The sequence below is a fragment of the Chryseobacterium sp. SSA4.19 genome (genome assembly GCF_022601875.1).
Classification (GTDB): domain Bacteria; phylum Bacteroidota; class Bacteroidia; order Flavobacteriales; family Weeksellaceae; genus Chryseobacterium.
On the sequence record NZ_JAKVIP010000011.1, the window covers coordinates 1 to 115343 of the forward strand.

At 36.9% G+C, this 115343-nt stretch carries 109 protein-coding genes (1 of these 109 running past the window's edge); 69 read left to right on the top strand and 40 right to left on the bottom strand.

Going from position 1 to position 115343, the window contains the following annotated elements; genetic code table 11:
* Positions 1 to 153: 153 nt before the first annotated feature.
* The 5 genes from MKJ01_RS09225 to MKJ01_RS09245 all read right to left on the bottom strand — a co-directional run bounded on the left by MKJ01_RS09225 (position 154) and on the right by MKJ01_RS09245 (position 6346).
* Positions 154 to 2010, bottom strand: coding sequence for a hypothetical protein (locus MKJ01_RS09225; RefSeq protein WP_241613607.1), 1857 nt, complete (start codon positions 2008 to 2010; stop codon positions 154 to 156).
* 128 nt (positions 2011 to 2138) lie between these two features.
* On the bottom strand, positions 2139 to 3770 hold the full coding sequence (locus MKJ01_RS09230) for a M1 family metallopeptidase (protein WP_241613606.1): 1632 nt from the start codon (positions 3768 to 3770) through the stop codon (positions 2139 to 2141).
* Between the two features lie 206 nt (positions 3771 to 3976).
* Positions 3977 to 4804, bottom strand: coding sequence for a twin-arginine translocase subunit TatC (gene tatC, locus MKJ01_RS09235; protein WP_241613605.1), 828 nt, complete (start codon positions 4802 to 4804; stop codon positions 3977 to 3979).
* 76 nt (positions 4805 to 4880) lie between these two features.
* Complete coding sequence (locus tag MKJ01_RS09240; protein ID WP_241613604.1) at positions 4881 to 5375, bottom strand: hypothetical protein; 495 nt, start codon at positions 5373 to 5375, stop codon at positions 4881 to 4883.
* 11 nt (positions 5376 to 5386) lie between these two features.
* Positions 5387 to 6346 (bottom strand): SIS domain-containing protein, encoded by a 960-nt coding sequence (locus tag MKJ01_RS09245; protein WP_241613603.1) that lies wholly within the window; start codon positions 6344 to 6346, stop codon positions 5387 to 5389.
* A 157-nt stretch (positions 6347 to 6503) separates the two neighbouring features.
* Between MKJ01_RS09245 and recQ the strand changes: the two genes are divergently transcribed.
* The 6 genes from recQ to MKJ01_RS09275 all read left to right on the top strand — a co-directional run bounded on the left by recQ (position 6504) and on the right by MKJ01_RS09275 (position 13028).
* Complete coding sequence (recQ, locus tag MKJ01_RS09250; RefSeq protein WP_241613602.1) at positions 6504 to 8708, top strand: DNA helicase RecQ; 2205 nt, start codon at positions 6504 to 6506, stop codon at positions 8706 to 8708.
* A 39-nt stretch (positions 8709 to 8747) separates the two neighbouring features.
* The gene (locus tag MKJ01_RS09255; protein WP_241613601.1) at positions 8748 to 9098 is read left to right on the top strand and encodes a hypothetical protein; all 351 of its coding nucleotides are present in this window, start codon (positions 8748 to 8750) and stop codon (positions 9096 to 9098) included.
* A gap of 120 nt (positions 9099 to 9218) precedes the next feature.
* A complete protein-coding gene (gene lpdA / locus MKJ01_RS09260; protein ID WP_241613600.1) occupies positions 9219 to 10622 on the top strand; it encodes a dihydrolipoyl dehydrogenase in 1404 nt (467 codons plus the stop codon).
* A 96-nt stretch (positions 10623 to 10718) separates the two neighbouring features.
* Positions 10719 to 11579, top strand: a complete 861-nt coding sequence (locus tag MKJ01_RS09265; RefSeq protein ID WP_241613598.1) for a DUF4476 domain-containing protein — start codon at positions 10719 to 10721, stop codon at positions 11577 to 11579.
* Between the two features lie 91 nt (positions 11580 to 11670).
* Positions 11671 to 12156 carry a hypothetical protein gene (locus tag MKJ01_RS09270; RefSeq protein ID WP_241613596.1) on the top strand — a complete coding sequence of 162 codons (486 nt, stop codon included), beginning with the start codon at positions 11671 to 11673 and terminating at the stop codon, positions 12154 to 12156.
* A gap of 47 nt (positions 12157 to 12203) precedes the next feature.
* Entirely contained in the window at positions 12204 to 13028 is an 825-nt protein-coding gene (locus MKJ01_RS09275) for a S1 RNA-binding domain-containing protein (RefSeq protein WP_241613595.1), read from the top strand.
* 40 nt (positions 13029 to 13068) lie between these two features.
* On the opposite strand, the gene MKJ01_RS09280 is transcribed toward MKJ01_RS09275, so the two are convergent.
* A complete protein-coding gene (locus MKJ01_RS09280; RefSeq protein ID WP_241613593.1) occupies positions 13069 to 14730 on the bottom strand; it encodes a T9SS type B sorting domain-containing protein in 1662 nt (553 codons plus the stop codon).
* Positions 14700 to 16394 carry a hypothetical protein gene (locus tag MKJ01_RS09285; RefSeq protein ID WP_241613591.1) on the bottom strand — a complete coding sequence of 565 codons (1695 nt, stop codon included), beginning with the start codon at positions 16392 to 16394 and terminating at the stop codon, positions 14700 to 14702. The genes MKJ01_RS09280 and MKJ01_RS09285 overlap by 31 nt, the downstream gene beginning before the upstream one ends.
* 179 nt (positions 16395 to 16573) lie before the next feature.
* Here MKJ01_RS09285 and MKJ01_RS09290 point away from each other — a divergent pair, with 179 nt between their 5' ends.
* The 4 genes from MKJ01_RS09290 (at position 16574) to MKJ01_RS09305 (ending at position 22882) form a co-directional block, all read left to right on the top strand.
* On the top strand, positions 16574 to 17167 hold the full coding sequence (locus MKJ01_RS09290; protein ID WP_241613590.1) for a TetR/AcrR family transcriptional regulator: 594 nt from the start codon (positions 16574 to 16576) through the stop codon (positions 17165 to 17167).
* A gap of 95 nt (positions 17168 to 17262) precedes the next feature.
* Positions 17263 to 18615, top strand: a complete 1353-nt coding sequence (locus MKJ01_RS09295) for a TolC family protein (protein WP_241613589.1) — start codon at positions 17263 to 17265, stop codon at positions 18613 to 18615.
* 9 nt (positions 18616 to 18624) lie between these two features.
* On the top strand, positions 18625 to 19686 hold the full coding sequence (locus MKJ01_RS09300) for an efflux RND transporter periplasmic adaptor subunit (protein ID WP_241613588.1): 1062 nt from the start codon (positions 18625 to 18627) through the stop codon (positions 19684 to 19686).
* Positions 19687 to 19693: 7 nt separating this feature from the next.
* Positions 19694 to 22882 carry an efflux RND transporter permease subunit gene (locus MKJ01_RS09305; protein ID WP_241613587.1) on the top strand — a complete coding sequence of 1063 codons (3189 nt, stop codon included), beginning with the start codon at positions 19694 to 19696 and terminating at the stop codon, positions 22880 to 22882.
* Between the two features lie 122 nt (positions 22883 to 23004).
* On the opposite strand, the gene MKJ01_RS09310 is transcribed toward MKJ01_RS09305, so the two are convergent.
* The 8 genes from MKJ01_RS09310 to MKJ01_RS09345 all read right to left on the bottom strand — a co-directional run bounded on the left by MKJ01_RS09310 (position 23005) and on the right by MKJ01_RS09345 (position 28343).
* Positions 23005 to 23760 (bottom strand): hypothetical protein, encoded by a 756-nt coding sequence (locus MKJ01_RS09310; RefSeq protein ID WP_241613586.1) that lies wholly within the window; start codon positions 23758 to 23760, stop codon positions 23005 to 23007.
* A 54-nt stretch (positions 23761 to 23814) separates the two neighbouring features.
* Complete coding sequence (locus MKJ01_RS09315; protein ID WP_241613585.1) at positions 23815 to 24336, bottom strand: hypothetical protein; 522 nt, start codon at positions 24334 to 24336, stop codon at positions 23815 to 23817.
* Between the two features lie 291 nt (positions 24337 to 24627).
* Positions 24628 to 25074 carry a KTSC domain-containing protein gene (locus tag MKJ01_RS09320; RefSeq protein WP_241613584.1) on the bottom strand — a complete coding sequence of 149 codons (447 nt, stop codon included), beginning with the start codon at positions 25072 to 25074 and terminating at the stop codon, positions 24628 to 24630.
* A gap of 166 nt (positions 25075 to 25240) precedes the next feature.
* Positions 25241 to 25819 (bottom strand): hypothetical protein, encoded by a 579-nt coding sequence (locus tag MKJ01_RS09325; RefSeq protein ID WP_241613582.1) that lies wholly within the window; start codon positions 25817 to 25819, stop codon positions 25241 to 25243.
* A gap of 26 nt (positions 25820 to 25845) precedes the next feature.
* Positions 25846 to 26427: a GDP-mannose pyrophosphatase NudK gene (nudK, locus tag MKJ01_RS09330; protein ID WP_241613580.1), complete on the bottom strand. Its 582-nt coding sequence runs from the start codon at positions 26425 to 26427 to the stop codon at positions 25846 to 25848.
* A 32-nt stretch (positions 26428 to 26459) separates the two neighbouring features.
* The gene (locus MKJ01_RS09335) at positions 26460 to 27365 is read right to left on the bottom strand and encodes a TIGR01777 family oxidoreductase (RefSeq protein WP_241613578.1); all 906 of its coding nucleotides are present in this window, start codon (positions 27363 to 27365) and stop codon (positions 26460 to 26462) included.
* A 26-nt stretch (positions 27366 to 27391) separates the two neighbouring features.
* Complete coding sequence (locus tag MKJ01_RS09340; RefSeq protein WP_241613577.1) at positions 27392 to 27736, bottom strand: hypothetical protein; 345 nt, start codon at positions 27734 to 27736, stop codon at positions 27392 to 27394.
* A gap of 4 nt (positions 27737 to 27740) precedes the next feature.
* Positions 27741 to 28343, bottom strand: a complete 603-nt coding sequence (locus MKJ01_RS09345) for an HPP family protein (RefSeq protein ID WP_241613575.1) — start codon at positions 28341 to 28343, stop codon at positions 27741 to 27743.
* Between the two features lie 202 nt (positions 28344 to 28545).
* On the opposite strand from MKJ01_RS09345, the gene MKJ01_RS09350 reads away from it, so the two are divergent.
* The 7 genes from MKJ01_RS09350 to MKJ01_RS09380 all read left to right on the top strand — a co-directional run bounded on the left by MKJ01_RS09350 (position 28546) and on the right by MKJ01_RS09380 (position 34518).
* The gene (locus MKJ01_RS09350; protein WP_241613573.1) at positions 28546 to 28878 is read left to right on the top strand and encodes a single-stranded DNA-binding protein; all 333 of its coding nucleotides are present in this window, start codon (positions 28546 to 28548) and stop codon (positions 28876 to 28878) included.
* 15 nt (positions 28879 to 28893) lie between these two features.
* Positions 28894 to 29346, top strand: coding sequence for an HRDC domain-containing protein (locus tag MKJ01_RS09355; protein WP_241613572.1), 453 nt, complete (start codon positions 28894 to 28896; stop codon positions 29344 to 29346).
* A gap of 152 nt (positions 29347 to 29498) precedes the next feature.
* The gene (hisS, locus tag MKJ01_RS09360) at positions 29499 to 30848 is read left to right on the top strand and encodes a histidine--tRNA ligase (RefSeq protein WP_241613571.1); all 1350 of its coding nucleotides are present in this window, start codon (positions 29499 to 29501) and stop codon (positions 30846 to 30848) included.
* A gap of 278 nt (positions 30849 to 31126) precedes the next feature.
* Positions 31127 to 31516, top strand: coding sequence for a hypothetical protein (locus tag MKJ01_RS09365; protein ID WP_241613570.1), 390 nt, complete (start codon positions 31127 to 31129; stop codon positions 31514 to 31516).
* Positions 31517 to 31768: 252 nt separating this feature from the next.
* Positions 31769 to 32731, top strand: a complete 963-nt coding sequence (locus tag MKJ01_RS09370; protein ID WP_241613569.1) for a PH domain-containing protein — start codon at positions 31769 to 31771, stop codon at positions 32729 to 32731.
* A gap of 26 nt (positions 32732 to 32757) precedes the next feature.
* Positions 32758 to 33600 carry a PH domain-containing protein gene (locus MKJ01_RS09375; protein WP_241613568.1) on the top strand — a complete coding sequence of 281 codons (843 nt, stop codon included), beginning with the start codon at positions 32758 to 32760 and terminating at the stop codon, positions 33598 to 33600.
* A gap of 117 nt (positions 33601 to 33717) precedes the next feature.
* Complete coding sequence (locus tag MKJ01_RS09380) at positions 33718 to 34518, top strand: bifunctional 2-polyprenyl-6-hydroxyphenol methylase/3-demethylubiquinol 3-O-methyltransferase UbiG (protein ID WP_241613567.1); 801 nt, start codon at positions 33718 to 33720, stop codon at positions 34516 to 34518.
* Positions 34519 to 34565: 47 nt separating this feature from the next.
* On the opposite strand, the gene MKJ01_RS09385 is transcribed toward MKJ01_RS09380, so the two are convergent.
* The 3 genes from MKJ01_RS09385 to MKJ01_RS09395 form a co-directional block, all read right to left on the bottom strand.
* Positions 34566 to 34835 carry a hypothetical protein gene (locus tag MKJ01_RS09385; RefSeq protein WP_241613566.1) on the bottom strand — a complete coding sequence of 90 codons (270 nt, stop codon included), beginning with the start codon at positions 34833 to 34835 and terminating at the stop codon, positions 34566 to 34568.
* 98 nt (positions 34836 to 34933) lie between these two features.
* Positions 34934 to 35776, bottom strand: coding sequence for an isoaspartyl peptidase/L-asparaginase (locus tag MKJ01_RS09390; protein WP_241613565.1), 843 nt, complete (start codon positions 35774 to 35776; stop codon positions 34934 to 34936).
* Positions 35777 to 35838: 62 nt separating this feature from the next.
* Positions 35839 to 36726, bottom strand: coding sequence for a cyanophycinase (locus MKJ01_RS09395; protein ID WP_241632590.1), 888 nt, complete (start codon positions 36724 to 36726; stop codon positions 35839 to 35841).
* A gap of 200 nt (positions 36727 to 36926) precedes the next feature.
* Here MKJ01_RS09395 and cphA point away from each other — a divergent pair, with 200 nt between their 5' ends.
* The 3 genes from cphA (at position 36927) to MKJ01_RS09410 (ending at position 45217) form a co-directional block, all read left to right on the top strand.
* On the top strand, positions 36927 to 39554 hold the full coding sequence (gene cphA, locus MKJ01_RS09400; RefSeq protein ID WP_241613562.1) for a cyanophycin synthetase: 2628 nt from the start codon (positions 36927 to 36929) through the stop codon (positions 39552 to 39554).
* 593 nt (positions 39555 to 40147) lie between these two features.
* Positions 40148 to 43510, top strand: a complete 3363-nt coding sequence (locus MKJ01_RS09405; RefSeq protein ID WP_241613561.1) for a response regulator — start codon at positions 40148 to 40150, stop codon at positions 43508 to 43510.
* 1218 nt (positions 43511 to 44728) lie between these two features.
* The gene (locus MKJ01_RS09410) at positions 44729 to 45217 is read left to right on the top strand and encodes a hypothetical protein (protein ID WP_241613560.1); all 489 of its coding nucleotides are present in this window, start codon (positions 44729 to 44731) and stop codon (positions 45215 to 45217) included.
* A 196-nt stretch (positions 45218 to 45413) separates the two neighbouring features.
* On the opposite strand, the gene MKJ01_RS09415 is transcribed toward MKJ01_RS09410, so the two are convergent.
* Positions 45414 to 46775: a hypothetical protein gene (locus MKJ01_RS09415; RefSeq protein ID WP_241613559.1), complete on the bottom strand. Its 1362-nt coding sequence runs from the start codon at positions 46773 to 46775 to the stop codon at positions 45414 to 45416.
* Positions 46776 to 47000: 225 nt separating this feature from the next.
* Positions 47001 to 47531: a hypothetical protein gene (locus tag MKJ01_RS09420; RefSeq protein WP_241613558.1), complete on the bottom strand. Its 531-nt coding sequence runs from the start codon at positions 47529 to 47531 to the stop codon at positions 47001 to 47003.
* A 526-nt stretch (positions 47532 to 48057) separates the two neighbouring features.
* Between MKJ01_RS09420 and MKJ01_RS09425 the strand changes: the two genes are divergently transcribed.
* On the top strand, positions 48058 to 48744 hold the full coding sequence (locus tag MKJ01_RS09425) for a hypothetical protein (RefSeq protein WP_241613557.1): 687 nt from the start codon (positions 48058 to 48060) through the stop codon (positions 48742 to 48744).
* Positions 48745 to 48751: 7 nt separating this feature from the next.
* Positions 48752 to 49309, top strand: a complete 558-nt coding sequence (locus MKJ01_RS09430; protein ID WP_241613556.1) for a hypothetical protein — start codon at positions 48752 to 48754, stop codon at positions 49307 to 49309.
* A gap of 130 nt (positions 49310 to 49439) precedes the next feature.
* Here MKJ01_RS09430 and MKJ01_RS09435 read toward each other — a convergent pair whose 3' ends face one another.
* The 8 genes from MKJ01_RS09435 to MKJ01_RS09470 form a co-directional block, all read right to left on the bottom strand.
* On the bottom strand, positions 49440 to 50624 hold the full coding sequence (locus MKJ01_RS09435) for a hypothetical protein (RefSeq protein ID WP_241613554.1): 1185 nt from the start codon (positions 50622 to 50624) through the stop codon (positions 49440 to 49442).
* A 116-nt stretch (positions 50625 to 50740) separates the two neighbouring features.
* Positions 50741 to 51574, bottom strand: coding sequence for a type 1 glutamine amidotransferase (locus tag MKJ01_RS09440; RefSeq protein ID WP_241613552.1), 834 nt, complete (start codon positions 51572 to 51574; stop codon positions 50741 to 50743).
* Positions 51575 to 51606: 32 nt separating this feature from the next.
* On the bottom strand, positions 51607 to 52725 hold the full coding sequence (locus MKJ01_RS09445) for a carboxylate-amine ligase (RefSeq protein WP_241613550.1): 1119 nt from the start codon (positions 52723 to 52725) through the stop codon (positions 51607 to 51609).
* A gap of 23 nt (positions 52726 to 52748) precedes the next feature.
* Positions 52749 to 53702 (bottom strand): RimK family alpha-L-glutamate ligase, encoded by a 954-nt coding sequence (locus tag MKJ01_RS09450; protein WP_241613549.1) that lies wholly within the window; start codon positions 53700 to 53702, stop codon positions 52749 to 52751.
* Between the two features lie 38 nt (positions 53703 to 53740).
* Positions 53741 to 54454, bottom strand: a complete 714-nt coding sequence (locus MKJ01_RS09455) for an alpha/beta hydrolase-fold protein (protein ID WP_241613547.1) — start codon at positions 54452 to 54454, stop codon at positions 53741 to 53743.
* A 78-nt stretch (positions 54455 to 54532) separates the two neighbouring features.
* Positions 54533 to 55744 (bottom strand): acetyl-CoA carboxylase biotin carboxylase subunit family protein, encoded by a 1212-nt coding sequence (locus tag MKJ01_RS09460; protein WP_241613545.1) that lies wholly within the window; start codon positions 55742 to 55744, stop codon positions 54533 to 54535.
* 141 nt (positions 55745 to 55885) lie between these two features.
* Positions 55886 to 57301, bottom strand: coding sequence for a M17 family metallopeptidase (locus MKJ01_RS09465; RefSeq protein ID WP_241613543.1), 1416 nt, complete (start codon positions 57299 to 57301; stop codon positions 55886 to 55888).
* A gap of 5 nt (positions 57302 to 57306) precedes the next feature.
* On the bottom strand, positions 57307 to 58428 hold the full coding sequence (locus tag MKJ01_RS09470; RefSeq protein WP_241632591.1) for an alpha/beta hydrolase-fold protein: 1122 nt from the start codon (positions 58426 to 58428) through the stop codon (positions 57307 to 57309).
* Positions 58429 to 58645: 217 nt separating this feature from the next.
* On the opposite strand from MKJ01_RS09470, the gene glgB reads away from it, so the two are divergent.
* The 7 genes from glgB (at position 58646) to apaG (ending at position 69278) form a co-directional block, all read left to right on the top strand.
* Positions 58646 to 60598, top strand: a complete 1953-nt coding sequence (gene glgB, locus MKJ01_RS09475; protein ID WP_241613539.1) for a 1,4-alpha-glucan branching protein GlgB — start codon at positions 58646 to 58648, stop codon at positions 60596 to 60598.
* Positions 60595 to 62001 (top strand): glycogen synthase, encoded by a 1407-nt coding sequence (locus MKJ01_RS09480; protein ID WP_241613537.1) that lies wholly within the window; start codon positions 60595 to 60597, stop codon positions 61999 to 62001. The genes glgB and MKJ01_RS09480 overlap by 4 nt, the downstream gene beginning before the upstream one ends.
* A 221-nt stretch (positions 62002 to 62222) precedes the next feature.
* Positions 62223 to 63491, top strand: coding sequence for a glucose-1-phosphate adenylyltransferase (locus MKJ01_RS09485; RefSeq protein ID WP_241613535.1), 1269 nt, complete (start codon positions 62223 to 62225; stop codon positions 63489 to 63491).
* Between the two features lie 69 nt (positions 63492 to 63560).
* Positions 63561 to 64601, top strand: coding sequence for an SRPBCC domain-containing protein (locus MKJ01_RS09490; RefSeq protein WP_241613533.1), 1041 nt, complete (start codon positions 63561 to 63563; stop codon positions 64599 to 64601).
* A gap of 123 nt (positions 64602 to 64724) precedes the next feature.
* Complete coding sequence (locus MKJ01_RS09495) at positions 64725 to 67538, top strand: 2-oxoglutarate dehydrogenase E1 component (RefSeq protein ID WP_241613530.1); 2814 nt, start codon at positions 64725 to 64727, stop codon at positions 67536 to 67538.
* 38 nt (positions 67539 to 67576) lie between these two features.
* Positions 67577 to 68809, top strand: a complete 1233-nt coding sequence (odhB, locus tag MKJ01_RS09500; RefSeq protein ID WP_241613528.1) for a 2-oxoglutarate dehydrogenase complex dihydrolipoyllysine-residue succinyltransferase — start codon at positions 67577 to 67579, stop codon at positions 68807 to 68809.
* An 82-nt stretch (positions 68810 to 68891) separates the two neighbouring features.
* Positions 68892 to 69278 carry a Co2+/Mg2+ efflux protein ApaG gene (apaG, locus tag MKJ01_RS09505; protein WP_302850482.1) on the top strand — a complete coding sequence of 129 codons (387 nt, stop codon included), beginning with the start codon at positions 68892 to 68894 and terminating at the stop codon, positions 69276 to 69278.
* Between the two features lie 27 nt (positions 69279 to 69305).
* Here apaG and MKJ01_RS09510 read toward each other — a convergent pair whose 3' ends face one another.
* Genes MKJ01_RS09510 through MKJ01_RS09520 form a run of 3 tightly spaced genes read right to left on the bottom strand, consistent with a single transcriptional unit; the run spans position 69306 to position 71760 of the window.
* On the bottom strand, positions 69306 to 69860 hold the full coding sequence (locus MKJ01_RS09510; RefSeq protein WP_241613524.1) for a 3'-5' exonuclease: 555 nt from the start codon (positions 69858 to 69860) through the stop codon (positions 69306 to 69308).
* Between the two features lie 31 nt (positions 69861 to 69891).
* A complete protein-coding gene (locus MKJ01_RS09515) occupies positions 69892 to 70869 on the bottom strand; it encodes a glycosyltransferase family 2 protein (RefSeq protein WP_241613523.1) in 978 nt (325 codons plus the stop codon).
* 6 nt (positions 70870 to 70875) lie between these two features.
* Positions 70876 to 71760 (bottom strand): lysophospholipid acyltransferase family protein, encoded by an 885-nt coding sequence (locus MKJ01_RS09520; protein WP_241613521.1) that lies wholly within the window; start codon positions 71758 to 71760, stop codon positions 70876 to 70878.
* A gap of 79 nt (positions 71761 to 71839) precedes the next feature.
* Between MKJ01_RS09520 and MKJ01_RS09525 the strand changes: the two genes are divergently transcribed.
* The gene (locus MKJ01_RS09525) at positions 71840 to 72409 is read left to right on the top strand and encodes a thioredoxin family protein (protein WP_241632584.1); all 570 of its coding nucleotides are present in this window, start codon (positions 71840 to 71842) and stop codon (positions 72407 to 72409) included.
* A gap of 275 nt (positions 72410 to 72684) precedes the next feature.
* On the opposite strand, the gene rplI is transcribed toward MKJ01_RS09525, so the two are convergent.
* The 6 genes from rplI to MKJ01_RS09555 form a co-directional block, all read right to left on the bottom strand.
* Positions 72685 to 73200 (bottom strand): 50S ribosomal protein L9, encoded by a 516-nt coding sequence (rplI, locus tag MKJ01_RS09530; RefSeq protein WP_241613517.1) that lies wholly within the window; start codon positions 73198 to 73200, stop codon positions 72685 to 72687.
* 150 nt (positions 73201 to 73350) lie between these two features.
* On the bottom strand, positions 73351 to 73653 hold the full coding sequence (gene rpsR / locus MKJ01_RS09535) for a 30S ribosomal protein S18 (protein WP_056215709.1): 303 nt from the start codon (positions 73651 to 73653) through the stop codon (positions 73351 to 73353).
* Positions 73654 to 73682: 29 nt separating this feature from the next.
* Positions 73683 to 74024 carry a 30S ribosomal protein S6 gene (rpsF, locus tag MKJ01_RS09540; protein WP_241613515.1) on the bottom strand — a complete coding sequence of 114 codons (342 nt, stop codon included), beginning with the start codon at positions 74022 to 74024 and terminating at the stop codon, positions 73683 to 73685.
* A 127-nt stretch (positions 74025 to 74151) separates the two neighbouring features.
* Positions 74152 to 74775, bottom strand: coding sequence for a hypothetical protein (locus MKJ01_RS09545; RefSeq protein WP_241613514.1), 624 nt, complete (start codon positions 74773 to 74775; stop codon positions 74152 to 74154).
* A 122-nt stretch (positions 74776 to 74897) separates the two neighbouring features.
* The gene (locus MKJ01_RS09550) at positions 74898 to 76202 is read right to left on the bottom strand and encodes a dihydrolipoamide acetyltransferase family protein (RefSeq protein WP_241613513.1); all 1305 of its coding nucleotides are present in this window, start codon (positions 76200 to 76202) and stop codon (positions 74898 to 74900) included.
* Between the two features lie 63 nt (positions 76203 to 76265).
* On the bottom strand, positions 76266 to 77093 hold the full coding sequence (locus MKJ01_RS09555; RefSeq protein WP_241613512.1) for an S-adenosyl-l-methionine hydroxide adenosyltransferase family protein: 828 nt from the start codon (positions 77091 to 77093) through the stop codon (positions 76266 to 76268).
* 130 nt (positions 77094 to 77223) lie between these two features.
* Here MKJ01_RS09555 and MKJ01_RS09560 point away from each other — a divergent pair, with 130 nt between their 5' ends.
* The 6 genes from MKJ01_RS09560 (at position 77224) to MKJ01_RS09585 (ending at position 81913) form a co-directional block, all read left to right on the top strand.
* The gene (locus tag MKJ01_RS09560; protein ID WP_241613511.1) at positions 77224 to 78183 is read left to right on the top strand and encodes a PhoH family protein; all 960 of its coding nucleotides are present in this window, start codon (positions 77224 to 77226) and stop codon (positions 78181 to 78183) included.
* 138 nt (positions 78184 to 78321) lie between these two features.
* A complete protein-coding gene (locus tag MKJ01_RS09565) occupies positions 78322 to 78993 on the top strand; it encodes a porin family protein (RefSeq protein WP_241613510.1) in 672 nt (223 codons plus the stop codon).
* 108 nt (positions 78994 to 79101) lie between these two features.
* Positions 79102 to 79611: a hypothetical protein gene (locus MKJ01_RS09570; RefSeq protein WP_241613509.1), complete on the top strand. Its 510-nt coding sequence runs from the start codon at positions 79102 to 79104 to the stop codon at positions 79609 to 79611.
* Between the two features lie 212 nt (positions 79612 to 79823).
* Entirely contained in the window at positions 79824 to 80480 is a 657-nt protein-coding gene (locus tag MKJ01_RS09575) for an outer membrane beta-barrel protein (RefSeq protein WP_241613508.1), read from the top strand.
* Between the two features lie 79 nt (positions 80481 to 80559).
* A complete protein-coding gene (locus MKJ01_RS09580) occupies positions 80560 to 81231 on the top strand; it encodes an outer membrane protein (RefSeq protein WP_241613507.1) in 672 nt (223 codons plus the stop codon).
* A gap of 31 nt (positions 81232 to 81262) precedes the next feature.
* Positions 81263 to 81913, top strand: a complete 651-nt coding sequence (locus MKJ01_RS09585; protein WP_241613505.1) for an OmpW family outer membrane protein — start codon at positions 81263 to 81265, stop codon at positions 81911 to 81913.
* A gap of 77 nt (positions 81914 to 81990) precedes the next feature.
* Here MKJ01_RS09585 and MKJ01_RS09590 read toward each other — a convergent pair whose 3' ends face one another.
* Together MKJ01_RS09590 and ffh are read right to left on the bottom strand one after the other, a co-directional pair.
* Positions 81991 to 82263, bottom strand: a complete 273-nt coding sequence (locus MKJ01_RS09590) for a TM2 domain-containing protein (protein ID WP_241613503.1) — start codon at positions 82261 to 82263, stop codon at positions 81991 to 81993.
* 29 nt (positions 82264 to 82292) lie between these two features.
* A complete protein-coding gene (gene ffh, locus MKJ01_RS09595; RefSeq protein WP_241613500.1) occupies positions 82293 to 83654 on the bottom strand; it encodes a signal recognition particle protein in 1362 nt (453 codons plus the stop codon).
* Positions 83655 to 83848: 194 nt separating this feature from the next.
* Here ffh and MKJ01_RS09600 point away from each other — a divergent pair, with 194 nt between their 5' ends.
* From MKJ01_RS09600 to MKJ01_RS18950, 33 genes are all read left to right on the top strand, one after another.
* Positions 83849 to 84220 carry a hypothetical protein gene (locus tag MKJ01_RS09600; protein ID WP_241613498.1) on the top strand — a complete coding sequence of 124 codons (372 nt, stop codon included), beginning with the start codon at positions 83849 to 83851 and terminating at the stop codon, positions 84218 to 84220.
* Between the two features lie 59 nt (positions 84221 to 84279).
* Complete coding sequence (atpB, locus tag MKJ01_RS09605; RefSeq protein ID WP_241613497.1) at positions 84280 to 85377, top strand: F0F1 ATP synthase subunit A; 1098 nt, start codon at positions 84280 to 84282, stop codon at positions 85375 to 85377.
* 51 nt (positions 85378 to 85428) lie between these two features.
* Positions 85429 to 85620 (top strand): ATP synthase F0 subunit C, encoded by a 192-nt coding sequence (gene atpE, locus MKJ01_RS09610; protein ID WP_027384648.1) that lies wholly within the window; start codon positions 85429 to 85431, stop codon positions 85618 to 85620.
* 85 nt (positions 85621 to 85705) lie between these two features.
* Positions 85706 to 86203, top strand: a complete 498-nt coding sequence (locus tag MKJ01_RS09615; RefSeq protein WP_241613496.1) for a F0F1 ATP synthase subunit B — start codon at positions 85706 to 85708, stop codon at positions 86201 to 86203.
* Positions 86204 to 86205: 2 nt separating this feature from the next.
* Complete coding sequence (gene atpH / locus MKJ01_RS09620) at positions 86206 to 86745, top strand: ATP synthase F1 subunit delta (RefSeq protein WP_241613495.1); 540 nt, start codon at positions 86206 to 86208, stop codon at positions 86743 to 86745.
* Between the two features lie 128 nt (positions 86746 to 86873).
* Positions 86874 to 88451, top strand: a complete 1578-nt coding sequence (gene atpA, locus MKJ01_RS09625; protein WP_241613494.1) for a F0F1 ATP synthase subunit alpha — start codon at positions 86874 to 86876, stop codon at positions 88449 to 88451.
* A gap of 70 nt (positions 88452 to 88521) precedes the next feature.
* Positions 88522 to 89391: an ATP synthase F1 subunit gamma gene (gene atpG, locus MKJ01_RS09630; protein WP_241613493.1), complete on the top strand. Its 870-nt coding sequence runs from the start codon at positions 88522 to 88524 to the stop codon at positions 89389 to 89391.
* Between the two features lie 104 nt (positions 89392 to 89495).
* The gene (locus tag MKJ01_RS09635; protein ID WP_241613492.1) at positions 89496 to 90854 is read left to right on the top strand and encodes a hemolysin family protein; all 1359 of its coding nucleotides are present in this window, start codon (positions 89496 to 89498) and stop codon (positions 90852 to 90854) included.
* A 19-nt stretch (positions 90855 to 90873) separates the two neighbouring features.
* Complete coding sequence (locus MKJ01_RS09640; protein WP_241613491.1) at positions 90874 to 91179, top strand: ATP-dependent Clp protease adaptor ClpS; 306 nt, start codon at positions 90874 to 90876, stop codon at positions 91177 to 91179.
* Positions 91180 to 91306: 127 nt separating this feature from the next.
* Positions 91307 to 91921, top strand: a complete 615-nt coding sequence (udk, locus tag MKJ01_RS09645; protein WP_241613489.1) for a uridine kinase — start codon at positions 91307 to 91309, stop codon at positions 91919 to 91921.
* Position 91922: 1 nt separating this feature from the next.
* Entirely contained in the window at positions 91923 to 92279 is a 357-nt protein-coding gene (locus tag MKJ01_RS09650) for a septum formation initiator family protein (RefSeq protein WP_241613487.1), read from the top strand.
* A 113-nt stretch (positions 92280 to 92392) separates the two neighbouring features.
* Positions 92393 to 93544 carry a methylmalonyl-CoA mutase family protein gene (locus MKJ01_RS09655; protein ID WP_241613485.1) on the top strand — a complete coding sequence of 384 codons (1152 nt, stop codon included), beginning with the start codon at positions 92393 to 92395 and terminating at the stop codon, positions 93542 to 93544.
* 2 nt (positions 93545 to 93546) lie between these two features.
* Positions 93547 to 93987: a DinB family protein gene (locus MKJ01_RS09660; RefSeq protein WP_241613483.1), complete on the top strand. Its 441-nt coding sequence runs from the start codon at positions 93547 to 93549 to the stop codon at positions 93985 to 93987.
* 32 nt (positions 93988 to 94019) lie between these two features.
* Positions 94020 to 95168 carry an RsmD family RNA methyltransferase gene (locus MKJ01_RS09665; protein WP_241613481.1) on the top strand — a complete coding sequence of 383 codons (1149 nt, stop codon included), beginning with the start codon at positions 94020 to 94022 and terminating at the stop codon, positions 95166 to 95168.
* Positions 95169 to 95299: 131 nt separating this feature from the next.
* Positions 95300 to 95605 carry a hypothetical protein gene (locus tag MKJ01_RS09670; RefSeq protein ID WP_241613479.1) on the top strand — a complete coding sequence of 102 codons (306 nt, stop codon included), beginning with the start codon at positions 95300 to 95302 and terminating at the stop codon, positions 95603 to 95605.
* A gap of 153 nt (positions 95606 to 95758) precedes the next feature.
* On the top strand, positions 95759 to 97138 hold the full coding sequence (locus tag MKJ01_RS09675) for a dipeptidase (protein WP_241613477.1): 1380 nt from the start codon (positions 95759 to 95761) through the stop codon (positions 97136 to 97138).
* 66 nt (positions 97139 to 97204) lie between these two features.
* A complete protein-coding gene (locus tag MKJ01_RS09680) occupies positions 97205 to 98110 on the top strand; it encodes a T9SS type A sorting domain-containing protein (RefSeq protein ID WP_241613475.1) in 906 nt (301 codons plus the stop codon).
* 81 nt (positions 98111 to 98191) lie between these two features.
* On the top strand, positions 98192 to 98899 hold the full coding sequence (locus MKJ01_RS09685; RefSeq protein WP_241613473.1) for an SDR family oxidoreductase: 708 nt from the start codon (positions 98192 to 98194) through the stop codon (positions 98897 to 98899).
* A 144-nt stretch (positions 98900 to 99043) separates the two neighbouring features.
* Positions 99044 to 99790 (top strand): electron transfer flavoprotein subunit beta/FixA family protein, encoded by a 747-nt coding sequence (locus tag MKJ01_RS09690; RefSeq protein WP_241613472.1) that lies wholly within the window; start codon positions 99044 to 99046, stop codon positions 99788 to 99790.
* A gap of 93 nt (positions 99791 to 99883) precedes the next feature.
* On the top strand, positions 99884 to 100831 hold the full coding sequence (locus tag MKJ01_RS09695) for an electron transfer flavoprotein subunit alpha/FixB family protein (RefSeq protein ID WP_241613471.1): 948 nt from the start codon (positions 99884 to 99886) through the stop codon (positions 100829 to 100831).
* A gap of 158 nt (positions 100832 to 100989) precedes the next feature.
* On the top strand, positions 100990 to 101589 hold the full coding sequence (locus tag MKJ01_RS09700) for a bifunctional nuclease family protein (protein WP_241613470.1): 600 nt from the start codon (positions 100990 to 100992) through the stop codon (positions 101587 to 101589).
* A gap of 20 nt (positions 101590 to 101609) precedes the next feature.
* A complete protein-coding gene (locus MKJ01_RS09705; RefSeq protein ID WP_241613469.1) occupies positions 101610 to 102992 on the top strand; it encodes a nucleoside permease in 1383 nt (460 codons plus the stop codon).
* Between the two features lie 115 nt (positions 102993 to 103107).
* The gene (locus tag MKJ01_RS09710; RefSeq protein WP_241613468.1) at positions 103108 to 103653 is read left to right on the top strand and encodes an RNA polymerase sigma factor; all 546 of its coding nucleotides are present in this window, start codon (positions 103108 to 103110) and stop codon (positions 103651 to 103653) included.
* The gene (locus MKJ01_RS09715; RefSeq protein ID WP_241613467.1) at positions 103631 to 104311 is read left to right on the top strand and encodes a hypothetical protein; all 681 of its coding nucleotides are present in this window, start codon (positions 103631 to 103633) and stop codon (positions 104309 to 104311) included. The genes MKJ01_RS09710 and MKJ01_RS09715 overlap by 23 nt, the downstream gene beginning before the upstream one ends.
* Positions 104312 to 104383: 72 nt before the next feature.
* The gene (locus MKJ01_RS09720; protein ID WP_241613466.1) at positions 104384 to 105478 is read left to right on the top strand and encodes a hypothetical protein; all 1095 of its coding nucleotides are present in this window, start codon (positions 104384 to 104386) and stop codon (positions 105476 to 105478) included.
* A 148-nt stretch (positions 105479 to 105626) separates the two neighbouring features.
* The gene (locus tag MKJ01_RS09725; protein ID WP_241613465.1) at positions 105627 to 106013 is read left to right on the top strand and encodes a hypothetical protein; all 387 of its coding nucleotides are present in this window, start codon (positions 105627 to 105629) and stop codon (positions 106011 to 106013) included.
* 66 nt (positions 106014 to 106079) lie between these two features.
* Positions 106080 to 107258 (top strand): acetyl-CoA C-acyltransferase, encoded by a 1179-nt coding sequence (locus tag MKJ01_RS09730; RefSeq protein ID WP_241613463.1) that lies wholly within the window; start codon positions 106080 to 106082, stop codon positions 107256 to 107258.
* Between the two features lie 256 nt (positions 107259 to 107514).
* The gene (locus MKJ01_RS09735; protein ID WP_241632586.1) at positions 107515 to 109044 is read left to right on the top strand and encodes an MFS transporter; all 1530 of its coding nucleotides are present in this window, start codon (positions 107515 to 107517) and stop codon (positions 109042 to 109044) included.
* A gap of 203 nt (positions 109045 to 109247) precedes the next feature.
* Complete coding sequence (locus tag MKJ01_RS09740; protein ID WP_241613459.1) at positions 109248 to 111413, top strand: T9SS type A sorting domain-containing protein; 2166 nt, start codon at positions 109248 to 109250, stop codon at positions 111411 to 111413.
* Positions 111414 to 111606: 193 nt separating this feature from the next.
* Positions 111607 to 112533: a mevalonate kinase gene (locus MKJ01_RS09745; protein WP_241613457.1), complete on the top strand. Its 927-nt coding sequence runs from the start codon at positions 111607 to 111609 to the stop codon at positions 112531 to 112533.
* Between the two features lie 12 nt (positions 112534 to 112545).
* On the top strand, positions 112546 to 113475 hold the full coding sequence (locus MKJ01_RS09750; protein ID WP_241613455.1) for a UbiA family prenyltransferase: 930 nt from the start codon (positions 112546 to 112548) through the stop codon (positions 113473 to 113475).
* 64 nt (positions 113476 to 113539) lie between these two features.
* Positions 113540 to 114712, top strand: coding sequence for a proline dehydrogenase family protein (locus MKJ01_RS09755; RefSeq protein ID WP_241613453.1), 1173 nt, complete (start codon positions 113540 to 113542; stop codon positions 114710 to 114712).
* Positions 114713 to 114851: 139 nt separating this feature from the next.
* On the top strand, positions 114852 to 114971 hold the full coding sequence (locus tag MKJ01_RS18950; RefSeq protein ID WP_368366348.1) for a T9SS type A sorting domain-containing protein: 120 nt from the start codon (positions 114852 to 114854) through the stop codon (positions 114969 to 114971).
* A gap of 49 nt (positions 114972 to 115020) precedes the next feature.
* Here the strand turns inward: MKJ01_RS18950 and MKJ01_RS09760 are convergent, their stop codons facing one another.
* Positions 115021 to 115343: the 3' portion of a helix-turn-helix domain-containing protein gene (locus tag MKJ01_RS09760; RefSeq protein ID WP_241613451.1), read on the bottom strand. It continues 223 nt past the right edge of the window; the window shows 323 of its 546 coding nt (coding positions 224-546); the start codon falls outside the window, past its right edge; its stop codon occupies positions 115021 to 115023.

A 115343-nucleotide genomic window follows, 5' to 3' on the forward strand; every position in this document is an offset into this window, starting at 1 on the left:
ATTACCTGGAAGAACCTGCACTTTTTAGCATTTTCTTTAAGGCTAATCAAAAAATTAAAAGTTTAAACAACTTCAATGATAGATTTTAACAGATACTTTATACAAACAAAAAGCGGGAAAAGTTTTCCCGCTTGATTAATATTCTTATAGATCTTATTTTTTTCCTGTCAGCCACTGATCCTGCAGCTTCTGTTCCGCCGGCGTTGGATTGGTTTTAAACTGAAGGTTCTCTATCGTCATTTTATCAAGGATCGCTTTGCCCTTAAGATCCAGTTTTTCAGATTTTCCACCGCTATTTCTGAGGACCGTCACGGTTACGTTCTGTCCTTCTTTAATGGTTTTTGAATAATTGATGAAGTCCTGAATATTCTGGACATTGATGGTTTTCCCGTCCAGGGCAACAATTTCATCTGTAATTTTAAACCCTATGCTTTTTGCAAAAGGTGAAAGAGCTGAACTTTCATCAAATACAAAAGTATTGTTCTTGTCATTATAGCCGGTCTGTTGCGGATCTTTAACAAACCAGAAAATAGGAGGGGTTTCCTGTTTTTTTAATTCTACCCCAACCATATTAAGATATTGGGCATACGGTGTCGGCTTGTCTCCGGCAATATATTGAGTATAAAAATCCTTTACCTGTGGATATCCGGTAACAGCCACCAGCTCATCAATCAATTTATCGTCTTTGAAAGGTTTGTTTTCACCGAATCTCTGGGACAGTTTCCTGATCATATCACGGTATCCCATTTCACCGTTTGAGAGTTTTCTGAGTTCTATATCAAGGCACAGGGCCAGAAGCGTTCCTTTTTCATATACATTTCTGTACTGGTCTTTATATTCGTCCTTCAGCACATTTTTACTCATCACCGTGAAAGGCATGGTATCGTTGTAGTTCTTGGAATTGGTAATCTTTTCATTTATTCTCTGCAGGAACTCATTTTTCGTAATCAGGCCTTCCTGGATCTGGAACAGATTGGCAAAATATTCCGTTCCGCCTTCATACATCCAAAGGTGTTGGGACATTTTCGGATCTGCATAATCAAAATAATGGATTTCTTCGGAATGCGTTTTCAGAGGATTCACCGTATGGAAAAACTCGTGGGAAACTACATCCGTAATGGCTTTGTCGATCGCTTCTTTCGGCATCATTTCAGGAAGCACGACACTCGTCGATTCATGGTGTTCCAGTGCTCCGAAACCTTTGATCTGAGGGCCGTCGGTTCCAGCCAGATAAAGCATAATCGCATATTTTTTATTGGTGTTCATATCACCCAGGAACTTCTTCTGGGCCACTACCATTTTTTCAAGATTTTCTTTAAAATCAGCCGCCTTATATTTTCCGGAAGGAGAATACACTCCTAACACCAGGTCCATTCCGCCGGCATTGAATGTAATGTAGTCCGGTTTTGTGTACATCAGCGGGGAATCAGTCAGCTTAGCATAATTCGCAAGGGTAAAAGTATCTGTAGATTCAGATTTGTCCTGGTCAACCAAAGCTGTAGTTCCGTAAAAACCTGTCGGTTTCTGGATGACGAGCTGATAAGGCACATCCTGCATATTGTCAATATATCCTACAAACCCATGGGTATTAAGAAGATATACTTTTCCTTCTTCAATGTCTGTTCCCGAAGGTGAAAACACGGCTTTGTGTTTTGAAGTGTCTGCCTCATCATCAAAACTGTCATTTACCAGATAAGTAACTTTTGCCAGGTTCTGCGCATTCTTAAGGGCATAGGTGTTGTCACTCACTTTTGTAAAAGTCAGTTCCTTTCCTTTATTGTCAAAAAACTTGATCCCTTCCACAAATCTTCCGTAATCATCTACGGAGTAGGTTCCCGGAACGGTTTTAGGAAAATGGAATTTCACATCTCCTGATTTCATTTTCGGAAAGTCCATTGTAACGGCAACCTGGTCATTCCTTACATTTACCAGATCAATAGTCGTTTTAATAGATTGGGCATTCGCCAGAAAAGCGGATAATATACCTAAGCTAAGGGCTGTTTTTTTCATTGAGTTTTAATTTATACAGTAGTTAGTTGTTTACAGAAGCGTTTTGTTACATGCAGCTGTATTAAACTTTCTTAAAATTAATTATTAAAAAAGCAGAACAGCAACACTGTTTTACCTTATTCAAAATATTATTGTACTTTTTCGTAATTGATATAATAATTTTTGTTGAATTGTACCGGAGACCCTTTTTTAAGCTTTACTGTCTGCCACTGTTCGGTTGGAGTAATGGTCTGCTCACCATCTATTCTTATGGGAAGCTGCAGGTTTTTCACGATGTGGGTATAACGGAATTTCAGTTCTTCTCCTCTCTGAGAATATTCCAGAACCGGAATTTTTGTTGTTCTTAAATACTGATTGAACACAGAAGAAAAATCAATTCCCGATTTCTTTGATATATACTCTTCAACCTGCCGGGTGGTAACGGTCTGGTGATAGAAGTCTTTATTCAATCCTCTTAAAATCTGCCTGAATTTTTCATCATTATTGATGACCTGGCGGATCATATGCAGCATGTTTGCCCCTTTCGGATACATGTCGCCGCTGCCTTCATTTCTTACTCCGTATTTCCCGATGATGGGTATGTCATTGGCGATGATTTCCCTGATCCCGATAGCGTAAAGATCAGCTGATTTTTTATCCATATAACGTTCAGTAAATAAAACTTCAGAGTAATTGGTAAAGCTTTCATGAATCCACATATCGGCCTGATCCTTTGCCGTAATATTGTTGGCAAACCATTCGTGCCCGCTTTCATGAATGATAATGAAATCCCAGTTCAGCCCGACACCGGTTCCGGAAAGATCTCTTCCCAGATACCCGTTCTGATACCTGTTTCCATACGCAACACTGCTCTGATGCTCCATGCCGAGATAAGGTGATTCCACCAACTTGTAAGAATCTTCATAAAAGGGATAGGGGCCAAACCAGTATTCAAATGCGGAAAGCATCGGCTTCACCTGCTGAAATTGCTTTTTGGCTTTGTCCAGATTATAGTCCATTACCCAATAGTCCAGATCCAGTTTACCCTTTTCGCCACTGAAAGTATCTTTAAAATTCACGTATTTTCCGATATTCGGAATAATAGAATAGGCATTGATCGGATTTTTAACTTCCCAAGTATAAGTGGTCTTGTCTCCGTTCGTTTTTTTATCGGTCAGCCTGCCGTTTCCTACGCCTACAAGGTCTTTCGGCGTAACAATTTTCATAATAATCCCATTGTCAGGCTCATCGCTCCAGATATCTTTTGTAGGAAGCCAGATCGAAGCTCCGATGCCTTCGTCTGCAACACTCATCCACGGGTTTCCTTTCTCATCGTGGGCGAAAACCCAGCCTCCGTCCCACGGCGCATTTTTAGCAATTGTCGGATTCCCGGAATAGGCAATATTAATAGTGAATTTTTCTCCTTTTTTAAAAGTCTTATTACTTTTAATCCAGATAAAATCATCTTCCTGATTATAATTCGCCACTGGAAAGCTTGCTTCCACCTTATCCGCTTTCATCGGTTGCTGAAGATCGATCTGGAAGACCGGATTGGTAACTTCTTCAATAATCTCAAAACTGATGATGTTATTGCCTTTAATACTTTTGTTTGCAAAATCGGGCTCTACGGAAAGATCGTATTTTTTAACATCCCAGAAATCCCGGAACGATGTATTGGAACCTTTTAAAGAATCCTGTTTCGTAAACACTTTGTTTTTTTCAAATAATTGCCCAAAAGCAAGTCCTGAAGCGAGTAAAAGGGTCAATGGCAGTTTTTTCATCTGAAATAATTTATTCTCTTTCAAAAGTAGAAAAATTAATGATGATACAATCTTAAGAAAATAAAAATATACTAAGGTTTTTTATAAGTGTAATGAATGTTGATTCCATAAAAACAGATGCAGATACATTTTGCATATATTGTACTTATAAAAAAATCCCGCAAAGTCAGTTTGCGGGAATATATTTTATCAAAAGATTCTGAAAATTATTTCTGAACTGCCGGCAGATTTCCGGCAGCCTTCTGAACTTTCTTATACGTGTAGGCACACATCAGGATGCTGAACTCGTATAACAAAAGCAACGGCAATGCGGCCATCATCATGCTTAAAACGTCTGCAGGCGTAATAATTGCTGCCACTACCATGATCAGAACGATTGCGTGGCGACGGTAGGTTCTCATAAACATTGGGGTCAGGATCCCGATGGTTGTAAGGAAATAGATAAGGACCGGAAAAAGAAATATAACCCCCATCCCCAAAACAACCTGTAAAAACAAAGTGGTGTAATCGCTTAGATCATAAAGAGGAATGATGATATCCGAAATTTTAAAAATCACCCCGAAATTAACGGCAAAAGGAAGAATTAAAAAATAACCGCATAAAACGCCTGTCATAAACAGGATCCATACGGAATTGATTATAAAAATAGAATTTTTTCTTTCTTTCGGATGAAGTGCCGGACTGATGAATCTCCATAATTCCCAGACAATATAAGGGAATGCAACCACAATTCCCCCGAAGATCGAAACTGCCATCATCACATTAAACTGCTGATAAAGCTTACTTGCACGTACGGGGAAGTCTTTCGGGAGATGAATGCTGTCTTCTCCTAAAAGCATTTTTGAAAAATGGTTAACCATTTCAAAAGTAGGAAAATCATTTCTCGTCGGACCAAAAAAGATATGGTCCATGATCCAGTTGATATTAAAGCCGATAATAATAGCAGCTACTATAATAGCTATGATCGAACGGATGAGGTGACCTCTTAATTCACCAATATGCCCGAAGAAGGACATGTCTTTAGCATCACTCACAGAATAATATTTTACGGGTTCAAATGTATGAAAAAAGTTTCAGTAAAGCAGGACATTAGGATCGCAAGACAGATGTTTAATAATCAATATTGTAGGTTCTTTGTTCAATATTCAGATCTGTTAATATTTCTTCTGCTATTATATTGATCTCTCTCCAATATACATTGCGATCAAGATCTATTGATTCAGAAAGCCATTCATTATAAGGTATTAGAGATGCGGTTTCTTTCAAAACCAATAATTTGGGTCTTATATTTTCTTCAACGAATTGATTTCTGAAAAAACATTCAAACCACTTCTCTGCAAAAATATCATCCAGATCATCTTTTAAACTGCGTATAGAAGCAATTTCGTAAGGAATAAAACGAAATTTATCGGCATCGTAAGTACAGAAAATTAAAGATTTTTTTAATACCTCAAAATGATCAGGACAAAATTTGTCATACTTTTCTTCATCATCAATTTCTTCTTCACGAAGGAAGTGTCCCTGAACAGCAGATGACTCTGACTGTTTATCTAAATATTTTTTAAGGAGAAAAACAAAAATAATTAACAGGTAAACAACCGCCATAGTATTTAAAACTAATTAATACCCTCATCCAAGAGCTTGTGCAAATCAATAATACCGAAATATTTACCGTTTTCCGTCACAATCAGTTGCCCGATGTTATTGTCCTTTAAAATTTTCATGGCTTCTTTCGCAAGTGCTGTCCTTTCAATCGTTTTCGGATTAGCAGACATAATATCTTTTGCAAGAACCGTTGAAATGTCGTCGCCTTTCATCAGCATCCTTCTTAAATCGCCGTCAGTGATAACACCGATAATTTCACTTTTATCGGTCACTACCGTTATTCCGTGTCTTGATGCACTGATGGAAATAATAACATCTTTTACCGTGGCTTGTTCAGTAACATGGGGCTTTTGGGAAGAAAGGAAATCGTCTACTTTTGAAATCAGATTCTTTCCTAAACTTCCACCCGGATGGAATTTGGCAAAATCATTGGCTTTAAAATCACTCATTTCCATTAGAGAAACAGCCAGAGCGTCCCCCAAAGCCATCTGGAGGGTTGTTGAACTGGTAGGAGCCAATTGGTTCGGGCATGCTTCCACATCGACATGGGTGTCAAGAATCACTTCGGAAAATTCTGCAAGTTTGCTTGATTTGTTTCCTGTCATGGCAATTAATGAGGAAGAATATTCTTTCAAATAAGGAACGAGATTGACAATCTCCGGGGAGTTTCCTGAGTTGGAAATGCATAAAACGACATCCTGCTTCTGTATGACTCCCAGATCGCCGTGAATAGCTTCCGAAGCATGAAGAAACTGCGAAGGCGTACCGGTAGAGTTTAATGTGGCTACGATTTTATTGCCGACATGGGCGGATTTTCCGATGCCTACTACAATCAGCTTTCCTTTGGCATCATGGATAATCTCCACAGCTTTGGCAAATTCGTCGTCAAGTCGGGTTTTTAATTTTTCAAGTTCAGAAATTTCAATTTCCAGTGTGGTTTTTGCAATTGAAATGATATTGGCTCTCTCCATTTTACTTTTGAATAGGGATATAGAAACTCTTAGAAAATAGTATAATTTTACAGGAGTTTTTAATATAATTTTTATTTTTAATACATTCGTTTACTTTTATGTTACGCAAAAAATGTATAACTTTGGATTAGATGCAAATTTAGCAATAGAAAATTAGATGAGCGCAAAAAAAGCCAATTTATCAGGCGAATTGAAAAAATATTTCGGGTTTTCTACTTTTAAAGGCCAGCAAGAACAAATTATACAGAACCTGTTAGAAGGTAAAGATATATTTGTGCTGATGCCTACAGGAGGGGGGAAATCCTTATGTTACCAGCTTCCGGCTCTTATATCTGAAGGTACGGCAATCGTAGTTTCACCATTAATAGCCTTAATGAAGAACCAGGTAGATGCAGTGAACGGATTATCATCTGATGACGGAGTAGCACATGTTTTAAATTCCTCATTAAACAAAACACAGACCAAACAGGTATTTGACGATATTAAAAACGGGAAGACCAAGCTTCTGTATGTCGCTCCTGAATCCTTAATTAAAGAAGATTACCTGGATTTTTTAAAGGAAGTCAAAATTTCATTTGTTGCCATAGACGAAGCCCACTGTATTTCAGAATGGGGACATGATTTCAGGCCTGAATACAGAAACCTGAAAGCAATTATTGATAAAATCGCCGATGTACCTGTGATTGCTCTGACGGCTACCGCAACGCCTAAGGTTCAGGATGATATCCAGAAGACACTCGGCATGTCTAATGCGCTGGTATTCAAAGAAAGCTTCAATAGGCCTAACCTTTATTATGAGGTGCGGCCTAAAGTAAATATAGACAGGGAAATTGTAAAATTCATCAATCAAAATAAAGGGAAATCAGGAATTGTATACTGCTTAAGCCGCCGGAAAGTGGAAGAGTTTGCGCAGCTTTTACAGGTAAACGGGATCAATGCCCTACCATATCATGCCGGACTTGACCAAAAAGTAAGGGTCGCCAATCAGGATAAATTCCTGATGGAAGATGTGGATATCATTGTGGCAACCATTGCATTCGGAATGGGAATCGATAAACCTGATGTCCGCTTCGTTATTCATTATGATTTTCCCAAATCACTGGAAAGCTATTACCAGGAAACGGGCCGTGCAGGCCGCGACGGTGGAGAAGGTTACTGTCTGGCATTTTATGATCCGAAAGACATCGAAAAGCTCGAAAAATTCCTTGCTCAGAAACCGGTTTCAGAAAGGGAAATTGGGTTACAGCTTCTGAATGAAATCGTAGGCTATGCCGAAACTTCAATGAGCAGGAGGCAGTATATTCTGAATTATTTCGGTGAAAATTTTGACCCTGTTCAAGGGGAAGGAGCCAATATGTGTGATAATTCATCAAATCCTCCTAAATTAAAAGATGCTACCGATGATCTGAAGAAAGTGTTGGAACTTATCAATGAAACGGGAGAAAAATTCAAGTCGAAAGACCTGATTTCTGTGATTGCAGGAAAAGAAAATGCAGTAACAAAATCATACAAACTTGAGCAGGCACCTTATTTCGGTTTTGGTAAAGATGAAAAAGACAATTACTGGAAAACAATCCTCAGGCAGGCAACTGTGCAGAATTTTTTACAGAAAGATATTGAAACGTACGGTGTCTTAAAAATTGCTGAAAAAGGAAGGCTGATTTTAAAAGGTGAACTTGAACATTCCTTCCTTATTGCCGAAGACCGTGAGTTTGATCTTACACAGGCAAAAGTTGAAAGCGACCAGATCCAGATGCAGTCGGGAGGAGGGATGGATCAAAACCTTTTTGCCTTATTAAAGGAATTGAGAAAAAAAGTTGCCAAGAAGCATGGCATTCCGCCTTATACGGTCTTTATGGATCCGAGTCTGGAAGATATGACGGTTCAATATCCGGTTACGGTAGATGAGGTGGCCAAAATTTATGGCGTAGGAGAAGGGAAATCGCGGAAATATGGTAAGGAATTCGCTGATTTTATCAGTAAGTATGTAGAGGATAACCATATCGAGCGTACTCAGGATATGGTATTAAAGCAGGTAGCAAATAAATCCAGCCACAAAGTTTTTATCATTCAGAGCACCGATAAAAAAATTGATCTTGAAGATATTGCAAGAGCCAAGAACATTTCAATGGATGAACTGTTGAAGGAAATGGAACGTATCGTCTATCAGGGTACCAAACTGAATATCGATTATTATATTGAAGACAACTTTGATGAAGATATTGTAGACGGCTTCATGGAATTTATGAATGAATCTGAAAGTGACAGTATGAAAGTACTGCTGGATGAATTCGGTGATGAACTTTCTGATGAAGAAGTGAGAATGCTGCGTATTAAATTTATCAGTGATGTAGCCAACTAAATAGATTATACCTTAACGAAATACTTGTAAAGAAATTACATGAATACGATCCCCAAAATAGGATGCGTGTGTGAAAAACCCAATGCACACTATACTGAGTACAGAAGCTCAGAATTAGGTATTGACCATACCAATGGAAGATATGCAGAAGTAACCATTCAGCAATGTAAACTATGCCAGAGAATCTGGATCCATTATTTTGTAGAATTCGAAAGCTTTTCCAAATCGGGAAGATGGTACAAGGGAATCGTTTCTAAAAAAGACCGACCGAATATTACGTCTGAAAATGCTGTTGAATTTCTGGAAAGTATTGACTGGTATGTTTATGGAGGTTCGTATTTTGACAGTACAGGAATGTTCGGGCAAGGGAAATTGAGTGTGGACCTGTAATATCTTAAGATTATAAATTTTCCTCCCAAAATTTGACAAATCTCAGTTGGGCACTTGGTAATTAATCAGTAAATTTGTAAGCATTAAGTAAGTTAATAATAACAAATTCATATAAATAACATGAGTCAATTCGATGTTACCGTAATCGGTTCCGGTCCCGGTGGTTATGTTGCTGCAATTCGTGCCGCACAATTAGGGTTCACAACAGCAATTATTGAAAAATACCCGACTTTGGGAGGAACTTGTCTTAACGTGGGATGTATTCCGTCAAAAGCGCTTTTAGACAGCTCTGAGCATTTTGAGAATGCCAAACACAATTTTGCAGGTCACGGAATTATTATCAATGAGCCTCAGGCTGATATCGCAAGGATGATCGAGCGTAAAAACGAGGTAATCAAGCAGAATACAGACGGAATCAGCTACCTGATGAACAAAAACAAAATCACGGTTTTTGAAGGTGTGGGAAGCTTTGAATCGGCTACTCAGATTAAAGTAACGAAAAACGACGGTTCTACGGAAACCATCGAATCCAAATATACCATTATTGCAACAGGTTCCAAACCGACTTCTCTGCCTTTCATCACATTAGATAAAGAAAGAGTAATCACTTCTACAGAAGCATTAAACCTTAAAGAGATCCCTAAACATTTGGTGGTCATCGGTGGTGGTGTGATCGGTCTGGAATTAGGTTCCGTATATTTGAGATTAGGGGCCCAGGTAACGGTTGTTGAATTTATGGATAAGATTATTCCGGGAATGGACGGAGCTTTAAGCAAGGAATTGACTAAAGTCCTTAAAAAACAGGGAATGAAATTTATGCTTTCTACGGCTGTTTCTGCAGTAGAGAGAAATGGTGATACCGTAAAAATTACTGCCAAAGATAAAAAAGGAGAAGAAGTAACGGTAGAAGGAGATTACTGTCTGGTTTCTGTAGGAAGAAAACCTTTTACAGACGGACTGGGATTGGAAAAAGCAGGTGTTGAGCTTGATGAAAGAGGAAGAGTAAAAGTAAACGACCATTTACAGACGAATGTAGCCAATATCTACGCGATCGGAGATGTGATCAAAGGAGCAATGCTTGCGCACAAAGCGGAAGAGGAGGGTGTTTTTGTCGCTGAAATCTTGGCTGGACAAAAGCCTCACATCAATTATAATTTAATTCCTGGTGTTGTATATACCTGGCCTGAAGTTGCCGGAGTGGGTAAAACTGAAGAGCAGTTAAAAGAAGAAGGGGTAGCGTACAAAGTGGGATCTTTCCCGATGAGAGCTTTGGGAAGAAGCCGTGCCAGCGGTGATGTTGATGGTTTGGTAAAAATTATTGCAGATGAAAAAACAGATGAAGTGTTAGGAATGCATATTGTGGGAGCAAGGGCTGCCGACCTTATCGCAGAAGGCGTTATCGCTATGGAATTCCGTGCCAGCGCTGAAGACATCGCAAGAAGTTCACATGCTCACCCGACTTATGCAGAAGCAATCAAAGAAGCGGCGCTGGATGCTACGGCAAAGAGACCAATTCATATGTAATGAATGATTAAATGTAAATCATTTAAAAATATTTGTAAATTAGAGAGGCATTAGTCTCTCTTTTTTTATTAAAAAAGTGAGCTTTAAATACAAAGTATGAAAAGTGTTTTTATAAGCGTATGGCTTCTCGCTGCGTTAAATTTATCTGCGCAAGAAGCAGGAAAATCAGGTGAGCTTCTGAAAAATGAGGCTTCCAAAACTGAAATTGGTACTTTAAACAGCAAAAGGGCAGATAAAAAGATCAATAATAATTCAGGTTTCAGAAACCAGGGTAAAGAGGGTTTCAGGACAAAAGATCCACAATACCAATGGAATCAGGAATATGGCTATTCCGAAGTTTTTCTAAGAATTCCCGAACAGGGATTTTTCAGTGTGGAAATAGGAGATCAGTTTATCTCAAACAATTCCGGGAAATTCCGTTTTTTTGATTTACCAGCTGGTAGAATTCCCGTTTCTATTTATGAAAGCGGTTATTTATTATACAGAACGACTTTAAATGTCCGGAACAACAGCAGACTGGTTCTGGATTTTTTCACAACAGAAGGCTTATATCTGTTGGATAATTATCCTGTACCGAACCAATCGTACGGTTTTAACAGCTGGAACGACGTTTGGAATAATCCGTATGGAAACCCGAGCGATTGGGATAACACTACGAATTACCCAAATGTCATGGATAATCAGGATTTTCAGCAGTTTTTTTCAGCCATGAAAAGAGATGCGTGGTTCGATGATAAAAAGATAGCCTTTATCAAAGGGCAGGGCCGTCACGCTATGTTTACTTCAAAGCAGGTCAGTACTCTTGTAAAAGATTTAAGCTTTGACAAGAATAAAATTACATTGGCCAAATTGCTTTTTCCGAAGTGCGTTGACAAGCAAAAATACTTTATGGTAGGGGATGCCCTGGATTTTGAAAGCAGCAGAAGGGAACTGATGGATTATATTTCTACCTTATAATCCGTATGGAATATAGGATATTCATGATTTACGATTTAAAATCATGTTATAATTTCCCATTGTTTTTATTGACTAATTTTTAAATGAAAAAATGAAAAAGATACTTTTGGCTTTATTCATAAGCTGTTCCTGCTGGATGTTGGCTCAGGATGTTAAAAATATAACTCGCCAGGTAACAGCTATTAACCAAACGGCAAATTATAAAATCAAAACCGTTCCCAATTCTTATTTTGTCAGTCAGAATAAGGTAACGGATAATGGGATTGAGCTGAAAGGATATTACAAAAATAATAAACTCAGGAAAATAGAACAGTTTATAGGTCTGTCTGCCTGGAATACAATAACCCAATATTTTTTCTCCGATGAAGGCCGGCTGATTTTTGTATATGCTAAAAGATATCAGACAGTAGATGGAAGCACATCTCTCAAAACACCTAAATTAACAGCTGAAGGAAGATGTTATTATGATAAAGGAAAGCTCGTACAGAAACTTAAACAAGGGCAGGGAATAATCGAAGAAGCCAATTACTTAGAAGAAGCAGAGACTCTTAAAAAAGATCTGCAAAATTATAAATAGTATTGTGATTTTATATTTCCGTATCTTTGTCAGCTAATTTATTATTCATGCAACCAGGAAAAACGCAGACTTTAAAAATTTCAGAAAAAAATAATTCAGGATGGATCCTGACCGATGAATCCGGTGAAAAAGCTTTTTTACCCAAGATTTTTGCTCAGGACGATAAGGAAACTTATGATGAAATTGAAGTTTTTGTATATCAGGATGACAATAAATTAAAAGCGACCACAGAAACTCCTCTGGCTGAAGTGGGTGAATTTGCCGTAATGAGCTGTGTGCAGAGCCTTCCGAGCGGAGCTTTTATGGACTGGGGAATTATCAAAGACCTGTTTATTCCCTACAAGCAGCAGAAAACAAAGATTATTGAAGGGAAAAGATATCTTGTTCACCTCTACATTGATGACGAACTGGAACTCATTACAGGGACGACCAAGTTTAAAAGAAATCCTCAATACGAGAATCTGCCTTTCGCAAAAGGTGATAAAGTAGACTTGCTGATGATGAATGAAAGTGAACTAGGCTGGAATGTGGTCATCAACAAAAAATATATCGGGCTGATCTATGCTTCCGATGTGTTTAAAAAACTATATCCTCTGTCTGAAGAGACCGGCTACATCAAAGCCATCCGTGAAGACGGGAAGATCGATGTTTCCTTACAGCCGGAAGGTTTTGAAAATATTGACGAATTCAAACAGAAAATCCTGAATAAACTGGAGGAAAACTACGGTTTGCTTTATCTTTCAGACAAATCAACTCCTGAAGAGATCAAAGATGAGCTTCAGATGAGCAAAAAGAATTTTAAGAAAGCTGTCGGCGGACTTTATAAAGATAAGGTGATCGATCTTTCGGAAGATAAAATCAGATTATTATAAACTAAAAACGGGCAGAATTTTCTGCCCGTTTTTAGTTTATTTACTCTCTGTTCTTAACCAGCAGCCAGCCGGTATATAATCTACCGTCAGAAATTTTTATGGTGTACCAGTAATTTCCTGTAGGAATAGGGTTTCCATTTAACTTTCCGTCCCAGGTCATCGGTTTTTTGGTTGTTGTTTCTTTAAATACAGGAAGGCCTTTTCTGTCATACACATTCACTTCGGTTCCCGGATAATTTTCAAGCCCGGCAATTTTCCAGTGGTCATTATATCCGTCACCGTTTGGAGTGAAAGCATTTGGAATGTTAAATATCGAAAACGATTTCTGTCCGATGATACATCCGCCTTTGGTTCTTACATAAACCATATATTCTCCGATATGTAAATTAGTAAAAATATTGGAATCCTGCCAGTTGGAGTTGTCCAGGGAATATTCAAAACTGCCTGTTGCAGAAAGAACCACTGTTGCTGTATTATTATTAATGGTAACGGTTGTAATTTCCGGCAGCACCGTATAGTTTACAACAATATGACCAGTATTCTGACAATTAAAACTGTTCGTTACCGTTACAGAATAAGTTCCAGGAGCTGATACTGTTATAGCCTGAGTGGTTGCACCTGTGTTCCAAAGATAGGATGAATAACCGCTGCCTGCATCCAAAGTGGCAGTCTTGCCTTTACAGAAATCAACTGTTTCAGGAAGAATGATTTTAGGCTTCGGATTCAGTGTTAAACTTAATTTTACCACTTTAAAACATCCGTCTGGTGTGGAAACCTTTACATAAATGATTGTAGTTCCGATATTTAAAATGTAATTGGAAGGATTTGTAATTATGTTTCCTGTATCATCTGTATAGGTAAATATATACATCCCGGGACTGGTAATGATATTTGCCTGATAAGAGGTGAGATTGATCATCATTGAGTTTCCTGTTGTATTATTACAAAGTGTATCAGAATAATCATCAGCCGGAACATTATTAGCAGAGAGCGTAATGGAAACAGCCAGCTTTTCCGACTCACAGGAATTGATAGTCTGGGTAACAAAGTAAGTAGCACCGTAAACAAGAGGAGTGGTTAACGGCAGGATATTCCCTGCTGCATCATAAAATTTTAAAGCAGTTCCTGTAACGGCCAGATTGGCCAAAGTGGTATTTGCAGAAGCACAGAAATCCTGAGCTGCATTTCCTGTTGGCTTCGGCGTTTCGTTTACCGTAACCTGGATGGCTATAGTATTACTTTCACAACCATTAATGGTTTGGGAGGCGGAATAGGTCTGTCCGTTAACTAATGCTGTTGTTGACGATAAAACATTTCCTGCTGCATCGTACCATTTTATGTTCTGACCCGTAATCTGGATGTTGGCAATGGTTGGATGGTTGCTGGCACAGAAGGTCTGTTGGGTATTGGCTACGGGAGTGAGCCCTTGTGTTGAAAAAACTTTAAAAGGAACTTTTACGCTTTCGCAGCCATTACCATATTGTGTAACATAATATTGATATCCTCCAATAATATTAGCATAATTACTAATGAGGTTTCCTGAAGAATCATAGAAATGAATATTTTGATTGTTATTGATATTCAACTGATTCAAGGTCATCTGATTCACATTGCTGCAAAAATAAAAATCATTTACCGTTAATGCAGGTGGAGAATTCTTAATGATTACATTTACAGCAAGACGTTTAGGATTGTAGGGCAAGATTCGTCCTGTACCGATGCATAGTAGATAATATTATTCTGCAAAGGGGTATCTGCAGCTAAAGGTGAAAGTGATATCGGAGAATTATACCAATTTGTATAAGAGGTATTCGGAGACAGATCTGCTATTGTAGGACTTGTAGAAGAACAGAAAGTTTGTATTTTGTCACCATCCGGTGTTCCATTGTAACATTTTCCGAATTTCTGTACGAATCCGTTGATATCACCATTTGTGTATTTTATAATTTTAACATCCTGATCAGGATCGAAATCCTGATAATCGTCATAATATCCTGCAAGAATAATATTCCCTTCATAATCAATATTTTGACTGTAGGAGAAAGAAGAGAAATCGCTTTTGCTAAAAATTAGTTTCCCGTCATTTCTGAATTTTAAATAATAGGTGTCTGCATTACGGCTCAGATAACTGTAGTTGAGGCCTAAATCTAATTTTTTTACCGTCTCTACAGTGTTATTATTTCCATTGACCACTTTAATCGTATTATCCATATAGCGTACAAAGAAATTAATGGTATTGTCTGGATTCAATTTTATGGAAAGAAAATCAAAGGCATCAATACCTTTTATCAGAGAATTCCAAACCAAATGACCATTAGTATTTATTTTATAAATGATTGTTCTGCCTCCGGAAGGTGCGTTTATTGTGGTATTTGGAAAATTTATTGTTTGGGTATCATAATATGAACTTGCCGTATAAATATTATTATCATTATCAATATCGATTTTGGAATTTGATGAATTTAGTAAACTATAAACAGATAGACCCTGATACCAGATAAGATTCCCGGTATTATTAAACTTAGCCAAAAAATGGCGATTAGAAACATTAGTGCCTGCCGAAAAAGTACTGTTGTCGATTTTTAAATAAGCTTCAAAATTTCCCAGTACGATTATATTATTGTTTTTGTCCACTTTTACACAGTTGATTGCAGGCATATTATGAGCATGGAGAGGGCGTGCCCATCCAAAAGATCCGTCCGGATTATTTTTCATAATAAAAATTCCGTTAGGTGCCGGCAAATTATAAGTAATCGCAGGATCAGGATTAAAATCAGTATTGGCTAATGGCGGATAATTTACATAACTTCCTGTTGATATGATATTATTGTTTTGGTCGACGGTACATAGAAGATTTGCTACATAATTGTAAATGTTTCCGAATATATAATTTCCGGCAGCATTAAGCTTTACGATATAAGAACTGGATTCGGTAATTCCTGTATTAAAAATGGTATTTGAATTTGGATCTAATTTTAAATCGTATCCATCTGTATAACCTGCAATAATTACATTGTCTTGTTTATCGACAACCAAAGATGTAATACCAGATCCATAACTTGAGCTGATTTCTTTTACCCAGATAACATTTTTATTTTTATCCAGTTTTGCAACAACCGCTCTGAAAGTTTCGGTTGCTGATGTTGTTTTGGTTATAGTGCCAAAGGAAATGCTATTAACACTTGGAAATGCAAATCTGCCATAGTTTCCGGCTACATAAATATTCCCTTGGGAATCTGTATCGCTTAAAGTAATAATATGTTGAGACTGAACAATGGGACTGGTGGTCTGAAAATCCCAAAGATGATTTTGGGCGAAACTAAATCCAAAGTAGAGAATGGTAAAGATAAGAGAGATTTTTCGCATCAGTTACTAATTTTCGGTAAAGATATAAAAATGGGCTACTTACGAAAGGTTAAGAATTCATAATACATCGTTTTACCTTAAAAACTGATGCATATCATAATAATCTATTAATAATTTTGTTTAACAATTTTGTCAAAACAATTGATTGATTTATATTTGCACAAAATTGTTTAACAAAAATGTCAAAACAAGAAAAAAAAGACCAAACACAGGAATTAATTAAAGAGACTGCAAAGAATTTATTTTTTGTGAAAGGAAAGTTTAGCGCTACTACGCAGGAGATTGCTGATGAGGCCGGCGTTAACAGAACACTGATCAACTATTATTTCAGATCAAGGGATAATCTGATCCAGATTATTTTTGACGAGGCACAGAAAGTAGAACATGAAAAATCAGAAATCATTATGAATTCTGACTTGCCTTTTAAAGAAAAGATCGGTTTGTTTATAGAGGGAAGTTTATCTACAAGTTTGCAGTATCCGTATCTGGAAACCTATATCGTTTCACAGATTAATAAAGGAAATTGTCACAAAAAGGAAATTGAAGAAGATGAACTCAACAAGATGTATAAAGACATAGAGGCAGAGATGGAACTGGGAAATATAGAACCCATGAAGCCAATTCAGTTTGTATTAAATATGGTTTCCTTATTGGTTTTTCCAAGTGCAGTAAGGCCTTTAATGATGGAAAATTTAATGATCAGCGAAGAAGAATTCGATAAGATTATTTCTGAGAGAAAAGAGATCATTTTAAATATGTTATTTAAAAAGTAAACAAATGTTAAAGTATTTTAAAAAATGGTTCGTCATTTAGAAATAACAACATCACAGAAAACAATTACATTAAAAAATAAACGAAGTATAAAATTATGAAAAGAAAACGTATAACTGCAGACAAGCTAAAAATTGGGATAGCTGCTGCATTTATGATTTTCGGTTTTTCATCGGTGTCTGCACAACAGCAGGTTTCTCTTCAGGAAGCCATCAAGCAGGCACTTCAAAACAAAGCGGAAGCTAAAAAGGCTGCTTTACAGATTAAAAAAGCCGAATACAAAATTGATGAGGCCAGAGCCGGAGCATTACCGCAGATCAGTGCGACAGCGGGTTTAACCTATAATCCGATTATTCAGGAATCTTTGCTTGAATTTGGCGGTCAAAGGATCAGGGCACAGCTGGGACAGCCATGGAGTTCTACCGCATCTGTTCAGGTTCAACAGGCTCTTTTCGATCAAAGGGTTTTTACAGGTCTTAAAGCGGCTAAGTCTACAAGGGAATTTTATGTGCTTAATGCCCAGTTGACCAATGAGCAGATCATTGAAAATGTAGCGACTGCTTATTATCAGGTTTTCGTACAGGAAGAAAACCTTAAAACAGTGGAGGCAAGCTATGCCAATACGGAAAAGGTGAGGAATGTAATCAAGAGTCTGGTAGATAATGGTTTGGCAAAATCAATTGATCTTGATCGTACCAATGTTCAGTTAACCAATATCGGTTCAAACAGGCAGACACTCATTAATTCGGTTGAGCTTTCAAAGAATGCTTTGAAATTTTATATGGGAGTTCCGATCAGTACAGATATTGAACTGGAAGAAAAAACCATAGAGCCGAAACCTGAACTGGCAGCCTCTGTTGTAAATCTTGATGATCGTACGGAAGTGAAAGTGCTGCAAAAAAACAGAGAACTTTTAGTATATAATAAAAAAGCAACTGAAGCTTATCTTTATCCTACGGTCGGACTGGTTGCCAATTACGGATGGGGCGGACAGGGTGCCAAATTCCCTCTTACGAATGGAATCAATAACGGCGTTTTGTGGAGTGACTACTCAGCGATCGGTTTAAATATCAACATCCCGATTTTTACAGGAGGATCTACAAAGGCGAAGATCAACCAGGCGGAAATTGATATTCAGGATTTAGACCAGGATATCCAGAATACGCAGCTGAATTTAAGCCTGGATTATAAAAACTCAGTCACCAATATTGAAAATGCACTGATCAATCTTGAAAGTATGAAAGACAATGTGGGGCTGGCAGAAAGAGTTCAGAAAAATACCCAGTCGAATTACCAGTACGGATTGGCTACGCTTACCGAAGTTCTGGATGCTGAAAATGCACTGACCCAGGCGAAACAGAATTATGCCAATGCCTTATTGGATTACAAGCAGGCTGAAATTAAATTAATCAAAGCAAAAGGTGAATTAAATACATTACAAAACCCATAATAAACTATAATGAAAAAAACTTTAATATATATCATCGTTGCGGCTGTCCTGATTGGTCTGGCAGCTTATAAGATTGCAGATAACAAGAAAAAACAGGAGACGGAAGTAAAAGAAGTAGCTAAGCAGGTTGATAAAATCAACGTAAATGTAATAACCGTGTCAAGAGAAAACATCGATACGGATTATTCAGCTAACGGTACTTTTATCCCGAAGCAGGAAATGCAGCAGTCTGCTGAAATTTCAGGGCGTATTGTAAGTGTTTTGGTAAAAGAAGGCTCCAGAGTCGGTGCGGGGCAGGTTTTGGCAACAATCAAGAGAGATGCCATTGAAGTAGATGTTACCCAGGCTCAGAACAATTTACAGAATGCTATTGCGGATAATCAGCGATATGAAAATGCATTTAAAACCGGCGGTGTTACAAAACAGCAGGTCGACAATTCAAGATTACAGTTGAAAAATGCACAGGCAGCTGTAAGAGCTCAGGGTGTAAAAGTAAATGATACCAGCATCCGTGCGGGAATCAGTGGTACCATCAATAAAAAAATGGTGGAACCGGGAACCGTTGTTGCTCCGGGAACTGCACTTTTCGAAATTGTTAATATCAATTCGTTAAAACTTTCGGTTTTGGTGGATGAAAGCCAGATCGGAAGGATTTCTCTGGGTCAGGAAGTATCCATCAACGTAAATGTTTTGCCTGAAGATTCTTTCAGCGGCAGAATTACCTTCATTGCTCCTAAAAGTGATGCCTCATTAAATTTCCCTGTGGAAATTGAAGTTCAGAACAGAGGAAACCTGAAAGCGGGAATGTATGCCACAGCGACCTTTAAAACCAATCATGGTGCGGAAACTCAGAATATGATTACTGTTCCTGCAGAAGCTTTTGTCAATGGAGTAAGTTCAGGACAAGTATTTATCGTTCAGAACGGAACGGCAAAACTGATTAAAGTGCAGACCGGAAAAGTATATGGTGACAAGGTACAGATTTTAAGCGGATTAAGCGGTGGTGAGCAGGTGATTACCAGCGGCCAGATCAATCTTGACAACGGTTCCAAAATCAATATCGTAAAGTAACCAGAAGATGAAGTTAGCAGAAATATCCATTAAAAGACCGTCCCTGGTCATCGTATTATTTACGATCCTGACTTTGGGAGGTTTATTAAGCTACTCCATGATGGGGTACGAGTTGATTCCAAAGTTTGAAACCAATATGGTAACGATTTCTACCGTGTATCCGGGAGCTTCCCCTGCTGAGGTGGAAACATCGGTAACGCGAAAGATTGAAGATGCCGTAGGTTCTTTGGAAAATGTAAAAAAAGTAGAGTCTTCATCGTATGAAAGCTTATCCGTAATTATGGTTCAGCTGAACACGGGAGCTGACGTAAACTATGCGTTGAACGATGCACAGAGAAAGGTAAATGCGATCTTGGCAGATCTTCCTGATGATGCAGATCCGCCTTCTTTGCAAAAGTTCTCTTTGGATGATCTCCCGATCATGACATTGAGTATTTCAAGTAATAAATTAAACAACAAGGAGCTTTATGACCTTTTAGATAAGAAAGTGGAGCCTATATTTTCCCGTGTAAACGGAGTGGCTCAGGTTACACTTGTCGGTGGACAGGAAAGAGAAATCCAGGTAAGTTTAGATGAAAATAAACTTCAGGGGTACGGCCTTTCAATAGGGGACGTGCAGCAGGCCATTCTTTCTTCCAATCTTGATTTCCCAACAGGAGCTCTTAAGACAAGAACTTCCAGATCAACGATCAGACTTTCCGGAAAATACAGGGATGTTGCAGAAATGAACAATTTGGTGGTTTCCAACAAAGATGGTGCACAGGTTCGTTTGTCTGATATTGCAACGGTTTTCGATACCCAAAAAGATGTAGAGAAAGTGGCACGTTTCAACCAGAATTCAACCATTTTGCTTCAGGTTAAAAAACAGTCTGATGCCAATGCAGTAACGGTTTCAGAATTGGTTCAGAAGACAATCGCACAGGTTCAGGATAATTATAAAGCACAGGGGATTAAAATCAATATTGTAGATGATACAACAAACTTTACCCTTGAAGCGGCAGACCACGTAATCTTCGACTTATTCCTGGCGATTATTCTGGTAGCTGTCGTGATGCTGTTGTTCCTTCATAACATCAGAAATGCCTTCATCGTCATGGTTTCCATTCCAATGTCGTTGATTGCAACGGTAATCGGGATGTACCTGATGGGATATACCTTAAACTTAATGAGTTTATTGGGTCTTTCCTTAGTGGTTGGTATTCTTGTGGATGATGCTATTGTAGTATTGGAGAATGTTTACCGTCACATGGAGATGGGGAAAAGCAGGATTCGTGCAGCGTATGACGGAGCCTCTGAAATTGGATTTACCGTAACGGCCATTACTTTGGTAATCGTAGTGGTATTCTTACCGATTGCAATGAGTTCAGGGTTGGTTTCTGATATCCTGGCTCAGTTTTGTGTAACGGTGGTTATAGCAACATTATTTTCATTGCTGGCATCATTCACAATTATTCCTTGGTTATCTTCAAGATATGGTAAACTGGTGCATCTGACAGGTAAAAATCCTTTCGAGAAATTCATTCTTTGGTTTGAAAGACAGCTGGATAAATTTACACACTGGATTACAGGAATTCTTGAATGGGCTTTAAAAACGACATTGAGGAGAGTAATGACGGTGATCGTAACATTTATTATCCTGATTTCTTCATTCATGTTGGTGGCATTCGGATTTATCGGCGGTGAATTCTTCCCTAAAATGGACAGAGGACAGTTCCTCGTTCAGATGGAGTTGCCGAAAGATGCCTCTGTAGAAAAAACCAACCAATTGACTCTGGAAGTTGAAAAGTACCTGAGAAATGATAAAGATGTTGTGGATATGATTACAACGGTAGGCCAGCAGTCATCAGGTTTTGGTGGAGCGCAGGCGACTTTGTATCAGTCGGAAATTCAGGTAATCCTGGTGGATAAATCTGAACGTAATGAAAGTACGGATATCAAGTCTGCAAAAATCAAAAGGGCTCTAGAAGAAAAATTCACCGGTGTTGAATTCAAAACGGCACCAATCGGATTGATGGGGGCAGACAATGCGCCGATTGAATTGGTAGTAACCGCTCAGGATAACGAAACAGCGAACAAAGAAGCGAACAGGATTCTTGAATTGCTTAAAAAAGTTCCGGGATCTGTAGACGCCGAATTGTCAACGGATTCGGGAAGCCCAGAAGTTCAGGTGAATATTGACCGGGATAAAATGGCTTCTTTAGGTTTGAATCTTTCCAGTGTAGGAAAAACGATGCAGACGGCATTCAGTGGAAATACAGACGGGAAATTCAGAGCCGGAGAGTATGAATATGATATCAATATCCGTTTTGGTGATGCCAACAGACAGTCGATTGATGACGTTAGAAACTTGATGTTTACCAATCCTAAAGGAGAACAGGTAAGATTGAGCCAGTTTGCTGATGTGAAAATGGGATCAGGTCCAAGTTTATTGGAGCGTAGAGATAAAGCACCTTCGGTAAAAGTAAAATCCAAAGTGGTGGGCCGTCCTGTAGGGGATGTTGCCAATGAGTGGGCAGCGCAGTTTATGGATAACGAAAAAACAAAACCGGCTGGCGTAAGTTATATCTGGAGTGGTGATATGGAAAACCAGACCGAAGGTTTCGGTACTTTAGGGATTGCTTTATTAGCAGCTATCGTATTGGTATACCTGGTAATGGTTTCTCTGTATGACTCGTTTGTTTATCCGTTTGTGGTATTGTTCTCTATTCCGTTGGCGCTGATCGGGGTAATGGTTATTCTGGCCATCACCGGGAACTCTCTGAATATCTTTACGATGCTGGGGATGATCATGTTGATTGGTTTGGTAGCGAAGAACGCGATTATGATTGTTGACTTTGCCAACATGAGAAAAGCTGCCGGAGCCAATACACACGATGCTCTGATTCAGGCAAACCACGCACGTCTTCGTCCGATCCTAATGACAACCATTGCAATGATCTTCGGGATGATCCCGATTGCAATTGCAAAAGGAGCAGGAGCGGAGATGAACAATGGACTGGCTTGGGTAATTATCGGAGGTCTGACCTCATCATTATTCCTGACTTTGATCATCGTACCGGTAGTGTATTCATTATTCGATTCCATTTTAAGAAGAATGGGCAAACATGAAAAAGTGGATTATGAAGCTGAAATGAAAGCCGATTATGAACATAAAGAACTTAGTGAAGACGGATATACCCCGAAACACATCGACTAAATTAATAAACCAATCTTAATTAACCTTAAACCGCATTAATTTAATTAATGCGGTTTTTTTGTAAAATAATTTTTCATCATTTTATTGAACTTCACAATAGAGATAAAAAAAGTTTTAGTCTCTTAGAATTTCAGGATTTTATAGTCTTTTCTTTCATTAACGATTCTTCTGTTTGCCTTCAGGCGATAATCGCTAAGCTCGATCAGTACCATATCATTTTCCTTGTCAAGAAAGCAGGATATTTTGCCGTTTTCAGAAATATCAAAATCCATTGTGCATGCAGATTCTATCTTTTTGTTTTTAAGATTATAAATAATTACGTTGTTTTTTTTCTCTTTTGTTATTACCGTAATAGTATCTTTCAGCGGAGAAAGTCCCCATGAAAAAAAATGGTTAATATCTTTGTTTAAAGTTTCTTCCAGCATAAATGTTTCATTGGTTTCTAGATTTTTACAAAATGTGTCTGTAGTTCCTGGTTTCGAATAAAAAATACCATCAAAAGAATCAAAATGTCCTGCATTGAAATAGCGGTCTTTTCCAGTCAAAAAAAATTCTTTTCCGCTGATCAGATCTATGCTTGAAATTACCTGTTCATAGGGATTAACTTCTGAGAACCATTTCACAAGAATAAGACGGTTATACTTTTTAGACAAAATATTATGGCAGAAAATTTCTCCTCCGTAGATAGCATCCTTAAAAATTTCCTTCTGATTGTTTAGTACTGCAACCAGATAAAAAGGAGGTCCCATCCGGACTTCCCCGGCATAAGCACTCTGCACAGAGATACAGCCATCTTTAATATTGCTGTCAAGGTAGAATGGATACAGGTTTAAAATAGAACGGATATATTCTCTGTCTTCTATAACTTTTATATTCATTTGTGGCTTGTTTAAATATTGTCTGAATGTTTTCTTTCTTTAAAGTTGATTAAATCAGGATAGCTTAAGATATTCAAAACATAGGTTTAAAGACTCTGTGATATGCTGATCCAGTTCGTGACTGTTTTCCAAAGGATAATAAAATTCTTTTGGATTCACAAAAACACTGTTGTATTTCGTTCGCTCACTGGCTCCGTCTACATCAATCTTTGGGGATTTTGTTCTTTTAACGGTGGGTAAGCCTTTTGATGTAATCTTAGATTCAACACATCCCGCCAATGCACATCTTCCCAGAATGTCAAAGCATATTGCGGTATAAATTCCATTGGGAACTGCCTGCCCGGGCGGCAAAATACAGGCATAGAGGACATTCGGGAAATTGCTGAAGCCTTTGGAGATTTTCATGGAAAGTTCAATATCTCTGAAGCTTGGATACCGATTTTCAAGTTGGGTTTTAAAATCCAGAAGGGTATCGCGGATATTTCCTAAAGCCGGATCAGAAACCTTTAAAGAATGCCCTTTAATCACAGGATTAACCTGTCTGAATTCGCAGATGGAATTGAAATAATGAATCATGTGAATTGAATGAATACGAATATAAGCATATCAGGGAAATTGTAATCAATACTGAAATTATTTTATGAGCTTATTTAAGAATAATAACTTTACAATGTTGTAACAATTTAATCTTATTCCGAACATACGATTGTAGATTTAGCAGGAGTTTTAATTGGTATTCAGATCTGTGTAATCGCGCTAATATGTGAGAATAAAAATTAAAGGATTTAAAGTTTCAAAACTAGTGGATAATAAAAAAGACTTCCGGAACCAACCGAAAGCCTTGTCATGTATACTATAGAAAAGAATTTAATCTGCCATTACCTCACCGGATTTTCTGTAGATGAACTTTCCGTAAATATGTCTTCTTGCAAAACGGCTTGCCGAATCGGAATTTACCATTTTGATATATACATTCCTTGGAACCCCGATGTATTCAAACATCTTCCCATTCAGATGCTGAACTTTCAGAATCTGCTTTTCCAGATAGAAATCGGTAATAATGGAGGTGGTAATGGTTTCCGTGTATTCTTCTTTATATTTTTCCTGCGTTTCCGGGTTAATGCTTACCAGAAAATGATAGGCTTCGATAATAGATTTGCTTTTTTCTTCCGCTTCCAGCTGACCTTCCTCATCATTTACAAATTTATCAGGATGCGTATCTTTCATCGCATTTCTGTAAATGGTTTTTAGGTCTTTTAATGTAGCGGTATGGTCTACCCCAAGAAGTTTTCTGTGTTCGCCAACTCTTTTCATAATAATGGATCCTTATTTCGGGGTGCAAAATTAAGCTTTTAAATTGAAAAACCGTAAGTTTTTGATTATTAATTTATTTGATGCTTTAAAAAGGGGTAATTTTATTGTTAAATAGTATGGATGTATTTTAAAAAAACCGAATCTATTGATTCGGTTTATGTAAATATTATTCAGTCTTTTGGTAGATATGGGTAAGTTTGGAATTTTTGATGAAGTCTTCCAGAGATGTGTTCTTGTCACCTTTTTTATTAGTGAGCTCAAAATAATAGACCATCATATTCGGGAATTTCGGGTCTTTGCACAACACTTTAAACCGTTTTATGGTAGGATCTGAACTCAAAAAAGAGAGTTCCGAAGAATTGCTTAACTTAATATTATTGACTTCAAAAGAATCTTTCCAGTTTTTCTGCAGTTTCGCAAATCTCTTCTGGGTCCGGTCGCTGTCTTCATTTTCAAATTTATCAACCTGATAATCGGTAAGAAGCTGTGGATAAACAAGCCCTTCTTTCAAAAGCAAGGTCGTGATTTTGTCAGATTTATCATGAAAAATAACTTTATTATCAAACGAAACCTGATTGGTACTAACCGTTATCGTGCCTGTAAATTTTTTGTAGTTTTTCTTTTTATAATCATTTTTAAAATGTTCAACAACGGCTTTGTCTTTTGGGCCTGATTTTTCTGTCTTCTGTGCGTAAACAGAAGCTGATAAAAGCAATGAAAGGCTTAAGGTATATAAAAGTTTCATATTTTTTTTGGTTTAAAATAGCTTGTCTATAAAACGTTTTTAAGTCTCAGATATTGCAGCAGCATAATGGTTTTTGCATCTTTAATTTCCCCGGAATCAATCATGATCAGGGCGTCATCAAAAGGTATTTCCATGACTTCAATATTTTCCCCTTCATCGGCAAGCCCACCGCCTTCTGTTATTTTCATTTCGGTTGAATATTCAGCGATAAAAAAGTGAAGAATTTCCGTAACAGATCCTGGCGACATATAGGCTTCAAATATTTTTTCAACATGCGAAATTTTATATCCGGTTTCTTCTTCCGTTTCTCTTCTGATACAGTCTTCAGGATTGTCATTATCTAAAAGTCCGGCACAGGCTTCAATCATCATTCCTGTCGGATTTCCGTTAATGAAAGTCGGTAATCTGAACTGCCGGGTCAAAACAACTTCATTAGTGTTTTTATTATACAGTAAAATAACAGCTCCGTTTCCTCTGTCATAGGCTTCACGGCTTTGCTCCTCCTTCGTTCCGTCTTTTTTATGAAGTGTGAAAGTTACCTTTTTTAAAGTATACCAGTTATCAGACAATATTTCTGTTTTTTCAATATGTACGTTTGTATCCTGCATAGATTTCACAATCTTTTTGAGTTATATTTAAATTATTTTTTCAGTAAATCTTTCAGCGCTTCTTTCAGTTCGGGGAACTCAAACCGGAAACCTGTCTGTCTTATTTTTTCGGAGGAAGCCCTTGAACCTTCAAGTACCGCAACGGACAGTTCACCAAACAGCAATTTCAAAATGAAGGCCGGGACATTCGGCATAAACAGCGGTTTTTTGAGTACTTCTGCAATCTTTTCGGTTAGAATTTTATTGGTGGTATGTTCCGGCGCAACGGCGTTGAAAGCTCCGTCGATATCAGAATTTTTTATTGCGAATTCATACATCGAACATATGTCTTTGATGTGAATCCACGGCATATATTGCTTTCCGCTTCCGAGTGGAGAGCCGATTCCCATTTTGATGGTTGGAAGCATTTTTTTTAAGGCTCCGTCCTTTTCAGAAAGAACCACTGCAGTCCTCAATTTAATCACCCGTTCTGCAACATGCTTTTGTTTAAATTCATCAGCCGCTTTTTCCCAAAGTATAACAACTTCACTTAAGAAATCGTTTCCGGGACTATCTTTTTCCGTGAAAATTTTCTCAGTGGTTTCAGTTCCGTAATAATTAATTCCTGATGCTGAAATAAAGGATTTCAGCGTACGGTTGTTTTTTTGTAAGGTTTTTAAAATCAATTGAGCAGAATCTACCCGACTGGAAATCAATTCTTTTTTTCTTTCATCCGTCCACCGTTTTTCAGAAATATTGGCTCCTGCCAGATGGATAACATGAGAAACATTGTCTAAGGCTTTGTCATCGATATATAATTTGCTGATATCCCATACAAATTCATTTTCCCGTTTCTTATTCCTCGTCAGGAATCGTACGGTATATTCGTTTTCAAGTTGTTTTGAAAGTTCACGGGCAATCAGCCCGCCGGCACCGGTAATCAGAATAATTTCCTTCATATCAATTGGCTAACTTAAGGTATAGTTTATTCCTGTTTTTTTACAATCAGTACAAAATCTTCATCCAGAAGCTTATATCCATAGTCATAGATGAATTTATATTCAGAACCGTTTTTATAAACCTTTAAATTCGTGAAAAATTCAAAATCAAAACCTAACCCGTCAAGCTTAGCCCGGGTCACTTTGGTTTTGCCTTCCGTGTTTACTTCGGTTAAGATCCTGTAGTTTTTGCGCAGCTTATTGTTCACATTGCGCATCAGATTGCTGGAATCTTTGTTTTGTTTATTGTTATAGGCATTACGGCAGGCATCATTACAAAATTTTTTGTCTGATCTTCCGATAATTTTTTCGCCGCATTCTAGACAGTCCATTTTTTTATTTTTTCAATTTGTGTAAATGGTTATGTTTTTTTCTGAGCGGTTTTCTGAACACGGTCTGAGCAGGATATTTTCTGTTTGATGTGATGTTGTTGAAAACCAGTGCTACAATTAATAAAATAAGACAACCGGTAAGTACAGGAGATAATACGTATCCATATCCTAATTCTGGAATTTTTCCTGTTGAGCTTACCGCGATAAGGGCTGTTGCACCACCTGGCGGATGCAGTGTTTTGGTGTACTGCATCAGGACAATGGAAAAGGCTACCGCCAAAGGAGCAGAAAGCCAGATGATATCGGGAACGATCTTATAAACCGTAACGCCTACCAACGCAGAAATAACGTGTCCTCCCACCAGGTTTCTGGGTTGTGCCAGCGGACTCTGAATGGCTCCGTATATCAGAACACTGGAAGCACCGAAAGAACCGATCAGAAAAATATTTTCTGTTGCAGATAAAGAATGAGACTGCATAAATGCAATAATCCCGATTCCGAAAAAAGCGCCGAGAAATGACCAGAACTTTTCTTTATAATCTACCATTGTTTCACGGTACATTACATATTTTGATACGCGGAATGTTCTTTTTATCGTTTTCTTCATTTGATATCAAAGATACATAATTATCCGTTTTCAAATGGCTTGCAACTTTTAATAAAATGAATATTCGTTTTTAAACGACTACAAACGGATTTAAATAATTTTCTACCGATTTAAGTATTCGTTTTCCCCAACCTTTGTCCCAGAGATTTGAGAAAGCAGTGAACGTCTCTGATCTAAATATTAACTTTTAAAATAAAAAATTATGTCACTAAGAAACAAAGTAACATTAGTAGGTTACACAGGAAAAGAAGTTGAAACCATGAACTTCGATAACGGAACATTAAAAGCAAGTGTATCTTTAGCGACCAGCGATTATTACACCAACGCAAAAGGTGAAAAAGTAGAAGAAACGCAATGGCACAGCCTCATGGCTTTCGGGAAAACAGCAGAGATCTTTCAGAAATATGTTACAAAAGGAAAAGAAATTGCCGTTGAAGGGAAACTGACTTACCGGTCTTATGATGATAAAGATGGAGTAAAACGGTATATCACAGAAATCAGGGTAGACGAAATCCTGCTTTTAGGAAGTAAATAATTAAAAACACACATCATGAAAGTAAAAATATTTAAAATCAGGTTATCAAAAGAATTCCTTCATGAGGATCAGAAGGCATTGGATGCCTTTTTGGAATCCAAAGAAATTATAAAAGTGGAAACTGCTTTTGTCAACGATGAAAATTATTGGTCTGTTGTCCTGTATTTTGAAGAATTGAAAGTCAGTCCCAACATGGTAAAAGAAGCAAAGCATGTAAAGTATTCAGCAGATGATGATGCCTTAAATGCTGATGAAGAAAAGATTCTTGATGCCCTGAAGCTCTGGAGATCAGAAAAAGCCAGGGAGCAGAATCTGCCCACCTATTTTATAGCCACCAATAAAGAACTTTCTTCTGTGGCCAAATACAGGCCGGCGAAGAAAGAAGAATTGCTGGACATTAAAGGCTTCGGTAAGCATAAAATAGAAAACTACGGCGAAGAAATTCTGGAAATCGTGGAAAGTATTTGATTCTAAAACACAAATGAAGGGGATCAATATGATGAAAGCTGAAAGGTTAATTTCTTTCAGCTTTCTAATGTGCTGTATCTTTAGTAAAAGTCTTTTCAATTGCTTATTTTTGCACTCTTATTAATATTAATTATCACCTATTTAATTATACAATGAAACCAGGTTTAGCAAAAGGAACAAGAGATTTCACCGCATTGGAAGTTTCAAGAAGACGGTTTATCATCAATGTTTTACAAAGAAACTTTGAATTATTCGGATTCCAGCCGCTGGAAACTCCAAGCTTTGAAAATCTTTCTACATTAACGGGAAAGTACGGAGAAGAAGGGGACCGTCTGATCTTTAAAATTTTAAATTCAGGAGATTATACATCGAAGGTAAACCAGGAAGATTGGGAAGGTAAAAGTCATCAGAAATTAACCTCTCAGATTTCAGATAAAGCCCTCCGCTACGACCTTACCGTACCTTTTGCAAGATTCGTGGCCATGAACCATAATCAACTGACTTTTCCTTTTAAACGCTACCAGATCCAGCCGGTTTGGAGAGCAGACCGTCCGCAGAAAGGAAGATTCAGGGAATTTTACCAGTGTGATGCCGATGTTGTAGGAAGCGAAAGCCTTTTGCAGGAAGTTGATCTGGTACAGCTGTATATAAAATCATTTACAGACCTTGGAGTTGGTGTTACGATTCATATCAATAACCGGAAAATCCTTTCAGGCCTGGCAGAGTATGCAGGCATTAAAGATCAGTTAATTGATTTTACGGTGGCACTTGATAAGCTTGATAAAATCGGGAAAGAAGGTGTGGTAAAAGAATTACTGGAAAGAGAAATTGCCCAGGAATCTATTGACAAGCTGGATTTCCTGTTTACACAGTCTGATGATGCTTTAGAAAATCTTCTGCAGCTGAAAGAAAAATTTACAGGCAATGAAACCGGATTAAAAGGTGTACAGGAATTGGAATTGGTGATTACACGGTCTTTAGAACTCGGTGTAGAGGTTAAAAATCTTGTTTTTGATATTACATTGGCGAGAGGACTGGATTATTACACAGGAGCAATTTTTGAAGTGAAAGCAAACAATGTCCAGATGGGCTCCATCGGTGGTGGCGGAAGATATGATAACCTTACAGAAGTTTTCGGGGTTAAGAATATTCCGGGAATCGGGATTTCTTTCGGTCTCGACAGAATTTACTTGGTGATGGAGGAGCTTGGACTATTCCCTCAGGAAGCCGCTTCCCATATTGAATATCTGTTTGCAAATTTCGGAGGTGATGAATCTCTGGAAGCATTAAAATTAATCAGACAGTTAAGGGAAAAAGGTATTTCTGCAGAGATGTATCCTGAAAATGTCAAGATCGGGAAACAGTTTACCTACGCTGAAAAGAAAGGCATAAAGAATCTTGTATTTCTAGGAGAAGAAGAAATTAAAAATAAAACAGTTACCTATAAAAATCTTGAAGCCGGAGCGCAGAAAACGGTTTCTCTGGAAGAGTTTCTTAATTAAATAAATATGATGAAAAAAACTTTATTATTAGCCGGTGTGATGCTGTTTAATCTATATTTCACGCAAACCAATCAGGATATTGATAATTTTGAATTCTACTACGGTTAAATAACTATCTAAATTCTACCTCTGTAAAATCAAAAGTAAAAGGCGAAGTAAAAATTGCTACAGATAAATATTTCAAAGTCGGTAAGTTCAGATACAAAGATTCTGATGAAAAGGCTAAGCCTGAAAACTTTAGTTGGGCGATAAAATTTAATGATGACTATTACTTCAGTATGTGGAATGCTGCTTACATTTATAGTGATTTCTATGTTAAAGCTGATATTGTAAGTAAAAGATACTGGGTGATTTTTATCAATGAAAAAAAGGATGGAAAAATATTCGGATCTAATAATCCTTATGGTGGCGGACTAGTTGGGGCAGCTTTAAATATCAGACCAAGAAGCAGCTGGAAAAATAAAAACGGAGAAAAGTTCAAAATTCTATTAGTTGATTTTGAAAATCCAAATGTAACGAGATCCCGTCCTAAAGATGCAAATGCTTTTTTAGTTGATACTAAGAAAATATTAGAAGTGACCAATAATGATCCTGAAGTCATTGAAAAATTGAGAAAAGAAAATTATACAATTGAGGACTTTGCAGACTTTATTAAGTCTAAAATTTAATGTATGATTTAAAAAATCGCTCCAAGAAATAACTGAGAAAGTGGTTAAATTAAGTTATAATTGATTACGCAGATAGAAATGCAATAAAATCTAATCTAATGAATTTGAACGCTTACAGTTACATTTTAAACAGACTATCGGGTTTTGTGAAAATATAGAGTATTTATCCAGAGAGATATATTTAATATAAATTCGTAATTTGGATTAATGTAATTTTAAACAATTAATTCAAATTATAAAATATAAAACCGGATGAACAATATTTGTGGATTGTGCGGAGCACCCTTAACATCTCTGGATACGCTTTTAGGTGGCAATAGGCTGGCAGACGGTCATTTCTTGTGCAACAAATGCCTAAACGAGGCTACTGATATTAATAAAGATATTGTCGATAATCTCGGACAATTATTTCTTCCTGAGATCCGCGGAATTATTCTTCAGGGGAAAATAGGTGAATTTGATAAGCCTACCATTTCACAGGGATCTGAATTTAAAGATGCTCAAAACCAAACACAGAGTTTCGGATTTGGCGGTGCCGTAACCCGGCTGGATATAATTCAGGATCAGATCGTGGCACTTAATGCAAGACTCAGTGTTTTTGTAGATGCAGAAGTAAAAGAACTGGTTAATGTTCTTGACGAAAATGAAAAACTGACGGCTATCGCAGAAGGATTAACCGTACCGGATAAAGTGGAAGGACTTATTTTTGCCAGTCAGAAAAGAGTAGTGTTCATCGATAAAAAATTCTTTGGGAATATACAGCAGAACGAATATCTTTACCAGAATATTGCATCTGTTGAACATATTGAAAGTCTTCTGTATTCAACTCTTAAAATATATACCAAAAGCGGTAGCTGTGCAGAATTCAAGCTGCATAATAAAAATGATGCAAGGAATTTTTGTAATGCGGTAAATGCATATATCAGCGGATCAGCAAACCGGTCGGATAAACAACAACAACAACAACAACAACAACAACAACAACAACAACAACAAATTCAGGCTACTTCTTTCAATATATACAATCTTCCGGTTTCAGAGTCTGTATTTCCTCAGAATACTCTGACACCTGCTGCACAAAATTCAGAAGTCAAAAAAGAATCTCCTGAGATTATCTTTGAGCAACTGGAGAAACTTGGAAAGCTGCGTGAAACAGGAATTCTTACAGAACAAGAGTTTGCCGAACAGAAAAAGAAATTACTGGAAAGGCTTTAAAATAATTCAGATTTAAACATACAGATATGAATGATCATTGCGGATTGTGCGGAAAGAAACTGACATCAATAGACCAGATGCTGGGTGAAAACAGACTTTCAGATGGAAATGTCCTCTGCAATACATGCCTGGAGAAAGCCAGCAATATCAACCAGGCACTGTTGTCTGACCTTCATCATTTCAGTATTGATGATATTAAAAACCTTATACAAAGCGGCAATTTAATAAAAAGCGAGGATAAAACTGATGAATTACTCCAAGCAGATGGACTTTCTGTAACTGTGCATACTGAAACGGAAAGACTGCCTCGTGAATTTTATAAAAGGAGACTAAGGGAAATAAAAGCTCAGCTCAAACAGGCGAAAGCCAACCTTTCTGTTTTTACGAAAGGAGAAATTAAAGAGTTGCCTTATATTCTTGCTGCTGATGAACCGATACTCGCTGTCACGGATGCCCAGTTTCTAAGAACGGTAGATGCCGGGATTTTACTGGTTACCCCAAAAAGGATTGTCTCCGTATCAAAAGCCATGTTCGGAGTACTGAAAGTGCATGATTATCCCAATGAAACTATCACGGGAGTAAATTTCAGAAATCATTTCATATCTCCTGTCATCATTATTCATACAGAAGAAAAAGCGGTGGAATTCGAATGTTTTTTCGATAAAGATGATGCACAGGTTTTCTATGATTTTATTAAAAAAATCTATAACAAAGAAACTTCCGAAAACCAACAGGCAAATAAAGAAAAAGTTCTTACAGAAGATTCCGTTTTTGAGCAACTTGAAAAGCTTGCCATGTTAAGGGAAAACGGAATTTTGACAGAAGAAGAGTTCACATTACAAAAGAAAAAGTTCTTAGAGAAATTATAGATACGGATTAATGTAAAGATGTAAAAGAATCCAAAGCAAAAAGTTAGAGACAGGTCAAACTTGCAGCTGAATATTTTTAATAACTATTAACTAATAAAACATAAATACAACTAAACCATGGAAAACTATTTAGATATCAATAAAAATTCCTGGAATGCCAAGGTGGATACTCACCTGAAATCAGATTTCTATTTTGTAGATGAGTTCGTAAAAGGCAGAACTTCTCTGAATTCGATTGAACTTGGACTTTTGGGAGAAATAAAGGGAAAATCGATTCTTCATCTTCAATGCCATTTCGGCCAGGATTCCATTTCACTGTCAAGAATGGGAGCCGAAGTCACCGGGATTGATTTATCAGACAAATCCATCGATGCAGCGAGAGAACTTGCTATAAAAGTGGGAACAGATACACAATTCATCTGTACTGATGTATACAGCCTTCCTGAGTTTCTTGATAAGAAGTTCGATTATGTTTTTACAAGCTACGGAACCATCGGCTGGCTTCCTGATCTGAATAAATGGGCAGGAATTATAAATCATTTCCTCAAACCGGAAGGGAAGTTTGTAATGGCTGAATTTCATCCGGTAATCTGGATGTTTGATGATGATTTTGAACAGATAAAATACAGTTATTTTAATGAAAAGCCGATTGTAGAAACATATGAAGGCACTTATGCCGATCAGTCCTCAGCTATTGTTCAGGAGTATGTGATGTGGAATCATGCTCTTTCTGAAGTAGTACAGAGTTTATTGGAAAACGGACTCAGTATAAATAAATTCAGCGAATTCAATTGGTCTCCTTATCCCTGTTTCCGTCATGTTGAGGAATTTGAAAAGGGCAAGTGGAGGATCGCTGCATTCGGAAATAAAATCCCGATGGTGTATTCATTGCAGGCACAAAAAAGTCATCACAATTAAAAACTGTGATGACTTTCTGTATATGAATGTTAAAATAAATTATTCTTTTAATTAACAGCCTGCTGTGCCTGATTTTCTACATCTTCCGCCTGATCTTTCACTTGAGAAGCTACGCTGCTTGCTTTATCTTGTACTTGAGAAGCTACATTGTTAGCTTTATCTTTAAGATCATTCCCCCATTTATTAAAATTATCTTTCGCTGTGTTGATTTTATCTTTCACCATTTGCTTTTCTTCATCAGATGAATTTTTGTATTTCCAATATGCTAATGCTCCTAAACCAACCAATGCTAATAAGCCTTTTGTTTTATTTCCCATGATTTTTATTCTTTAAATGTTAATATTAAAATTTGTTACTAACAATCATGTAAAATGTGTGCCAAAAAAATAAAGCGACTTATAAAATAATGTTAAATTTATTTGAATATCTTAAAATTTTCTCCATCAAAACTGGCAAAAACCATGGTTGGATGAGAATCCTGATGATAGATATGGCCTTCTTTGTCAATCGCAATGGCACCTGCAAAACCGTCAATGGTTTTTAATTCATCAAATGTTTTGGTAAAAGCGTTTTCCAAAGACATCCCGTCCGTTACTCTGGTTACTATTTTTGCGGCAGTGGCATTGCTTACAATATCTTCGCCCACGCCTGTACAGCTTACGGCACAGTCTGAATTGGCATAATTTCCTGCTACGGTAGCCGAATCGGAAATTCTTCCCGGAAGTTCAAAACCTTTTCCGCCGGTAGAGGTTGCTACAGCGAGTTTTCCGTCCTTATCGATGGCTACACAGCCTACCGTTCCTTTTCCGCCGGTTTTAAGCTTTTCTTCATATTCCTTCCTTCTTTGAGCGATCTCAGTAGAAAAATTTTCAAAACCATGTTCTTCAGCATAGGCTTTGGCACCTTCACCTCCCAAAACACGGTCATCTTCTTTCATCAGTTCTCTGGCTACGAAAACCGGATTTTTTACTTCTTCAATATTAATGACACCACTCATTTTCTGGGTGCTGCCATCCATAATCGCAGCACTCATTCTGATGACTCCATCGCTCTGAATCTGTGATCCCATTCCTGCATTATACAGCTCATCGTTCTCAAGCAAAGAAACGGCATATGCCACTGTATCAAATGCGGAATTGTTTTGTAAATATTCAAACGACTTCTGAACAATATCTTTTAAAGAATTTTGTTTAGCTGTTTTTACTTCGCTGCTTTGATCGCTTTCTGAGAAGAATCCGCCATGGATGATTATTTTCATAATTGTATTTTGTAACAGATGGTAGCTGAAATTATTTAACTAACAGTTTATCATTTTAAAATTTATTTTTCTTCCGGTATTGGATTATACTGGGAATTCTCAATGGTCAGCGTTTTTGTCGTCAAATCATAATGGTCATTCATTGACATAACATGTACAGTCAGGTTATCAATAGAAATAGGTTCTCCCAGATTGATGTTTGTAAGATTGGTATCCTTAATGAACCGTCCGTCTACTAAAATCACCAGTCCTGAACCAACGGCGGTCATCACATCATTATAGATAAAAAGCCCTGTATCTTCCCCTAAACCGATTCCAAGGGTTCTCGGATTGTTTACAACAGCCTGGAAAAGTCTCCCGATTCTTCCCCGCTGTACAAAATGGGTATCTATAATAACATTATCTATTAATCCAAGGCCCTGGGTCGTTTTAATTTCACCCTTCAGGAGCGATTCTGAGCTGCTTCCCTGATAAATCATATTTTCAGAAGCGGCAGCTGCTCCGGCAGAAGTCCCGGAATAAATAAAATCCTGTTCCTGGTATTTTAACAGAATCGTATCATGGAACCGGGTTCCCCCGAGAATGGAAGTTAACCTCAGCTGGTCACCGCCGGTAAACATAACAACGTCCGCCGCATTAGCTCTTGCCACGATAGCATCGGAGTTAGCTTCTTCACGGTTATGGATATCCAGCACGTTAACATTCTTAGCACCTAAGAATTCAAATGCTTTTTTATATTCCGAACCTACAATCTGAGGAATCTGTGAAGCGGTCGTAATAATTTCAATAACGGAGTCTTCTTTGAGTTTTGATTCGTTAATGATTTTACGAAGGATCCCTCTTTCAAAAAAGTTCAGATTTTTTTCTATATTCTGATCAAAATCGGTTTCAGCAAAACTGCCCTTGTTCACAGCACCACCGATAACAATTAATTTTCCAACAGGTTTCATCATAGGGTGCAAAGTTAAAAAATAATTAAGAGGTGGAAAAATCCATGACCAATTTAAATGAGTCTGAGTATTTTAGAATTGTTTAAATTTTAAGGTTATTTTTTATAAATGTTTAACCGTGGTATAGTTTCATTTAGGGTTTTGCATTATCTTTGATTTCTGATCGAGTTATCGTTAACTATTAAACATGCACAGAGACTATGAAAATTGAAAAAATACAGGCATTGCGCGGCCCTAATATATGGAGTATCAGAAGAAAAAAGCTGATACAGATGAGGCTTGATCTCGAGGAAATGGAAAATTTTCCTACCAATAAAATAGATGGATTCAGGGAAAGAATAGAAAAGCTGATCCCTTCTCTGTATACCCACAGGTGTTCCGAAAGTTATGCAGGCGGTTTTTTCCACCGTGTGGAAACGGGAACCTGGATGGGGCATGTTATTGAACATATTGCGCTTGAAATACAGACGCTGGCCGGGATGGAAGTGGGTTTCGGAAGAACACGTGAAACCCGGACTCCGGGCGTGTATAATGTCGTATTTAATTATATTGAAGAAAATGCAGGAATTTATGCAGCTGAAGAAGCCGTAAAAATTGCAGAAGCTTTAATCCAAGGTGAGGAGTATGATTTGAACGCCTGCATACAAACCTTAAAAGAAATACGTGAGAGAGTTCGTTTGGGACCATCTACAGGAAGTATTGTAGAGGAAGCCGTTTCCCGTAAAATCCCATGGATCCGTTTGGGGAATAATTCTCTTGTTCAGTTAGGATATGGTGTAAACCAACAGCGTTTTCAGGCAACCATCACGGGAAAAACAAGTTCCATTGCCGTAGACATTGCCTGTAACAAAGAACTGACCAAAAGAATGCTTCATGATGCAGCAATTCCGGTTCCGGTTGGTGACCTTATAATGGATGATGAAGGGCTGGACAGAGTAGTGAGAACAATAGGGTATCCGGTAGTAATCAAGCCGCTGGATGGGAACCATGGAAAAGGCTCTTCTATTAATGTGAACGACTGGGAATCTGCAAAACTAGGACTTGAGCATGCTCAGCAGTATTCTAAAAAAATAATTGTTGAAAAATATATTACGGGTTATGATTTCAGGATTTTAGTCATCAACAATAAAATGGTAGCTGCAGCAAGAAGGGTACCGGCACATGTGGTAGGTGACGGCGAACTTAACCTTCAGCAGCTGATCGAAAAAGAAAATAAAGATACCCGGCGAGGTTATGGGCATGAAAATGTTTTAACGGAAATCGCCATAGATAAAGATACGACAGAGCTTTTGGAAAAGCTTCAGTATACGCTGGAAACCGTACCCCACAAAGGGGAAGTGGTTTATCTGAAATCCACAGCGAATTTATCGACCGGCGGAACTTCTATAGATGTGACCGATATGGTGCATCCGGAAAACATCACCATGGCCGAAAGGATTTCGAAAATTATAGGTCTTGATGTATGTGGGATAGATATCATGGCCCAAAACCTTACCCAGCCTTTAAAGGAGAGCGGCGGAGCTATTATTGAAGTGAATGCTGCACCCGGATTCAGGATGCATCTCGCTCCAAGCGAAGGATTGCCGAGAAATGTGGCGGCACCGGTAGTGGATATGCTGTATCCGCAGGGGAAACCGTTTACAATCCCGATTATCGCAGTGACGGGAACAAACGGAAAAACCACCACCACCAGGTTGATTTCACATATTGTTAAAAGCAACGGCTACAGAGTCGGTTTTACCACCTCAGACGGAATTTATATCCAGAATACCATGCTGTCCAGAGGTGATACTACAGGCCCGATGTCAGCAGAATTTATTCTGAAAGACCCGACTGTAGAATTTGCTGTTTTGGAAACGGCCAGAGGCGGAATTTTACGTTCAGGACTGGGCTTTTCACAATGTGACATTGGTGTTTTGACTAATATTGAGGAAGACCATCTTGGGTTAAATGACATTCATAACCTTAAAGATCTTACACGTGTAAAGAGGGTTGTGCTTGACAGCGTAAAGAAAAGCGGTTGGAGTATTTTGAATGCAGACAATGAGTATTCTATGAAAATTGTGAATGATCTGGACAGCCAGGTTGGCATCTTCAGCATGAATGAAGACAATCCACATATCCAGAAATTTGCAAAAGAAGGAAAAATTACCTGCGTGTATGAAGAGGGTTTTGTAACCATTAAAAAAGGCGACTGGAAGATCAGGATCGGTAAAGCAAAAGATTTTCCGATTACCATGGAAGGCAAGGCCAAATTTATGATAGAAAATGTGCTGGCAGCCAGTTTAGCATGTTATTTATATGGTTTCGGAATTGAAGATATTTCAAATTCTTTGCGAACTTTTATTCCGAGTGCACAACTGACACCGGGAAGGCTGAATGTTTTTAAGTTTAAGAACTTTAAAGTATTAATTGATTTTGCTCATAACCCTTCTGGTTATAAAGCAATCGAAGATTATCTTAAAAATGTTGAGTCCACGAAGAAAATAGGAATTATCTCCGGAGTCGGAGACCGACGCGATGGTGACATTATGGAATGTGGAAAAATTGCCGGAAGAATGTTTGATCATATCATCATCAGAAATGAAAAGCATCTTAGAGGGAGAACGGAAGATGAAATTAACGGATTGATCATTGAAGGAATGCAGTCTTCAGGTAAAAGTGTCAGCTATGAAATTATCCCTAAAGAAATCGATGCCCTGAAACATGCCATGGGAATGGCTGAAGAAGGTACTTTCATTACGGCGCTGAGCGATGTTATTTCCAATGCCATCGATCTTGTACAGGAATATCAGACCAAAGAATTGCTGGAAGAAGATAAAGCTTAATGAGCAATTATATAATTTCCGTAACCGATTGAGCGGGAATATATTGTAATGAGGAATTAAAACACAAAGCCCTTCTATTAAAACGGAAGGGTTTTGTATTTATCCGTCAAAAAATAAATGACAAAAGTCTTAATCTTAATGTTTGCAAAGACTTTAGTTGTTTTTTATTATTGACTTAGATTTAACAGTGCTGATTTAATACAGTAATAACAAAAATTACGTGTATTGTCTATAAAAAATTAAAAAAAATTGTACATTTAAAATGTGATTAGCAAATGTTAATGTTTTTATATTATGACGATGTGTACATTACATCTTAATGATTTTCTGAATCAAAGCATCAATGAATTTTAAACAATTTGAAAAATGACAATGAATATAATATGATCTCCGATAAAATTTATTTTCTAATCGGTATTCACGATTTTGAAAAGTATTTTCTATAAATTTAACCGTATGGAATACTATTATTTTGCGATGCTCAAAAATAGTTGCAGGTTTGTTAATCAGCTTTGGGATGATCAAGCCGTATGAAATAAATATTGATGTTTTAAAGCATGTACTTTTTTTACATGATTATTAAATTAATTTAAATGCCAAAAAAAATTATACTAAATCTCCAGATTGGAGTGGTGCTTTCTCTATTACTGCTTATTGCGGGTTCTGTAGCGTCTTATATCAGCATACAGAAGCAGATGGACAACAGGGAAAGTTTTCTAAAAAGTAAGGAAGCGATAAGTTTAGTAGAAGATATTTTAAACACTTTGTTAGATGCTGAAACGGCAAACCGGGGATTTCAGCTTACAGGTCAGGAAAGTTTTCTTGAGCCCTTCAACAAAAGTACAAAGAAATATCCTGGATATATTTCTAATATAAATTCGTTGAATCTGAAAGACAAACATCAGATCAAACTTCTGAATGAACTCATGCGTACTTCTGAAATGATGATGGACGGGAATACCTTGCTTATTGAGAAACGTAGAAAGGGCATATCAATGACCCCAAAGGAACTTGAACATAATAAAGCCACTATGGACAAGTGCCGCATGCTGGTTCAGGAATTTGTAAAATACGAGGAAGTTCAGCTTGCTGTAAAAAATAAAGATCTGAACAGATCTTCCAGACTGACCGTTTTATTTATCATCTTCTCTGCCTTAGCGGCCATTGCTGTTACCGTTTTCTTTTACATCCAATTAAGATCTGATCTTATCCGTCGAAGTAAATTAGAAAAAGATCTGTTTTACACGAAAGAAATTCTTGAGCAAATGAGTACGGTAGCTCAGGTAGGCGGTTGGGAAGTCAACCTGAATACTGGCAATCTCTTTTGGTCTCAGAGTACCAAAGAGATTCATAAAGTACAGGATGATTTCCAACCGGATTTCGAAAATGCCATCGGATTCTATCAGGAAGACAGCAGGGAAAGAATGAGATATCTCTTCAACAGAGCCTTAACAGAGGGAATTCCTTTTGATGAAGAACTTCAGCTTGTGCGTACTGACGGCGTCATGATCTGGGTAAGAGTAAAAGGGATTCCGGAATTTGAAGAGGAGGTTTGCACCAGAATTTTTGGAATCATCCAGGATATTGATGCCTTCAAAAAGATGTTTCTGGAAATTAGCAGAAAGGAAGCGATGATGCAGTCTTTTGTAACCGACGTGCCTATTCCGCTGGCCATGTTTGATAAAGATCTTAATTATGTTTCCGTAAGCAGTAAATGGAGGGAAGAATTCAGGATGAATGATAAAGATCTTATCGGGAATAATCTGTTCGTGGTATCTCCGAATGTTCCCGAAGAGAGAAAAGAAATCTATAACAATGCGCTGCTGGGTAAAACCTACATAAACGGTGACTTTGCGGTAAAGATGGACGGTCAGGAAGAGACTCAGCACTATGACCTTAAAGTCGGACCATGGTATCTCACGGAAAATGAAGTCGGAGGTATCATTATTTCCGTACAAAATATTACAAATGCCATACGGGTAAATGAGGAACTCATACATGCCAAAGAAACAGCAGATATGGCAAGCAGGGCAAAATCAGAGTTCCTGGCCAATATGAGCCACGAAATCCGTACTCCTTTAAACGGAGTCATAGGGTTTTCGGACCTTCTCCTGAGGACACCGCTGAATGAAATACAGACACAGTATCTTAAATATATCAATGAATCGGGGGAGAATTTACTCAATATCATTAGCGATATACTGGATTTTTCTAAAATAGAATCCGGGAAGATGGAGCTTTTAATTGAGAAAAGCGATGTTTATGAGATGTTGAACCAGGTTATTAATGCCATTCTCTATCAGTCACAGAGAAAAAATATCGAGCTTCTTCTGAATATTGAACCGGGGCTTCCGAAAACGCTTCTTATTGACGAATCAAGATTGAAACAGATCCTGATCAACCTTTTGAGTAATGCTGTGAAATTCACAGAAAAGGGTGAGATTGAATTAAAAGTGGAAAAGCTGCATATGGATGATAAAAATATTACCCTTCGCTTTTCTGTAAGAGACACGGGAATCGGTATTCCTGTTGAAAAACAGAAATCTATCTTTAATGCTTTTACCCAGGAAAACAGTTCAATCAGCAAAAAATATGGAGGAACAGGTCTTGGCCTTACCATCTCAAATAATATTCTGATGTATATGGGAAGCCATTTATCGCTGATCAGTGCACCGGAAAAAGGGTCCGTCTTTTTCTTTGATATTGAGATTCCTTACGAAATTTCCGAAGCGGGAGAAGTTGATCATATGACTGTTAAAAAAGCTTTGGTGGTTGATGATAATGAAAACAACAGGATTATTCTCCAGCATATGCTTGCCTATAAGAATATCGAATCCACGCTGGCCGCCAACGGAATGGAAGCCCTGGAGATCCTGTTTAAGGGTGAATTGTTTGATGTAATCCTGATGGATTATTATATGCCGGTCATGTCTGGATTGGAAACAATCGATAAAATCAAAGAGCTTTTTAACCAGCGGAAAGTCAATCCTCCCATTATGATACTGTCGTCTTCCTCGGAAGAATTAGACGTCATTGCTTCAATTCGTGAAAAAGAAAATACATATTTGCTGTTGAAGCCTATTAAATCTGATGACTTATATAAAACCCTGCGAAGGGTAGCTCAGAACAATGAATTAAAAATTGTTCAGGATCAGTCTGAAAAAGATTCTTATTCATTTGCTCCGGAACTTCAGGTTCTTTTGGTGGATGATAATCCGGTAAATATGGTTCTCAATAATAAAATGATGAATTCCATTGTCTCCGATGCTCATTTAACGGAAGTAGTCAATGGTTTGGAAGCCCTGAAAGCATGCAAGGAAAAACAATTTTCCATTATTCTGATGGATGTGCAGATGCCGGTAATGAATGGGATAGAGGCAACCCAGCAGATCCGGATGGTGCCTGGATACGAAAATACGCCTATCATAGGAGTTACCGCCGGAAACGTATTGGGTGAAAAAGAAAAATGTCTGGAATCCGGTATGACTGATTTTCTTCCGAAACCCCTAAGACAGGCAGACCTTATGGAAATGCTCAAAAAGTACATTAGTGTTAATAAAAGTAATAATAACAATATGGATGCGGGTTATGCAGAAGTCCAATCGGAAATGAAGCTGGAAAAATACATCGATATGAATATGCTGAACGAACAGATTGGTGGCGATGATGATTTCAAAGAAATATTTCTCAATCTGCTTATCCAGGAACTTGAAAAGGCAGAAAAAAATATAGAAAAAGCAGCTGGAGAAAAAAATATGGTAGAAACAAAGATCATTCTTCACAAGCTAAAAGGTACAGGAGGGAGCGCCGGACTTTTTAAACTTTCGGAATGTGCTCTGAAATGGGAAAAAATGAATGAAGATGAAATGGATTTTTCTTTGATGAACAGTGAAATAAAACAGGAAATAAAGATAGGGTTAGATATTGTTAAAGATTTAATGAAGGGGCAAGGATAAATTAATTTCTTTCCTGAAATAAAATGCAATGGATTACAACAAAGAAACTAATGGAAAATTAGTACTTGCTTTGAAAACTATACCAAATTTGTCCATCTGTTATCACCTTCAAGATTTGATTAGGAGGAACAATTATTGCTTAAAGATATACAGAAAGTAATAAGGTAAATCTCAAAATAATTGGTTTTAAAGTTACTTTAAAAACCTTAAAGAAATACCAGGAATTAAAGATATGGTTATGGCAATATCACTTTGATTCCCATTTCCTCTGTATACTTATTATTAAAAGAATAACAAGGATTTGTTTAATTAAGCATTTTGAAATTAAATGGTTTCACATAGAATAGGGTTACCAATTAGTTTGTACTGTTATTGTCATTTTCTTTCCTTGGCTTTTTGTTGTACCATATTCTTTCAAGCACCGATTCTGGATTTCAAATTCGATTTCATCACAGGATTTTATGAGATTTTTTGACTACATGAAACACCAGTGCTATTATTGGCATGGTGACAATAAAAATTAGAAAATAAATGTTCATGACAAATATATATATAAATTGTTAATATTAAAGTTTTCCATTTGACTTTGTTTTAAATCTATTTCAAATTTATCTATCTGTTAAAATGGTGTTGGCGAGGTTCATACTATTTTATTACTCATATTTTTAAGTTTTAATAATATGTAATTATCGTTGATTTTCTAAAAGGGAAAAGTGGTCAACGATTGATAGCTATTAAAGAATATGATTTAACAGGGATGCTGCCACTAAAATAAATATAGGATATCCGAAATTTCTATTAAGATTATGATTAATGGATTTACATGATTGTCCAATCTAAGATAATTCAGAGAGTCTAATTATTTTTTTAATATATTTTAAATTATGATACTCTTAAAATTAAAGCTTTGTTAAAAATGAGTTAAGTAATTTATCATATTAATACAGGTAATGATTTATGTAAAAAAACTTTCCGTATTTTTTATCATACCACTCCAATTTCCTGTTTTTTTCTTAAAAAATCTTTTTGCAAGTTTTGAACATTTTTTTACAGAGAAAATGTGTATTAGCGTATATACCTTTGCATCAGAATTTTAGATAACATGAACAGTGATTATTTCAGCATTGCCCGATTTATTTAATGAATATAAACTGATACTATTTACAGGGCATTGTTTCCTGATACTCGCTGAAAACTTACAATTTTAAAAAAAAACACATGAAAAACCTATGTTTCGCAATTGCATTATCAATCGGAGTTGGCGTAAAATCTCAATGTCCTAATTTTATTAAATCACAAAGTAACCCTTATTATTTACTTTACAGCAGTAACTCTGTCATTCCGGGCACCGGAGATCCAAGAACAATTAATAATTTGTCATTTGTAAATGCCGGTTATTGGAGCCAGGCAAGTACATTTTATGCTTCCTGGACCAATACTTCAGGTCAGCCTTTGGATATTAATAATTTTACAATGCAGTTTGGTAATCAAACATGTACCTACAACTCGACAACATTATCGACAGTAGAAGTGATGAAGGATTTTAAGTCAATTCCGAATAATAAAGCATATAAGGTGTTTACCATCGACGGGAAAATTCTGCAATCGGGTATCACTTCAAATAATCTATACAGAGAACTGCCGAAAAATCAAATTATCTTGCTAAGCATCGAAAAATATGGTGTGTTAAGGATGAAGATAAATTAAAGAATTACTATATAATTTTTACACCACATCGTAAAACAATAAGGAGAGCTGCATCAGTTCTCCTTATTATTTTTATTTTGCACATTTATCAATACTACTCTTTTAAGGATTGGATTTTAAAAAAATAAATAGAGGTAAATCCTGCTGTTTCATTGATCTTGTTTTGAGCTTTAGAGGCAATTTATAAACGATGGAACTAAGCGGAGAGTTCCATAAAAATATTGATTTCTATCCAGATGCTAAAACATAATGCAAAAAGAAGAATATACCAAAGTATATCAATCTGCTTACTGAATTTTATCCAGAAAACGACAATAAAAAACAGCGGACATGTTATTAAATAAGTTAGAACAGCCATCCCAAACATAACAAAAATGTCGTGTTGGTAATCACCTAATAAAAGGGTAATCGCAAAATGTAAACCCCATACAAGAAAAGGTAAACCAAGACATAAAAGCCACTTCCATACTTTTTGGATTTCTAGTTTTTCAGGCGACTGACGATAATTTCTAATAATCAAAAAAACGGTAGCTGCCAATAACAAAATAAGTATGATAATTTGAATACCTTTATCCCTGACCGTATCTGATCGCGTGTAGATGTTTTCAGATTTTACAGGCATATTATTTTTAAAGTGCTGTATTTTTGTACGCTCTCCGTTCACAAACGTTATTTTACGGTTCACATGACCGGCAGCATCGCGGAAAATCCAGAGAGAGTCTTCAAGGCCCATTTTATAGAAGCCTTCAATAATGATTTTTCCGTCCTTCTTCCTGGTGAATTTTCCATCCAGGCGTCCACCGTTAAATCTTACTGAATCCTCTCCTTCAGCAGTTTTTATTCTCAAAGATGTAATTGTGCCGGGAGCTATCAGGTGTGCCTCATTACCAAGCATCTGCAAAATGGATTGGTCTAAATTTTTAATTTCAGCATTCTTGTTGTAATCATCATCTTTTGCCGGTCTCTGCGACATACTGATTTCATCGATTTTTACGGCGAGCAGTGAATCAAATTTGTAATAATGAAACTCATTGTAATCAGTGCTGTCCACGGATATATTTGACTTTAAAAGTACATACTGCGGCTGGTCAAATCTTTGGGTATATCTTGGCTGGCTGGTAGAATAAAATGAAAATACGGCAATGGCTGCTATACCATAAGGATTAAATTTGTGCTGCCATGCTGAAGCTTTTGGATGTTCCAGATCATTTTTTAGGCTGAACCATGCTAATGCTAACACAGGTAATGTCAAAAGATCGGTTACATCTACTGTGCGCTCAATTCTGAAAAATGCAGAGCTGAAAAAGTCAATAAATGATTGTGAATAGGCACTTTTCCAATAGATAAAAAATACAGCAGTAGCTATAAATATTTGTGATCTGTACTTTGGTTTTAAAACAGACCAGAAAATTGGAAATATGAATAAACCGCATAGATCTGATAGCTTACCGGTGAGAATGTTGTGGTAAACTGCTTTTAAATAAAAATCATTCAACAGCAATAATCCTAAACAGATGATAAATGGCAAAGACATTATCGGTCTTAAACGTTCTTGCATAGCCTTGTAATTTTATTAATTCACGATCTGGAATAGCAACACCATAAAATTACTTAAAATTAACGGAAAATATGGATGTCGTTTAATTCACATCAATCATAATGGTGTTCTTAAAAAAACAGGGGATAATGAGACCTGGAAAACCATAAAGGATAATACGTCATGAGAGTGTCCATAAAGTTCGGACACTCTCTTTTTTGCTCTGAATCTTAAAAACGGCAGAAGCTAATTAATTTTTTTCTCATAGAAATCTTCCGGAATCACTTTATTTAATACAAAAGGTTTCGCCAGTCTGTTTTGTTCATAGTGTTCTGTAAACTTCAGCTTTTTTAAATTTCCGCTTGAAATTTTCGGTGCTAGTATTCTTGAGTAAAATTTTGCAATATCGATTCTTAATATTTCTGTCTGGCTTGTATAGGATGAATCGGATTTCAAATACTGGTCAAATGATAATAAAAGATTATATAAGCATGACAATTCATCTGCTGTAAGATGATTTTGCTGAAAAAACGTTCTTACTCTATCGATCACAGTTCTCTGGGAAGAACCGTCATTGGTCAGATCTATATCCTTTTTTACAATATTAAAATGCGTCTTCAGGTAATGGATCATCTGTTCAGGCTTTATCCTGTTTTGATAATAGGCATTCAGTTCTTTAAGAGATGTCCATCTGCTCTTGTCCAGCGATCTGTCGGCCTGCCTTAAAAAGGCATATAGAAAAAGGATCTGCTTCTGCGTCAGTTTTGAGTGATTCATAATTCAATTGAGTCGTTGCTTAATTTATTATTCATAAGTAATCCAAAGATTTTCATTTTCTCGAATCGCTACCATAGCAGAACCATCAATACGTCTTTGTTATAGTAATACAACAGGTGGATGACCAGCTTTAATAGCTTTTTTTGATTCTAATTCTTCCTGAAACTTAAAGCATTTTCTAAATCTGTTTTCATGATTATTTTTATCCTGATTTGTTTTTAAGTCTTCTTAAAAATGTGGTATAAAGTTACAGCCGTACAAAATTTTACGAATCCGTATAAATACCTGAATTTTAGTACCGTATTTATACGGAGGAAAAGCAATGTAATCCCAGATAGAATTACATTTTTAGTTATTTTTATAAAAGTAAATTATTAGATATTAAAAGTACTTTAAAGCACGATTAAATAAGTTATTTGGATTTTGTATATTTCTGTTTATAAATTCATAGTATTTACGGTAATAATCATATATTTAAATAAGCCATTTCAAAATATCAGATTCATTGGCAAAATAAATATTTATCATGAAGAGTATCATTTTATTAACCCTTTTTCCGTTGTTGATGTATTGTCAGGTAAATAGTTTTGATCTTGATCGATTATCCTTTCCGGTGGACCTATCGGCCATTGAAAAAAAATATGAACTCCATAAAAACAGTGATCTTTCGGGTATTATTATTTATAACAGTACCGATCCTTCCTTGCTGCAATTCTCTGGATTTTCTTTTTCAGGAACTCTTAATAAGCAGGAGCAGTCCATATTATCCACTAATTATGTATCGTTCTACAAGAACAGGACAAAAAATCAAGTAAATGCATACAGGCTGGAAATCAGAACAATTTTAAAGACGGAAGAGTTTGAGAAATTGCTGGAAAAGAAACTGGGGAAGACCGATTTTTACTACAGGAACTCAGAATTTTCATACAGGATATGGAGTGTGGGTAACAAGCTTTACCTTTTCGAGACCAACAACACGGGGAGATATAATAATGAAAAATTCAAATCCTGCAATTTATATGTTCTTGCTAAAGAAGATCAACTGTTGAGCAATTATTTTATTTCAGGAGGTTTTCAATATTACGGAGATTACCTACAGGAAAAAAACAGGCTTGAGCATAAAGGAAAAAAGTATACCTATAGAAATTTTGTGGATGACAGGGAGAAACAGGATGGCACAGATTCATTCTACCTGAAAGATTATGTAAAATAAAAAAATTATGAGAATCAGTGGAAATTATTTTGACCGGTTATGGTATAATATTCTTCCTTTCGCTATTTTTTGCGGAGTGATCTGCGGAATTTTCTCTACGAATAAACTACAGGCTTTTCTTTGGCTTGGTGGAGTGATCTTTATCATAATCTGGCTAATTGACACGGTTATTATTTTCCGGAAATTTGGGACAAATCTTAATACATTGGTTTTGACAGATGAAATTCTGTTTAATGGAATGGAAATAGACCCTGCCCGGATCATTAAGATAAGAACTGAAAATATCTATCCTGATTCAATCATTTCAAAGTGGAGAATAAGTACGGTTCGATTAACCCTGAATGACAATTCAGATCTTTATATTCTAGCAAAACCACATTCGATATTTTTCTATATTAAATATTTAGCGGGTATTTTTAGAAATTATTATACTGACCGAAAGAGATATAAAAGCGGGTTGCAAAGAGGTTTTGCACCATTATCAGGTTACTTTGTTAAGGAAACATCTCAAACTTTGGCTCTTTTGATTTCAAGATATCCTGATTTAAGACTGAAAATATTTTAAATGGCCACCATCAAGCGTTAACTTTGAATGAATGTTTGAAACTGATGAGATTAATAATTAAATAGTTATTTTATCGTTTTGAAATGTCCATCATGTACTTCATTAATACATTACAATAAAATATCATAAATTATTCCTTTGCAAAAAATGCATTGGAACTTCCGATCCAGATGGCATCATTTTTATTGAAATCAACATTTACCATTTCGGCTTTTGTCATTCTCCCCAGGTTTTCCAATAGGATAGGGCGTTCATCCTGTTCTCTCCAGATGTACAGCAGGCGGATTTCCGCTTTGGCAAATTCTCCGTTGATGTCTTCAAAGATCGGTTCATACTGAACTTTGCGCTGTAAAATGTAATTTTCTTTGTCCCCAATCACATCTGTTATTTCTTGGGTCGGATGCAGATTTACACCGGTTCCAGCGAAGGAAAACAGAGGTTTTAATACGAAATTTTCAAGCCTTTCACTTTCCGGGAACTCATTCAGAAAATAACTTTTCGGCACATACTGATGCTGTAAAAGTGGGAGTAAAAATTTGGAAATTTTAAAAAACCAGTTGGGGTGCGTTACCCAGACCGCATCAATCTCTTCACGGAAATCAAATTCTGTTTTCAGATCGGGAATCCGGTCCAGCTCATCAAAAATAACACGGTTGTAAATTCTTTTAATCTCAATACGTTTTCCATCATTTTCATAGAACAGCTTTTTGCCTTCTTTTTTTATTGTTGTAAGACAGACGGTTTTGATTCCTAATAATTTCTCAGTCAGGAGAAAATCAATAGCAGTTTTCTGTTGTTCAGGATAAATTTCCAGAAGAACGACCTGTTCAGGATCTTCATCTCCGACAATCAGTTCTTTCATATAGTTTTTAAATTCTTCTTGCGGCATCGGATTCCTGATTTCTGAAAGAAAAGGATACACTTCGCAAAATGTATCTTCAAAAACTTTCTGAAACGCATACAAAGAAGGAAATGCCTGAAGCTCGATCAGCTGGGGTTCGATTTCACCGTGTTTATTCTTACAGATTCCGAAATCAATGGTGAAAAAATGAGGCTGTTTCGTATCATTCGGTACCCGGCAGTTATCAGGAACGGCTTTCTGTAAAGTTTCTGGAGGCAGACTTTTGATCTGGTCGATGATGCTTTCGCTGGCTTCCAGTAACTTTGATTCAAAATCCCTGGTCAGAAACAGAGGGCTTTCGGAAATTCTGAAGACGGGCATGATTCCGCTTTTCTGCATCAGAATTTCTTTTACCTGATCATATTTTTCCTGCGAAAATTCCTGATTAAACTGTTTTCTGTATTTCGGGATCATATTTTGGTGATTTTAAGACCGGTCTTCATCCGGTCATATATTGATTTTAAGTTTAATAATCCTGCTTCTGAATGTTGTATCGATTAGCTTACAAGTCTAAAGTAAACGGTAAGTTCTTAAACGATAGCTTCAGTTTGCTTTACAATATTTTCTTTTGCATGATGTAAAAATCTGGGAATAATCTGAGCCTGGGTTAAAATGATTTTATCCGCGTCGTCTATTCTGTCAATGGTTTCAAGATATTTTTCCATGCCGAAGCTTTCGATCATGGCCTGCTTGTTTTTGTCATCTTTCAGGTTCTCCATCATGCCTGTAGGATTGGCTTCAGGATGAAACTGGGTGCCAAAAATTTCTTCTGAGAAGCGGATGGACATGACCGCTCTCTCCAGATCAATATGAGGACGGAATTTTTCTATGCCGGTAATTTTCATTCCCAATTCTTCAAAGCGGTCATAATTGGGTTCGATGAACTGGAAGGCTCTTGAATCTACTGCATAAAAAGGATCAGGAAGATTTTCAAACAGGAATTCATGTTCACCGTCTTCAGTTTTATGCACAGGCATTACCCCGAAGGAGTAGGATTTTCTTTTGCAGATATTTCCCAGATTCCAGTGGATGCTGGCTAGCTGAAAAGAATGGCAGATCAAAAAAAGATATTTCTTTACCTGTTGGGACTTATTATGCTCAAAGATTTGGTCCAATAAACCTGCAAAACGGTCTTCCCATTCAAGTCCTTCCTGGTGAGGATCGCCCGGGCCTCCAGAAGATATAAAAATGTCAAAATCATGAAGGTCCGGAATCTCATTTTTAAAGCGAACATCAAATGTGCTGATCGTTACAGGCTCAGCACAGCTTTCCCGAAATGCTTCCGAAATTTCTTTTATATTTTTAAAGCCCTGGTTGACACGGTTGTTATTCATATCCAGTAAAGCCATTCGGATATTCTTCATACGCACTTATATTTTTGCAAAATTAACCAAAATTACCAGGCATTTTCGCTGTGCGTAATACCGTATTCTGTTTCTGAAATCATATAATCAACTACTTTTGTGAGATCTCCCGTTTCCCTGAATATCTGAAGCTGTCGGTCTGCACCGGTGCCGTGTTCCAGTATTTTCCATGCATAAGCCACTTCTTCCCTGCATCCGAGATCATCAACTACATCATCGATGAACTCTAAAAGTTCTTTCAGCAGATCGGGATAGGGAACAGATTCTTCTTTTCCGAAATCAATGAGATGAGCTTCGATTCCGCTTTTTGATGCTCTCCATTTATTTTCATTCAATAACAACCTTCTATAGCTTCTAAAACTCAGGTTCTGCTGGTGAAGCTTATAGATCTTTGCCACCAGGCTTTGCATGATGGCAGCCATACAGACTGTTTCATCAATTCTTAATGGCATATCACAAATCCTGAACTCGATGGTAGGATAGAAAGGATGTACTCTTAGATCCCACCAGATTTTTTTGGCGTTATCAATCGTTCCTGTTTTTACCAGAAGGTCAACGTAGCTGTCGAACTCCGCCAGAGAATTAAAAAAGCTCGGAATACCGGTTCTTGGGAATTTTACAAAGATTTCCTGGCGATACGACTTGAAACCCGTGTTTCTCCCGATCCAGAAAGGTGAGTTGGTGGATAAAGCATACACATGGGGCAGGAAATAGCGCATGACGTTCTGAATTCTTACCCCTTCTTCACGGTTAGGGATGCCGATATGAACGTGCAGTCCGAAAATGAGGTTTCCGCGGGCTACATCACCCATATCGTCTACAATCTTGTTGTAACGTTCACCATTGGTAATTGTATTATGTTCCCAGTTTGAAAAAGGATGCGTTCCTCCGCCGGAAACGCGAAGTCCCTGCTCGTGAGCCGTCCTGATCAGGTGTCTCCTCAGATTGGTCAGCTCTATTTTGGCTTCCTGGATGTTCTGGCAAATGCCGGTTTCCATTTCAATCATGGATTCATGCATCTCATGTTTCAAATTTTCACTTAAGACTGCTTTTCCGCCTTCAATAATTTTTGAAACATGAGATACCAGATCCCTGCTTTCCACATCAATAATTTGATATTCTTCTTCGATTCCGATCGTAAACTGATGCATTTTTGTGCTTTATTTGTATGTTCTTATTGTACAGAATCCTTAACAAAAGTTCCCCACGAGATATTCGGTTTGCCGGGAACATATTCTTTTGCTTTTTCTACAGCCAGCCTGGCAGCATGTTCTACGATCCAGGCAAAGTTTTCTTCTCCTACTGCATTTCTGTCGGCATCCGGGGCCGGGTTACAGAAGTCGATTGCATAAGGAATTCCGTCCCGTACCGCAAATTCAACCGTATTAAAATCATATCCGAGTGCCTCGTTCATTTTAAGGGTGTAATCATGGATAACCTTTAACAGCTTTTCCCGTTTTTTACCCTGTGTCTTATGGGTTGTTTCATACCTCAGATGCGAAGCATTCCTTGGCTCGTACGGCATGATGTGAACATATTTTTTGCCTAAGCAATACACGCGGTAATAATCTTCAAAAATAATTTCTTCCTGTACCATCATCACCAACTGCTCTGTTTCACTTAACTTATTCCATAGGTCTTCAGGATTTTCCACGCGATATACATTTCTCCAACCGCCGCCGTCATGAGGTTTCATATAGGCCGGAAAGCCAACATAGTTGAAGATGTAATCCCAGTCGTGAGGAAATTTCAGGTTTCTGAAAGAGGTTTCCGAAGTATTTGTCGGTCTTTCATAAGAAGGTAATAACACCGTTTTCGGAAGTGGGATTCCCAGCTTGGTCATTAAAGCATTGTTAAAGAATTTTTCATCCGCACTCCACCAGAACGGATTATTGATCACATAAGTTCCGTTTAAAGCGGCATTTTTAAGATAAGCCCTGTAGAAAGGGACATCCTGTGAAATTCTGTCGATAATGACCGCATAGCCATAATCTTCGCCCTGTTCCAGCTTATCAATGGTTACCGGTTCGGCAACAATCTCTCCTCCTCCCATTTCGTTTACTTTATCGATGAAAGCCCAGGGAAACGTATCTTCCATGCCGAATAGAATTCCAACCTTTTTTGCCATAATTGAATATTTTAATGTTTTATGTTTGGTTTAAATATTTATGAAAAGAATGCACTGATAAACGTTGGGAACACCATCCGCCACAGTTGCCAGTCATGATTGATCCATTTTTGTTCATCATACCAGAAATCGATTCCTTTTGTCCGTAAAATATCTGCCATTTCTATGTTTTTGTCTTTGCAGATGTCCTGATCGGAAGTACTCAATACAATATGCATATGTCTGTATTTCCAGGCTTCATCATTTTTTACGAATTCTTTCGGACAGTTGAAATAGACCAGGTCATCAGAGTAACCATCCATGAAATTTCTGATACTGAAAGCTCCCGAAAGACAGAACAGGTGTGAAACGACATCCGGAAACCTGAAAGCGAAATTTGCAGCATGGTATCCTCCGAAACTTGCCCCCGCAACTGCTACGCGATGGGTTTGATGAAGCTTCTGAATGTAAGGCACAAATTCCTTACTCAGAAACTGCATATATTTCTCGTAATTCCTGATTCTCTGTTGCGGTGAAATATTTTCATCGTAAAAGCTCCAGCTGTCGATGGTCTGGATGTTATAAAGCTTTACTTTTCCCTGTTCCACAAACCAGTTGATGCTTCCGTTTAAATGGAAATCATGGTTCTGCGTATATTGTCCTTGGGAAGTAGGAAACATAATGATCGGATAGCCGTAATGGCCTGTTATCTCAACGTTAATGCTTGTTCCTAAAATATTTGAATAATAATCTGTATGTTGTATCTGCGGCATTTTTCTTCTTAATTATCGTTTTACATTATATGCTAATCAGTAACTGATAGTTAGTTATTTTAAATACTGATTCGTAAGTTATGAAGTAGGCTTGCTTTTCGGAGGAAGAATGCTGAGCATTTCTGCCTGGATTTTTGCCGCGGTTGTGTCCAGCCTTTCCTTTATAACCTTTGCATCTTTTGATTTGTAAACAATTCCTACATGATAGTCAATGGGCAAAAATTTTACGGCTTCCTCACTTTCAAATTGTTGATAATCGGCTTCTTTATTTTTAATTAAAGCGATGATCAAACCTGAATGATAGGTCGCAGGTTTTGATATTTTATATTTTTTTTCTCTTAGTAAAGCGTCTTCTATTTTTGCCCATTCTCTCCAAATATTAATATGGCTTGACGCTTCTACCAGATCAGGAATATGTGCTCCTCCAACTCTTGAGGAAGTTTCCAGGAAGTAATATTTGCCGTCATCTTTGCTTCGGATAAACTCTGTATGGGTGGTACCGTTCATTAATCCGAAATTGAAGAGTACCTTGACATTGGCTTCTTTAAGGGCTTTAAATTCTCCTGAGGATTTTCCTAATGTTCTTGTTCTGAAAACGCCGCCTTCATGGGAAACCTCCATGGGCGGTGCCAGATATTTTGAAGCAGACGTAAAAATAATTTCTTTATTAAAAGTCAGGCTGTCTACATGATAAACGTCTCCTGGCTTGAAGCTTTCCAGCAGAAATAAATGCCTTTCATCTCCGAGATTGTTCAGGGACTTCCAAAGGTCTTCTTTAGAACTTAATTTTTTAATTCCAGAGGCAGATGCTTCAGAACGGGGTTTTAAAACCCATGGAGCGGGAATTTCATCAGCAAACCGGTTCACCTCATCATTATTGAAAACAGCGGTAAATTCCGGCACATTGATTCCCGAATCTTTTGCTTTTTGTCTCATGGCAAGTTTATCCCTGAAATAGCGGTGTGTTGTCTGGCCCATTCCCGGGATACGGAACGTTTCCCTGATAAGGGCGGCTTTTTCTACATCGTAGTCATCAAGCGCAATAACAGCATCCACTTTCCGGGTCTGCATCAGGTGGGAAAAACCCTGTACGAGATGTTCGAGATTCCATACCGAAGGTTTTAATTCAGGCATATAGAAAACTTCGTCAATCGCATGCCACGGCCAGTTTTTATCTTTAAGGTTTTCTGAAGTTATCAGGATGACCGTATTACCAAGTTCCTTCATTTCATCCATGAAGTCATAGCCCTTGTAATAGCACGAAATACATACTATTGTTTTTTTCTCCATATAATGTTTATTGGCATTTGATGAATTTTCAAAATTGAAATTACATTTCAGTTAAATACTTACTGTTAAAATGTAAAATACATTGGATATTTGAAAATTACTCTATCAAGTATACAGAGATTTTTTCTAATAAACTAATTTTCAGTGATAATTTTCGATTAAATCTGTCAGTAACTGTACGCCAAATCCGGTAGCTGCTTTTTCTTTAGCATACCCCACATTACCAAATGCTACACCAGCAATATCAAGATGCGCCCATTTAGGATGGGCTTCAATAAACTGCTCAAGAAACTTGGCAGCAATAATACAATCCCCGATAGGTTTCATGGAAATATTTTTCAGATCGGCTACATCAGACAGGATATCCTCTTTCCAGATATCCCAGAGCGGCAGGCCCCAGAGCCTTTGGTTCGTTTTATCCCCGGTTTTAATCAGAAGATTCTTAAGCTCTTCATTGTTGGAAAACAGGGCTCCGCAAGTATCTCCGAACATTCTTACGGAACTTCCGGTTAATGTGGCAAGGTCAATCAGGAAATCTGTTTTATAGTTTTTAGCGAGGTAGGAAAGGGCATCTGCCAGAACCATTCTTCCTTCGGCATCCGTGTTTAACACTTCAATGGTTTTTCCATTGTAAGCCGTAATGACATCGCTTGGAAGAAAAGCATTTTCAGAAATCGCATTGTCCGTGATGGGCAAAACAGCAATAATGTTTACCGGGAGCTGCATTTCTGCGGTATAAATCAAAGTTCCTATAACTGCTGTTGCGCCTCCCATATCAGACTTCATATAATGCATATTGTCCGGGTTTTTCAAAGAAATCCCGCCGGTGTCAAATAAAACACATTTGCCCACCAGTCCGAAAGTTTTCGCGTTTTTAGCGGAAGTTTTGTATTCCAGAATTGTAAATGCAGCGTCATAAGCGCTTCCCTGGTTGACGGCCAGATAAGCGCCTAAACCAAGTTCCTCGCATTTTTTTCTGTTGAAAACGGTATATTTCAGATCGTATTTTTTCGCAAGGTTCTTAAGATATGAATTTAAAGTATCAGGCTTTTTAAAATTAGCCGGTTTATTAAGCCATTCCTGACACGCCGTTTGTCCGCTGCTTAAAGCTTCCGTTTTCTGACCGATATAATCTAATTTTTTCTGGCTTAAATTCTCAAAATGAAGTTCAAATTTCGGATTCCAGAATGCATGGTCTTTTTCAAAAGGATAATGATAGGTGCCGTTTAGAAAACCTTTTACCAGTTCTTCAAACTGCTTTTCATTCATGAAATCGGCGACAACAAGTGTAGGGACTGCGTGTAGATTCTTTTTCTGAGTCTGCGAAAACTTAACGGCGACCTGCTGAATCTCAAAATCCTGTAGGGTAGATTTTCCTAACCCGATAAAATAGGCGATGCCTTCTTCATGGGTATGAATGAAAACCTCATGCTTTTTACCCGTGAAAAAATTGGAAATATTCCTGTTGAAATTTTTTCCGCTTTTTACCCATTCTTCTTCTGTAAATACATGGAAAACCTGACTGTATGTTTTGTTTTTTTTGTTGATGAGTTTCATACCTGTTAAATTTTAAAACTTTTCTGCTGGGGTTTTACTTCTACCGGATTTTCTGTATTGTCATAGAACAGCCATTCAATGGCTCTTGGGAATTCCTGTGACCAGTAAAATTCGCTGTGTGTGCCTTCAGGATTGATGCTTGTCCTGAATTCAAAATCAAACAGGTTTTTCTTTTCCCACCGTTTAAGGTATTGCTCAAATACATGAATTCTTTTTACCATTTTAGAACCTTCCTGTTCTCCTCCGTACAGGTAAATTTTAATATTGAAAGGAGTCCTGAAATTCATCATGGGGAAATTATTGTTCGGTTCGACCCATAGTGAAGGCGAGAAAATTAACAATTTGGAATAGACTTCAGGGTATAGGAAACCGCTATAAATACTGATCAGGGCACCCAGTGAGCTGCCTCCGATTCCCGTATTCTCGCGGTCTCTTTTTGTACGGTAGTTTTGGTCTACAAAAGGTTTTAAAGTATCGGTAATAAAACGAATGTATTTTTTCCCTTCCGAACCGTTGGCCACATGATCATTATCAAAAATATATTCTTTGATTCTATCTTCGCTTCCGTGTTCTATGGCAATGATAATGACATCTCCGCGGCCATATTCTGCAAGCACCGAAAGCTTTCTGTCGATTTCCCAATTGCCGTAGCCGCTGCCTTCATTAAAAAGATTTTGGGCATCCTGAAGATACAGCACGGGATAATGCTTGTCTGAAATGTAATAATCGTACGGTAAAAGCGCCCAGACTTTCCGTGAACGTTCAAGCTGTGGAATATAGAATTCTTCGGAGATGATTTCTGCAATGGGGAAAAATTCCTTTTTGAAAGGTCCCCAGTTAAACCTCCAGTTCTCTACTATATCGGTTGTTTTACCTAAGCATTTCGGAACCTTACGGTTGGGGGAAATATTTCCGTATGAATCAAGCTCTACATTTTCCCATCCGCCCTTTGTGAATTTATATTCGATATGATCAGGCAACATATGATTTTCAATTTCAATAGAATAATTTTTATTCCCTGATTGCTTAAGCTTATAGCGGTAATCTTTCGGGTTCCAGTTGTTGAAATTTCCCGTAATGTAGATTGACCTGTCATCATCCGCTTCCGTGTAAAGTTCAAACCTCATCATGCGTGTTTAAAATTCCAATTGCTAAATTTAAAAAAAAATCTTTTAAATCTCATTACCTTTAAAACGTTAAAAGGTGATTAAAAATTAATATATTTGGTAGATACAAATGATGGTATGTCGTTGATATTAATATAATAATAACTTCACTAATAATTAACACTTCCTGCTGTTTGTTTTATTAGTTTCAGAAAATATAAAAATTAAACAAACCGTCATGAATTCGGTTAAACCCTATACTCTTTTTACGGATCACGATATTTACCTTTTTAAAGAAGGGAGCCATTATAAGCTTTATGATAAATTTGGTGCCCATTCTGTGGAAAAAGACGGATCAGAAGGCGTTTATTTTTCAGTATGGGCTCCGAATGCAAAGCGTGTTTCCGTAATCGGGAACTTCAACAGCTGGAACCCTTCGGAACACCTCCTTTTTCCAAGATGGGACGGATCCGGGATCTGGGAAGGTTTTATTGCAGGTTTAACGTGGGGGACTTTATACAAATATGCTGTTGAAACAGCTGCAGGAGAAATGCTGGAAAAAAGTGATCCTTATGCATTAAGCTGGGAGCAGAATCTTCAGGCGGCCTCGCTGATTTCTACCACATGGTATGAATGGAATGATAAAGACTGGCTTGCCGACCGCTGGAAAAAGAACAGCCTTAAAGCTCCCGTTTCCGTATATGAACTTCATTTGGGATCATGGGTAAGAACAGATGATCATCCTGATGATTATCCCAACTACCGCAATATAGCGGAAAAGCTGGTGCCTTACGTTAAAGAAATGGGATTTACCCATGTAGAATTTATGCCGGTCATGGAGTATCCATATGACCCGAGCTGGGGATACCAGATTACAGGTTTCTTTGCGGCCACTTCACGATTCGGATCGCCTCAGGATCTGATGTTTTTAATTGATGAGCTTCATCAGAACGATATCGGCGTTATTTTGGACTGGGTGCCTTCCCATTTTCCGGGGGACGCCAACGGACTGCACCGGTTTGACGGCTCATACCTTTATGAACACGAAGATCCGAGGAAAGGATTTCATCCCGACTGGAAGTCCTATATTTTCAACTACGGAAGAAATGAAGTAAAATCTTTTCTTATTTCCAATGCCATGTTCTGGCTGGAACGTTATCATGCAGACGGATTGCGTGTTGACGCTGTAACTTCGATGCTCCATCTTGATTATTCAAGGAATGAAGGGGAATGGGAACCCAATATTTACGGTGATAACGTTAATCTCGAAGCGAAGGCTTTCTTGCAGGATTTTAATACTGCCGTATATAAAGAATTCGGGGATAACATCATTACCATCGCAGAAGAAAGCTCAGACTTTCCTATGCTTACAAAACCGGTTCATGACGGAGGAGTAGGTTTTGGAATGAAATGGATGATGGGCTGGATGCATGATACCCTGAACTATTTTAAAAAAGATCCGATTGAAAGGAAATTTTATCATCATAAGCTGACTTTTGCCTCGATGTACATGTATAATGAAAATTATATGATGCCTTTGTCCCATGATGAAGTCGTACATGGAAAAGCCAGCCTGATCTATAAAATGCACGGTGACGAATGGCAGAAATTTGCCAATCTTCGTGCCCTGTATGTCTATATGTTTACACATCCCGGTGCTAAGCTTTTATTCATGGGAGATGAGTTTGCCCAGACCGGTGAATGGAATTTTACAAGGAGTCTGGACTGGCATTTGCTGCAGTATCCTGTTCATAAAGGTTTACAGACATTGGTAAAGGATTTAAACCATCTGTATAAAAATGAAAAAGCTTTTTATGAAAACCAATTTGACAGCAGTGGGTTTGAATGGGTTGAAGCCGATGATCAGGAAAATTCGGTATACATTTACTTAAGAAAAGGAAAAAAAGAAGTTGATGTATTAATGGTTATCCTCAATCTGACTCCACGCGTACTCGATTACACAATCGGAGTTCCTGCCGGAAGCCAATGGAATGTTGTTTTTAATTCTGATGATGAAAAATATGCAGGCAGCGGAGTACGTGCTGATATTTTCAAAGAAGAGGAGGAAAATTATAAAGGATATCAGAAAACAATCAGTATCAACCTGCCGCCGTTATCAGGAATTGTCTTAAGAAAAAAAGAAATACAATCGCAAAAGAAAACGATTAATAAAGATAAAAGTAAAAAATGATCATATATCATCTAAGTACGGAATGTTATCCGGTGGCAAAAGTAGGAGGACTGGCCGATGTCGTAGGAGCTTTGCCTAAATATCAGAATAAAAGTAAAGGAGTTGATGCGAAAGTAGTGATGCCATGGTACAACAAACCTTTTGTCTCAGACCACAAATTTGATATTGTCTTTGACGGATTTATCCATCAGGGACCCAATATGCTTCAGGTACAGGTACTGAAAGAAAAATCCGATACGCTGGGATTTGAGCTGTATCTGGTCAGGATTCCGGGATTGCTGGACAGAGACAACCCATACGGATACCAGGATGAAAATTTTCAGTTCCTGGGTTTTCAGCACGGCGTACTGCACTGGCTGAGTGCGATGGAAATACGTCCGGATGTTCTGCATTGCCATGATTATCATACAGGCCTGGCGCCGTTTATGGTTGAACATTGCCATGAATTTTCTTTTTTAAAAGGGGTTAAAACCATTGGGACCATTCATAATGGCGAATACCAGGGAATGATGAGTTGGGAAATGGCTAGGTATATGCCGTCATTTGATCCGTACAAATGGGGACTGATGGACTGGAACGGGCTGATCAATCCGCTCGCAAGTATGATTAAATGTTCCCATGCATTTACTACGGTTTCCCAGGGATATCTTGAAGAGCTTTTTGTAAACTTTAAAGGACTTGAAAACCTGGTGCGGTATGAGTCCGGAAAAGCGCACGGAATAATTAACGGAATTGATACGGAAGTCTGGAATCCTGAAACGGATCCGATGCTGGATTTTAATTTCAGTCAACAGGATGTTATCGTTCAGAAAAAGAAAAACAAGCAGAATATCTGCAAAGAATATGGTTTACGACCTGAACTGCCGCTGTTTGCTTTTATCGGAAGATTTGCTACGGAGAAAGGAGCCGATTTGCTTCCTGATATCGTTCAGAGAAGCATTAAGCAGAGTTTCGGTGCCCTGAATATCATGATCCTTGGTTCAGGAAATCCATATATTGAAAATAAGCTGAAAGAATATGATTATACATACAGCAACTTTGCACTCGATTTAGGATATAAAGAGCATCTTTCACACCAGATTTATGCGTCAGCAGATTTTTTACTGATGCCTTCAAGAGTTGAACCTTGTGGACTGAATCAGATGTATTCCATGAAATACGGAACTGTTCCGGTCGTTTCTTATACCGGAGGACTGAGGGATACCGTAAAGGATATTTCAACAGGTGGTGCTGGAATCAATTTTACTTATCCGGGAGCAGATGATGTTATTCATGCCATGAACCGGGCTTTAATGGTTTATAATCAGAAAGGGCTTATGGAAAACCTGATCCAGGCTAATATGAGTTTTGATTTTGCATGGGAGAAATCAGCGGAAAAATATATAGCTTTATACATGAGCTAATAATAAAAAATATAAAAAAACATAGCTTATATGGTAGGTTTGGTTTAATGTTTGCGGTGCTCAGTGAGACGGATTTACAAAGCCTAATAATGCACATCAACCGTCCTGAAAGAATAGCGCAACAGGAGTATTATTTCTTCCTAAAAGCATGGCCTGGTTGAGCAACATAAACTGATATATCAGATAAATAATATTAATTCAAAGAAAACGCAACATAATTTATGAACCGCAATGTTATATCCATTGTTTTAGGGGGTGGCAGAGGAACCAGGCTTTTTCCTTTAACGTATACGAGATCAAAACCGGCCGTGCCGATTGCAGGCAAATACCGTTTGGTAGATATTCCTATTTCCAACTGTCTGAATTCAGGAATGAATAAAATCCTTGTCCTGACTCAGTTTAATTCAGCTTCTTTAAATTCGCACATCAAGAACTCTTATCATTTTGATATTTTCAGCAAAGGTTTTGTCGACATTCTTGCAGCAGAACAGAACGTGGAAAATGAAAGCTGGTACCAAGGGACTGCTGATGCCGTGCGTCAGTCGATGAAACATCTGGACAAATATGATTATGAGTATATCTTAATCCTTTCCGGCGATCAGTTGTACCAGATGGATTTCAAGGAGATGCTGGATTTCCATATTGAAAGAGGTGGTGATGTAACGATTGCAACCATTCCCGTAAATGCAAAAGATGCTACCGGGTTTGGTATTCTAAGTTCCGATGATGAAGGGAACATTACTTCATTTGTGGAAAAACCAGGTTATGATATGTTGAACGGCCTGCAGTCTGAAGTGTCTGAGGAGAATAAGCATGCAGGAAAAGAATACCTTGCTTCCATGGGGATTTATATTTTCACTAAGAGCATTTTGAAAAAGATGTTTGAGGAAGGAGCAGGAGACGATTTCGGTAAAGATATTATCCCGAATTCTATCGGAAAATATACGACCTTAAGCTATCAGTATGAAGGATACTGGACAGATATCGGGACAATTGAATCATTCTACGAGGCCAATTTAGATCTTTGCCAGGATTTCCCGCAATTCAACCTGTTTTCTTCTTCACCGATTTACACAAGGGCCAGGATGCTTCCTCCATCCAAAATCAACGGCTCTTACGTGAGCAAAGCGGTTTTTGGCGACGGATGTATTATTATGGCTGATAAAATTGAAAATTCAGTGATCGGGAACAGGACGCGTATTGATAAAGGCAGTACCATTGTCAACTCTTATGTTATGGGATCTGATTTCTATCAGGATACCAATGAAATTGTCAGCAATGAGCGTGAAGGTCGTCCGAGCATGGGGATTGGTAAATACTGCTATATTGAAAAAGCCATTCTTGATAAAAACTGCAATATTGGCGATAATGTTCGTATCATTGGAGGAAAACATCTTGAGGATGGAGATTATGGAACATATTCCGTACAGGATGGTATTATCGTAGTGAAAAAGGGAGCAGTCCTTACACACGGTACGCATATTGGATAATTTAAACAAACATATGGCAGAAGTGATCAATATATTGGTCACTTTTGTTATTTGTACTACATTTGTGCGATGCGTTTTTTTAAGATCATAGCGGTATTTATTGTGTTGCTGATCGGGGCTTATGCGGCTTCGATGTATTATTTTGTAGATGAAAGCAGGGATTTCCGGATAGAAAAGGAAATCGATTATCCTGTGGAAAAGGTTTTCAGCCAGTTTAATAACCTGCAGCATTTTACGCGCTGGAATAACTTCTTTACCCAGTCATCGTCCATTGATATTGATTATTATACGCCTTACGAAGGGCAGGGAAGCTCTATCAGTTACACGGATCCGAAAAACGAGACGGACGGTGAAATGTTTATCCGTTATGAAAACCCGAATAAAACACTGAGATATCAGCTTTTTGAAGACCGGAATGAAAGTCCTACTATGGTGGATGTTAAATTTAAACCACTATCTGCAGAAAAAACTAAAATTACATGGGTTGTTCATACGCCAAAACTGTCTATTTTAAAAAGAGTTGGAAATTTCTGGACAGAAGACCGGTTTGCTGAAAACATCGACAAAAGTATGATCAACCTGAAAAATGCTTTAGGTAATAAAGTTGAGAAAGACCATCAGATGGCTTCCATCAAATATGACAGCATCATGGTTGAAAACGAAGAGGAAAAACTGCTGCTTGGGATCAATGTCAGTACTTCCAATAAAAAAGATGCGCTTTATAAAAACATTGTAATGAATTATAATAAAATATATAATTACACCACGATGGATCTGGGTAAAAAAGATGATGAATTCGGTTTTCCGGTGCTGATTACTGATGCCGATAATTACAAAGATAAGGAAGTTTCTTATTTCCTTGGGGTTCCATTGTCTAAAAAGTTCGGAATAACGGATAACAATTTCAGTTTCAGAACCCAGAATGCTACTCAGAATTATATCATCTATTACAAAGGAAATTATAACGGAAGGGTGAAAGCCATACAGCAGTTAATCCAGAAGGCGAAAAAAGATGAAATGCGCTTTAATGACATTCGCCAGACTTTTATAGAACGCCCGGTAGAGGATCAGGATGTCAATATGAAACTCTCATTATCAGTATTTAAATAAATTCCCTGAAATAAATTTTTTATAGTTTTTTTAATAGTTTAAAGGCTGTTCTACCTCGGTTTTTTTTATTAAATTTGAAGATTAATTCTACTAACAAATTTTAATAACAGATAAACTGTAATAATGGACAGATTTTCATTCCTAAACGCAGCTCATTCTCAGTTAATTGAGGATTTATACCAACAGTATTTAAAGTTCCCGGACTCTTTAGAACCATCATGGAAGGCCTTTTTTCAGGGCTTTGATTTTGCGCTGGAGAACTACGGGGATGATGACAATATTCAGTATATTCAAACTTCCGCAGCTTCTGCACCTGCAGTACAGCAAATTTCCCAGGCAGCAGCCAACGGTGAAGTTCCGGAGCACATAAAAAAAGAGTTTAAGGTAGTCAACCTTATCGAAGCATACAGAACGAGAGGCCATTTATTCACTAAAACAAATCCTGTTAGAGAAAGAAGGCATTATACACCAACTTTGGATATCGAAAACTTCGGTCTGAGTAATGCGGATTTGCAGACAAAATTTAACTGTGCCGTTGAAACAGGGATGAAAGAACCTGCAACATTGCAGGATCTGATTAAACACCTTGAAAACATCTATTGTGATTCTATCGGTGTTGAATACATGCACATTAACAATGTTGAAGAAAAAGATTTTATTAAAAAATGGCTTCAGGTTAATGAAAACCATCCCAATCTTTCAGCAAACGAAAAAACCGAAATTTTATTAAAATTAAACCAGGCGGTAGCATTTGAAAATTATCTTCATACTAAATTTGTCGGCCAGAAAAGATTCTCACTGGAAGGAGGGGAAACATTGATTCCTGCATTGGATCAACTGATCTCGAAATCTTCTCAGCTGGGTGTTGATGAAGTGGTGTTAGGAATGGCACACAGAGGTAGATTAAATGTTTTATCCAACATTTTCGGTAAATCCTACAAACAGATTTTTTCTGAATTTGAAGGAAAAGAATTTGAAGAAGATGTATTTTCCGGTGACGTAAAATATCACTTAGGATCATCTAAAAAAGTGAAGACTGCCTCCGGGGAAGAAGTTTCTATCAATTTAACGCCGAACCCTTCTCATCTGGAAACGGTAGCTGCTCTTGTAGAAGGAATCTGCCGTGCAAAAGTGGATGATAAATATAAAGATTATTCTAAAGTTTTACCAATCATTATTCATGGTGACGGTGCATTGGCTGGCCAGGGCATCGCTTATGAAGTGGCTCAGATGATGACTTTGGAAGGATATAAAACGGGTGGTACAGTTCATATTGTTGTCAATAACCAGGTTTCATTTACCACCAATTATATGGATGCAAGGTCTTCTACGTATTGTACAGATGTTGCGAAAGTTACAGAATCTCCAGTAATGCATGTAAACGCTGATGATGCGGAAGCAGTAGTTCATGCTATGCATTTTGCTGCTGATTTCAGAGCGAAATTCGGTAAAGATGTGTATATCGACTTATTAGGATACAGAAAATATGGTCACAACGAAGGTGATGAACCAAGATTCACCCAGCCTAATTTATATAAACTGATTTCAAAGCATCCGAACCCAAGAGAAATTTATAAAGATAAATTATTAAAAGATAACATTACATCAAACGATGTCATTGCTAAAATGGAAGCTGATTTCAAAGGGCTTTTGGATAAAGACTTCGATGCTTCCAAAGAGATTGAGAAAAATGTAATGGACGTTTTCATGGCAGAAGACTGGACAAATTATCCGATTGCCAAAAAAGGAGCAGTTCAGGAAGCTGTTGACACTAAATACGATTTTACAAAGCTGAAAGAACTGGCTCTTAAAATGTCGACACTTCCTTCTGATAAAAAGTTCATCAATAAAATTACCAGACTTTTTGAAAACAGGATTAAAGCGATTGAAGGTAATTCATTAGACTGGGCTTTAGGAGAATGGTTAGCCTATGCTACGTTGCTTACCGAGGGTCACAACATAAGAATCTCTGGCGAAGATGTGGAAAGAGGAACTTTCTCTCACAGACATGCCGTAATAAAAACAGAAGATACCGAAGAAGAATATATCCCGTTAAGACATGTTTCTGAAAACAGGTTTGATATTTATAATTCCCACCTTTCCGAATATGGAGTATTAGGTTTTGACTATGGATATGCAATGGCTTCTCCGAATACACTGACGATATGGGAAGCTCAGTTCGGGGATTTCGTAAACGGTGCACAGATTATTGTTGACCAATACCTGGCCGCTGCAGAAGAAAAATGGAAAATTCAGGATGGATTGGTGATGCTGTTGCCTCACGGTTCAGAAGGTCAGGGAGCTGAGCACTCTTCAGCCAGACTGGAAAGATTCCTTACGCTTTGTGCCAATGAAAATATGGTAGTGGCAAATATTACTTCTCCTGCCAACTATTTCCATTTGTTGAGAAGACAATTGAAATGGCCATTCAGAAAGCCTTTAATTGTTATGAGCCCAAAATCATTATTAAGACATCCGAAAGTGGTTTCTCCGCTTGAAGATTTCTCAGAAAAAGGATTCCAGCCGATTTTAGACGATCCTGCTGCAGATCCTAAAAAAGTGGAAAAAGTAGTTCTTTGTTCTGGTAAACTGTACTTTGAGCTATTAGCTAAGAAAGAAGAACTGAATGCTGAAAATATCGCATTGGTAAGATTCGAACAGCTATATCCTCTTCAGTCTGATGCTATCCAGGCTATCTTTGATAAATATGAAAACAGAAAATCATTGGTATGGGCTCAGGAAGAACCTGAAAACATGGGGGCTTGGTCTTATATTCTCAGAAACTTCAGAGATACGGGAATCCAGGTCATAGCGCCTGTACCAAGCGGTGCTCCGGCCCCGGGAAGCCATAAAATGTTTGAGAAAAACCAGAATGCAGTAATCAACAGAGTATTTGACAGAGATGATGCTCCTGCAAAAAGACCTGTAACTGCTTAATTTTAAAATAATAATCAATAAAAAATAAAAAATACGATATGTCAGTTTTAGAAATGAAAGTTCCTTCACCGGGCGAATCAATTACAGAAGTTGAAATTGCAACCTGGCTTGTGAAAGATGGTGATTACGTAGAAAAAGATCAGCCCATCGCTGAAGTGGATTCAGATAAAGCGACGCTTGAACTGCCTGCTGAAGAAAGCGGTATTATTACTTTAAAAGCTGAAGAAGGAGATGTGGTACAGGTAGGACAAGTGGTTTGTTTAATTGATAGGGATGCTGCAAAACTTGCAGGTGATGCTCCTGCTGCCCCGGCGGCTGAAGCACCGAAAGTGGCTGAGCCTGCTAAACAGGAAGCTCCTAAGCCTGCTGCCACTCAAACCTATGCAACAGGTGCTCCGTCTCCTGCTGCTAAAAAGATTCTTGACGAAAAAGGGATTGACGCTTCTCAGGTTTCAGGATCAGGAAGAGACGGTAGAATTTCTAAATCTGATGCTGAACTGGCAGCAGTGCCTGCATTGGGAGGAAATCCTATTAGTGCTACCGGTTCAAGATCTACGACTACAACCAAACTTTCAGTTCTAAGAAGAAAGATTGCTCAGAGATTAGTCTCTGTAAAGAATGAAACAGCCATGTTAACAACTTTCAATGAAGTGGACATGTCCGAAATCTTCAGGCTGAGAAAACAATATAAAGAAGAATTTGCTCAGAAGCATGGAGTAGGACTTGGTTTCATGTCTTTCTTTACCAAAGCGGTTACCAGAGCATTACAGATGTATCCTGATGTAAATGCATCAATTGACGGAGACTTCAAAGTAAACTACGATTTCTGTGATATTTCCATTGCGGTTTCAGGTCCTAAGGGATTAATGGTTCCGGTATTGAGAAATGCTGAAAATATGTCTTTCCAGAGCGTTGAAGCCAACATTAAAGATCTTGCTGTAAAAGTAAGAGACGGAAAGATTACCGTTGATGAAATGACAGGCGGTACTTTTACCATTACAAACGGCGGTACTTTCGGTTCTATGATGTCTACACCGATTATTAATCCTCCTCAGTCTGCGATCCTGGGAATGCACAATATCATCCAGAGACCGGTTGCTGTTGATGGGCAGGTAGTTATCCGTCCGATGATGTATGTGGCCATGTCTTACGATCACAGAATTATCGATGGTAAAGAATCTGTAGGATTCCTTGTAGCGGTAAAAGAAGCTATTGATAACCCGGTTGCCATTTTAATGGGCGGAGATGAGAGAAAAGGGTTGGGTTTATAATTCACTCATTATCATATAAATTTTACAATCTCGCCTTCAAAAAGGCGAGATTTTTGTATCCCTTCTTATAAATACCAACATGATGTTCTCAAAAATAACTTCCAATATAAAAGTTTCAGTCATGCCTGAGTATGATAGTAAGAACAGTTATCCCTCTGAAAACCGGCACGTTTTCAAATATAATATTACCATTGAAAATGAAGGAGATTTTCCTATCAAAGTCCTCAAAAGGAAATGGCTGATTTTCGATGTAGGTTTTGGGTACACAGAAATTATCGGTGACGGAGTTATCGGCTTAACGCCTGAAATTGCCATTAATGAAAATTTTACCTATTTTTCGAATGTTATGCTGCGTTCAGGCGTAGGCAACATGAGTGGAAAATATCTTGTTAAAAATATGGAAACTCAGGAAAATTTCGAAATTGATATTCCTAAATTCAATCTGTTATCAGAGGTATTGAGCAATTAAAATTACATACATTTTATTGTAATTAAATTAAAGTTTTTTGATCTTTAATTTCATATAGTCAGAAACCTCTTCATTGCTGGTAAGAAGCAGTTTTTCAAAAGCCAGTAAAGATATTTTTGCACAAACTTCCGCATCATCTCCGGCCCTGTGATGATTGAATTTAATCTGATGATATTCTGCTAAATGTTTTAAGCCATATTTTGGCAGATAATTCCACGACTTTTTAGCAAGTTGGATGCTGCACATATAATTCATTTTTGGCGTAAACATTCCGTAATGGTTTAGGCAACCCCGCAATACTCCGGCATCAAAACCTGCATTGTGAGCAATCATAAGTGTCCCGTACATCATTTCTTCAACTTCATACCAGATTTCGTCGAAAGTAGGTGCATCTTTAACATCATCAGGAATGATTCCATGTACATCGACATTAAACGGACTGAAATAGGGAAAGCTCGGTGGCTTGATTAACCATGTTTTTGTTTCTACAATTTCAGAGTCCTGCACGATGCAGATTCCCAGCTCACAGGCTGAGTTTCTTTCATGCGTAGCGGTTTCAAAGTCTAATGCACAAAAATCCATTAATTTTTAAATGATATTAATTTAAATTAAACTATTTTGATCCTAAAAAGTGTTTAAAGATCAGCCATTTGGACTGATAAAATTTATCCTTCTGATGTTTCTGTCTGCGTTTCCATGTTCCTGCAGCCTGAATATAAAATGAATAATGTGCTCTGCCAAAAGCCCAAAAATGGGAAATACCGTATTTGTATCCAAAATAAACGGCAGCAAAACCATCCAGGCAAAGTCTTAAAAATATAATCCCCAAAAGTTTTGGAAACGGCAGGTTTTTCAGCATCATCGAAAGATTATTTCTGATATTCAGATAAGTCTTTTGAGCACTTTGTTTATTTAAAGTTCCGCCTCCTACATGATATACTTTTGATTTCCCTGTATAAAAGATTTTTCTTCCTGAATTAATTAATCTCCAGCAAAGATCGATCTCTTCCTGATGGGCGAAAAAACGTTCATCAAAACCATTCTGTGCCCAAAAATCTTCTGACCGGATAAATAAACAGCAGCCTGAAGCCCAAAAGATCTCCGTTTCATCATCATACTGGCCTTTGTCTTCTTCCACATCATCAAAAATCCTTCCTCTGCAGTATGGGTATCCAAGATTATCAATCAGTCCTCCGGCGGCCCCGGCAAACTCGAAATACTTTTTATCGTTGAAAGATAAAATTTTAGGTTGTACAGCAGCAACTGACAAATCTTTTTCAAATAGTTCCAAAACAGGATCAATCCAGTTTTCCGTAACTTCCACATCTGAATTCAGCAGACAGTAATACTGATTGTTTACATTTTTCAAGCCTTCGTTATAGCCGCCTGCAAAGCCGTAATTTTTATTGTTCAGGATAATTCTTACTGAAGGATAATTATCTTTTAAAAATTGAACAGAATCATCTGTAGAGCAGTTATCAATGACGTTGATATCTGCATTTTGAGAAAACCGGACCACATAAGGAAGAAACTTTTCAAGCCAGTTTTTCCCGTTCCAGTTTAAAATCACCACAGCTAATTTTTCGGACATGTGAAGTTATTTTTTTTCAGAATCAAAATTTTTAATAGAATCCTGGTATTTCCATTTTCTATGTGACCAGAGATAATTATCAGGGCGTTTGTGCAACGTATTCTCAAGCAGTTTATGGAATTTTTTAACCACCTCATGCTCAACAAATTTTTCTCCGTCAGGTTCAATCCTGTGATAATTTACCTGGTAAAAACCTCGTTTTACCTTTTTCATTTCACAATAAATAAAGGCAAGCTCCATTCTGGTGGCTAATTTATCATATCCTGTAAAGACAGGAGTTCTCTGGTTCAGAAATTCAAGTCCGTACGTAATATGAGAAAAATGGGGTGTCTGGTCAGCTACAAACATATAGGCTGCATTGCCGTCATTCTTTGATCTGAAAATATTGAGGATAACCTCATTGGCTTCAAGTGCCTCATTACCGAATTTATTCCTGATCATTTTCATTTGATTTTCCCAGAAATCATTGTTTACTTTTCTGTATACAGGATGGCTGTGTTCCTGCGGAGTAATTGTCGCCAGAGCATTCATCCATTCCCAGTTGAATACATGTCCTGCTAGCAGGATAATATTCTTACCTTCTGCCTTTGCCTGATGAAATGCTTCCTGGTTAATATGCTGCATCCTTACCCGGGCTTCTGTTTCTGAAATGGTAAAAGACTTAATGGTCTCTACCAGATAATCGGAGAAATTACGGTAAAATTTTTTTCTGATCCCGGCAATTTCTTTATCAGATTTCAGAGGGAATGAGTTCTTTAAATTTTGGGTAATTACTTCTTTTCTGTAACCAACCAAATAATAGTTTAAAAAGAATATAAGATCTGAAAAAACATACAGGATTTTCAGCGGTAATCTTGAAATTAAGTTTAATATTTTGATCAGTAAATTCATAAAACATGCAAATTTACGGATAATAAAATTATGGTTCTGTTTTTGCTGGCAATAAGTATTATTTTTTTATTTTTATACTATGAAAAAAATGGTGTTAACAGCTTTTCTGGGATTTAGTGCAATTGCTTTTTCTCAGCAGGTGAAAAATAATCCCGAAGTGCGGGAAACAGATAAAGCTTTGTTGGTACAAGCTGACCATGCAGAGCTGGAAGCAAAGAAAAAGGCTGCAGAAGAAAATTCAAAATTACCGAAGCCTTATAATCCGAAAGCAGATGCTGAAAAAGATCTTCAGAACCTGATTGCCAAAGCAAAAAAAGAAAAGAAGAATATTATGATTCAAGCCGGAGGAAACTGGTGTATCTGGTGTTTGCGATTCAATAATTTTGTACAGACAACTCCTGAGTTAAAGAAAATGGTGGACGATAATTATTTATATTATCATCTTAATTATTCCCCGGATAATAAGAATGAAAAGATTTTTGCTAAATATGGAAATCCGGGAGACAAATTCGGTTATCCAGTATTCATTGTTTTGGATAAAAATGGGAAAATGATTCATATTCAGAATAGTGAATTACTGGAAGAAGGAAAAGGATACAGTTTGGAAAAAGTAAAAGAATTTTTTAATCAGTGGACTCCAAAATCTTAAATATAAAACCGGATATTTTCCGGTTTTATTCTTTAAATCAATTTGATCAAATTGATTTAAAGAATAAATAACCATGATTTTCTCCCTCCGAATTAACTCATACGCATATTTCATGATGCATTCATGATGATTTAATGAACGATTTATATTTTTTCCTTTTTATTCAATTTTCTGAATTTAATGGGCTTAATTTTAATCTGGATAATTTATCAAATGAAAAAACAAAAACCCACTTCATATGAAATGGGTTTATATCTTGAGAAAATATCTTTGTCTTAAGCTTCTTCTTCAGTAGGTTTAGCTTCTTCTTTTTTAGGAGCAGGAACAGCTGCCGGAGCAGGAGGAGCATCAGATACAATATCGAATTCGAAATTGTATTCAACATTTCTGTGTAATCTGATATTAGCCGTAACTTTACCGGTTCTCTTGATGGTGTTTCCAGGAATCTTGATGTATTTTTTATCTACAGAAACACCTGCTTTTTCTAAAGCAGCAGCAAGGTCAGCATTGTTGATAGATCCGAATAATTTATCACCTGAACCTACTTTTGCAGGAATTGTGATTGAAGTTTTCTTCAATTGATCTACAATACCGTTAGCGGTTGCAACCAATTTAGCTTCCTCTTCTTTTCTTGATTCTAAAGTAGCTTCAAGAGCCGCTTTGTTTTTAGGAGTAGCTAAAAGTGCAAATCCCTGAGGGATAAGGAAGTTTCTTGCGTAACCAGGCTTAACGCTTACTGTGTCGAATTCAAGACCTAAGTTTTCTACGTCTTTTTTTAGGATAATTTCCATTGTTGTTGTCCTTTTTTAGATGTTAGATACCCGATATCAGATGTCAGGCTTAAACCTTATTTCTGAGATCTAATCTAAAATCAAGTTAGAATTTAATGATGTATTCAGCAACAAAAGAAGAGGTTTCCCTCTTCCTTTATTTATTTTGTTTTATTTCAATAAGTCAGCTACGTAAGGCATCAAAGCTAAATGTCTTGCTCTTTTGATTGCAGCAGAAACTTTTCTCTGGTACTTTAAAGAAGTTCCGGTATATCTTCTTGGTAAGATTTTACCTTGCTCATTTACGAACTGTAATAAGAAATCAGCATCTTTGTAATCAACGTGCTTAATTCCGTATTTTTTAAATCTACAATATTTCTTTTCAGATTTTGTATTGATATCAAGCGGAGTAAGGAATTTTACTTCTGATTCTCCTCCAGCTGAGGCTTGTTTAGCCATATCATCTATTGCCATGTCTTGTCTTTTTTAAATAGGGTTAATAATTAAGCTCTAGCTGCTTTTGCTTTTGTTCTTCTGGTCACAGCGTAGTCGATAGCGTGCTTGTCTAATTTTGTAGTCAGGTAACGGATTACTCTCTCGTCACGTTTGAATGCCAATTCAAGATCAGCTACTACAGAACCTTCACCTTTAAATTCGATTAAAGTGTAAAATCCGTTCTTTTTCAATTGGATAGGATACGCTAATTTTTTTAATCCCCAGTTTTCTTTGGCAACGATTTCGCAGTTCTTTTCTTTGATAAGATCTACAAATTTGTTCACTGCTTCCTCCACCTGAGCCTCAGATAGAACGGGAGTTAAAATGAAAACAGTTTCGTAATTGTTCATAATGTTAAATGAATTTGTTAATTATTTCGAGGTGCAAAAGTATTTAAATTATTTGTAATATGCAAGATATTGCAGAAGTTAATGAAGTATTATTGACAGGATGCAATATCAATTCTTGAAATAGTATTTATATTTTCTTTAAAAATTCAGCAATGATGAATGCGTTTTTTTCAGAAAGATCTTTAAGAAGTCCGAATAGCAAAATATCGTTTTTAATTTCCAGTCTGAAATCTTCATCCGGGAATTTTTTGATCAGCTCTTTTCTTTGAGTATCCAGAAAAGCTGCCACTTTGCATTTATCGCTTCCCAAAACATAAAAATCTTTAAAGTCATGATCTTTAAAATTAACATTAAAACGGCTGAATATGGCTGCAATTTTATCGGCCCATTTCTTTTTGTTGATGGAAATATAACCGAAATTTTCATTTAGCTTTTTCATTCCCCAGATTTGCAGGCTGTCGTATAAAGCCGTCGTACGAGCACCCTTTACTGTAGTGCCGATTTTGCTGACAATAAAAAGATAAAATGGGTTTTCCTTATTTTTATCCGTAATGAAATAACAAATTTTCGGGCTGAATAAAGATTTTTCTTCACCGGACTTAAAAGCCTGAAAAGGTGAATCTTCAATCCTAACAACCGAAATATCATACATTCCGAATAGTCTGTCATAAACATTAAAAATCAATTGTTCCTGTTCTTTGGAGAAATCAAAAAGTTTATCGGCATTCAATTTTCTGAAATCGAGTTCCATTCTATAAATCGTTTAGTTAAAGATAAAATTATTTCATCATCCCGCAAACAAAAAACCTCCGGATTTTCCGAAGGTTTTTATATTCTTAACCGGCAAATTATTCATTACCAATTACTCATTACTTATATTTCGGTATTCAGATCCCAGTTTTCAAGGTAATCGTGAACGTGTTTCAGCATCATTCCGCCTAAAGAACCGTCAACCACTCTGTGATCGTAAGAATGGGACATAAACATCAGATTTCTAATGGCAATTACATCACCGTCAGCCGTTTCAAGAACTGCAGGCTTTTTAACGATTGCTCCGATAGCCAGAATCGCAACCTGAGGCTGAGGGATAATTGGTGTTCCCATCAGGTTTCCGAAACTTCCCACATTGGAAATCGTATACGTTGCACCCTGCGTATCTTCAGGTCTCAGTTTTTTATTTCTTGCTCTGTATGCTAAATCGTTGATCGCTTTTGCCAATCCCGAAAGAGACAGCTGATCTGCATTTTTAATCACAGGAACAATTAAGTTTCCATCTGGTAAAGCAGTTGCCATACCGATATTGATATTCTTCTTTTTTATGATATTGTCCCCGTTGATAGAAACATTGATCATAGGGAAGTCTTGGATTGCTTTTACGACAGCTTTTACGAAAATCGGCATAAAGGTAAGCTTTTCACCGTCACGTTTCTCAAAAAGTGCTTTGTTTTTATTTCTCCATTTTACAACGTTGGTTACATCCGTTTCAATAAAAGAAGTAACATGTGGGGCCGTCTGCTTCGCTTTTACCATGTTTTCGGCAATGATTTTTCTCATTCTGTCCATCGGAATGATTTCATCACCGGCTGAAGCCGTAATTGTAGCAGCAGGAGCCGCAGTTGCCACTGACTGTACGGCAGGAGCTGACGGTTGTGCCGGAGCAGCTTGTGGAGCAGGCTGGCTTCCTCGGTTTCCAACGTACGCCAAAATATCTTCTTTGGTTATTCTTCCTTCCAAACCGCTTCCCTTAACGGATTTAAGTTCAGATTCAGAAATGTTTTCCTGTTGTGCAATTGATTTTACGAGAGGAGACAGATATAAATCTCCGGAAAATTCCTGCGTTGAAACAGCTGATTGCAGCGGCTGTTCAATCGTATTTAAGATTTCTGCAGCAGGAGCTTCTGCTTTTACCTCTTCAGAAGCAGCATTTCCGCCTTCTCCTTCAATTTCTAAAATAGCAATAGCTTCACCTACCTTGGCAACTTCGTCTTTCTGTTTCAGGATCTTTACGATTTTCCCGGAAACCGGTGTCGGAACATCTGAATCTACCTTGTCAGTTGCAATTTCCACTACGGAATCATCTTCTTTAACATCATCACCTTCGTTGAACAACCAAGTGATAATCGTCGCCTCCATAACGCCTTCACCCATGGAAGGAAGCAATAATTTGTACTCTGCCATTTTTAATTTTTAGATTTTGACAAATATATAAAAAAAAACGATTTTTTTATGAAATATTAAAAGTTAGAAAAATTCAATGTAAATATTTTCTCCAACGTTAAGGCCGAACAAAGTTTTGGCGCCGTTTTTTTTACTGCCTTTGTAAATCGTTAGCTCCAAAAGCTGACTGTCATTGAAAATTGCAGCAGACTGCCCGTGGAATTCCGTTTCCCTTTCCCAGTCGGAAACCACTTCCGTATGGCTGCTGAATACCTTTGAGAGGGCAAGGTTCCTGAATTTTATAGTGAAATTTTCATATCCTTTCCCAATGGTTTCAAATAAATCCTTATTGATATTTGAGATTATATTTCCGAAATTATCAATGTACATCACTTCACCGATGATCATTTTTTCAGAATCATTATACACGGGCTTTGGAAACAGGAGCTGCTTTGCAGTATCAATTTTCCGGCCGATAACTTCCGGGAGCCCGCCATTGGCAAGATGCACGGCAGCAGGAACAAGAACATCGGTTGATGTAAAATTAACAATATCATCAAATCTGTTATTCAGGGTTATTTCATAAATCGCTTCCGGTTTAATGTCAAAAAAGACCAGGCTTACCAGCCCGTTATCGGCAGCGATAAAGTAATGTCCATCTGCTCTGCAGACAATATTTTTCCTGGATTTGTGGTGAAAACTGTCAACAGAAAGAATGTGGATGGTGCCTTTCGGAAAATGTTTGTAGGCATTTCTTACGATATAAGAAGTCTGTACAAGATTGAATGCCTGGATTTCATGGCTGACATCAACGATAGTAACATCCTGATTCAGAGAAAGGATGCTGCCCTTTACAGCGGCAACTCTGTAATCCAAATTTCCGAAATCTGAAGTTAGCGTAATGATTGACATTGATTATTCTTGAATAATAGAAGTGCAAATTTATCTAAAATAAAAAGAAAGCCGGGAAGATTGTGGAAAAGAATTTGATATAAATTTCAAAAAAAGCTTTAAATTTAAAATCTAAATTAATAAATACTGCATGTTCGAATTAACATATGATTTGGAAGATATTGACGCAAAAATCTTCTATGGAGTTAATAACCAATATTTCAATGTCATCAAATCTACTTTCCCGACACTTAAGATTACAGGAAGGGATCATTATATTTTTGCCATGGGCAATCAGGAGGCTCTTGATATCTTTAAGAAAAAGCTTGATGATATCGTAGGCTATATCTCAAAGAACAATTCTATCGGACTGAAAGATGTTGAAAACATTCTCAATATAAAAGATGAAAATGAGAAACAGCTGGTTTTTGATCAGGATATTATTGTAAAAGGTGTTAACGGGAAAATTATCAAGGCGAAAACCACCAATCTGAAAAAGCTGGTAAAAGAAACAGAGAAGAAAGATATGGTTTTTGCAATAGGCCCTGCGGGAACAGGAAAGACATATACCAGTGTAGCATTAGCCGCAAGAGCACTGCGCGATAAATCAGTAAAAAGAATTGTTTTAACGAGACCAGCTGTGGAAGCAGGAGAGAGCCTGGGATTTCTGCCGGGTGATCTCAAAGAAAAGCTGGATCCGTATTTACAGCCTTTGTATGATGCCTTACGTGATATGATTCCTCACGAAAAATTAGAGGGATTTATTGAGAAAAAAATTATTGAAGTGGCACCGTTGGCTTTTATGAGAGGAAGAACGCTGGACGATGCCTTTGTTATCCTTGATGAAGCACAAAATACAACCCATTCCCAGATGAAAATGTTTTTAACCAGAATGGGAATGAATGCCAAATTCATCATTACTGGTGACCCCAGCCAGGTCGATTTGCCGCCAAAACAGCAGTCCGGGTTAAAAGAAGCTATGAGAATCCTGAAAGATGTAAAAGAAATCGGGTTTGTACATCTTACCGAAGAAGATGTGGTACGGCATCCCGTGGTACGGAAAATTATTCTGGCTTATAACAGTGAAGATAAGAAGCAGAAAAACGAGTAGCCCGATTATAACGTCAAAATAAAAATGGAGAATAATAGTATTCTTCATTTTTGTTTGATACCATGAAATGTCATTTGATTTTCATATTTGAAAAAAAATGTTATTTTTGCCTTCGAATTAATTAAAAAACTATTAAACATGAAGAAAATATTACTTCTGGCAGCGGTTGCTGTAATGGGAATGAGTTTAAAAGCTCAGGAATTCAGGTTTGGACCAAAAGCCGGATATTCTTATTCAACCGTTAAACTTAAAGATAATTCCAATTCAGAAACTTCTGATCCTGTACATACGTTTTATATTGGCGGAATGGCTGAATATAAAATCAGTGATAAATTCGGATTACAGGGAGAGGTATTGTATTCTCCACTTGGTGGGAAGCTAAGCATTACTGAATCTGACCCGGATGATGTTAATACATTTTTAAATGTAAAAGCAAAACAGACTTATCATACTTTATTGGTTCCTATTTCAGCCAAATACTTTATTACAGAAGGCTTATCGGTTTCTGCCGGAGCAAGTTTCGGAGTTATTCTTTCTGCAAAGCAAAAACTTTCTGCCGATTTAGGCTTAGGAGGAATTATTCCGGGATTTGAGCTTGAAGGGAACGATGAGAGAGATATTAAAGACCAGATGAATACCTTAAATATTGCTCCTTTCCTTGGTGCTGAATATATGTTGGAAAACGGATTGTTCTTTGATGTAAGATACAATATGGGAGTGTCTAACCTGTCCAAGGATCCTGTTAACGGAGAGAAAGTGACCAACAGTTTTGCACAGATCGGTGTAGGATTTAAGTTTGGGAATAATTAAAAGTAATTTATCCAAAAAAACTAAGCGGTACAAAATTTGTATCGCTTTTTTGTTGTATATCATGATACCACATTTTATTTAATTTTTTGAATATATAAACGTATTAAAATGAAAAAATTACTATTATTAGGTGCTTTTGCACTTTTAGGAGGTGTTGCGCAGGCACAAGAAGGATTCAGATTGGGAGGCCATATCGGTGCTCCGCTGGGTGATGCTTCAGATGCGGCAAGCGTTACGTTAGGTATAGATGCCGCTTATATGTGGAATATTACCAAAGGTCTGGACATCGGTGCAACCACAGGATATTCGCATTTTTTCGGGAAAGACAGGTTTGAAGATTTTGGTTTTGTGCCTATTGCAGCATCAGGAAAATACACGTTTGCTAAAATTCCTCTGTTTGTAGGCCTGGACCTCGGAGCAGCAATTTCTACCAAAAATTATATCAACAGCGGTTTATATGTAGCACCAAGGGTAGGTTATCAGATGAAAAAGGCAGAATTATATATAGGCTTCCAAAATGTAAGCAGCAAATATAAGAATCGTGACTTTTACTGGGATCGTAATGACCGGTTTAGCTTCGGCGCAATCAACTTTGGCGCTAATTTCTTCTTAAATTAAGATTTTTAAAAATCAACTATATTTAACTCCGATTGAAAAATTGGAGTTTTTTTATTCAAAATTTTGTGAAAACGGTAAGAACTCTTATTTAATAATTTTTTTAGTCGGAAATTGCTAATAATTTTCACTGATATTAATCACATTAACAAATTGTAATACTACCACGGCATCAGAGTAAATTTGTTCTCAGAAAGTATTAAATTTTTAATAAAATGAAAAAAGTATTATTAGCAGGTGCTGTTGCACTATTCGGTTTATCTAATGCTCAAATTGCTAAAGGAACAGCGTATTTGTCAGGTTCTGTTCAATATTCTCAAGTAGAGAAAAATAATGGTAATAATAAAACAGAAAAATTCAATGTTTTACCAACTGTAGGGTATTTCGTAGGAACAAACTTAGCAGTAGGTTTAGGAATTGGATATCAAACTGAAAAAGTTACTAATATTAATACAACTTTACTTCCAAGTACTACAATAGTATCTACTAACGAAACTAAAACACCGGCTTTTGTTGTTGCTCCTTTTGTAAGAAAATATTGGACTTTAGGAGATAAATTATACATCTTTGGACAATTAGCAGTGCCAATGGAGTTTGGGAAAACTGAAGTTGAAAACAGTACTGTTGCTACATCAGGTTCTACAACTTCTACAACAACAAATTCTACTGAAGCTAAATACACTCAAGTTGGTGTTACTGTAAAACCAGGTTTAGATTATTTCTTAAACAAAAACTGGTCTATTGAAGCTACAATCGGAGAATTTGGTTATAGCAATTATAAGCCAAAAGAAGGTGATGCAACTAACAATTATAACTTCGGCTTAAACTTATCTTCTGTAACATTCGGAGTTAAGTATGTATTTGCCAAATAATAAACAAAGCATATCAAGCAAGAAAGCCCTCAGTTCATGACTCTGGGCTTTTTTGCTTACTATAAATTAAACTAAGATCATGAAAAAACTAATATTTGCCATTTTGACTGTACTTTTCAGTCTTTCAAATGCTCAGATTAACAGAGGAACTATCTATGTGTCCGGACAGTTGAATTATTCTAAGGAAGAAAATAAAGAAAATCTACATTATAATGAACAAAATTTCCAGATAATTCCTACGGTAGGTGTATTTGTTGCACCCAACTTAGTTCTGGGAACGGGTTTAGGATATAAGTATAGCAAACGGGATTACTTTCAGACCTATAACAATGAGTCCTTTTTTACTACTATCGATTATACAGGAAAAACCAATACTATTGTAATAGCTCCTTTTGTTAGAAAATACTGGAATCTTTCAGATAATCTGTATATTTTCGGGCAGCTTGAAGTGCCAATGGAATTCGGTAAACTTAATCAGGAGGCTGATGTATTAAATGTTTCTGAGATGTATGGGATTTATGATCTGCAAAAACTTTCGATTGAAAGAAAATACACTTCCATCGGAATACATATAAAGCCCGGCTTTGATTATTTTCTGAATAAAAACTGGTCGCTAGAGGCTACGTTAGGCGAGTTTGGATATAAGGAAATAAAATATAAAGATGTAGATGATGATTATAGCAGGAACTATAATTTCGGGTTAAACCTTTCTTCTGTAACTTTCGGAGTAAAGTATATTCTTGCCAAATAAATTAAGATTGAAATTATTTAAATAAATAACTATGAAAAAATTATTAGCAGTAGCAGGTGTGGTAGCACTATTCGGATTTTCTAATGCTCAAATGACTAAAGGCGACTGGGTAATCAGTGGAAATACAGGGATTGGCTTCAACAGTATGAATACCAATACAAAAGTAAACGGAACAAAATATGACGAAACTAAAGTAAGTTCATTTTCTGTTACTCCGTCTGTCGGATATTTTGTTATTGATGGATTGGCAGTAGGAATTGATTTAGGCTTCAACAGCAGTACAACTAAACAAAATAAAAATAAGGTTACAGTTTCTTCATTCTCTGTTATGCCGACGGCCACTTATTATTTTCAGACGGGCAGCAAATTTATCCCGTTTTTAGGAGCAGGTATCGGATACTCTACAAACAAAGTAAAATATAACTTTGGTGATCTTATTGTTGATCCTATTCTTTTAGCGGATGCCGAATCAACAACAGATGGTTTAGCCTGGAAAGCAAAAGGAGGCATTACGTATATGGCAACTCAGTCTTTAGGGATTAACCTGGGGCTTGGATTTGATCAGTTTTCCAACAAAGAAACGTATTCGGGAATTGATTACAAAACGACCAGAAGTAATTTTGGTGTTAGCGTAGGGTTCTCTTATTTTATCAAAAGTAAAGCTGAGAAATCTGATAAATAAGCAATTATTTTTAGAAAAAATAAATCCGGCTCATTTTATATAAGCCGGATTTTATATTACCTATTAAAGTATTATTATTAAAACCATTCTTTCTGGTTATGAACATAGGTTCTGTCGAATTCTTCATCAGATTTGGTCAGGTAAATAATTCCTTCAATAAATCCGACAATCCCGACAATCCCACAGCTTACCAAACCTAAAATCAATTGGATGACTGCAGTCTTTGTATATCCCAGATAGAACTTATGAATTGCAAAAGTTCCCAGCAATATCCCTAATATCCCGGCAACTACTTTTTTTTCTGATCTATAAGGCTGGAGGTAATTGCCCTGTTTTTCATTAATTTCCATATTGTAATTTTTTAGTGTTTAATTGATGTTTATTTCCCGAACATTCCGCCCATTCCAGGCATATTCGGCATTTTGCTCATCATCTGCATCATCTGTTTTCCCTGAGGTCCCTGCATCATTTTCATCATTTTTCCCATTTGGTCAAACTGTTTCATCAATGCATTGACATCTTCAATTTTTCTTCCTGCCCCTTTGGCAATCCTGTTTTTTCTCTGGGTATTGATAATGGAAGGTCTTCTTCTTTCGTCAGGAGTCATGGAATGGATGATTGCTTCAATATGTTTAAAGGCATCATCACTGATTTCCACGTCTTTGATCGCTTTTCCCACACCCGGAATCATCCCCATCAGATCCTTCATATTACCCATCTTTTTAATCTGGTTGATCTGTTTAAGGAAATCATCAAAACCGAATTCGTTTTTAGCGATTTTTTTGTGAAGCTTTTTAGCCTCTTCTTCGTCAAACTGCTCCTGGGCTCTTTCTACCAGGGAAACAACGTCCCCCATTCCTAAGATCCTGTCTGCCATCCTTTCCGGATAGAAAAGGTCCAAAGCTTCCATTTTTTCACCAGTGGAAATAAATTTAATCGGCTTTTCAACAACAGAACGGATCGTCAGGGCAGCTCCACCTCGCGTATCACCGTCTAATTTTGTCAGCACAACACCGTCAAAATTTAAGGTATCGTTAAAGGCTTTTGCGGTATTCACGGCATCCTGACCTGTCATGGAATCCACAACGAATAAAGTTTCATTCGGTTTAATCACAGAGTGAACGGTTTTGATTTCGTTCATCATCTGCTCATCAACTGCAAGACGGCCTGCTGTATCTACGATCACCACATCGTGGCCATTTGACTTTGCAAAATTAATGGCATTTTCAGCAATCGCAGCAGGATCTTTAGAATCTTCTTCAGTAAAAACAGGAACTCCGATCTGCCCTCCCAAAACTTTTAGCTGGTCAATTGCAGCAGGACGGTATACGTCACAGGCTACCAATAAAGGTTTTTTAGTTCTTTTTGTTTTTAAATAATGAGCCAGTTTCCCTGAAAAAGTTGTTTTCCCGGAACCCTGAAGTCCCGCAATGAGGATCACAGAGGGTTTTCCTGAAAGATTAATACCTTCCTGGGAACCTCCCATCAGATCTACCAGTTCGTCGTGAACAATTTTCGTCATCAGCTGTCCCGGAGTCAGCGAAGTCAGAACATCCTGTCCCAACGCTTTATCCTGAACCCTTTTCGTAAGATCTTTGGCCACTTTATAATTAACATCGGCATCCACCAATGCTCTACGAATCTCTTTTACGGTTTCCGCAACATTGATTTCCGTGATTTTTCCTCTTCCGGAAATATTGTGAAGCGCCTTGTCTAATTTATCCTGTAAGCTATTAAACATATGTATTGTAAATTATAAGTGTGCAAAAATAAGGAATTTTTAGAATATCTGAGTCTTCTATACGTAATAATATATAGTAGGAAAAGATTAATCGGATGATAAAAATCAAATGATGCCGTAATCCGATATAAAAAGTATATTTTTGTGACACTTAAAATAAGCCTAATGGATGTTAGGCAGAATAAATAAAACATATGAAAGTTAATCCGAATATTTTAGTCACTCTACTGTTCTTTTTGACATTTCTTATCCATTTCTCTCTATGGAAATTTGTTTTTCATCTGGATGAAATGGTGATTGTGAGGTTTTATCTTTTTCTGAGCATCATGTTTATGATAATGATTACTTTGGTTATTTTAATACATAAAACAGTTCCTCAGTTTTTAGGTATGTCTTTAATAGGTCTGATTCTTTTAAAATTCGGTTTAATGTATCTGATCAGGAAAAAGCTGAATTTTGAATTGATTCCGGGTTATAAATTCCACTTTATCATTCCGTATTTTGTGTTGACGACACTTCTTACTTATTATGCAATCAGGCTTATCAATCATGATAAAAAACAGTAAAATTATTTATTGAAACTAGAAAAAAAATTATATTTTTGCACAACGAAAAAAACCTATCAATGTTTAAGAAATTCGCAGTTTTATTCTACAGTATTTTTGTATTAAGTTTAGTCTCTGCACAACATGGTGAAGCAACAGCTGAAGCCGTTCCTGCTAAAGAGCTTTCAGAGAAAGACAAAGTAACTAAAGAAAACAAGGAGTTCATCGATCATCACTTGTTGGATGCACACGATTTTACATTGATGGTGGATAAAGAAGGTCATCACATCGGTTTTCCGCTTCCTGTTATTTTTTATGATAACGGTTTTCATTCTTTCATGAGCAGCAAGGAAGGTTTTATGCATGGAGAACCAACGAAAGTTGATGGAAATTTCTACAAGCTTCATCACGAAAAAATTTATAAAACGGATGCTAACGGAACATTGAATTTAGGTAAAGACGGACATCCTACCAATGAGAAACCGCTGGATCTTTCTATTACGAAAAGTGTTCTTATCATCTTAATAACATCGATTTTTATGTTGTTATTGTTTACAGGAATGGCAAGATCTTATAAAAAATCTCAGGTTCCTACCGGAGTAGCAAGATTTTTAGAGCCTTTGGTTATTTTCGTAAGAGATGAAGTAGCAATTCCAAACATCGGTCATAAGTATAAAAGATTCATGGGGTATTTGTTAACGGTATTCTTCTTTATCTTATTTTTGAACGTATTAGGATTAATGCCTTTCGGAATTAATGTTACCGGTAATATTACTATGACATTTTTCCTGGCAATCCTTACTTACTTAATCACAACATTCTCTGCTAATAAAGATTATTGGAAGCATATCTTCTGGATGCCTGGAGTACCAGTTCCAATGAAGTTTATTATGTTGCCTATTGAATTGTTAGGGACTATTACGAAACCTTTTGCATTAATGATTCGTCTTTTCGCTAACATGACAGCAGGACACATTGTTGTAATGACTTTGATCGGTTCCATTTATATCTTTAATAACTGGATCGCTGGAGTAGCATTTCCGTTCTTAACATTGGTAATTTATTTACTTGAGGTATTGGTAGCATTCTTACAGGCATATATCTTTACCATGTTGTCCGCTTTGTTTATCGGAATGGCAGTAGAAGAACATGAACATGAACATCATTCAGCTCATTAATTAGATTCGAATTTAGAATATTAATAAAACAATTTTTTAAAATTATATATTATGGAAATCCCTAGAATTATTGGTGCAGGTCTTATCGTACTTGGTGTAGGTATCGGTCTTGGTAAAATCGGAGCTGCTGCTCTTGAAGCTATCGCTAGACAGCCTGAGCAATCTGGAAAAATCCAAACTGCTATGCTTATTGCAGCTGCACTAGTTGAAGGTGTTGCATTTGCTGCGTTATTCGCATCATAAGCCAAACAAAAAGACATTGTTGTAGCGGTTGGCTGCAACAATGTTAATTTTAAAAAAAAGTAATAATTATTTATACATTTATATAATGGAATTAATTCACCAGTTTTCATCAGGATTATTTATTATCCAAACGATTATTTTTCTAGCATTGTTATTTTTGTTAGGTAAATTTGCTTGGAAGCCTATTTTAAACTCTATTAATGAAAGAGAAACTTCTATTGTTGACGCGCTTAATCAGGCTACTTTGGCAAGAAAAGAAATGGAAACATTAAAAGAGGATAACGAAAGAATTATCCGTGAAGCTAAAATCGAAAGAGACGCGATCCTTAAAGAAGCAAGAGAAATCAAAGATAGAATTGTAGGTGAAGCTAAAGATACTGCTAAAGCGGAAGGAGATAAATTAATCGAAGCGGCTAAGCAAACCATCAATGCTGAGAAAAATGCTGCCATGGCAGATATCAAAACTCAGATCGGTGTTTTATCGGTGAACATTGCAGAGTCTATCTTAAAGCAAAAATTAGATAACAGCGAAGCGCAAAACGAATTAGTTCAAAATTACCTAAATAAATCTAACCTTAACTAAGAATGCTTACATCTAAAGTAGCTAAAAGATACGCTCAGGGTTTGCTTGATTTCACTAATGAATCAGGTCAGACATCTGCTGTATTTTCTGAAATGAAAGACGTAGTGAAGTTAATGTCCCAGTCTCCTGATCTGAACAAATTCTTCATGACGCCATACATTGACAGCAAAAAGAAAGTAGAGGTAGCAAAAGAGATATTTAAAAGTTTATCGGCTTCTTCACAGAACCTGATTACTTTAGTGATCAAACAGGGCCGTGAAAGCCAGCTGAAAAATATTGCTCAGGAATTCATCAACAAAGTAGAGGACATTAACGGCGTACAGAGAATAACTCTTACGACAGCTACTCAGCTTTCCAAAGAAAACCTGGATCAGATCCTGAAATCTACCAATCTTATAAAAGAAGGGGCGAACTTTGATCTTAACGTAAGTGTAAAGCCTGAAATTTTGGGCGGATACATTTTAAGAGTAGGTGACCAGCAGGTAGATGCTTCCGTAAAATCCAAGCTTAATAATATTAAAAAAGATTTTCATTTAAATTAATCTTAGACATAGATGAAAGGTTTTATCCGGCTTTGTATAATTTAAAAATGCTGCATAATCTGAAATACCTTTTATAATATTATTTTAGGAAGATAAAAATTATTTAAAAAAGAAAAAACAACCATACAATGGCAGAAATAAATCCGGCAGAAGTATCTGCGATCTTAAAACAGCAATTGGCCAACTTCGATACTCAATCCAATGTTGAGGAAGTAGGTACAGTTTTAACCATCGGTGATGGTATTGCTCGTGTATACGGGTTAGAAAACGTACAATACGGAGAGTTGGTGAAATTTTCTAGTGATGTAGAAGGTATTGTACTTAACCTTGAAGAAGACAACGTAGGGGTTGCTCTACTTGGGGAGAGTAAATTGGTAAGAGAAGGTGATACCGTAAGAAGAACCAACAGAATCTCTTCTATCAAAGTAGGAGAAGGAATGTTAGGAAGAGTAGTGGATACTCTGGGTAACCCGATTGATGGTAAAGGTCCTATTGAAGGGGATTTATACGAAATGCCATTGGAAAGAAAAGCTCCGGGAGTGATCTACAGACAGCCGGTAACTGAACCGTTACAGTCTGGTATCGTAGCAATAGATTCTATGATTCCTGTAGGAAGAGGACAGAGAGAGCTTATCATTGGTGACAGACAGACTGGTAAAACAACAGTTGCCATTGATACGATCATCAACCAAAGAGAATTTTTTGATGCAGGAAATCCTGTATATTGTATATATGTTGCGATTGGGCAGAAAGCTTCTACCGTAGCACAAATTGTAAAAACACTTTCTGATAAAGGCGCTTTAGCATATACGGTAATCGTTGCGGCTAACGCATCAGACCCGGTTCCGATGCAGGTATATTCTGCAATGGCGGGAGCTTCTATCGGTGAATTCTTCAGAGATACCGGTAGACCTGCTTTGATCGTTTATGATGATTTATCCAAGCAGGCGGTTGCTTACCGTGAGCTTTCTCTGTTATTGAGAAGACCACCGGGCCGTGAAGCTTATCCTGGAGACGTTTTCTATCTTCACTCAAGATTATTGGAAAGAGCGGCAAAAGTAATCGCTGATGACAATATCGCCAGCCAGATGAATGATTTACCTGATTCATTAAAGCCTATCGTAAAAGGAGGAGGATCTTTAACTGCTCTTCCAATCATCGAAACTCAGGCGGGTGACGTTTCTGCATATATTCCGACGAACGTAATTTCTATTACCGACGGACAGATTTTCTTGGAGTCTGACTTATTCAACTCAGGGGTTCGTCCTGCAATCAATGTAGGGATCTCTGTATCGAGAGTAGGAGGTAACGCTCAGATCAAATCAATGAAAAAAGTATCCGGTACCCTTAAGCTAGACCAGGCTCAATATAAAGAACTGGAAGCGTTTGCTAAATTCGGTTCTGACCTTGATGCTTCTACTTTAGCAGTAATCTCTAAAGGAGAAAGAAACGTTGAGATCCTGAAGCAGCCGGTAAACTCTCCGCTTCCTGTAGATAGTCAGGTAGCTATGATCTACGCAGGAACTGAGAACTTATTGAGAAACGTTCCGATCAGAAAGGTAAAAGAATTCCAGATTGAATATATCGCTTTCCTTAGATCTAAGCACCCTGAAACGATGGCTGCGATCAAAGCCGGGAAAATCGATGATTCCATCACTGGTGTTCTTAAGCAGGCTGCTAATGATTTAGCTTCTAAGTATAACTAAAAATTTAACGTTTAAGGTTTAGATACTGTCTGAACCTTAAACTTCAGATCTTAAACCCTGACCCCAAATAATGGCAAACTTAAAAGAAATACGAGGCAGAATTACGTCAATTTCATCAACGATGCAGATTACACGTGCTATGAAAATGGTTTCCGCAGCGAAACTGAAAAAAGCACAGGATGCTATCGTTATGTTGAGACCGTATTCTGAAAAGCTGCAGGAGCTCATTCAGAATGTCAATTCAAGTTCGGATCCTGATCAGATTTCTGTGTATGCTCAGAAAAGAGAGGTTAAAAGAATACTTTTTATCGCTGTTACCTCAAACAGAGGATTGGCAGGTGCTTTCAATTCATCTATCGTCAAAGAACTTAATATCCAGTTTCAGAACAAAGCTCAATATGAGGTTGAAGTACTTTCAATCGGTAAAAAGGCTTATGATGCGGTAAGAAAAACGCGAACTGTATATTCAAATGAAAGTTCCGTTTTTGATAATCTTAATTTTGATACGGTTTCTAATGTTACTGAAACGGTAATGGCAAGTTTCAGAGAAGGCAAATTTGATGAAGTATATGTTATTTATAATAAATTTGTCAATGCTGCTACTCAGGAAGTGACCACAGAACAGCTTCTTCCCATTACAATGCCAGAAGCAGATACTGCAGAAGCTCAGGTAGAAACAGATTATATTTTTGAACCAAACAGAGCGGAAATCTTAGATAATCTGATTCCTAAATCAATTAAAACCCAGGTGTTTAAAGCGGTTTTGGATTCAGTAGCATCAGAACACGGAGCAAGAATGACTGCGATGCATAAAGCAACCGATAATGCGGAAGCGCTTAGAAATGATCTTCGGATTTTCTATAACAAAGCAAGACAGGCTGCTATTACAAACGAAATCTTAGAAATCGTTTCCGGAGCGGAAGCATTAAAGAATTCATAAGAATTTATTTTAACATAAATATAAAGCATCGTATACCACGATGCTTTTTTTGTTACTTTTATTTTGTCTATCTTTGTCAGTACAAATTTTATATTAATTTTTAAATGGACTCGGACATAGTCAGGCTCTTGTTAGCCTTATTTCTTGTTTTACTAAATGGCTTTTTCGTAGCCGCAGAATTTTCAATTGTTAAAGTTCGTTATTCACAAATACAGATAAAAGCCGCAGAAGGAAATTCTATGGCAAAGCAGGCAGAGCATATCATTAAGCATCTTGATGAATACTTGTCTGCTACTCAGTTGGGAATTACACTTGCTTCGCTTGCTTTAGGGTGGGTAGGGGAAAGTGCCCTTCACCACGTTGTTGAAAATATATTCGACTCACTAAACGTTAGTTTCAGTGATTCTACCATTACTTCCATATCCGTTATCATAAGTTTTGTTTTAATTACCATTATGCATATCGTTTTTGGAGAACTTATTCCAAAATCTATAGCGATCAGGAAATCAGAAGCTACAACGATGGCAACAGCAGTTCCGTTAAGGATTTTTTATGTGATATTCAAACCTTTTATCTGGCTGATGAATTCCATGTCAAACGGGTTCTTAAGATTGGTTAAAATCCATCCTGCATCAGAACAGGAGATTCACTCAACGGAAGAACTGCAGCTTTTGGTGAAACAAAGTGCCGACAGCGGAGAAATTGAAGAGGAGAATTATGAGATCATAAAAAATGCATTTGATTTTACAGACCATTCGGCAAAACAGATCATGGTTCCCCGCCAGAATATTACATCAATCGATTTTGAGGAAGATGTTAATGAAATCATCAATAAAATTATGGACAGCGGATACTCCAGGATCCCTGTTTATATTAATTCTATTGATAATGTAATCGGTATTTTATATACAAAAGAAATCATCCGGGAATTTGTTAAGAGAAAAGGTGAGCTTAATCATGATGATCTTAAGGAATTAATGCGGGATGCATTTTTTGTAGTCGGCAGTAAGAAAATTTCGGATTTGCTGAAAATTTTCCAACAAAAAAAGCAGCATTTGGCGATTGTCATCGACGAATTTGGCGGAACAGAAGGAATTATCACACTTGAAGATATCCTCGAAGAGTTGGTAGGGGAAATTCAGGATGAAGAAGACGATGAAGAAAAAATTGTTGATAAAATAGGGGATAATACCTATTGGATCCAGGCCACACAGCCTTTGGACGAAATTAATGAGTTTTTGCCTAAAAAATTACCGCTTCCGGAAGAAAGCGAGTACAATACGCTCGCCGGATTTATTCTGCATGCTCTGGAAGATATTCCCGAAGAGAACCAGGAATTTGCTCTTGAAAATTATCACTGTAAAATTCTGAAAATGAATAACAAAAGTGTGGAAATGGTTGAATTGGTCTATCAGGAACCCAATGATATCCAGGATCTGGCCGAAAAAATAGGAGAGGTTTAATTATAAGGAGGCAAATACCATGGTTTTTTATAACAATATAAAAGATTACGAAGACCCGAAGCGTCAGTATGAAGAAGAGGTACTCGTTTTGGATGAAACGGATGAAGTTTACAAGCTGGTTTTACACAATGATGATGTGCATACCTTCGATTATGTCATTGATGCACTGATAGAAATCTGTAAGCATAGTTTGGAGCAGGCCGAACAGTGCACGATCCTGGTGCATTTTAAAGGCAAATGTACCGTAAAAACAGGATCTTTAGACCTCTTAAAACCCATGCATGAAAAACTTCTTTCACGTGAATTGACAAGTGAAATTGTATAATATAAAGCCCTGAATTTCGTCAGGGCTTTTTTGTCATTGTACCTGTACATTCTACATTTTAAAAAGTACATTGTTACATCTTATCTAAAATAGTATATTTGTAAAACGATAAAGAAACAAAAAAATAATGCTTGTAATAGGAATTGCGGGAGGTACAGGATCCGGCAAAACTACGGTTGTTGATAAGATTATCCAGCAGCTTGATATTGAAGGAATGAATATCCTTTCTCAGGATAATTATTATCATGACAATCATAATTTAACGCTTACGGAAAGAGAAGCTTTAAATTACGACCATCCGAAGTCCATAGATTTTGAACTGATGCTGAAACACGTAAAAGCATTAAAAAATAATGAATCGATTGAACAGCCGATCTATAGTTTTGTTACCCATTCCAGGACTGGGGACCATGTTACAGTGGAACCTAAAAATGTATTGGTTGTAGAAGGCATTCTGGTGCTTACCAACAAGGAGCTGCTAAAAGAATTTGATCTTAAAGTCTTTGTTCATGCTGATTCAGATGAAAGGCTGATCAGAAGAATAAGAAGAGATACCCAGGAAAGAGGAAGAGATTTGAATGAGGTATTGCACCGTTATCAGACCACTCTAAAACCAATGCATCAGGAATTCATTGAGCCTTCAAAGAATGAAGCGGATTTAATCATTCCAAACATGAGGCAGAATTCTGTGGCCATTGATTTTTTAACGACGGTTATTAAAAATTCATTGAGAAAACATTAAAATGAAAGAAAATAAGCTTATTAAAGATATCCAGCCTAAGTCTGAGACCATTAAACTTATCCAGAAATATATTCTGAATAAATATACCATTACCATCTGTCTGTTTCTGGTCTGGATGATTTTCTTTGATAAGACCTCCTTCTTGGTAATTAATGAGCTGAACGGTGAAATCAGTAAATACGAAGAACAGCTTGAGTACTATAAAACGGAATATGAGAAAAACGATGCGTTTTATAAAAAACTGATGAACAATAAATCGGAAAAAGAAAAATACGCGCGGGAAAACTATTTTATGAAAAAGCCGAATGAGGAAATTTTTATTCTGGTCGTTGACAGTACGAATATTGCAAAAAAATAACTCAGAAGCAATGACGAAATGTTAATTATCTTTCGTCATTGATCTGAAAGCCGGATTAAAATCAATAGGAGAATAAGATTGGCTTTGACCGCTCAAAAATTTTAAATAAAATTATGTCAGATACAGCCTGGGAAAATTTAGTAAAAAAGCAGCTTAAAACAGAAGATATTTATTCCGTTCTTTCCAAAGAAAACCTGGAAGGAATTAAGGTAAAACCTTTCTATTCTTCGGTTGACAAACCATTGGTAAATTTACCTAAAATTGAAGAAAGCACACAGCTGGTTTCAAGGTATCATGAAAGTCTTGAAGAAGATGTATTCGCTTTTCTTTTGGATCATAATGTTGAAAACCTGGTACAGAAAATAATTTTTGTTAACAATACAGACCTGGCAGGACATATCAGTCCTAAAGAAGAGGATCAGTATTTTTCATTAATCGATGTATTTGACGAAGAAAAAGCAGAAATCGATGATCAGCTGGTCAAAGAACTTCTTGCAAAACAATTCAGAAGGAATATTTGCATTGACATTTCTCTTCACCAGAATGCAGGTGCCTCTATTATTCAGCAACTGGGAATTGCTTTGGCAAAGACGAAAGAACTAATAGAAATGTACGGTTCGGAAGTTCTTAATAAACTTATTTTCAGAATCGCCGTCGGGGGAAATTATTTCTTTGAAATCGCCAAATTAAGAGCTTTTAAGATAGTTTTTAATCAACTGTCAAAAGAATATGATCTGGACTTAATCCCCTATATTTTTGCAGAAACTACATTAAGAAATAAAGCGGTTTCAGACCATGAAAATAACCTGATCCGCTCTACTTTAGAACTGGCTTCAGCGATGATCGGTGGTGCAGATGCTGTTTTCAGCAACAACTATTTAATTGATAAAAGTACAGAAAATTCTGAAGAAATTTCTTTTAAGCAACAAATTGTTTTAGCTTATGAAAGCATTATTAACGTATTTGAAGATGCTTCTAACGGCAGCTACTATGTAGAGGATGTTACCCGGCAGATGGCAGAAAAATCCTGGGCTTTGTTTGTTGAAATGGAAGAAGTAGGCGGTTATCTGAAATTATTAAAGCAAGGTAGTATTCAGAAGAAGATCTACGACCATGCCGTTGAAGAGCAGAAATGGGTTGAAGAAGGCAGAATAAAGCTGATTGGAGTTAACTTATATCCTAGGTTAGAAGTGAAAAAGTCAATTGCTGAGTTATACAGCGAAAATAAAATCAAAGCAGTTCGATGGTCAGAAATGTTTGAATAAACATGAAAGAGAAACTGACAGATTTATTTGAATACACTTATCATTTCAACAATGAAATGATAAAGTTGATCTCTGAACATATTTTAAAAATCGATGAGAAAACCATCAGTCTAATCAATCATACACTCAATGCCCAGCAGATCTGGAATTCCAGGATTTTAATAGAAAAATCTTTTGAGGTTTGGCAAATAAATCCTTTTGAAAGCCTTGAAGAGCTTAACCATCTGAATTTCAGGAAAAGCCTTGAAATTATTGAAAAATTTGATCTTGATCAAAAAATTGAATATCAGAATTCAAAAGGAACAATATTTTACAACGGTATTTTTGAAATGCTCTTTCAGGCAATCAATCATTCAACCTACCATAGAGGACAGATCAATACTTTATTAAAGCAGAGCGGGCTTGAACCTTTACTGACGGATTATATTTTTTATAAAAGATAATTGATAAATCCTTTTCGAAATCTGTAGCTCACTTGGAAAATAAAATACTAAACGAAGCCGTACAAGAATATATTAACGCCAATCTAAATACAGATTTGCATGCATTATTGCTGAAAAAATCTCCATTTCCGGAAGTTTTCATGCAGGAAATTGTCCAGCAGATAAAAGGAAAACAGGTCGCAAAGAGAAAATTTCCATTTTTACTGAAAGATGGGATTCTTTTTCCTCCGCAGCTCAATTTGGAACAGTCATCTTCGGAACAAACAGCCCGTTATAAATCTGGAATTCTTAAAGGAAAAAAGTTTATCGATCTAACAAGCGGTTTTGGAATTGATGCCTATTATCTATCCCGGAATTTTGATGATGTTACGTTGGTTGAACAGAATACAGAACTTTTAGAAATAGTTCAGCATAATTGGACCTTTTTAGATCGGAAAGCCAAATTTGTCAACCAGAAGCTGGAAGATTTTCTTCAGGAGAATGAAGAAACTTTTGATGTTGCTTATCTTGATCCTGCGCGGCGAGATCTACTTAAAAATAAAGTTTTTCTACTCGAAGATCTGTCACCGGATATCTTAGCAATCCAGGAACAATTGCTTTCCATTTCAAATGAAGTTGTGATTAAACTGTCGCCATTGATCGATTTGAAATATCTGGTTTCAGTATTACCGTGCATTTTCAGGATTGAGATCATTGCAGTGAAAAATGATGTTAAAGAAATTGTTGTTTTTCTTTCCGGAAATAAATCACAAGAAATTTTATGCAATTGCATCAATTTAGAAAGCGGAGAACCCGATTTCAGCTATAACTTTAGAGAAGAAGAAAATGCGGTTTCAGAATATGCTGAACCGCGTAATTTTATCTATATTCCCAATCATTCGGTTTTAAAAGCTGGCATTTTTAATTTGATTTCAGAAAAATTTGCCTTAAAAAAGCTTCATCCAAATACCCATATGTATACTTCGCACAAGAAAATAGAAAATTTCCCTGGAAGAATATTGAATATGGAAATCATTGAAGCCAAGCAGATTAAAAAGAAAAGCCAATATAATATTATTTCAAAAAATCATCCGCTGAGACCGGAGCAAATCAAGAAAAAATACAGCTTAAAAGACGGCGGAGAACATTACCTTATTTTTACACAATCTGTAAAAGGCAAAATAATTTTAAAATCAGTATAAAAATGTTGCCGAAAAATATAGGATTTCTTAATTTTGGGCAAACAAAAATTAAAACTTGAAACCGCATGCTGCTAAAATAATGATTATGCTTATTACGCGGTTTCATACGACCTTTAAAAAATAATTTTCATATGAAAAAATTAGTTATATGTTTAGCCATCGCTGCGGTTGCTGTAAGCTGTAAAAAAATACAGGCTGGTGGAAATAAGGCTGTTATTAAGCTGGAAGAAGGCGCGGACCGGTATTCTGACGATGAGCAGACGAGCGGTGAGCAGGATAATCTTTCTGAGTACAGAGGTGATGCACATGACGGACATGAAACTCCTGCGAAAACAGATACTGCCGGCGCAGCAGTACAGCATAAGGCAGAAGATGGAAAACATTCTGATGCAACTCCTATACCTGAAGGATCTCAGACACCAAAGGCTGAACATTAATGATCTACAATACAAAGGTATCCTGCAGAAATGCGGGATATTTTTTGATTGATGATTAATTGCTGCCGTAATAAAAAAGCAATATGTAAAATTCTACTTTTTACTTGTTGCTAAGGTGCAATTTTTTTACTTTTAACAAAATAAAATTTTACAATGCAAGAGACATTAAATTATATCAACGAAAACAAACAGCGTTTCGTGGATGAATTGTTTGAACTACTTAGAATTCCTTCAATTTCTGCTGATCCTGCCTATAAAAATGACGTTTTGAAATGTGCAGATGTGGTAGCAGGATTCCTAAAAAATGCAGGTGCAGATCATGTGGAAATTTGCGAAACAAAGGGATACCCTATTGTATATGGAGATAAAATTTTAGACGAAGCATTACCAACTGTTTTAGTATACGGTCATTATGATGTGCAGCCGGCCGATCCGTTGGAATTATGGACTAAGCCGCCATTTGAACCCTATATTGAAAAAACGGAACTTCATCCGGACGGCGCCATCTTCGCAAGAGGCTCTGCAGATGATAAAGGACAGTTCTTTATGCATTTAAAGGCCTTTGAAGCCATGATGAAGACCAATACGCTCCCTTGTAATGTTAAATTTATTCTCGAAGGGGAAGAAGAGGTAGGCTCAGTAAGCTTAGGGGATTTTGTTAATGAAAACAAAGAAAAATTATCCTGTGATTGTATATTAATTTCTGATACGCATATTTACAGCAATGAACAGCCTACTGTTACTACCGGTTTAAGAGGGTTAAGCTACGTTGAAGTGGAAATTGAAGGGCCAAACAGGGATTTGCATTCAGGGCTTTATGGCGGAGCGGTTCCCAACCCGATTCATGTGCTTTCAAGAATGATTGCTAAATTAATTGATGAGGACGGTCATATTACAATTGATGGGTTCTACGATAATGTAGAAACTGTTTCTGATGCCGACAGGACAGACATGAATAAATTAAAAGATAATCCTGAAGAATTTAAAAGGTCTATCGGATTGAATGGAATAGAAGGGGAAAAAGGATATACTACCTTGGAAAGAACATCTATCCGTCCTACATTAGACTGTAATGGAATCTGGGGTGGCTATACGGGAGAAGGAGCAAAAACAGTGATTCCTTCCAAAGCATCGGCTAAAATCTCAATGCGTCTTGTCCCTTATCAGACTCCGGAAGAGATTACAGAAAAGTTTACAGCTTATTTTAAGAAAATTGCGCCGGATAATGTAAAGGTAAAAGTGACACCGCATCACGGAGGAATGCCTTATGTATTGCCAACCGATACCAAAGAATTTTCAGCCGCTAAACAGGCGATGGAAACCGCTTTCGGAAAAGAAGTCCTTCCATACAGAGGCGGTGGAAGTATCCCGATCACTGCCATGTTTGAGCAGGTTTTGGGCGCCAAGTCTGTTTTAATGGGATTTGGGCTGGATTCCGATGCGATTCACTCCCCGAATGAACATTACGGATTATTCAATTTCTATAAAGGGATTGAAAGTATTCCATTATTCTTTGAGAACTACGCAAAATAAAATATAATTAAAATTATTTTTTGGAATTAAAAAAAATATGTACTTTTATCAAAAATAAAAAATATTATGAAAAAAACTCTACTATCACTTATGCTATTGTCTTTCATTGCAGGAAAGGCTCAAATAAATTACAGCTTTGAATCTCCACAATATACTGTGGGGAATATTGCAGGACAGAATTCATGGGGTGGTACAGCAGCGGCTTACCTTGGTACTGTTTCTAATGAACAGGCAAACCCAGGAACACAATCTCTTAAAATTACAGGTAACAATGGCACGGTTCATACGTCTGCGGGGGCTATTAGTCCAACATTTACAGTAACAGGTTCAGTAGTAACAGTTGCCTTTAATGCCTATTTTACCAGCGCTGCAACAGCTGGCGATGAGTGTGATTTCTTTTTTTCTCCACAATCTCCAACAGAAAGTACCATTAACGCAAGATTTAGATTTACTTTTGAAGATGGTATTGCGGTAATTGATACTGATCCGGATACTCTCGAGTTAGGATATGTTGATACAGGTGCGGTTTTCACAAGAAATACTTGGAATACATATAGAGTAGAACTAGATTTTGCAAATGGTGTTGCAAAATATTTTCAAAACGGGACTTTAATACATACCGGTATTGTAGTGGGAGGTACTAAAGTTGGGAATTTAGCTGTAACTAATGATAATTACAATAGTTCTGCTTATTTCGATGGTGTACAGGTTTTCGCTGGTGTATTAGGTACTTCTGAAGCTAGTGCTAAAAAGATGGATTACAAATTATACCCAAACCCAACTTCAGACTTCGCTGTTATTGAAACTAAAGAAAAGATTAATTCAATTGAAATTTTTGATTTTTCAGGTAAAAAAATTAATGCTCCTGTAAACCAAAATAAAGTTGATTTAAGAAGCTTATCTGCAGGTGTTTATATTATATCAGTTAATACTGCAACAGGTGTAATTTCTGACAGAATTGTAAAAAAATAAGTTACTGACAAATGTTAGTTAATAAAAAACGCTCCAATCGGAGCGTTTTTGTTATTTTTTAAAAACTAAATCCAAAAAATTATGTTAGAGAATAAAGTAGCTTATATTACAGGAGGAACTAAAGGCATTGGTTTCGGAATTGCAAAAATTTTACTCGAGAATGGAGTTTCAGTAGTATTTTCAGGAAGAAAAAAAGAAAATGTGGAAAAATCAGAACAGGAACTGAAGCGATACTCTGAACATGTTTTAGGAATTGTTTCTGATGTGAAAAGTCTGGAAAGTGAAAAAGAAGCTATAAAGCAAACGACAGAAAGATTCGGGAAGCTAGATTTTGTAATTGCCAATGCCGGGTTAGGAGTTTTTAAGCCGGTAGATGAGTTGACGGCAGAAGAATGGAATGATATGATTAATACCAATCTGACAGGAGCTTTTTACACATTAAAAGCTTCCGTGGAAGAATTGAAAAAAACTGAAGGGTACTACATTACCATTGCCAGTCTGGCAGGAGCTAACTTCTTTGAGAACGGAGCCGGTTACAACGCTTCAAAGTTCGGAGTGGTCGGTTTTACACAGGCTGCGATGATTGATCTGAGAAAACATAACATTAAATCAACCGTTATCATGCCGGGTTCCGTAGCCACTCATTTCAATGGAAATATCCCTTCAGAGAAAGATGCATGGAAAATCCAGCCGGAAGATATGGGGAACCTTGTTTTGGACATTTTGAAAATGAATCCGAGAGTTTTACCCAGCAAAATTGAATTCAGGGCAACGAAGCCTGCTCTTTAAAAACATGTAATGCGCTGAATAATAAATTAATAAGTATTATGCATGCATAATATATTTTTTATTTATATTAGCAAAGATAAATAAAACAAAATCTCATTGTAAAATGCCAAGGCTTTAGAGGTGAGAAACAATAAAATAGTATACATGAAAATATTAGTTTGTATAAGTAGTGTTCCGGATACTACTTCCAAGATTAACTTTACAGCAGATAAATCTGCTTTTGACAAAAATGGTATTCAATGGGTGATTAATCCATTGGATGAATTTGCATTAACCAAAGCGATCAAACTTCAGGAGGCTCAGGGAGCTACGGTAACCGTTATTAATGTTGGCGATGCCATTACTGAACCTGTTATCAGAAAAGCATTGGCTATTGGAGCTAATGATGCAGTAAGAGTAAACCTTGATCCTAAAGACAGTTATTCTGCAGCAAAAGAGATTGCCGCCGTAGCTCAGAATGGAGGATATGATTTAATTCTTTGCGGTAAAGAATCGATTGATTATAATGGAGGTTCTGTTCCGGGAATGGTTGCTCAAATGCTGAATCAGCCTTTTGTAAATGCATCGGTAGGTCTTGAGGTGAACGGAACTGAGGCAACTGCCGTAAGAGAAATTGAAGGAGGTAAAGAAACAATTTCTGTAAAATTACCGGCTGTTATTGCAGGACAGAAAGGTCTGGTAGATGAAAAAGATCTTATCATCCCAAATATGAGAGGAATTATGTCTGCAAGAACAAAGCCTTTGCAGGTGGTTGAAGCAACTTCATCAGAGGTGAAAGTTCAGGGCGTTTCTTATGACAGTGTACCGCCAAGAGCGGCAGTGAAAATGGTTTCTCCGGATAATCTGGATGAATTGGTAAGATTGCTTCATGAAGAAGCTAAAGTAATCTAAAAGTCGTAAGAGGGAATTCAGAAATGTTTAATACGATCTGAATTAATCTTAAAGCTTTTAATTTTTAAATCTTTTAATTTTAAATTTTAAAAAATGGCAGTATTCGTATACGCAGAAAATATAAATGGAGTTTATAAAAAAGCGGCTTTTGAAGCAGTTTCTTATGCTAAAGCCGTGGCAGATCAGGCTGGTGAAACCGTTACCGCAATCTCTGTAAACCCAACGGATTCTTCAGATTTGTTGTACAGATATGGAGCATCTAATGTAATCAATATCAAAGATGAAGGTCTTAAAAATTTCTCAGCTAAAGCATATGCCCAGGCTGTAAAAGAAGTAGCAGACGGGAATATTATCGTTTTCCCACATACGACTGATGCTTCTTCTATTGCTCCGATGTTAGCCGTAATGAATGGATATTCTTTAATTACCAATGTTCTGGAAGCACCGGAAAGTGTATCGCCTTTTCAGGTAAAAAGAAGAGCTTTTTCAGGTAAAGGATTTATGCATGCTAAAGCTGAAGGAACCGGTGTTATAATTACCGTATCCCAAAATGCTTTCGGAGTTAAGGAAAATGCAGCTTCGGGTTCTGAAGAAGTAAAAGAATTATCTGTTTCCAATGAAGATACAAAAGTGATTTCTCATGAACAGAGCTCAGGAAAATTAGATCTTAAGGAAGCAGAAATTGTGGTTTCTGCCGGAAGGGGTTTAAAAGGTCCTGAAAACTGGGGAATGATTGAAGATTTAGCTGATGTATTAGGAGCAGCTACCGCTTGTTCCAAGCCGGTTTCAGATATCGGATGGAGACCTCACACCGAGCACGTAGGACAGACCGGTAAAGCAATCTCTCCAAATTTGTACATTGCAGTAGGGATTTCCGGGGCTATACAACACCTTGCAGGAGTAAACTCTTCCAAAACAATCGTTGTTATCAATAGTGATCCGGAATCACCGTTCTATAAATCGGCAGATTATGGTGTTGTAGGAGATGCTTTTCAGATTGTTCCTGCTTTAACAGAAAAAATCAAAGCGCTTAAAGGATAAGACATCAATGTTGAATCTGCATCATAAGCTGGGATGAATTTAATATTATAGCGAAGCAGATTCTAAAGTTGGAATTCATAGATAAAAGCCCCTTTACGGGCTTTTATTTTTGTTTAAAAGTAAAAAAAATTTTGAAAAATTAATCTATATTTGTAGCCATGGATTATAAACAGCTAATTATTCGCGGAATATCGTACAGCCAGACTCAATCCGGGGCGTACGCATTGTTATTGGAACATGAAGAAACACATATAAAATTACCTGTTGTGATAGGGAATTTCGAAGCGCAATCCATTTCTTTAGGTTTAGAGAAAGATATTCATCCGCCGCGTCCTCTTACACACGACTTATTTACAAAGTTTATAGTTTCTGCCAATTATCAACTGGTTTCTGTGATTATTTATCAGATTGTAGACGGAGTCTTCTTTTCAAACATTAATTTTAAAAATAAAAATACCGAAGAAGAACTGATACTTGATGCCAGAACTTCTGATGCGGTAGCGATGGCGGTAAGATTTGATGCACCGATCTTTACAACGCAGCAGGTCTTGAATGAAGCGGGAATCCTTCTTGAGTTAGAAGATGTAGCTAAGGAAGAGCAACCGTTTTCAGAAACCGACCAGAGTGAAGATAACTTGAAATCCGTTTCTATGGAAGAACTTCAGAAGCTTCTTGAAGAAGCCGTAAAAGAAGAAGATTTTGATACTGCTCTTGAGATTCAGGAAGAAATCAAGAGGAGAAAAAAGAAAATTGATTAAGAGTATATTACACGCTGATTATGAATTTGAAATTACGATTAACCATTCTTAGTTTTCTTCAGTTCTTCGTTTGGGGAGCATGGTTGATTACGATAGCTAACTTTTGGTTCGGTACGAAACATTGGGATGGGGCACAGTTTGGTGCTGTATTCGGGACAATGGGGATTGCTTCCATTTTTATGCCAACCATTACCGGAATCATTGCCGACCGCTGGATCAATGCGGAACGTATTTTTTCTGTTTTACACATACTGTACGGGATCGTACTTTTCATTTTGCCTCATTCGGCAGATCCTGATTCTTTCTTTTATATTATGCTTCTGGCGATGTGTTTTTACATGCCGACCATTGCTCTGGCTAATTCAATTTCCTATACCATTCTTAAAAATAGTGATTTAGATGTTGTAAAGGATTTTCCACCGATACGCGTTTGGGGAACAATTGGATTTATTGTAGCAATGTGGATTACTAATCTTACCGGGAATAAAGCGACAGAAGGCCAGTTTTATATTGCCGGAGGCGTTGCTGTTTTCTTAGGAATCTATGCTTTAACACTCCCAAAATGTCCGCCGCAGAAGTTGATTGATGAAGATGCACCTTTAACCGAGCAGTTAGGGCTTAATGCGTTCAAGCTTTTTAAAGATTATAAAACCGCATTATTTTTCCTTTTCTCAATGTTGCTGGGAGCAGCTTTACAATTGACAAACGCTTATGGAGATGTTTTTCTGAGTGAATTTGAACATTTTCCTAAGTATGCAGATTCTTTTGTCGTAAAAAGATCTACCATAATCATGTCTATTTCTCAGGTTTCCGAGACCTTATTCATATTGGCAATTCCATTCTTTTTAAAGAGATACGGAATTAAAAAAGTAATGTTGATCTCTATGTTTGCATGGGTTTTAAGATTCGGATTCTTTGCTTATGGAATTCCTGAAGGATTTGGCTTAAGTTTGATTATCCTTTCCTGTATCGTTTACGGAATGGCATTCGATTTTTTCAATATTTCAGGATCACTTTTCGTAGAAACGACGACAGACAAAAAAATCCGTTCTTCCGCACAGGGATTATTTATGATGATGACCAATGGTTTCGGAGCAGTATTCGGAAGTTACGCTGCCGGTTGGGCTATTGATAAATTCTTTACCCATAAATTTACAACCGTTTCATCTTTGTCAGCTTATCTTGAAACAACCCCCGAAAATTCTACATTTTTGGAGATTTTAAAGAAAAGCTTCAACTCTGCTGTTAATCCGGACGGCACACTATCAGCGGTTGTTATGGTAAAAGACTGGCATAATATCTGGCTTTGTTTTGCAGTTTATGCCTTAATCCTTGCTATTTTATTTGCTTTCCTGTTTAAACACAAACATAATCCTGCAGAAATTTCCAAGATAAAACACTAATTTTATCTCACGGATAACTAATATATTTAATTGCACTTTCAAAAAAGGTGCAATTTTTTTTATCTTTCGGGCAACCTTCTGAGGTTTTCTTTGTCTTATAGGTAGAAACAGATCCATGAAGAATTTAGAAACGAATTTTAAACTGGCAAAAAAGCACGAACGGAAAGGGCAGAAAGCTCTTTACGAAATGTTTTCGGCAAAGATGCTGGCCGTAGCGAATTCTTATGTAAATAATATTCCTGATGCTGAAGATATTGTCATGAATTCTTTTTTCACCTGTTTTTCTAAGATTCAGGAATGCAGGGAATGGAAAAGCTTTCCGTTTTGGCTAAGGAAAATTGTTGTTAATAATTCTATAAACCTGATCAGGAAAAGTAAAAATATTCTCTATTCGGATATAGAAATAAACGACCTTCAATATTTCGAAGATACATGGGATGAGGATATGTTAACCATTGACCTCGATGAAATTTTCTCCAGAATGCCGGACGGCTACAGGCTTGTTTTTAACCTGTATGTTTTTGAGGAAAGGAAACACCACGAAATTGCAGAAATGCTGAATATTTCTGAAGGTACGAGCAAAAGCCAGCTAAGCAAATCCAAAAAATGGATCAGTGATTTTTTAAAACAAAAAAAAGATGAAAAACAATATGCTAAATAAATTGAAGTCCGACTACGAAGAGCTTGAACTGAAGCCTGCGTCTGAGCTTTGGGGCAGATTGGAAACGAAGTTGGAGGAAGAATATGAAAAACCTATGAAAAAGACTTTTCAGTGGTGGCAATATGCAGCGGTAATTTTGCTCTGCGTTTCTGTAGGAAGTCTTTTTTATTTTAATGTAAATGATAACGATTTCAGTGGCAGACAACATAATTATCGTGTCGGGAAAGCTGTGCATAAGACAGTTTATCCCATCAGCCCCGAATTTAATAACCCAGTCGTCGAAGACTTCGTAAAATCAGATTTACGGCATCAGAAAACCTCTGCAGATCAGGTTTCTGTTCAGGAAGTAGATAAGGAAGTGTCTATCACAAAATCATTAACTACAAAAACACAAAATATTACATTAAGCCAAGATGAAAAAATTATGGTAAAAGCTCCTGAAATAGAAGTTCGTGTTCCGGTAATTGCAGAGGCGAAAAAATCAAAGCCAACCTATATCAACTCCAGCGAACTCCTTTTAGGACACGAATTTGATAAGGCATCAGGAAATACCAATAAAAAAGACATAAAAATCGGAATTCTGAATTTTGATAAACAAGTGCCGGATGTTGAAAATGTAACCGTTCTCGGAGTAACTGTATACGTGGAACCCAAATAATTTATTAATCTCTTACATTGAAAGCAGTATCCGTAAAAGGGAATTGCGGTCATACTATAAAGCATAGCCTAAATGAAAACAAAAATAGCGATAATAAGCGCGTTCATGGCTTTCTCCTATTCATTTGCACAACAGACTGCAGATATGAATGCTTCCATGAAGAACTATTCTAAAATGATTGACAGCATCGTAGTTTCCGAAAAAATAAAAATGAATAAGGAACTGGATGATATTGATCATGATTTTAAGCAAAAAAAAATTACAAGCGATGAGAAACAGAAACTCAGAGCAGATATTGCTTCAAAATACGAAGAAACCATTAACAGAAAAATAGATGCTCATAAAACCGAATTTGAGGAATTCACCAGACAGGCAGTAAAAAATGCTGTTTTAAAGCCTTCAGATTCATTACATAAAGATAAGAATCAGCTTGTTTTCGGTATTGGTGGTGTATCGATACGGATGAATGAAGATAAAAAAACACCAAAGGATTATTTAAGAACTATTGAACTGTCCGCGAATATGACGGGTATAAACCTTACTTCAAAAGATCAGCCTTTTACGTTTTTTAACAAAGATTCTGACGTAAGAAATACGGTTATTAATTCTTCGATCTTAACACTTCGTTATGAAAGTCAGATAGGCAGCTTCACAAGCCCGGTTTTTTATCGTTTTGGGTTAGGTTTTAGAACAGATAAGTATGTTCCGAAATATGGGAGAGTTTTTGCTCAGGAAAACGATTTATTGTTTATTAAAGATTTTGACCGAGGAAATTTGAGAAGAACATACATGACAAACAATTATATTACCATACCTCTGGATATGAAATTTGTACTCAATCCGAAATACATCGATTTTAACGGAACAAAATATCTTGATGGTAAAAGAACACAGCTCAGTATTGTGGCAGGTATTTATGGTGGCGTGAGAGTGGAAAGCGTAATGTACAATAAATTTTCAAATGAAAATTCAAAGCGTATTGTAGAAAGGGAAAGAGTGATGCAGGGCGTCAATAATTTTATTTTCGGAGGTAAATTGGGAATCGGATATGGTGGATTTAATTTATTTATTCAGAAAGACTTCATTCCAATATTTAATAATGATGCGAGACTGAATAAGAAATATGGATTATTAATTGGAATTGAAACAGCGAATATTAAATTTTAAATTGATAATGATTTATTCTATTTTTTGTCAATATTATGTAATTGTTATGAATGTTTTGATTTTTATAATTGATACTATCTAATAACCTGTTTTTTAAATACACTTGATATAAGTGTATTTTTTTTTGTATTTTGGCACTTTAGGAATTATGAAAAATATTCAGGTATTAGGATTATTATTCGTCATCATTGGAAGTTTTATGCCATTGGTCCATGTCCCTGTTATAGGAAACTGGAACTACTGGAAAACCGATCATTATCTGGCCATCATATGCTGGGCTTTTTCTGTGGGCGCTTTATTTGGAATTGTTAACAACAATGTAAAAGTGGCAAGGGTTTTTGGTATTCTTCTGATCCTTCTGTTTTCATTTACTCTGTTTGCTATAAAATATCAGGCTTCAGAGTATTTCAGCTTTATGCCTTTCGCATCTTGGCGGGAAAAACTTGCGGGTATTGTAAAGTTAAAGTGGGGCTGGATTCTAGAATTTCTGGGCGCTTTCATGATCATTTTTGCAAAGAATAATAAGCTCAGTTAAAAAATAAACTGATGATTAAGCTGTTACAGAATAAGAAAAATAATAAAGTAAATATATAATATACACATGAAAGAGGTATTCATCATTTCCGCGGTAAGAACTCCAATGGGGAGCTTTTTGGGAAGCTTAGCAGGTGTTCCGGCTACAAAACTTGGAACTGCTGCTGTAAAAGGCGCATTAGATAAAATCGGTCTTGATCCAAAACAGGTTCAGGAAATCTATATGGGAAATGTTTTACAGGCAGGTGAGGGACAGGCTCCGGCCCGTCAGGTTGCTTTGGGAGCAGGTCTTTCTATAGAGACACCTTCTACTACTGTAAATAAAGTTTGTGCTTCAGGAATGAAGGCTGTTACAATGGCTGCACAGGCTATAAAAGCAGGTGATGTAGATGTCATTGTTGCTGGAGGTATGGAAAATATGTCTTCAGTTCCTCATTACTATAATGCAAGAAATGCAACCAAATTAGGTGATGTTAAAATGTTGGACGGAATGGTTTTAGATGGTCTTACAGACGTTTACAACAAAGTTCATATGGGTGTTTGTGCTGAAAAATGTGCAACAGATTATAGCATTACAAGAGAAGATCAGGACAATTTCGCCATTGAATCGTATACAAGATCTGCAAAAGCATGGAGTGAAGGTAAATTTGCTGAAGAGGTAGTTCCTGTTGAAATTCCTCAAAGAAAAGGTGAACCAATCATTTTTGCTGAAGATGAAGAATATAAAGCAGTAAAATTTGATAAAATTCCTACACTTCCTACAGTTTTCAAAAAAGAAGAAGGAACAGTAACGGCTGCAAATGCTTCTACTTTAAATGACGGTGCTTCAGCATTAATCCTTGTTTCTAAAGAAAAAATGGAAGAATTGGGTCTTAAGCCATTGGCAAGAATTGTTTCTTATGCTGATGCGGCTCAGGCACCTGAAGATTTCACCACAGCACCTTCAAAAGCTTTACCGATTGCTCTGAAAAAAGCAAATTTAGAAATTTCAGATATTGACTTTTTTGAATTTAATGAAGCATTTTCTGTAGTTGGTTTGGCAAATAATAAAATCTTAGGATTAGATGCGTCTAAAGTAAACGTGAACGGTGGGGCAGTTGCTTTAGGTCATCCGCTTGGAAGTTCAGGCTCAAGAATTATTGTTACTTTGATCAATGTATTGAAGCAGAATAATGGAAAATACGGAGCTGCAGCGATCTGTAACGGTGGTGGTGGCGCTTCTGCCATTGTTATTGAAAACATGTAATATTTATTTCAATATATTATTTAAATCCGGAAGTTCAGGCTTTCGGATTTTATTTTTAACTATCAGGTTAAAAAACTCTGATGAAAAATCAATATAAGTTTTAACAAAGTGTTCAAACTATTAAGCCATATACTTAAAAAGAGGAATTGATGTGAGTTTCAATTTTAACACAACAATAAAATTGATCCCAATCAAAATAAAAACCGCTGAATGTGCAATGGTTTTTCTATTTTTGTGCTACTAATATATATTTGAAATGTCTGAAATTGAGAATCTCCAAACTCAAAACATAAAGAATAACCCGAAAATCATGAAAGCATGGGCAGTCTATGACTGGGCCAACTCGGTATATTCCTTAGTGATTACTTCCACTATTTTCCCAATTTATTATTCCATTCTTACTACAGCTTATGAGAAGAAGGAATATGTGGAAGAGACCAAAAAATGGATCGATGTTCCGGTACGGCACATGATTAAAATTTTCGGAAAAGAATACCAGCCGGATGCAGTGTACGGATATTCACTGACGATCTCTTTCTTTATTGTCGTTCTTTTATCACCTTTTCTTTCCTCTTTAGCAGATACCATCGGGAATAAAAAATCCTTCCTTCAGTTCTTCTGTTATCTGGGTGCTACTTCCTGTATGGGACTGGCCATGTTTACGGGAATGCACAATGTATTTCTGGGGCTGCTTTTCAGTATTACGGCAAGTGTAGGATTCTGGGGAAGCCTGGTGTTTTATAATTCCTTCCTACCGGATATTGCAACACGGGACAAGCAGGACGCACTTTCTGCAAAAGGATATGTTTACGGATATATAGGTTCTGTAGTATTGGTTGTAATCTGTCTTCTGTTAATCCAGGTTTTTGCAAAAGGTGCGGCTCAACAGCTATTGTTCACCAGAATCAGCTTCTTACTGACCGGAGCATGGTGGTTCGGCTTTTCCCAATATACGTTCAAGCATCTGCCTCAGTTTGGCGATGTGAAAGAGAAGCTTCCAAAGGATCTTGTATTATTAAATTATAAAAATCTCTTTAAAAAGCATGAAGAACAGGGTGGCTTTTTTGAAGTTTTGAAAGATAATCTCAGCTTCTATAAAGACATTGCAAAAGAAAGTTTCCATGAGCTTTTTAAAGTAGGAAAAGAGCTTTTTAAACACAGAAACTTAAAATTCTTCTTATCGAGTTTCTTTTTTTACAGCGTAGGAATGCAAACCATCTTCCTGATGGCTACCTTATTCGGAAAAAGTGAAATCAACCTGCCTCAGGATAAATTGATCGGTACGCTGTTGATCATTCAGATCGAAGCGATTATTGGAGCTGTTATTTTTTCGAGATTATCAAGAAAAATAGGGAATAAGAATGTAATTTCAATTGCCATAGTTTTATGGATCGTAGCCTGTATTTGGGCCTACTTCCTGAATAAAGAGAATCCTACCGTAGAATATCAGTTTTATGGGGTAGCCGCAGTTGTAGGTTTGGTCATGGGAGGTCTCCAGGCAATGTCAAGGTCTACATATTCTAAACTGTTGCCTGAAGATTCTATGGAAAACACAACGTTTTTCAGCTTCTATGATGTGTTGGAAAAAATTGCCATCATTGTAGGGACTTTTGTTTTTGCTTTATTTATTGATAAGTATGATGCGCTGATCAGAATTTTTGCTAAAATTGATATTACACTTCCTTCGGCTTCGGGGATGAGGTTTGCTGCTTTTTCGATGGCACTCTTCTTTTTTGTAGGTTTGATTCTGATCAGGTTCCTAAAATTGAATACACAGAAAAAATAGTTTCTAAAACATATCTTATTTAGAAGGCGCTTTAAGCGCCTTTTCCATTTTATATTACTCTTCAGTATTATTTCAATTATGAATATTTTAGCGTTTTGTACGCTCTATTTGATATTAAATTTTAATTTAATCAAATTGATGGAAATTTTTTACAATAAAGAGATTTTTTTTGTTTATTTGCAGATTGTAATAAATCAATAATAATGATAAAAAAAATTCTACTTCTTTGTTTTCTGCAATGTTTGGTATCAGGCTTCTCTCAGAATATGAAACCTGTTGCCCAACAAGTTTCCGAATACCACAATCAAAGGAAAAACTTTGAAAAATATAATCTTTTCACAATAAATAATTCTTCGGATAAACTATCCGAATATAAAAGGGCTGCCACCGACATCTCAATAATTCAAATAGATTCTAAACAGCTAAAGAAACTGGTGTATGAGAAACCTGATTATTTAGAGGTTTCTTTCCCGTTTGATGGGCAACAGATTACCATGGAGCTTTATAAAAAAGAGATTTTCACCAATGATTTTAAAGTGACTACAAACAAAGGTGAGATGGTTAATTACACGCCCGGTGCTTATTATCGGGGAATTGTAAAAGGTAATTATCAGTCGATTGCAGCCTTCAGTTTTTTTGACAATGATGTGGTAGGCGTAGCATCAACACCGGAGCTTGGAAATATCATCGTAGGAAAAGTGAAAGATTCCGAAGATTTTGTCAGCTATTCAGATTCAAAATTAACGGGAATCAATCCTTTTATCTGTGGAGCTGATGAACTGGCAGAAAATCAGAAGCAAAAAGTTTCTTTTAATCCGGAGGCGCAAAAAAATACATCAAAACAATTAACACAGAACTGTGTCAGAATTTATTACGAAATTTGCAATGCAGCCTATGTAAATAACAGTTCCAATACCACCACTACATCAAATTGGCTTACCGCGATTCACAATAATATTTCTACCCTGTATAACAATGATGATATCAGGATTGCTTTAAATGAAATCTATATCTGGACTACCGCGGATCCTTATACAGGAACTCCTAATGCCAACCTGGCAAGTTTCAGAGCTAACCGGCAAAGTTTTAACGGCGACCTTGCTCATTTGGTAAACCAGCCTTCTACAACAAGTGTTGCTTATATCAATTCTTTGTGTACAACCACCAGACATGCATATTCAGGAGCTTCTCAAACATATAACAGTGTTCCTGTTTATTCATGGACGATTATGGCGATGACTCATGAGATGGGCCATAGCTTAGGATCTCCACATACGCATGCCTGTGCCTGGAACGGAACCAATACGGCTATTGACGGATGTGGCCCTGCTGCGGGTGCTGATGAAGGATGTGACGGTCCGATTCCTTCCACAACTGTGAAAGGTACCATTATGAGTTATTGTCATCTGATTTCAGGAGTCGGAATTAATTTTACAAATGGTTTTGGTCCTCAGCCTGCTGCGTTAATCAGAAATACATTAGATTCAAAACCATGTATAGGAACGAACTGCACAACCGCATGTTCTACCACCATAACAGGATTATCTGTTTCAAATATTACACAGATTTCCGCCAATGCAACATTTAATGATGCTACTTCCACTTCATGGAAGTATAAACTGACAAAATTTGACGGAACTCCCGTTTCAACAGGTACAACAGCCACTCAGTCATTCAGTTTTTCAAATCTTCAGCCTGCAACCTATTATCTTTTGTCAGTAGGAACCGACTGTTCAGCCGGGTATCAGAGAACACAGATGTTTCTAACAGATGGTGATTGGTGTGGTGGTGCTTTATTCACAGATACAGGTGGAACAGCGGGAAATTACGGAGATAATCAGACAATCATAAAAACATTTTATCCAAGTTCGGGATCACTCACTATGAATCTTACTGAATTTTCTTTAGAAGATGGCTATGATTTCATGTATGTTTATAACGGTCCGTCTACCAGCTCACCGATGTTTGCTACAGGAAATTCTTTAACAGGAACTGTTGCACCCATATCTTTTACATCCACACATCCTTCAGGAGCAATTACAGTAAGATTTGTTTCGGATCCTGCAGAAAACGAAATCGGATGGAAAGCGAATTTCTCTTGTGCCGTATTGGCGGTGGAAGACCTGAATACAAAAGATGATTCAGTAAATATTTATCCGAATCCTGCAAGGAATATGATTACCATTTCCTCCAAAGATGCTTTAAAGGCATTTAAAATATATGACGAAGCAGGAAGGCTGATCAAATCAGAATCTTCTTTAAAAGGAACTCGGTTTGAAGTTAATATCTCTGCAATGCAAACCGGAAATTATGTAGTAACCGTAGAAACACAAAAACAGAAGGTCACCAAGAAATTAATCAAACAATAATTTTAAATAATTCATAAAAAAGCCTGATTTTTTCAGGCTTTTTTATGAACTTTAATCTAGAGGATCAATGATTTTAAAATAATATTAAAAATATTTCCATTGATGTTGGAAAAAAGATATAATTAGGCTTGAATTTTGTATATATTCAGCAGATTAATCATAAATTTGCAAAAAATTTATTTACCACTGCACAATGACAAACCCTTTATTTTACGCAAAAATCATTTTGTTCGGAGAATACGGCATGATTGAGGATTCTCAGGGGCTTGTGGTTCCTTACAGTTTTTATAAAGGAACACTGAAGTTTTCAGATCTTGAATCTGAATTTGAAAAAAAATCAAACCAGCATCTTCAGAAATATTCAGATTTCCTTTCAGCGCTGGATGTATCGGATGAATTTAAACTGGATATCGTAAGATTTAAAAATGATATTGAAACCGGGCTTTTCTTTGATTCAAATATTCCACAGGGATATGGAGTAGGAAGTTCCGGAGCTCTGGTTGCAGCAATTTTTGAGAAATATTCACTTAACAAACTGGATCCGGAAAGTATTTCCAAAGAAAACCTGAAGCAATTGAAGGCTGTTTTCGGAAATATGGAAAGTTATTTTCATGGTAAAAGCTCAGGGATGGATCCTTTGATTTGTTATATGAATCTGCCGATTCTTATTGAAAATAAAGAAAACCTTGATAAAGTGGCAATTCCGGATGGTGAAGAAGGCAAAGGAGCTATCTTTTTGATTGATTCAGGAATAACAGGTGAAACAGGACCGATGATTCAGATTTTCTTTGAGAAAATGAAAACTGAAGGCTTCCGCAAGACTCTTAAAGAGGAGTTTATCCGTTACAATAATGCGTGCATCGATTCTTTTCTGAAAAAAGACATGAACCCATTCTTCAGGAATCTTAAAAAACTTTCCTATTGGGCATACGAACATTTTCGTCCGATGATCCCTGAAAGTATTTTTAATATCTGGAAAAAAGGTCTGGATTCGAATGCTTATTATCTGAAGTTATGCGGAAGCGGCGGCGGCGGTTACATTTTAGGGTTTACCAAAGATTACGAAAAGGCTGAAAAAATGCTTGACGGCTTCCAAAAAGAAGTGATCTACAGATTCTAAAAGATGTTGTGAATGAATTCTGAAAAAGAAACTTTCCAGCAGAAAAATTATATTCAAAAATCTTTATTTTACAGATTTTCACAATTCGTGGGCTTTCTTTTGGGAGCCCGCTTTTTTATTGCCATACTGCTCACTTTTGCATTGTATGTATCGACATTCTTTCTTTTTAACCAGGATGAAACATTCAGAAAATTTGTTTTTGATTTTAAAGTCCATGGTATTATTTTTTGTACCGTTCTCACGATTCTTGCGGGAGGAACGATTAATCAATTCTATGATTTTGAAAAAGATCATGTTGTAAAACCTTTCAGAACAAGAATCCAGAGCTTTATTAAGCAGAAATATTTCCTGTACGCGTATTTATTTTTAAGTCTGGTTTCCCTTGGTGTTGCCTGGATGATTTCCCATAGGGTTTTTATTTTTTTTGTAGTATATCAGTTTTTTATGTGGCTGTATAGTCATAAACTGAGCCGTATACTGATTCTGAATAATCTGAGTTTTGTAAGCCTTACACTCTATCCGTTTTTTGGGATGATGGTGTACTATGAGACTTTTTCAAAAAAAGTTTTACTGATGGCAGTTTTCTTGTTTTTAATTTTGCTTGCCATTGACATTGTAAAAGATACCCTCACCAGAAGTGTGGATAAAGCATTCGGCTATATTACCATCCCAAATTATTTTACAGGAAGGACAACAAAAACAATTATTATTTCATTGATTATTGTTACTATGGCAGTTTCTATAAAGATAATAATGAAAACCGGAATTTCAGGATTCATGGCTTATTATTTTGCAATAGGTTTATTTGTCATGATCCTTTGCATTTACTTAATTATGAATCCTTTACGGAAAAGCAAATCTCTTACCCTGAATATTCTGAGATTTTGGGTTTTCGCAGGAATTATCGCGATGCTTCTTAATGGCATTGAAGGCAAATTATAGAAAATTTTCTTTAAAAAACCTTCTGTTATCATTACCTTTGTACCATCTTAAATTATATAAAATAATGCCCATTTTCAACGATACTAAAGTTGCATTTGCAGACAAGACTGATTCACAGTTAAAGAAAGCATACTGGATGTTTAAAATGATTGAACAGCCGTCTCTTACCAAAGTCGGGACATCGGTGCTTAATTTCACAGTTCATCATAATTTCCCTTTTGTGGGTGGAATTGTAAAAAATACATTGTTCGAACAGTTTTGCGGAGGTGAGACCCGTGAAGAAAGCATGAAAGTCGTGAAACAGCTTTTCAGGAGAGGTGTAGGAAGCATTTTCGATTATTCTATCGAGGGTAAGGAAGATGAAGAAACTTTTGATGCGGTTTGCAGAGAAATTAAAGATATCGTTAAATTTTCTGTAGGAAATCCGGCTATTCCTTTTATTGTCTTTAAGCCGACGGCTTTCGGAAGAATTGATTTATACGAAGCCGTAGGAAAAAATGCGGAACTTACTTCCAGCCAGAAAGAAGAATGGGAAAGAGTGGTAAAAAGGTTTGATGAAGTATGTAAGCTATGTCATGAAAATGATAAAAAAGTGATGGTAGATGCAGAGGAAACCTGGATGCAGGATGCTGCAGACCAGCTGTGCGAAGAGATGATGGAAAAATACAATCAGGAAAAACCTATTGTCTGGAATACCATACAGATGTACAGAACCGGAAGATTGGAATACATGGAAAGCCATCTTCAACGGGCAAAACAAAAAGGATATTTTATAGGATATAAAATAGTTCGCGGAGCCTATATGGAAAAGGAGAGAGCAAGAGCTTTAGAAAAGAAATATCCTGATCCTATCCAGCCTAATAAAGAAGCTTCCGATAAAAACTATAATGCAGGGATTGATTTTGTCATGAATCACCTGGATAAAGTTTCAGCTTTTTTCGGAACCCATAATGAGATCTCTTCCGAGTTGGTTATGGATAAAATGAAAGCCAGAAATCTTGAGAATGACAATCCTCATGTCTATTTCGGACAGCTTTACGGGATGAGTGATAATATTACATTTTACCTTTCTGATAAAGGATATAATGCTGCTAAATACCTTCCTTACGGTCCTGTAAAAGATGTAGTGCCATACCTGACCAGAAGAGCACAGGAAAATACCTCCGTTGCCGGACAAACCGGAAGAGAGCTTGGACTTATTAAAAAAGAACTTGAAAGAAGAACAAGCAAAAGATAATTATAGATTTCAACAGTATATAAAAGCCTTACAAATTTGTGAGGCTTTTTTTATGGTTGCCGCATAAAAATGTTTTTAAGATAAGCAATTCTGAAAAGATGAAAATTGCAGAAGTATAAGTTATTGATATGTCCGGTAAATACTCAAGACTTTAAAAGGTAGTGAAGAATATAATATTTCAGATTTGCCTGAAGGGAACTATATGTTAAAAATAAAAGGTGATGAATTGGCTAAAGTTACTAAGCTGGTAAAAGAATAATAACCTTATTCATTTTAAAATTAACCTGATCAATTCTACGGTCAAGTTTTTATGGCTCGAAACTCTCAAATTTTCCATTGTCATAAAAAATAACAATACGTTTAACGTTACCTTTCTGACTTCCAAGAGATTGAATTAATTTTTTATCAATATTTTCTTCTAATCGCTGAGAATCCGTTATTTTTTCTTCTGTTGGTATTATATCGGATACAGACGATTCTCGCAGGTTTATTTTTGAAGGCTGTATTTCGTCTTCTTCAGCACTGAAGTCTTCATCTTTATTTATCATTGTAAAAAGATCAGGAAGAGAAGTAGGTTTTGTTTTTTCTTCTAGAATTTCTACAGATTCATTAATCGGCTTAACAATTTCAG

Coding starts and splice junctions, on each gene's coding strand:
- MKJ01_RS09225 (WP_241613607.1), bottom strand. CDS start 2,010: ATGAAAAAAACAGCCCTTAGCTTAGGTATATTATCCGCTTTTCTGGCG.
- MKJ01_RS09230 (WP_241613606.1), bottom strand. CDS start 3,770: ATGAAAAAACTGCCATTGACCCTTTTACTCGCTTCAGGACTTGCTTTT.
- MKJ01_RS09240 (WP_241613604.1), bottom strand. CDS start 5,375: ATGGCGGTTGTTTACCTGTTAATTATTTTTGTTTTTCTCCTTAAAAAA.
- MKJ01_RS09245 (WP_241613603.1), bottom strand. CDS start 6,346: ATGGAGAGAGCCAATATCATTTCAATTGCAAAAACCACACTGGAAATT.
- recQ (WP_241613602.1), top strand. CDS start 6,504: ATGAGCGCAAAAAAAGCCAATTTATCAGGCGAATTGAAAAAATATTTC.
- MKJ01_RS09255 (WP_241613601.1), top strand. CDS start 8,748: ATGAATACGATCCCCAAAATAGGATGCGTGTGTGAAAAACCCAATGCA.
- lpdA (WP_241613600.1), top strand. CDS start 9,219: ATGAGTCAATTCGATGTTACCGTAATCGGTTCCGGTCCCGGTGGTTAT.
- MKJ01_RS09265 (WP_241613598.1), top strand. CDS start 10,719: ATGAAAAGTGTTTTTATAAGCGTATGGCTTCTCGCTGCGTTAAATTTA.
- MKJ01_RS09270 (WP_241613596.1), top strand. CDS start 11,671: ATGAAAAAGATACTTTTGGCTTTATTCATAAGCTGTTCCTGCTGGATG.
- MKJ01_RS09275 (WP_241613595.1), top strand. CDS start 12,204: ATGCAACCAGGAAAAACGCAGACTTTAAAAATTTCAGAAAAAAATAAT.
- MKJ01_RS09285 (WP_241613591.1), bottom strand. CDS start 16,394: ATGCGAAAAATCTCTCTTATCTTTACCATTCTCTACTTTGGATTTAGT.
- MKJ01_RS09290 (WP_241613590.1), top strand. CDS start 16,574: ATGTCAAAACAAGAAAAAAAAGACCAAACACAGGAATTAATTAAAGAG.
- MKJ01_RS09295 (WP_241613589.1), top strand. CDS start 17,263: ATGAAAAGAAAACGTATAACTGCAGACAAGCTAAAAATTGGGATAGCT.
- MKJ01_RS09300 (WP_241613588.1), top strand. CDS start 18,625: ATGAAAAAAACTTTAATATATATCATCGTTGCGGCTGTCCTGATTGGT.
- MKJ01_RS09305 (WP_241613587.1), top strand. CDS start 19,694: ATGAAGTTAGCAGAAATATCCATTAAAAGACCGTCCCTGGTCATCGTA.
- MKJ01_RS09310 (WP_241613586.1), bottom strand. CDS start 23,760: ATGAATATAAAAGTTATAGAAGACAGAGAATATATCCGTTCTATTTTA.
- MKJ01_RS09315 (WP_241613585.1), bottom strand. CDS start 24,336: ATGATTCATTATTTCAATTCCATCTGCGAATTCAGACAGGTTAATCCT.
- MKJ01_RS09320 (WP_241613584.1), bottom strand. CDS start 25,074: ATGAAAAGAGTTGGCGAACACAGAAAACTTCTTGGGGTAGACCATACC.
- MKJ01_RS09325 (WP_241613582.1), bottom strand. CDS start 25,819: ATGAAACTTTTATATACCTTAAGCCTTTCATTGCTTTTATCAGCTTCT.
- nudK (WP_241613580.1), bottom strand. CDS start 26,427: ATGCAGGATACAAACGTACATATTGAAAAAACAGAAATATTGTCTGAT.
- MKJ01_RS09335 (WP_241613578.1), bottom strand. CDS start 27,365: ATGAAGGAAATTATTCTGATTACCGGTGCCGGCGGGCTGATTGCCCGT.
- MKJ01_RS09340 (WP_241613577.1), bottom strand. CDS start 27,736: ATGGACTGTCTAGAATGCGGCGAAAAAATTATCGGAAGATCAGACAAA.
- MKJ01_RS09345 (WP_241613575.1), bottom strand. CDS start 28,343: ATGAAGAAAACGATAAAAAGAACATTCCGCGTATCAAAATATGTAATG.
- MKJ01_RS09350 (WP_241613573.1), top strand. CDS start 28,546: ATGTCACTAAGAAACAAAGTAACATTAGTAGGTTACACAGGAAAAGAA.
- MKJ01_RS09355 (WP_241613572.1), top strand. CDS start 28,894: ATGAAAGTAAAAATATTTAAAATCAGGTTATCAAAAGAATTCCTTCAT.
- hisS (WP_241613571.1), top strand. CDS start 29,499: ATGAAACCAGGTTTAGCAAAAGGAACAAGAGATTTCACCGCATTGGAA.
- MKJ01_RS09365 (WP_241613570.1), top strand. CDS start 31,127: ATGTGGAATGCTGCTTACATTTATAGTGATTTCTATGTTAAAGCTGAT.
- MKJ01_RS09370 (WP_241613569.1), top strand. CDS start 31,769: ATGAACAATATTTGTGGATTGTGCGGAGCACCCTTAACATCTCTGGAT.
- MKJ01_RS09375 (WP_241613568.1), top strand. CDS start 32,758: ATGAATGATCATTGCGGATTGTGCGGAAAGAAACTGACATCAATAGAC.
- MKJ01_RS09380 (WP_241613567.1), top strand. CDS start 33,718: ATGGAAAACTATTTAGATATCAATAAAAATTCCTGGAATGCCAAGGTG.
- MKJ01_RS09385 (WP_241613566.1), bottom strand. CDS start 34,835: ATGGGAAATAAAACAAAAGGCTTATTAGCATTGGTTGGTTTAGGAGCA.
- MKJ01_RS09390 (WP_241613565.1), bottom strand. CDS start 35,776: ATGAAAATAATCATCCATGGCGGATTCTTCTCAGAAAGCGATCAAAGC.
- MKJ01_RS09395 (WP_241632590.1), bottom strand. CDS start 36,726: ATGAAACCTGTTGGAAAATTAATTGTTATCGGTGGTGCTGTGAACAAG.
- cphA (WP_241613562.1), top strand. CDS start 36,927: ATGAAAATTGAAAAAATACAGGCATTGCGCGGCCCTAATATATGGAGT.
- MKJ01_RS09405 (WP_241613561.1), top strand. CDS start 40,148: ATGCCAAAAAAAATTATACTAAATCTCCAGATTGGAGTGGTGCTTTCT.
- MKJ01_RS09410 (WP_241613560.1), top strand. CDS start 44,729: ATGAAAAACCTATGTTTCGCAATTGCATTATCAATCGGAGTTGGCGTA.
- MKJ01_RS09415 (WP_241613559.1), bottom strand. CDS start 46,775: ATGCAAGAACGTTTAAGACCGATAATGTCTTTGCCATTTATCATCTGT.
- MKJ01_RS09420 (WP_241613558.1), bottom strand. CDS start 47,531: ATGAATCACTCAAAACTGACGCAGAAGCAGATCCTTTTTCTATATGCC.
- MKJ01_RS09425 (WP_241613557.1), top strand. CDS start 48,058: ATGAAGAGTATCATTTTATTAACCCTTTTTCCGTTGTTGATGTATTGT.
- MKJ01_RS09430 (WP_241613556.1), top strand. CDS start 48,752: ATGAGAATCAGTGGAAATTATTTTGACCGGTTATGGTATAATATTCTT.
- MKJ01_RS09435 (WP_241613554.1), bottom strand. CDS start 50,624: ATGATCCCGAAATACAGAAAACAGTTTAATCAGGAATTTTCGCAGGAA.
- MKJ01_RS09440 (WP_241613552.1), bottom strand. CDS start 51,574: ATGAAGAATATCCGAATGGCTTTACTGGATATGAATAACAACCGTGTC.
- MKJ01_RS09445 (WP_241613550.1), bottom strand. CDS start 52,725: ATGCATCAGTTTACGATCGGAATCGAAGAAGAATATCAAATTATTGAT.
- MKJ01_RS09450 (WP_241613549.1), bottom strand. CDS start 53,702: ATGGCAAAAAAGGTTGGAATTCTATTCGGCATGGAAGATACGTTTCCC.
- MKJ01_RS09455 (WP_241613547.1), bottom strand. CDS start 54,454: ATGCCGCAGATACAACATACAGATTATTATTCAAATATTTTAGGAACA.
- MKJ01_RS09460 (WP_241613545.1), bottom strand. CDS start 55,744: ATGGAGAAAAAAACAATAGTATGTATTTCGTGCTATTACAAGGGCTAT.
- MKJ01_RS09465 (WP_241613543.1), bottom strand. CDS start 57,301: ATGAAACTCATCAACAAAAAAAACAAAACATACAGTCAGGTTTTCCAT.
- MKJ01_RS09470 (WP_241632591.1), bottom strand. CDS start 58,428: ATGAGGTTTGAACTTTACACGGAAGCGGATGATGACAGGTCAATCTAC.
- glgB (WP_241613539.1), top strand. CDS start 58,646: ATGAATTCGGTTAAACCCTATACTCTTTTTACGGATCACGATATTTAC.
- MKJ01_RS09480 (WP_241613537.1), top strand. CDS start 60,595: ATGATCATATATCATCTAAGTACGGAATGTTATCCGGTGGCAAAAGTA.
- MKJ01_RS09485 (WP_241613535.1), top strand. CDS start 62,223: ATGAACCGCAATGTTATATCCATTGTTTTAGGGGGTGGCAGAGGAACC.
- MKJ01_RS09490 (WP_241613533.1), top strand. CDS start 63,561: ATGCGTTTTTTTAAGATCATAGCGGTATTTATTGTGTTGCTGATCGGG.
- MKJ01_RS09495 (WP_241613530.1), top strand. CDS start 64,725: ATGGACAGATTTTCATTCCTAAACGCAGCTCATTCTCAGTTAATTGAG.
- odhB (WP_241613528.1), top strand. CDS start 67,577: ATGTCAGTTTTAGAAATGAAAGTTCCTTCACCGGGCGAATCAATTACA.
- apaG (WP_302850482.1), top strand. CDS start 68,892: ATGTTCTCAAAAATAACTTCCAATATAAAAGTTTCAGTCATGCCTGAG.
- MKJ01_RS09510 (WP_241613524.1), bottom strand. CDS start 69,860: ATGGATTTTTGTGCATTAGACTTTGAAACCGCTACGCATGAAAGAAAC.
- MKJ01_RS09515 (WP_241613523.1), bottom strand. CDS start 70,869: ATGTCCGAAAAATTAGCTGTGGTGATTTTAAACTGGAACGGGAAAAAC.
- MKJ01_RS09520 (WP_241613521.1), bottom strand. CDS start 71,760: ATGAATTTACTGATCAAAATATTAAACTTAATTTCAAGATTACCGCTG.
- MKJ01_RS09525 (WP_241632584.1), top strand. CDS start 71,840: ATGAAAAAAATGGTGTTAACAGCTTTTCTGGGATTTAGTGCAATTGCT.
- rplI (WP_241613517.1), bottom strand. CDS start 73,200: ATGGAAATTATCCTAAAAAAAGACGTAGAAAACTTAGGTCTTGAATTC.
- rpsR (WP_056215709.1), bottom strand. CDS start 73,653: ATGGCAATAGATGATATGGCTAAACAAGCCTCAGCTGGAGGAGAATCA.
- rpsF (WP_241613515.1), bottom strand. CDS start 74,024: ATGAACAATTACGAAACTGTTTTCATTTTAACTCCCGTTCTATCTGAG.
- MKJ01_RS09545 (WP_241613514.1), bottom strand. CDS start 74,775: ATGGAACTCGATTTCAGAAAATTGAATGCCGATAAACTTTTTGATTTC.
- MKJ01_RS09550 (WP_241613513.1), bottom strand. CDS start 76,202: ATGGCAGAGTACAAATTATTGCTTCCTTCCATGGGTGAAGGCGTTATG.
- MKJ01_RS09555 (WP_241613512.1), bottom strand. CDS start 77,093: ATGTCAATCATTACGCTAACTTCAGATTTCGGAAATTTGGATTACAGA.
- MKJ01_RS09560 (WP_241613511.1), top strand. CDS start 77,224: ATGTTCGAATTAACATATGATTTGGAAGATATTGACGCAAAAATCTTC.
- MKJ01_RS09565 (WP_241613510.1), top strand. CDS start 78,322: ATGAAGAAAATATTACTTCTGGCAGCGGTTGCTGTAATGGGAATGAGT.
- MKJ01_RS09570 (WP_241613509.1), top strand. CDS start 79,102: ATGAAAAAATTACTATTATTAGGTGCTTTTGCACTTTTAGGAGGTGTT.
- MKJ01_RS09575 (WP_241613508.1), top strand. CDS start 79,824: ATGAAAAAAGTATTATTAGCAGGTGCTGTTGCACTATTCGGTTTATCT.
- MKJ01_RS09580 (WP_241613507.1), top strand. CDS start 80,560: ATGAAAAAACTAATATTTGCCATTTTGACTGTACTTTTCAGTCTTTCA.
- MKJ01_RS09585 (WP_241613505.1), top strand. CDS start 81,263: ATGAAAAAATTATTAGCAGTAGCAGGTGTGGTAGCACTATTCGGATTT.
- MKJ01_RS09590 (WP_241613503.1), bottom strand. CDS start 82,263: ATGGAAATTAATGAAAAACAGGGCAATTACCTCCAGCCTTATAGATCA.
- ffh (WP_241613500.1), bottom strand. CDS start 83,654: ATGTTTAATAGCTTACAGGATAAATTAGACAAGGCGCTTCACAATATT.
- MKJ01_RS09600 (WP_241613498.1), top strand. CDS start 83,849: ATGAAAGTTAATCCGAATATTTTAGTCACTCTACTGTTCTTTTTGACA.
- atpB (WP_241613497.1), top strand. CDS start 84,280: ATGTTTAAGAAATTCGCAGTTTTATTCTACAGTATTTTTGTATTAAGT.
- atpE (WP_027384648.1), top strand. CDS start 85,429: ATGGAAATCCCTAGAATTATTGGTGCAGGTCTTATCGTACTTGGTGTA.
- MKJ01_RS09615 (WP_241613496.1), top strand. CDS start 85,706: ATGGAATTAATTCACCAGTTTTCATCAGGATTATTTATTATCCAAACG.
- atpH (WP_241613495.1), top strand. CDS start 86,206: ATGCTTACATCTAAAGTAGCTAAAAGATACGCTCAGGGTTTGCTTGAT.
- atpA (WP_241613494.1), top strand. CDS start 86,874: ATGGCAGAAATAAATCCGGCAGAAGTATCTGCGATCTTAAAACAGCAA.
- atpG (WP_241613493.1), top strand. CDS start 88,522: ATGGCAAACTTAAAAGAAATACGAGGCAGAATTACGTCAATTTCATCA.
- MKJ01_RS09635 (WP_241613492.1), top strand. CDS start 89,496: ATGGACTCGGACATAGTCAGGCTCTTGTTAGCCTTATTTCTTGTTTTA.
- MKJ01_RS09640 (WP_241613491.1), top strand. CDS start 90,874: ATGGTTTTTTATAACAATATAAAAGATTACGAAGACCCGAAGCGTCAG.
- udk (WP_241613489.1), top strand. CDS start 91,307: ATGCTTGTAATAGGAATTGCGGGAGGTACAGGATCCGGCAAAACTACG.
- MKJ01_RS09650 (WP_241613487.1), top strand. CDS start 91,923: ATGAAAGAAAATAAGCTTATTAAAGATATCCAGCCTAAGTCTGAGACC.
- MKJ01_RS09655 (WP_241613485.1), top strand. CDS start 92,393: ATGTCAGATACAGCCTGGGAAAATTTAGTAAAAAAGCAGCTTAAAACA.
- MKJ01_RS09660 (WP_241613483.1), top strand. CDS start 93,547: ATGAAAGAGAAACTGACAGATTTATTTGAATACACTTATCATTTCAAC.
- MKJ01_RS09670 (WP_241613479.1), top strand. CDS start 95,300: ATGAAAAAATTAGTTATATGTTTAGCCATCGCTGCGGTTGCTGTAAGC.
- MKJ01_RS09675 (WP_241613477.1), top strand. CDS start 95,759: ATGCAAGAGACATTAAATTATATCAACGAAAACAAACAGCGTTTCGTG.
- MKJ01_RS09680 (WP_241613475.1), top strand. CDS start 97,205: ATGAAAAAAACTCTACTATCACTTATGCTATTGTCTTTCATTGCAGGA.
- MKJ01_RS09685 (WP_241613473.1), top strand. CDS start 98,192: ATGTTAGAGAATAAAGTAGCTTATATTACAGGAGGAACTAAAGGCATT.
- MKJ01_RS09690 (WP_241613472.1), top strand. CDS start 99,044: ATGAAAATATTAGTTTGTATAAGTAGTGTTCCGGATACTACTTCCAAG.
- MKJ01_RS09695 (WP_241613471.1), top strand. CDS start 99,884: ATGGCAGTATTCGTATACGCAGAAAATATAAATGGAGTTTATAAAAAA.
- MKJ01_RS09700 (WP_241613470.1), top strand. CDS start 100,990: ATGGATTATAAACAGCTAATTATTCGCGGAATATCGTACAGCCAGACT.
- MKJ01_RS09705 (WP_241613469.1), top strand. CDS start 101,610: ATGAATTTGAAATTACGATTAACCATTCTTAGTTTTCTTCAGTTCTTC.
- MKJ01_RS09710 (WP_241613468.1), top strand. CDS start 103,108: ATGAAGAATTTAGAAACGAATTTTAAACTGGCAAAAAAGCACGAACGG.
- MKJ01_RS09715 (WP_241613467.1), top strand. CDS start 103,631: ATGAAAAACAATATGCTAAATAAATTGAAGTCCGACTACGAAGAGCTT.
- MKJ01_RS09720 (WP_241613466.1), top strand. CDS start 104,384: ATGAAAACAAAAATAGCGATAATAAGCGCGTTCATGGCTTTCTCCTAT.
- MKJ01_RS09725 (WP_241613465.1), top strand. CDS start 105,627: ATGAAAAATATTCAGGTATTAGGATTATTATTCGTCATCATTGGAAGT.
- MKJ01_RS09730 (WP_241613463.1), top strand. CDS start 106,080: ATGAAAGAGGTATTCATCATTTCCGCGGTAAGAACTCCAATGGGGAGC.
- MKJ01_RS09735 (WP_241632586.1), top strand. CDS start 107,515: ATGTCTGAAATTGAGAATCTCCAAACTCAAAACATAAAGAATAACCCG.
- MKJ01_RS09740 (WP_241613459.1), top strand. CDS start 109,248: ATGATAAAAAAAATTCTACTTCTTTGTTTTCTGCAATGTTTGGTATCA.
- MKJ01_RS09745 (WP_241613457.1), top strand. CDS start 111,607: ATGACAAACCCTTTATTTTACGCAAAAATCATTTTGTTCGGAGAATAC.
- MKJ01_RS09750 (WP_241613455.1), top strand. CDS start 112,546: ATGAATTCTGAAAAAGAAACTTTCCAGCAGAAAAATTATATTCAAAAA.
- MKJ01_RS09755 (WP_241613453.1), top strand. CDS start 113,540: ATGCCCATTTTCAACGATACTAAAGTTGCATTTGCAGACAAGACTGAT.